At 50.6% G+C, this 114,123-nt stretch carries 115 protein-coding genes (1 of these 115 only partly in view); 56 read left to right on the forward strand and 59 right to left on the reverse strand.

Features of this window, described 5'->3' with window-relative positions; all coding sequences use genetic code 11:
* On the forward strand, window positions 1–5,533 hold a 5,533-nt coding region (locus tag ACVB80_RS17710), incomplete at its 5' end, for a VCBS domain-containing protein (protein WP_481082620.1).
* A 109-nt stretch (window positions 5,534–5,642) separates the two neighbouring features.
* Here the strand turns inward: ACVB80_RS17710 and ACVB80_RS17715 are convergent.
* Both ACVB80_RS17715 and ACVB80_RS17720 read right to left on the reverse strand, forming a co-directional pair.
* A complete protein-coding gene (locus ACVB80_RS17715; protein WP_481082621.1) occupies window positions 5,643–6,839 on the reverse strand; it encodes a class I SAM-dependent methyltransferase in 1,197 nt (398 codons plus the stop codon).
* Window positions 6,840–6,957: 118 nt separating this feature from the next.
* Window positions 6,958–8,112 (reverse strand): methyl-accepting chemotaxis protein, encoded by a 1,155-nt coding sequence (locus tag ACVB80_RS17720; protein WP_481082785.1) that lies wholly within the window; start codon window positions 8,110–8,112, stop codon window positions 6,958–6,960.
* 226 nt (window positions 8,113–8,338) lie between these two features.
* Here ACVB80_RS17720 and yccX point away from each other — a divergent pair, with 226 nt between their 5' ends.
* The gene (gene yccX, locus ACVB80_RS17725) at window positions 8,339–8,611 is read left to right on the forward strand and encodes an acylphosphatase (protein ID WP_481082622.1); all 273 of its coding nucleotides are present in this window, start codon (window positions 8,339–8,341) and stop codon (window positions 8,609–8,611) included.
* Window positions 8,612–8,722: 111 nt separating this feature from the next.
* On the opposite strand, the gene ACVB80_RS17730 is transcribed toward yccX, so the two are convergent.
* Window positions 8,723–9,052, reverse strand: coding sequence for a TusE/DsrC/DsvC family sulfur relay protein (locus tag ACVB80_RS17730; RefSeq protein ID WP_481082623.1), 330 nt, complete (start codon window positions 9,050–9,052; stop codon window positions 8,723–8,725).
* A 94-nt stretch (window positions 9,053–9,146) separates the two neighbouring features.
* Complete coding sequence (locus tag ACVB80_RS17735) at window positions 9,147–9,809, reverse strand: Bax inhibitor-1/YccA family protein (protein WP_481082624.1); 663 nt, start codon at window positions 9,807–9,809, stop codon at window positions 9,147–9,149.
* A 286-nt stretch (window positions 9,810–10,095) separates the two neighbouring features.
* Here ACVB80_RS17735 and ACVB80_RS17740 point away from each other — a divergent pair, with 286 nt between their 5' ends.
* Entirely contained in the window at window positions 10,096–11,043 is a 948-nt protein-coding gene (locus ACVB80_RS17740; RefSeq protein WP_481082625.1) for a precorrin-2 dehydrogenase/sirohydrochlorin ferrochelatase family protein, read from the forward strand.
* Between the two features lie 76 nt (window positions 11,044–11,119).
* On the opposite strand, the gene ACVB80_RS17745 is transcribed toward ACVB80_RS17740, so the two are convergent.
* A complete protein-coding gene (locus ACVB80_RS17745; protein WP_481082626.1) occupies window positions 11,120–11,605 on the reverse strand; it encodes a YajQ family cyclic di-GMP-binding protein in 486 nt (161 codons plus the stop codon).
* A gap of 21 nt (window positions 11,606–11,626) precedes the next feature.
* Window positions 11,627–12,685, reverse strand: coding sequence for a 3-deoxy-7-phosphoheptulonate synthase (locus ACVB80_RS17750; protein WP_481082627.1), 1,059 nt, complete (start codon window positions 12,683–12,685; stop codon window positions 11,627–11,629).
* Window positions 12,686–12,905: 220 nt separating this feature from the next.
* Here ACVB80_RS17750 and ACVB80_RS17755 point away from each other — a divergent pair, with 220 nt between their 5' ends.
* Window positions 12,906–13,796, forward strand: coding sequence for a putative PEP-binding protein (locus ACVB80_RS17755; protein ID WP_481082628.1), 891 nt, complete (start codon window positions 12,906–12,908; stop codon window positions 13,794–13,796).
* 127 nt (window positions 13,797–13,923) lie between these two features.
* Window positions 13,924–14,472, forward strand: coding sequence for a DUF4442 domain-containing protein (locus tag ACVB80_RS17760; protein WP_481082629.1), 549 nt, complete (start codon window positions 13,924–13,926; stop codon window positions 14,470–14,472).
* A 7-nt stretch (window positions 14,473–14,479) separates the two neighbouring features.
* Here the strand turns inward: ACVB80_RS17760 and ACVB80_RS17765 are convergent, their stop codons facing one another.
* Complete coding sequence (locus tag ACVB80_RS17765) at window positions 14,480–15,832, reverse strand: hypothetical protein (RefSeq protein ID WP_481082630.1); 1,353 nt, start codon at window positions 15,830–15,832, stop codon at window positions 14,480–14,482.
* 131 nt (window positions 15,833–15,963) lie between these two features.
* Between ACVB80_RS17765 and ACVB80_RS17770 the strand changes: the two genes are divergently transcribed.
* On the forward strand, window positions 15,964–16,800 hold the full coding sequence (locus ACVB80_RS17770) for a CvfB family protein (protein WP_481082631.1): 837 nt from the start codon (window positions 15,964–15,966) through the stop codon (window positions 16,798–16,800).
* Window positions 16,801–16,925: 125 nt separating this feature from the next.
* Here ACVB80_RS17770 and rsmF read toward each other — a convergent pair whose 3' ends face one another.
* From rsmF to ACVB80_RS17790, 4 genes are all read right to left on the reverse strand, one after another.
* Window positions 16,926–18,359 carry a 16S rRNA (cytosine(1407)-C(5))-methyltransferase RsmF gene (gene rsmF, locus ACVB80_RS17775; protein WP_481082632.1) on the reverse strand — a complete coding sequence of 478 codons (1,434 nt, stop codon included), beginning with the start codon at window positions 18,357–18,359 and terminating at the stop codon, window positions 16,926–16,928.
* Between the two features lie 96 nt (window positions 18,360–18,455).
* Entirely contained in the window at window positions 18,456–21,107 is a 2,652-nt protein-coding gene (locus ACVB80_RS17780) for a PqiB family protein (protein ID WP_481082633.1), read from the reverse strand.
* On the reverse strand, window positions 21,100–22,347 hold the full coding sequence (locus ACVB80_RS17785; RefSeq protein WP_481082634.1) for a PqiA/YebS family transporter subunit: 1,248 nt from the start codon (window positions 22,345–22,347) through the stop codon (window positions 21,100–21,102). The genes ACVB80_RS17780 and ACVB80_RS17785 overlap by 8 nt, the downstream gene beginning before the upstream one ends.
* Window positions 22,348–22,371: 24 nt before the next feature.
* The gene (locus ACVB80_RS17790; RefSeq protein WP_481082635.1) at window positions 22,372–24,165 is read right to left on the reverse strand and encodes an ABC transporter ATP-binding protein; all 1,794 of its coding nucleotides are present in this window, start codon (window positions 24,163–24,165) and stop codon (window positions 22,372–22,374) included.
* 68 nt (window positions 24,166–24,233) lie between these two features.
* Between ACVB80_RS17790 and ACVB80_RS17795 the strand changes: the two genes are divergently transcribed.
* The 14 genes from ACVB80_RS17795 to rmf all read left to right on the forward strand — a co-directional run bounded on the left by ACVB80_RS17795 (window position 24,234) and on the right by rmf (window position 45,051).
* Window positions 24,234–24,707: a GAF domain-containing protein gene (locus tag ACVB80_RS17795; protein ID WP_481082636.1), complete on the forward strand. Its 474-nt coding sequence runs from the start codon at window positions 24,234–24,236 to the stop codon at window positions 24,705–24,707.
* A 100-nt stretch (window positions 24,708–24,807) separates the two neighbouring features.
* Window positions 24,808–25,422: an RNA chaperone ProQ gene (gene proQ, locus ACVB80_RS17800; protein ID WP_481082637.1), complete on the forward strand. Its 615-nt coding sequence runs from the start codon at window positions 24,808–24,810 to the stop codon at window positions 25,420–25,422.
* Between the two features lie 17 nt (window positions 25,423–25,439).
* Window positions 25,440–27,443, forward strand: coding sequence for a carboxy terminal-processing peptidase (gene prc, locus ACVB80_RS17805; protein ID WP_481082638.1), 2,004 nt, complete (start codon window positions 25,440–25,442; stop codon window positions 27,441–27,443).
* A gap of 119 nt (window positions 27,444–27,562) precedes the next feature.
* Window positions 27,563–28,240: a hypothetical protein gene (locus ACVB80_RS17810; RefSeq protein ID WP_481082639.1), complete on the forward strand. Its 678-nt coding sequence runs from the start codon at window positions 27,563–27,565 to the stop codon at window positions 28,238–28,240.
* A 190-nt stretch (window positions 28,241–28,430) separates the two neighbouring features.
* Window positions 28,431–31,037, forward strand: coding sequence for an aminopeptidase N (gene pepN, locus ACVB80_RS17815; RefSeq protein ID WP_481082640.1), 2,607 nt, complete (start codon window positions 28,431–28,433; stop codon window positions 31,035–31,037).
* Between the two features lie 55 nt (window positions 31,038–31,092).
* Window positions 31,093–31,311, forward strand: a complete 219-nt coding sequence (locus tag ACVB80_RS17820) for a DUF2835 domain-containing protein (RefSeq protein ID WP_481082641.1) — start codon at window positions 31,093–31,095, stop codon at window positions 31,309–31,311.
* Window positions 31,312–31,465: 154 nt separating this feature from the next.
* Window positions 31,466–36,307 (forward strand): NAD-glutamate dehydrogenase, encoded by a 4,842-nt coding sequence (locus tag ACVB80_RS17825; protein ID WP_481082642.1) that lies wholly within the window; start codon window positions 31,466–31,468, stop codon window positions 36,305–36,307.
* A gap of 44 nt (window positions 36,308–36,351) precedes the next feature.
* Window positions 36,352–37,362: a quinone-dependent dihydroorotate dehydrogenase gene (pyrD, locus tag ACVB80_RS17830; RefSeq protein ID WP_481082643.1), complete on the forward strand. Its 1,011-nt coding sequence runs from the start codon at window positions 36,352–36,354 to the stop codon at window positions 37,360–37,362.
* Between the two features lie 162 nt (window positions 37,363–37,524).
* Entirely contained in the window at window positions 37,525–38,067 is a 543-nt protein-coding gene (locus ACVB80_RS17835) for a cell division protein ZapC domain-containing protein (RefSeq protein WP_481082644.1), read from the forward strand.
* 526 nt (window positions 38,068–38,593) lie between these two features.
* Window positions 38,594–40,708 (forward strand): bifunctional 23S rRNA (guanine(2069)-N(7))-methyltransferase RlmK/23S rRNA (guanine(2445)-N(2))-methyltransferase RlmL, encoded by a 2,115-nt coding sequence (gene rlmKL, locus ACVB80_RS17840; RefSeq protein ID WP_481082645.1) that lies wholly within the window; start codon window positions 38,594–38,596, stop codon window positions 40,706–40,708.
* A gap of 3 nt (window positions 40,709–40,711) precedes the next feature.
* Window positions 40,712–40,954 carry a glutaredoxin family protein gene (locus ACVB80_RS17845; RefSeq protein ID WP_481082646.1) on the forward strand — a complete coding sequence of 81 codons (243 nt, stop codon included), beginning with the start codon at window positions 40,712–40,714 and terminating at the stop codon, window positions 40,952–40,954.
* A complete protein-coding gene (locus tag ACVB80_RS17850; RefSeq protein ID WP_481082647.1) occupies window positions 40,932–42,845 on the forward strand; it encodes an ABC transporter ATP-binding protein in 1,914 nt (637 codons plus the stop codon). The genes ACVB80_RS17845 and ACVB80_RS17850 overlap by 23 nt, the downstream gene beginning before the upstream one ends.
* An 8-nt stretch (window positions 42,846–42,853) precedes the next feature.
* The gene (locus tag ACVB80_RS17855; protein ID WP_481082648.1) at window positions 42,854–44,704 is read left to right on the forward strand and encodes a DUF3466 family protein; all 1,851 of its coding nucleotides are present in this window, start codon (window positions 42,854–42,856) and stop codon (window positions 44,702–44,704) included.
* 173 nt (window positions 44,705–44,877) lie between these two features.
* On the forward strand, window positions 44,878–45,051 hold the full coding sequence (rmf, locus tag ACVB80_RS17860; RefSeq protein WP_481082649.1) for a ribosome modulation factor: 174 nt from the start codon (window positions 44,878–44,880) through the stop codon (window positions 45,049–45,051).
* A 140-nt stretch (window positions 45,052–45,191) separates the two neighbouring features.
* Here rmf and fabA read toward each other — a convergent pair whose 3' ends face one another.
* Complete coding sequence (fabA, locus tag ACVB80_RS17865; RefSeq protein ID WP_481082650.1) at window positions 45,192–45,710, reverse strand: bifunctional 3-hydroxydecanoyl-ACP dehydratase/trans-2-decenoyl-ACP isomerase; 519 nt, start codon at window positions 45,708–45,710, stop codon at window positions 45,192–45,194.
* A gap of 65 nt (window positions 45,711–45,775) precedes the next feature.
* Window positions 45,776–47,416, reverse strand: coding sequence for an AAA family ATPase (locus tag ACVB80_RS17870; protein WP_481082651.1), 1,641 nt, complete (start codon window positions 47,414–47,416; stop codon window positions 45,776–45,778).
* Between the two features lie 174 nt (window positions 47,417–47,590).
* Between ACVB80_RS17870 and matP the strand changes: the two genes are divergently transcribed.
* The 7 genes from matP to ACVB80_RS17905 all read left to right on the forward strand — a co-directional run bounded on the left by matP (window position 47,591) and on the right by ACVB80_RS17905 (window position 51,287).
* Window positions 47,591–48,040 (forward strand): macrodomain Ter protein MatP, encoded by a 450-nt coding sequence (matP, locus tag ACVB80_RS17875; RefSeq protein WP_481082652.1) that lies wholly within the window; start codon window positions 47,591–47,593, stop codon window positions 48,038–48,040.
* Between the two features lie 20 nt (window positions 48,041–48,060).
* On the forward strand, window positions 48,061–48,372 hold the full coding sequence (locus ACVB80_RS17880) for a DUF3634 family protein (protein WP_481082786.1): 312 nt from the start codon (window positions 48,061–48,063) through the stop codon (window positions 48,370–48,372).
* A 200-nt stretch (window positions 48,373–48,572) separates the two neighbouring features.
* Complete coding sequence (locus ACVB80_RS17885) at window positions 48,573–48,899, forward strand: hypothetical protein (RefSeq protein WP_481082653.1); 327 nt, start codon at window positions 48,573–48,575, stop codon at window positions 48,897–48,899.
* A gap of 17 nt (window positions 48,900–48,916) precedes the next feature.
* Window positions 48,917–49,180 (forward strand): hypothetical protein, encoded by a 264-nt coding sequence (locus tag ACVB80_RS17890; protein WP_481082654.1) that lies wholly within the window; start codon window positions 48,917–48,919, stop codon window positions 49,178–49,180.
* Between the two features lie 298 nt (window positions 49,181–49,478).
* On the forward strand, window positions 49,479–49,898 hold the full coding sequence (locus ACVB80_RS17895; RefSeq protein ID WP_481082655.1) for a DUF3653 domain-containing protein: 420 nt from the start codon (window positions 49,479–49,481) through the stop codon (window positions 49,896–49,898).
* Between the two features lie 59 nt (window positions 49,899–49,957).
* Window positions 49,958–50,533, forward strand: a complete 576-nt coding sequence (locus ACVB80_RS17900; protein WP_481082656.1) for a hypothetical protein — start codon at window positions 49,958–49,960, stop codon at window positions 50,531–50,533.
* Window positions 50,534–50,558: 25 nt separating this feature from the next.
* A complete protein-coding gene (locus ACVB80_RS17905) occupies window positions 50,559–51,287 on the forward strand; it encodes a hypothetical protein (RefSeq protein WP_481082657.1) in 729 nt (242 codons plus the stop codon).
* A gap of 692 nt (window positions 51,288–51,979) precedes the next feature.
* Here the strand turns inward: ACVB80_RS17905 and ACVB80_RS17910 are convergent.
* The 22 genes from ACVB80_RS17910 to ACVB80_RS18015 all read right to left on the reverse strand — a co-directional run bounded on the left by ACVB80_RS17910 (window position 51,980) and on the right by ACVB80_RS18015 (window position 62,386).
* On the reverse strand, window positions 51,980–52,144 hold the full coding sequence (locus tag ACVB80_RS17910) for a hypothetical protein (protein ID WP_481082658.1): 165 nt from the start codon (window positions 52,142–52,144) through the stop codon (window positions 51,980–51,982).
* Window positions 52,144–52,563 (reverse strand): hypothetical protein, encoded by a 420-nt coding sequence (locus ACVB80_RS17915; RefSeq protein WP_481082659.1) that lies wholly within the window; start codon window positions 52,561–52,563, stop codon window positions 52,144–52,146. Before ACVB80_RS17915 ends, ACVB80_RS17910 begins: the two co-directional genes overlap by 1 nt.
* A gap of 91 nt (window positions 52,564–52,654) precedes the next feature.
* Window positions 52,655–53,074, reverse strand: coding sequence for a virion protein (locus ACVB80_RS17920; protein ID WP_481082660.1), 420 nt, complete (start codon window positions 53,072–53,074; stop codon window positions 52,655–52,657).
* A gap of 17 nt (window positions 53,075–53,091) precedes the next feature.
* Window positions 53,092–53,256 (reverse strand): phage tail assembly chaperone, encoded by a 165-nt coding sequence (locus ACVB80_RS17925; protein ID WP_481082787.1) that lies wholly within the window; start codon window positions 53,254–53,256, stop codon window positions 53,092–53,094.
* Between the two features lie 77 nt (window positions 53,257–53,333).
* Window positions 53,334–54,059, reverse strand: a complete 726-nt coding sequence (locus tag ACVB80_RS17930; protein ID WP_481082661.1) for a hypothetical protein — start codon at window positions 54,057–54,059, stop codon at window positions 53,334–53,336.
* Window positions 54,056–54,325 (reverse strand): hypothetical protein, encoded by a 270-nt coding sequence (locus tag ACVB80_RS17935; RefSeq protein WP_481082662.1) that lies wholly within the window; start codon window positions 54,323–54,325, stop codon window positions 54,056–54,058. The genes ACVB80_RS17930 and ACVB80_RS17935 overlap by 4 nt, the downstream gene beginning before the upstream one ends.
* On the reverse strand, window positions 54,322–54,927 hold the full coding sequence (locus tag ACVB80_RS17940) for a hypothetical protein (RefSeq protein WP_481082663.1): 606 nt from the start codon (window positions 54,925–54,927) through the stop codon (window positions 54,322–54,324). Before ACVB80_RS17940 ends, ACVB80_RS17935 begins: the two co-directional genes overlap by 4 nt.
* 2 nt (window positions 54,928–54,929) lie before the next feature.
* Window positions 54,930–55,679: a hypothetical protein gene (locus tag ACVB80_RS17945; protein ID WP_481082664.1), complete on the reverse strand. Its 750-nt coding sequence runs from the start codon at window positions 55,677–55,679 to the stop codon at window positions 54,930–54,932.
* Entirely contained in the window at window positions 55,669–56,088 is a 420-nt protein-coding gene (locus tag ACVB80_RS17950) for a hypothetical protein (RefSeq protein ID WP_481082665.1), read from the reverse strand. Before ACVB80_RS17950 ends, ACVB80_RS17945 begins: the two co-directional genes overlap by 11 nt.
* Window positions 56,085–56,297: a hypothetical protein gene (locus ACVB80_RS17955; RefSeq protein ID WP_481082666.1), complete on the reverse strand. Its 213-nt coding sequence runs from the start codon at window positions 56,295–56,297 to the stop codon at window positions 56,085–56,087. Before ACVB80_RS17955 ends, ACVB80_RS17950 begins: the two co-directional genes overlap by 4 nt.
* Window positions 56,294–56,443, reverse strand: coding sequence for a hypothetical protein (locus ACVB80_RS17960; protein ID WP_481082667.1), 150 nt, complete (start codon window positions 56,441–56,443; stop codon window positions 56,294–56,296). The genes ACVB80_RS17955 and ACVB80_RS17960 overlap by 4 nt, the downstream gene beginning before the upstream one ends.
* Window positions 56,444–56,452: 9 nt before the next feature.
* Window positions 56,453–56,746: a hypothetical protein gene (locus ACVB80_RS17965; protein WP_481082668.1), complete on the reverse strand. Its 294-nt coding sequence runs from the start codon at window positions 56,744–56,746 to the stop codon at window positions 56,453–56,455.
* 9 nt (window positions 56,747–56,755) lie between these two features.
* The gene (locus ACVB80_RS17970; RefSeq protein WP_481082669.1) at window positions 56,756–57,565 is read right to left on the reverse strand and encodes a major capsid protein P2; all 810 of its coding nucleotides are present in this window, start codon (window positions 57,563–57,565) and stop codon (window positions 56,756–56,758) included.
* 258 nt (window positions 57,566–57,823) lie between these two features.
* Window positions 57,824–58,483 carry an ATP-binding protein gene (locus tag ACVB80_RS17975; RefSeq protein WP_481082670.1) on the reverse strand — a complete coding sequence of 220 codons (660 nt, stop codon included), beginning with the start codon at window positions 58,481–58,483 and terminating at the stop codon, window positions 57,824–57,826.
* Window positions 58,461–58,946, reverse strand: a complete 486-nt coding sequence (locus ACVB80_RS17980) for a hypothetical protein (protein WP_481082671.1) — start codon at window positions 58,944–58,946, stop codon at window positions 58,461–58,463. Before ACVB80_RS17980 ends, ACVB80_RS17975 begins: the two co-directional genes overlap by 23 nt.
* Window position 58,947: 1 nt before the next feature.
* Window positions 58,948–59,367, reverse strand: coding sequence for a hypothetical protein (locus ACVB80_RS17985; RefSeq protein WP_481082672.1), 420 nt, complete (start codon window positions 59,365–59,367; stop codon window positions 58,948–58,950).
* A complete protein-coding gene (locus tag ACVB80_RS17990; RefSeq protein ID WP_481082673.1) occupies window positions 59,364–59,534 on the reverse strand; it encodes a hypothetical protein in 171 nt (56 codons plus the stop codon). Before ACVB80_RS17990 ends, ACVB80_RS17985 begins: the two co-directional genes overlap by 4 nt.
* On the reverse strand, window positions 59,531–59,737 hold the full coding sequence (locus tag ACVB80_RS17995; protein ID WP_481082674.1) for a helix-turn-helix domain-containing protein: 207 nt from the start codon (window positions 59,735–59,737) through the stop codon (window positions 59,531–59,533). The genes ACVB80_RS17990 and ACVB80_RS17995 overlap by 4 nt, the downstream gene beginning before the upstream one ends.
* On the reverse strand, window positions 59,734–59,997 hold the full coding sequence (locus ACVB80_RS18000) for a hypothetical protein (RefSeq protein WP_481082675.1): 264 nt from the start codon (window positions 59,995–59,997) through the stop codon (window positions 59,734–59,736). The genes ACVB80_RS17995 and ACVB80_RS18000 overlap by 4 nt, the downstream gene beginning before the upstream one ends.
* A gap of 267 nt (window positions 59,998–60,264) precedes the next feature.
* Window positions 60,265–60,582 carry a hypothetical protein gene (locus ACVB80_RS18005; RefSeq protein ID WP_481082676.1) on the reverse strand — a complete coding sequence of 106 codons (318 nt, stop codon included), beginning with the start codon at window positions 60,580–60,582 and terminating at the stop codon, window positions 60,265–60,267.
* An 857-nt stretch (window positions 60,583–61,439) separates the two neighbouring features.
* Entirely contained in the window at window positions 61,440–62,054 is a 615-nt protein-coding gene (locus tag ACVB80_RS18010; RefSeq protein ID WP_481082677.1) for a hypothetical protein, read from the reverse strand.
* A gap of 2 nt (window positions 62,055–62,056) precedes the next feature.
* Window positions 62,057–62,386 (reverse strand): hypothetical protein, encoded by a 330-nt coding sequence (locus ACVB80_RS18015; protein WP_481082678.1) that lies wholly within the window; start codon window positions 62,384–62,386, stop codon window positions 62,057–62,059.
* Between the two features lie 297 nt (window positions 62,387–62,683).
* Here ACVB80_RS18015 and ACVB80_RS18020 point away from each other — a divergent pair, with 297 nt between their 5' ends.
* On the forward strand, window positions 62,684–62,965 hold the full coding sequence (locus tag ACVB80_RS18020) for a helix-turn-helix domain-containing protein (RefSeq protein WP_481082679.1): 282 nt from the start codon (window positions 62,684–62,686) through the stop codon (window positions 62,963–62,965).
* A gap of 231 nt (window positions 62,966–63,196) precedes the next feature.
* On the opposite strand, the gene ACVB80_RS18025 is transcribed toward ACVB80_RS18020, so the two are convergent.
* The 3 genes from ACVB80_RS18025 to ACVB80_RS18035 form a co-directional block, all read right to left on the reverse strand.
* On the reverse strand, window positions 63,197–64,951 hold the full coding sequence (locus ACVB80_RS18025; protein WP_481082680.1) for an ATP-binding protein: 1,755 nt from the start codon (window positions 64,949–64,951) through the stop codon (window positions 63,197–63,199).
* Window positions 64,944–66,140 (reverse strand): FIST signal transduction protein, encoded by a 1,197-nt coding sequence (locus ACVB80_RS18030; protein ID WP_481082681.1) that lies wholly within the window; start codon window positions 66,138–66,140, stop codon window positions 64,944–64,946. Before ACVB80_RS18030 ends, ACVB80_RS18025 begins: the two co-directional genes overlap by 8 nt.
* A 99-nt stretch (window positions 66,141–66,239) precedes the next feature.
* Window positions 66,240–66,605, reverse strand: coding sequence for a hypothetical protein (locus ACVB80_RS18035; RefSeq protein WP_481082682.1), 366 nt, complete (start codon window positions 66,603–66,605; stop codon window positions 66,240–66,242).
* A gap of 260 nt (window positions 66,606–66,865) precedes the next feature.
* Between ACVB80_RS18035 and ccoN the strand changes: the two genes are divergently transcribed.
* The 11 genes from ccoN (at window position 66,866) to ttcA (ending at window position 76,846) form a co-directional block, all read left to right on the forward strand.
* Window positions 66,866–68,293, forward strand: coding sequence for a cytochrome-c oxidase, cbb3-type subunit I (gene ccoN / locus ACVB80_RS18040; protein WP_481082683.1), 1,428 nt, complete (start codon window positions 66,866–66,868; stop codon window positions 68,291–68,293).
* 11 nt (window positions 68,294–68,304) lie between these two features.
* Window positions 68,305–68,925, forward strand: coding sequence for a cytochrome-c oxidase, cbb3-type subunit II (ccoO, locus tag ACVB80_RS18045; protein ID WP_481082684.1), 621 nt, complete (start codon window positions 68,305–68,307; stop codon window positions 68,923–68,925).
* A 9-nt stretch (window positions 68,926–68,934) separates the two neighbouring features.
* On the forward strand, window positions 68,935–69,111 hold the full coding sequence (locus ACVB80_RS18050) for a cbb3-type cytochrome oxidase subunit 3 (RefSeq protein WP_481082685.1): 177 nt from the start codon (window positions 68,935–68,937) through the stop codon (window positions 69,109–69,111).
* Window positions 69,111–70,088 carry a cytochrome-c oxidase, cbb3-type subunit III gene (gene ccoP / locus ACVB80_RS18055; protein WP_481082686.1) on the forward strand — a complete coding sequence of 326 codons (978 nt, stop codon included), beginning with the start codon at window positions 69,111–69,113 and terminating at the stop codon, window positions 70,086–70,088. The genes ACVB80_RS18050 and ccoP overlap by 1 nt, the downstream gene beginning before the upstream one ends.
* 78 nt (window positions 70,089–70,166) lie before the next feature.
* Window positions 70,167–70,646 (forward strand): FixH family protein, encoded by a 480-nt coding sequence (locus tag ACVB80_RS18060; protein ID WP_481082687.1) that lies wholly within the window; start codon window positions 70,167–70,169, stop codon window positions 70,644–70,646.
* A gap of 4 nt (window positions 70,647–70,650) precedes the next feature.
* On the forward strand, window positions 70,651–73,020 hold the full coding sequence (locus ACVB80_RS18065; protein WP_481082688.1) for a heavy metal translocating P-type ATPase: 2,370 nt from the start codon (window positions 70,651–70,653) through the stop codon (window positions 73,018–73,020).
* On the forward strand, window positions 73,013–73,183 hold the full coding sequence (ccoS, locus tag ACVB80_RS18070; protein ID WP_481082689.1) for a cbb3-type cytochrome oxidase assembly protein CcoS: 171 nt from the start codon (window positions 73,013–73,015) through the stop codon (window positions 73,181–73,183). The genes ACVB80_RS18065 and ccoS overlap by 8 nt, the downstream gene beginning before the upstream one ends.
* Entirely contained in the window at window positions 73,173–73,850 is a 678-nt protein-coding gene (locus tag ACVB80_RS18075; RefSeq protein WP_481082690.1) for a sulfite exporter TauE/SafE family protein, read from the forward strand. Before ccoS ends, ACVB80_RS18075 begins: the two co-directional genes overlap by 11 nt.
* Window positions 73,851–73,949: 99 nt before the next feature.
* Window positions 73,950–74,699: an FNR family transcription factor gene (locus tag ACVB80_RS18080; protein ID WP_481082691.1), complete on the forward strand. Its 750-nt coding sequence runs from the start codon at window positions 73,950–73,952 to the stop codon at window positions 74,697–74,699.
* A gap of 153 nt (window positions 74,700–74,852) precedes the next feature.
* A complete protein-coding gene (uspE, locus tag ACVB80_RS18085; protein ID WP_481082692.1) occupies window positions 74,853–75,794 on the forward strand; it encodes a universal stress protein UspE in 942 nt (313 codons plus the stop codon).
* A gap of 128 nt (window positions 75,795–75,922) precedes the next feature.
* Window positions 75,923–76,846, forward strand: coding sequence for a tRNA 2-thiocytidine(32) synthetase TtcA (gene ttcA / locus ACVB80_RS18090; RefSeq protein ID WP_481082693.1), 924 nt, complete (start codon window positions 75,923–75,925; stop codon window positions 76,844–76,846).
* 53 nt (window positions 76,847–76,899) lie between these two features.
* Here the strand turns inward: ttcA and ACVB80_RS18095 are convergent, their stop codons facing one another.
* From ACVB80_RS18095 to ACVB80_RS18105, 3 genes are read right to left on the reverse strand one after another with little or no spacing between them, the layout of a single operon-like run.
* On the reverse strand, window positions 76,900–77,550 hold the full coding sequence (locus ACVB80_RS18095; RefSeq protein ID WP_481082694.1) for a DUF2987 domain-containing protein: 651 nt from the start codon (window positions 77,548–77,550) through the stop codon (window positions 76,900–76,902).
* Between the two features lie 2 nt (window positions 77,551–77,552).
* A complete protein-coding gene (locus ACVB80_RS18100; protein WP_481082695.1) occupies window positions 77,553–78,359 on the reverse strand; it encodes a glucosaminidase domain-containing protein in 807 nt (268 codons plus the stop codon).
* A complete protein-coding gene (locus ACVB80_RS18105; RefSeq protein WP_481082696.1) occupies window positions 78,352–79,158 on the reverse strand; it encodes a hypothetical protein in 807 nt (268 codons plus the stop codon). Before ACVB80_RS18105 ends, ACVB80_RS18100 begins: the two co-directional genes overlap by 8 nt.
* Window positions 79,159–79,458: 300 nt before the next feature.
* Here ACVB80_RS18105 and potA point away from each other — a divergent pair, with 300 nt between their 5' ends.
* The 6 genes from potA to ACVB80_RS18135 all read left to right on the forward strand — a co-directional run bounded on the left by potA (window position 79,459) and on the right by ACVB80_RS18135 (window position 85,463).
* Complete coding sequence (potA, locus tag ACVB80_RS18110) at window positions 79,459–80,577, forward strand: spermidine/putrescine ABC transporter ATP-binding protein PotA (protein ID WP_481082788.1); 1,119 nt, start codon at window positions 79,459–79,461, stop codon at window positions 80,575–80,577.
* A complete protein-coding gene (gene potB / locus ACVB80_RS18115; RefSeq protein WP_481082697.1) occupies window positions 80,564–81,418 on the forward strand; it encodes a spermidine/putrescine ABC transporter permease PotB in 855 nt (284 codons plus the stop codon). The genes potA and potB overlap by 14 nt, the downstream gene beginning before the upstream one ends.
* Entirely contained in the window at window positions 81,418–82,188 is a 771-nt protein-coding gene (gene potC, locus ACVB80_RS18120) for a spermidine/putrescine ABC transporter permease PotC (protein ID WP_481082698.1), read from the forward strand. The genes potB and potC overlap by 1 nt, the downstream gene beginning before the upstream one ends.
* Before the next feature lie 114 nt (window positions 82,189–82,302).
* Entirely contained in the window at window positions 82,303–83,340 is a 1,038-nt protein-coding gene (locus ACVB80_RS18125) for an extracellular solute-binding protein (protein WP_481082699.1), read from the forward strand.
* A gap of 203 nt (window positions 83,341–83,543) precedes the next feature.
* Window positions 83,544–84,584 carry an extracellular solute-binding protein gene (locus ACVB80_RS18130; RefSeq protein ID WP_481082700.1) on the forward strand — a complete coding sequence of 347 codons (1,041 nt, stop codon included), beginning with the start codon at window positions 83,544–83,546 and terminating at the stop codon, window positions 84,582–84,584.
* An 84-nt stretch (window positions 84,585–84,668) separates the two neighbouring features.
* A complete protein-coding gene (locus ACVB80_RS18135; RefSeq protein WP_481082701.1) occupies window positions 84,669–85,463 on the forward strand; it encodes a GGDEF domain-containing protein in 795 nt (264 codons plus the stop codon).
* On the opposite strand, the gene cobB is transcribed toward ACVB80_RS18135, so the two are convergent.
* The 11 genes from cobB to ACVB80_RS18190 all read right to left on the reverse strand — a co-directional run bounded on the left by cobB (window position 85,435) and on the right by ACVB80_RS18190 (window position 96,300).
* Entirely contained in the window at window positions 85,435–86,166 is a 732-nt protein-coding gene (cobB, locus tag ACVB80_RS18140) for a Sir2 family NAD+-dependent deacetylase (protein ID WP_481082702.1), read from the reverse strand. The two genes, ACVB80_RS18135 and cobB, sit on opposite strands and share 29 nt — an antisense overlap.
* A 140-nt stretch (window positions 86,167–86,306) precedes the next feature.
* Window positions 86,307–87,527, reverse strand: a complete 1,221-nt coding sequence (locus tag ACVB80_RS18145) for an ammonium transporter (protein WP_481082703.1) — start codon at window positions 87,525–87,527, stop codon at window positions 86,307–86,309.
* 287 nt (window positions 87,528–87,814) lie between these two features.
* Window positions 87,815–88,231, reverse strand: a complete 417-nt coding sequence (locus ACVB80_RS18150) for a hypothetical protein (RefSeq protein WP_481082704.1) — start codon at window positions 88,229–88,231, stop codon at window positions 87,815–87,817.
* Window positions 88,218–89,267, reverse strand: a complete 1,050-nt coding sequence (locus tag ACVB80_RS18155) for a formate dehydrogenase subunit gamma (RefSeq protein WP_481082705.1) — start codon at window positions 89,265–89,267, stop codon at window positions 88,218–88,220. Before ACVB80_RS18155 ends, ACVB80_RS18150 begins: the two co-directional genes overlap by 14 nt.
* 14 nt (window positions 89,268–89,281) lie before the next feature.
* The gene (gene fdh3B, locus ACVB80_RS18160) at window positions 89,282–89,890 is read right to left on the reverse strand and encodes a formate dehydrogenase FDH3 subunit beta (RefSeq protein ID WP_481082706.1); all 609 of its coding nucleotides are present in this window, start codon (window positions 89,888–89,890) and stop codon (window positions 89,282–89,284) included.
* A gap of 11 nt (window positions 89,891–89,901) precedes the next feature.
* Complete coding sequence (locus ACVB80_RS18165) at window positions 89,902–92,757, reverse strand: formate dehydrogenase subunit alpha (RefSeq protein ID WP_481082707.1); 2,856 nt, start codon at window positions 92,755–92,757, stop codon at window positions 89,902–89,904.
* Between the two features lie 12 nt (window positions 92,758–92,769).
* Window positions 92,770–92,967, reverse strand: coding sequence for a twin-arginine translocation signal domain-containing protein (locus ACVB80_RS18170; RefSeq protein ID WP_481082708.1), 198 nt, complete (start codon window positions 92,965–92,967; stop codon window positions 92,770–92,772).
* Between the two features lie 45 nt (window positions 92,968–93,012).
* Window positions 93,013–93,618 carry a TorD/DmsD family molecular chaperone gene (locus ACVB80_RS18175; RefSeq protein ID WP_481082709.1) on the reverse strand — a complete coding sequence of 202 codons (606 nt, stop codon included), beginning with the start codon at window positions 93,616–93,618 and terminating at the stop codon, window positions 93,013–93,015.
* A gap of 8 nt (window positions 93,619–93,626) precedes the next feature.
* Complete coding sequence (locus tag ACVB80_RS18180) at window positions 93,627–95,285, reverse strand: 4Fe-4S dicluster domain-containing protein (protein WP_481082710.1); 1,659 nt, start codon at window positions 95,283–95,285, stop codon at window positions 93,627–93,629.
* 180 nt (window positions 95,286–95,465) lie between these two features.
* The gene (locus ACVB80_RS18185) at window positions 95,466–95,882 is read right to left on the reverse strand and encodes a DUF3306 domain-containing protein (RefSeq protein WP_481082711.1); all 417 of its coding nucleotides are present in this window, start codon (window positions 95,880–95,882) and stop codon (window positions 95,466–95,468) included.
* Window positions 95,872–96,300, reverse strand: a complete 429-nt coding sequence (locus tag ACVB80_RS18190) for a DUF3305 domain-containing protein (RefSeq protein WP_481082712.1) — start codon at window positions 96,298–96,300, stop codon at window positions 95,872–95,874. The genes ACVB80_RS18185 and ACVB80_RS18190 overlap by 11 nt, the downstream gene beginning before the upstream one ends.
* Before the next feature lie 179 nt (window positions 96,301–96,479).
* Here ACVB80_RS18190 and ACVB80_RS18195 point away from each other — a divergent pair, with 179 nt between their 5' ends.
* Window positions 96,480–97,322, forward strand: a complete 843-nt coding sequence (locus ACVB80_RS18195; RefSeq protein ID WP_481082713.1) for a formate dehydrogenase accessory sulfurtransferase FdhD — start codon at window positions 96,480–96,482, stop codon at window positions 97,320–97,322.
* Window positions 97,323–97,518: 196 nt separating this feature from the next.
* The gene (locus ACVB80_RS18200; protein ID WP_481082714.1) at window positions 97,519–99,405 is read left to right on the forward strand and encodes a methyl-accepting chemotaxis protein; all 1,887 of its coding nucleotides are present in this window, start codon (window positions 97,519–97,521) and stop codon (window positions 99,403–99,405) included.
* 54 nt (window positions 99,406–99,459) lie between these two features.
* On the opposite strand, the gene ACVB80_RS18205 is transcribed toward ACVB80_RS18200, so the two are convergent.
* Both ACVB80_RS18205 and ACVB80_RS18210 read right to left on the reverse strand, forming a co-directional pair.
* Window positions 99,460–101,475 carry a sensor histidine kinase gene (locus ACVB80_RS18205; RefSeq protein ID WP_481082715.1) on the reverse strand — a complete coding sequence of 672 codons (2,016 nt, stop codon included), beginning with the start codon at window positions 101,473–101,475 and terminating at the stop codon, window positions 99,460–99,462.
* Window positions 101,465–102,931: a sigma-54-dependent transcriptional regulator gene (locus ACVB80_RS18210; RefSeq protein WP_481082716.1), complete on the reverse strand. Its 1,467-nt coding sequence runs from the start codon at window positions 102,929–102,931 to the stop codon at window positions 101,465–101,467. Before ACVB80_RS18210 ends, ACVB80_RS18205 begins: the two co-directional genes overlap by 11 nt.
* Before the next feature lie 336 nt (window positions 102,932–103,267).
* Between ACVB80_RS18210 and ACVB80_RS18215 the strand changes: the two genes are divergently transcribed.
* The 6 genes from ACVB80_RS18215 to ACVB80_RS18240 all read left to right on the forward strand — a co-directional run bounded on the left by ACVB80_RS18215 (window position 103,268) and on the right by ACVB80_RS18240 (window position 108,171).
* The gene (locus ACVB80_RS18215) at window positions 103,268–104,080 is read left to right on the forward strand and encodes an ABC transporter substrate-binding protein (protein ID WP_481082717.1); all 813 of its coding nucleotides are present in this window, start codon (window positions 103,268–103,270) and stop codon (window positions 104,078–104,080) included.
* 2 nt (window positions 104,081–104,082) lie between these two features.
* Window positions 104,083–104,781: an ABC transporter permease gene (locus ACVB80_RS18220; RefSeq protein ID WP_481082718.1), complete on the forward strand. Its 699-nt coding sequence runs from the start codon at window positions 104,083–104,085 to the stop codon at window positions 104,779–104,781.
* Window positions 104,782–104,789: 8 nt separating this feature from the next.
* A complete protein-coding gene (locus ACVB80_RS18225; protein WP_481082719.1) occupies window positions 104,790–105,494 on the forward strand; it encodes an energy-coupling factor ABC transporter ATP-binding protein in 705 nt (234 codons plus the stop codon).
* On the forward strand, window positions 105,472–106,056 hold the full coding sequence (gene mobA, locus ACVB80_RS18230; RefSeq protein ID WP_481082720.1) for a molybdenum cofactor guanylyltransferase MobA: 585 nt from the start codon (window positions 105,472–105,474) through the stop codon (window positions 106,054–106,056). The genes ACVB80_RS18225 and mobA overlap by 23 nt, the downstream gene beginning before the upstream one ends.
* On the forward strand, window positions 106,053–107,825 hold the full coding sequence (locus ACVB80_RS18235) for a bifunctional molybdopterin-guanine dinucleotide biosynthesis adaptor protein MobB/molybdopterin molybdotransferase MoeA (RefSeq protein ID WP_481082721.1): 1,773 nt from the start codon (window positions 106,053–106,055) through the stop codon (window positions 107,823–107,825). The genes mobA and ACVB80_RS18235 overlap by 4 nt, the downstream gene beginning before the upstream one ends.
* 79 nt (window positions 107,826–107,904) lie before the next feature.
* Window positions 107,905–108,171: a DUF2960 family protein gene (locus tag ACVB80_RS18240; protein WP_481082722.1), complete on the forward strand. Its 267-nt coding sequence runs from the start codon at window positions 107,905–107,907 to the stop codon at window positions 108,169–108,171.
* A 68-nt stretch (window positions 108,172–108,239) separates the two neighbouring features.
* Here ACVB80_RS18240 and nagK read toward each other — a convergent pair whose 3' ends face one another.
* Window positions 108,240–109,148: an N-acetylglucosamine kinase gene (gene nagK, locus ACVB80_RS18245; RefSeq protein ID WP_481082723.1), complete on the reverse strand. Its 909-nt coding sequence runs from the start codon at window positions 109,146–109,148 to the stop codon at window positions 108,240–108,242.
* 120 nt (window positions 109,149–109,268) lie between these two features.
* Window positions 109,269–110,018, reverse strand: a complete 750-nt coding sequence (locus tag ACVB80_RS18250; RefSeq protein WP_481082724.1) for a tRNA-uridine aminocarboxypropyltransferase — start codon at window positions 110,016–110,018, stop codon at window positions 109,269–109,271.
* Window positions 110,019–110,073: 55 nt separating this feature from the next.
* On the opposite strand from ACVB80_RS18250, the gene ACVB80_RS18255 reads away from it, so the two are divergent.
* Together ACVB80_RS18255 and ACVB80_RS18260 are read left to right on the forward strand one after the other, a co-directional pair.
* Window positions 110,074–110,853, forward strand: coding sequence for a sterol desaturase family protein (locus tag ACVB80_RS18255; protein ID WP_481082725.1), 780 nt, complete (start codon window positions 110,074–110,076; stop codon window positions 110,851–110,853).
* 78 nt (window positions 110,854–110,931) lie between these two features.
* The gene (locus tag ACVB80_RS18260; protein ID WP_481082726.1) at window positions 110,932–111,420 is read left to right on the forward strand and encodes a C40 family peptidase; all 489 of its coding nucleotides are present in this window, start codon (window positions 110,932–110,934) and stop codon (window positions 111,418–111,420) included.
* Here ACVB80_RS18260 and ACVB80_RS18265 read toward each other — a convergent pair.
* From ACVB80_RS18265 to ACVB80_RS18275, 3 genes are all read right to left on the reverse strand, one after another.
* Window positions 111,417–111,761, reverse strand: coding sequence for a DUF3802 family protein (locus ACVB80_RS18265; RefSeq protein ID WP_481082727.1), 345 nt, complete (start codon window positions 111,759–111,761; stop codon window positions 111,417–111,419). The two genes, ACVB80_RS18260 and ACVB80_RS18265, sit on opposite strands and share 4 nt — an antisense overlap.
* Window positions 111,762–111,860: 99 nt before the next feature.
* On the reverse strand, window positions 111,861–112,775 hold the full coding sequence (locus ACVB80_RS18270; protein ID WP_481082789.1) for a GGDEF domain-containing protein: 915 nt from the start codon (window positions 112,773–112,775) through the stop codon (window positions 111,861–111,863).
* 41 nt (window positions 112,776–112,816) lie between these two features.
* Window positions 112,817–113,794, reverse strand: coding sequence for a response regulator (locus ACVB80_RS18275; RefSeq protein ID WP_481082728.1), 978 nt, complete (start codon window positions 113,792–113,794; stop codon window positions 112,817–112,819).
* 299 nt (window positions 113,795–114,093) lie between these two features.
* On the opposite strand from ACVB80_RS18275, the gene ACVB80_RS18280 reads away from it, so the two are divergent.
* On the forward strand, window positions 114,094–114,123 hold the 5' end (the start) of the coding sequence (locus tag ACVB80_RS18280) for a fructosamine kinase family protein (protein WP_481082729.1). 843 nt of this gene lie beyond the right edge of the window; 30 of the gene's 873 nt are visible here — the first part of the coding sequence; its start codon is at window positions 114,094–114,096; its stop codon lies beyond the right edge, outside the window.

Genomic DNA, 114,123 nt, shown 5'->3' on the forward strand with positions numbered 1-114,123 from the left:
AGATGGCACCTGGACCTACACCCTGGATAACGACAAGGCGGATGCGCTGGTTGACGGTCAGCCAGCGACCGACACGCTGACCGTGACCTCAAAAGATGGCACGGCGACGGAAACCATCACCGTGAACATCACGGGCAGCAACGATGCGCCTGTAGCAACAGCCAATACTTACGAAGTTATCGAAGGCGCTTCTATCACCGGTAACTTAATTACAAACGACACAGGTGCTGACGTAGATAGTGATGTTGACGCTGACACTCTGTCCGTTACCCACATCAACAATCAACAACTGGTATTCGATCCAGTAACCGGCAATGCAACCCTAACAATCGCCAACGGAACCCTAACCATTAACGCCCAGGGCGATTTCACCTACGAGCACAATGGCAGAGATCCGTTAAACACACCGCCAACCTTCACCTATACCATCAATGATGGTCATCCAGGTGGCGACAGCACTGCAACAGTCACGCTGAATGAAGTTGATGTGCCGGATACTTTGACGGTTAGTGATGCTGGCTGGGTTCAGGAAGGTGAGGTAGCAGAGTTCACGTTGAACATGTCACATTCATCGATTAATGATGTAGAGATTAAACTGGATGTGAATACTTCTGGTCAGTACAACGCTGAGAGTGATGACGTAGTCGGCATCTCTGCTGTGTTCTACAAGGATACCGACGGTACCTTTAAGCCGTTAGTACCTAATGCAGATGGCAACTATGAGATCCCGGCTGGTGCGACCGAGTTAAAAGTCCAGGTACCAACAGTAAATGACGACAACTATGAATGGTCTGAGAAGTTTGCACTTGAGGTAACCGACGTTAACGGTCATTTCGATGCTTCTCTGTCTGACTTTACAGGTGTGGCGACTATCGCCAATGATCAGACCGATCATCCAACAATGTCTATTGAACCAGCCGAAGAAGTTGTTGAGGGTGGTGCAGCGCTGTTTACCCTGAAACTAGATAAAGCATCTGAGCCAGAAATTGAACTCAAGCTAGAGTACATTACGGGTACGGGCGCTGGCAGTGCCAGTGAGTCTGACTTGTACTCTGCGTCGGAACAGCCATTTGCTAATGTAGTTATCACTTACGTTACAGATCAGGGACAGGAAAAAACTATCGCTGTCGATCCGGTTGACGGCACTTTTAACGTGCCTTCAATGGTTACTGAAATCGACATATCGGTTTCTACGGTTGATGATGGCCTGGTCGAGCAGAATGAAGGCTTCGGTATTAAAGTCACTGAGGTCCCATTCACTTCTCCTACTGATAACACTGAGGACAGAATTACCCTGAATGGCGAAAGTGGTGTTACAGGAAGTGGCACTATTGTCGATAACGACGTGCTTCCACCACAGCCAACGGTCACTATTGTTGATGACAAGAACAACAATGAAGTAGTGAATCATGGTGAACTCAAAGATGATGGTCTGCAATTAGAGGTAGAAGTTGACTCCAGCATATTCACCGATGGTGGCGTAGTAACGCTGACTATTCGGGGTGAAACAGTTAGCGTATCGCTTGATCAAAATGGCACTCCGGTTTCAGCGGATAGCAGCCGTACCTTTGAGTACGAAAATGGTGTTCTGAGCTGGGATGAAACTGTCAGTGATGGTGAGGACATTACGGTATCAGCCACTTTGACTGATAAATACGGTAATGAATCAGAACCTGGTCAGGATCAAGCGCATATCAATAACCCACCAGAAGCAGATGACTTCACTATTTCATCTGGTTCAGACAGGGGTGTAGCCGTTAACTTTAATTCATCAGATAGCAGTGCTGACCATATTTCAGACGTCGAAGACGATGCGGATGGCAATGATTTGCATATTGTTATTGTTGAGCTGCCTGCATCAGGAACCCTGATTTATACCGACGAGCACAACGTATCACGTGAGATCACTGCACTGGATGTGACGAATGGTACTGAATTTGCTGCAGATCGCATTACCTATCAGCCTTCAGATGGCCTTGGATTTATCCTTGGATCGAAAGAGGTACCTGACTCTGACCTTAAAGAAGATGGCTTCTATAACTGGGGTAATGCCGTAGAAGGCACTAACGGAAGCCAGCGCGAGGTTGAACTCGCTAATGGTGACTCGATTACTATCAGCAGCAATGAAGGCGCTTTGCATCAGTATAGTGGTGGTACGCATATCGGTCACGGCATCGGCAATGATGACGGCAATGGTATTGAGGTTGGTGAGGTCATTTCAATTAACTTCACTGATGAACCGGTTAGCCAGCTTAACTTTGGCCTTGATGGGTTAGGGGGCTTGTTTGAAAGTCAGGATACAGGTAACGGCGCGGTTGTTACTTTCCACTTTAGTGATGGTACATCTGATACCCAGATATATCGCAAGCCAGCAGGAGAGACGGATAACAACGGTTTGTTCCAGGAGTTCTCATACAGTAATCCGGATGGTAAGAAGATCGTAGGAGTAGACTTTACCACGAAGACAGAAGGTAACTGGGAGCTTCGATACCTTGAAGGTGTGCCTGAAAATGACAGCTTCAAGTATCAGTCGCTGGATTCGGACGGCGACCTCAGTGAAGCTGCAACGGTGACTGTGGATAACTCAAATGCTGACCGGACTCCAGTTGCTACAGAAGGGCACGTAGTAACACAAGAGGCATTAGACCCTTCAGACACTTATGTATTTAAGTGGTCAGACTTTAATATAACGGACATTGATACATCGCCGGCACAGCTAACTGTTCAGATTAACTCACTGCCTCAGTCTGGTCAGTTGATGCTTAATGGAGTGTTGCTGACGTTAGGTGTATCTGTATCTTATGCGGATATTGCAGCTGGTAATCTAACGTTTACTCCGGATAGCTATGACTCAAGCAGTTCAATGGCGAGTGAATCTGGGAACCATGGAGCAGGTGATCAGCAGGCTGATTATGCGGCATTCACCTATGTGGTTAGTGATGGTACGAGCAATAGCCGCGAAACTGAGATGATCATCGATGTGGAAGCGAACGCGAACGCGCCTGTTGTTGATGTAGTATTGAGTGGAGAGCCTGAGTCAAACTATTCAAGTTTTGCTACTGCAGGTCTGAAGTATGAATACTTCTTAAACACGGAGCTAATTCAGGACAAGCTTGGCGCAAGTAATCCGGTTATCGTCGACTCATTCCAGAACGCTTACGGAACGCTAGGCGACGACTATATCATTGGTGAATATGATACAGGTGAAAGCTACTCAATCAGTGGTTCTCCGGCGTCTTCAACGGGTGACGATGGGAATGATATTCTGGTAGGTGCGCAAAACACCAAGAATGATATTCGTGGGGGTACTGGCGACGATATCCTGGTTGCCGGACATGAAACAGATGCACTGTATGGTGTCGATCAGTACGATCCGTCCGCGCGAGATATTGCGATACTGATGGGTAACCGGAGTGATTATGAGGTATCAAAAGGTTCAGGCTTTAGTGGTGTAGATCGATGGTTCAACTTCTCGAAAGATGGTGCTTCGGAAGTGAACTCGCTGCACCTGCATAACATTCGCTATGTACAGTTTGACGACGGTATTTATGAACTTAATCCGAACAACGGGCAACTGACAGAAGTAGAACCTGATTATGTTACTTATCCGGTCGAGATCAGTGTAAACCTGACGGATACAGACGGTAGCGAGGGCCTGCAGAGCGTTGTGTTGGGTGGTCTGGTTTCCGGCTCTATTTTGCTCAGTGCAAATGGTGCGGAACTGGGGGTTGCTGATGCAAGTGGTCAAATCACAGTGCCACTACCACTGGCGAGTGACGGCAGTTATCAAGTTCAGGTTCCTGGTGAGCATGCGGGGCACCTGAACTTAACTGTGACTGCAACTTCAGTAGAGAGTAGTAACGCTGATACCGCTTCAGGCAGTGACTCTATAATGCTGACGGAGGTGATTCCTCATGAGGCTGTAGATGGTTCTCAAAATGAATCATACGGCTCTGGTCATGATATTGCGGTCGGAGATCTGCAGGGTACTGTTGTTGTACCTGGTCAAAGTTACAATATTGCCTTTATGGTAGATACATCGGGCAGTATCTGGGATCAGGATCTTTCGACAATGAAAACTCAGTTGGCATCGGTATTCAGCTCGCTTAAGTCCAGCCTTGGAGAAGCGCATTCAGGTACGGTTAATGTTTTCCTGGCTGACTTTGATAATCCAACTCAGCAGTCGGTGTCGGTTAACCTGGCTGACGTCGATGCACTGACAACGCTTCAAAGCGTACTGGACAGCATGCAAAGTGGCGGTGGAACCAACTATGAGGATGTATTTAAAACGACCTCTAACTGGTTCCAGAGTGGTGATGCTCAAGCTAATACCGGAGCGAGCAATGTTGCTTACTTTATTACTGACGGAAGGGCTACATCACACAACGAAACATCGACGCAAGAGGTTTGGTCGGTGAAATCTAATGGGCAGTGGATTTCACTTGAAGAATATGTGTCAACTCTGGACGGTTCGCATACTCAGCCGATTTATATCAGCAGCGATTCAGTGAAGTATAATGGTGGCTTGCAAGGGCACTATACACTGGCGATTGAACCGGACGGAGATGTCCTCTACTACAGCAATGGTTGGCATGATACCGGATATGATGCGCGTGCTGATGGTGATGGTGCCCTCGAACTGGTCCGCTATGTAGGAGGCTCTGCTGTTGATGATGTCGATTTTGAGGAGGCAAAAGTCGGTTACGATAAGCTTGCTGGTTCGAATGTGACAGTAGAGGCTATTGGCGTTGGAGGTAGTCTGTCGACTGATTATCTGGATGACTTTGATACTGATGGTCAGGTTAAAACTAACCTCAATGTCAATGACCTTGCAGATACCATTTTGGGTAAGATCGAAACTCTGATACCGACTGTAGATACGTTCGACGGCGGTGCCGGGGATGACATTCTGTTTGGTGACTCGGTTACCTTCGCAGGCATTGCAGGGCAGGGTTATGAGGCGATAGAAGGTTATGTTGCCAGTAAAACTGGTGACAGTGATGTGAGTTCTCAAGATGTGCATAACTACATCCGTACTCATGTAGAGGAGTTTGATCAATCTGCTGCGAATCACAAAGCTGACACACTATCCGGAAGCTCAGGCAGTGACATACTATTCGGTCAGGGTGGAGACGATATCTTAGACGGTGGTCTGGGTGACGATTATCTGCTGGGAGGCGATGGTTTGGATACTCTAACCGGAGGTCTTGGCAATGATATCCTGACTGGCGGAGATAGCGCAGACATCTTCAAATGGGTAGGCGCCGATCTGGATGGCAGTACTGACACTATTACAGACTTCGATGTAAATGAAGGCGACAAGATCGACCTCAGTGACCTGTTTGGAGATATTACTCAGGATGATGTCAGCACAATTCTGAGCAGTATCGAGCAGTCTGCTCAGGATACTGATGGTGGTGTTTCTATTAAGGTAGAGAACAGTGCCAACGAGCATGTAACCATCGAGTTGGATGGTATGTCAGCCGCTGACATTACCGCCAATCTGGATAGCATGTTTATTATCAAAGACTAAACATCAGGCAAACAAAAACCGGGATTGAAAAATCCCGGTTTTTTTATGTCGTTGTATTAGAGCATTTCGGCTAGGCTTTTTCCAGTACCCAGTACCCAGTACCCAGTACCTACAGCACCTTACAAGCAAACCCTTTCAGATAAAATCCTTCCGGATACGCAGTATCAACCGGGTGATCCGCTGCCTGTTCAAAACGTTCAATGAACTTCACGCTGCGGCCTGCATCAACGGCGGCGTCGGCGATTACTTTCTGGAACAGGTCGCTGCCCATCAGGCCGGAGCATGAATAGGTGAGTAGGGTGCCGCCAGGTTTCAGGATCTGCATTGCCAGCATGTTGATGTCTTTGTAGCCGTTGGCGCCGGAGGTCAGGTTTTGTTTGCCGGATACGAACTTCGGCGGGTCCATGATCACTACGTCAAATTTAGTGCCCTGGTCGCGGTATTCGCGCAGCAGTTTGAACACGTCAGCGTTCAGGAACACGGCGCGTTTTTTCGAAATATCGAAGCCGTTGATTTCGGCGTTGTGTTTGGCGGTATCCAGTGCTGGCTGAGAAACGTCTGCGTTGATCACGCGTGCAGCGCCGCCTTTCAGGGCGTACAGGCCAAAACCGCCGGTGTAGCTGAAACAGTTGAGGACTTCTTTGTCCTTCACGTACTTCATCGCCTGCTGACGGCTGTCACGCTGGTCGAGGTAGAAGCCGGTTTTGTGGCCTTCAACGATATCAACGCTGATCTTTACGCCGTTTTCTTCAATCACGACTGATTTTGGTGGCATCTCGCCGTGCAGAACACCCATGGTTTCTTCCAGGCCTTCTTTCTTACGTACGGCTACATCAGAGCGTTCGTAGATATTGCACTCAGGGAACACTTCCAGAAGGGCGGCAACCAGGGTTTGTTTGTTGTATTCCGCACCAGCGCTCAGAAGCTGGCAGACCAGGTAATCCTGGTATTTATCGATGGTAATGCCTGGCAGGCCGTCAGACTCTGCCGCGATCAGGCGAAAACCGGTCAGGCCGTCACGTTCGATGATGTCCTGGCGCAGCAGCAGCGCGTCTTTGATGCGCTGAACGAAGAATGCCTGGTCGATAGGCTGTTTTTTGTCAAAGCTCCAGACACGGGCACGGATCTGTGAATGAGGGGAGTAGGCGGCTTTGGCCAGCCATTTTCCGTCGTGTGCCAGAATATCAACGGTTTCACCAAGCTGTGGTTCGCCAACGATTTTTTGAATACCGCGGGAGAAAATCCATGGGTGTTTGCGGCGCAGCGATTTGTCGCGGCCTTTTACCAGATAGATAGCAGGTGTCATAGAAGTGCCTGAAGTTATAAAAAATAAGGCGCGTATTGTCCGCTATGGCCTCTGGAATTGCAACCAGCAAAAAGGGCTGCCGAAGCAGCCCCTGGAATTAGTAAGAGTTGTTTGTGAATCAGGCTTTCAGGCCGGTCAGCAGGCCTTCCATCTGGTCACTTTGGGTGCGCAGTTTGTCGATGTTGCCTTTGGATGACTGGATAAGGTCATTCACCTGGCTGGACTGGTCACGCACGCTTTCAACACTGGCTGCGATACTGTCTGCTACCACGCCCTGTTCTTCGGCTGCAGTGGCGATTTGGGTGCTGCTTTCAGAGATAAACTGGTTCTTGTCTGAAAGGTCGCCGATTTGGGTGTCCACTTCCCCCATCAGTACCTGGCCCTGACCGGCATTTTCTACAGTAGTTTCCATCAGCTTGGTCAGCGCACCGCTGTTTCGTTGCAGGGCTTCGATCATGGTCTGGATCTCAACAGTTGCCTGCTGGGTACGGCCTGCCAGGGTACGGACTTCGTCTGCTACCACAGCAAATCCGCGGCCCTGCTCACCGGCGCGGGCTGCTTCAATCGCGGCGTTCAGTGCCAGCAGGTTAGTCTGTTCAGAAATACCGTTGATGGTGGTGACCACTTCATCGATTTGAGCGGCATTCTGATCAAGCTCTGCAACGGCGGCAGCAGCAGACTGAATTTCATTACTCAGGCTGGAGATTGCGCCCAGGGTTTCGCTCACTTTTGCCTGGCCGCTCTGGGCTACGCTGCGGGCATCATCGGTTTGCAGGCTGGAATCATGGGCGAGGTTGGCAACTTCTCGAATGGTCGTCGCCATTTGCTCGGTAGCACTGGCCAGTGAGTCGAGGCTTGCCTGTTGCTGGGAAGAAAGGTCAGCGCTGCTGTCAGACGACAGGTTGAGCTCAGAACTGATTTGCTGCATCAGTGCGACAGATTCCTGCATTGCCTGAACCAGCCCCTGTTCCCGTTCAGCTACTTTGTCGATGTTGATGGCGATGGTGCTGAACTCATCACGTACTTTGAAGTAGTTAAGACGGCTGGTCAGATCGCCCTGTACCAGGGTGTCGATCGCTTTGTTGGTTGAGAACATCGCGCCGCCGATGAAGGTCATGATGTAGTAGACGCCCATAGCCACAATGAAAAGCGCGACGGCGATCAGAATCATCTGAGTGCCGGAGAGATAGGACATCAGGCTGATGTCGGGTTCTTTACTCGCTGCGATTTTTGCCAGCACAGCGGCGTCCTGACTGGCGAGGTCCAGCACCATTTGCTGGGCAGCATAGTGGCAAACGCCGAGAACAAGAATAATGGCCAAAACAGGGAGGAAAAAAAGAACGTAAAACTTTTCTCTCAGGGTCAAATGGATCAGGTACTTGTCGATCCAGCGGAATGGGATTTCTTTCATATCATGACTCTCAAAAAAATTCGGTTAAACCGTTTATATTTATAATGAAGAATTAATATAGCACCGCCTTATGGAGAGGAGTATATGCATGAGTGAAAAGTGTGTGCGGTTTTGCGTAAAAGGCATTGTTCAGGGAGTTGGGTTTCGTTATCACACAGCTCATCAGGGGATAAAACTTGGCCTGAACGGTTACGCCAAAAACCTGCCGAACGGTGATGTGGAAGTTAAGGTAGTGGGAGAGCTGGCCCGGATCAATAAGCTGGCACAGTGGCTGGAAGAGGGGCCAATAACGTCGAGGGTAGATTCAGTGACAGCAGAAGAAGCAGAATTTCAGCCAATGACAGGCTTTGAAATATTGTAAGCTGCTATGGCAGCCAGAATAATGCCTTGCAGGACCCAGGACCCAGGACCCAGGACCCAGGACCCAGGACCCAGGACCCAGGACCCAGGACCCAGGACCCAGGACCTCAAATTATAAACACTTCGCCGGTTTTGGCAGGCCAGCGAGCTTGGTGGCCTGCTTGGCCGGCCCCTGACGGAACAGTTTGAACAGGTATTTACTGTTGCCTTTTTCCGGGCCGTGTTCTTTTTCTATTGCTTTTACCAGCATGCGAACTGCCGGTGAGGTGTTGAACTCTTCATAGAAGTTACGCACGAAGCGGATCACTTCCCAGTGCGCATCAGTCAGCTCGATGCCTTCTTTTTCGGCCAGCAGGGGAACCATGCCTTCTTCCCAGTCAGTGTGGTTGAGCAGGTAGCCCTGAGCATCGGTTTCGATTTGTTTGCCCTGATATTCGAACATAGTTAAATTCTCGCTGTATATTTGGGCGATAGAATAGCAGAAATAAAAAAGCCCGGGCAATCAGTGCCCGGGCTTTGTGTTGTCAGTTGGACAATTAGTCGTCGCCCATGATACCAAGAATGCTCAGCAGGCTGATAAACAGGTTGTAGATAGAAACATACAGGCTTACCGTTGCTGAGATGTAGTTAGTCTCACCACCGCGTACGATTTGCTGGGTAGTCAGCAGGATCACACCGGTAGAGAACAGAACAAACATACCGCTCATCGCCATGTACAGCATTGGCATTTGCAGGAAGATGTTCGCTACCATGCCTACCAGCAGTACTACAAAGCCAGCCATCAGTACGCCGCCCAGAACAGACAGGTCACGTTTGGTGGTCAGTGCGTAAGCAGAGGCACCCAGGAACGCAAGGGCGGTACCGCCAAGTGCAGTAATGATCACATCACCCATGCCTGCACCAATGTACATGTTCAGGATTGGACCTGTGGTGTAACCCAGGAAACCGGTGAACAGGAAGGTAAATACCAGACCCATGCTGTTGTTACGGTTCTTTTCTGTCAGAAACAGCAGGCCATAGAAACCAACCAGCATCAGGATAAGGCCCGGGCGTGGCAGGTTAAGTGCCATAGAGACTGTCGCAACAACCGCTGACCACAGCAGTGTCATCGACAGCAGGAAATAAGTATTGCGAAGTACTTTGTTCGTTTGAAGCACACTCTCTTCGCGACGTGCGCCGGATACCATAGGACCGTTCATAATCTTCCTCACGGGTGACTGATCTTTATAAGCTCTTTATGGGGCCAATAGTTGCACAAAACAAGGCTTATTGGCCACTGGTTATAAGAAAATCATACGAGAAATGGGATTACAGGTGTATGGCAGTTTGTAACACATTGTAAACGATGGGGCGAAGAGGGATTGTTTACCTGCCAGTAAACGGTCTGTGGCAGGAGTTATTGCGCCGGATTTGCATCAGTTTCCCGGGAAGCGATTATTTTTGGTAGACTTTTTGTCAGGACAAGAATCAGATGTAAGGGAAAGGATGCGCTATTTTCCACTGTTTTATGATTTAAACAATAAGCCGGTACTGGTAGTGGGTGGCGGTGAAGTGGCCTGCCGTAAAGTGGAGTCTCTGCTAAAAGCGGGTGCGAGTGTTACTGTGGTATCACCACAGCTGGACACGCAGCTTCAGGAGTGGACTGAAGAGGGGCGCTGTATCTGGGATAAAGGCTTCTATCGTAAGGAGCTCTTACCAAAGTATGTTCAGGTCTGGGCCACAACAAACAACCCTCAGCTTAATCACCAGGTCTGCCAGGATGCCCGGAAGCAGGGGATCATGGTCAATGTGGTGGATGACCCGTCTCACTGCGATTTTATTACTCCGTCTATGATCAATCGCGGCCGCATCCAGGTGGCGATCTCCAGCGGCGGCGCATCGCCTGTGATGGTGCGAAATATCCGCGAACAGTTTGAATCCCTGCTTGGGCAGAACATTTCCGCTCAGGCGGATTTTGCCGCGTCGAAACGCAGCAGTATTCAGCAGACGCTGCCGGATGTAGCAGAACGCAGGCGTTTTTGGGAGGCTTTTTTTGCCCACCCGGATGTGGCGTTTGCTGCCAGCCGTAACGAACTTGAAGCTGTGTATACCGCATTGCTGGAAAACTATTCAAGACCGGAACCAATGGTGTTTTGGCAGGAGTTTGCAGGTGACCCTGAGCGGCTGATGATGAAGAGCCTGCGGGCAATGCAGAGAAGCGAACTGGTATTGTACCCCAAAGCGTGTAGCGATGACTTTCTGGAACTGATCCGGCGTGATGCGGAGCGGGTGCGGTATGATAATTACGCCCACCTTGGCACTTTGCTCAAACAGGCAGAAAAGGATGGGCTGAGTGTGTGCATTATGGTTCCGGAAGGAGCCGGAAAGGAGAGTGGGCTGGCGCTTCTGATGCAAAATGCCCGTTACTTCACGTTGGGCAAAGAAGGTTTTTAGCCGTCAGAGCTGAATGGTAAGAATGAAAAAGGGCTCATCAGAGCCCTTTTTTAATGCGTTGCTTACGCAGACAGAGTTAGTCGCGGAAGTTGTTGAACTGGAACGGCTGGCCCAGGTCGGCTTCGCGAACCAGTGCCATCACATTTTGCAGGTCATCGCGTTTCTTACCGGTAACACGAACTTTATCGCCCTGGATAGCGGCCTGAACTTTCAGTTTGGCGTCTTTGATCTTTTTTACGATCTTCTTGGCCGTCAGACTGTCGACACCCTGTTTGAAAACAGCATCCTGGTACCAGTTTTTACCCGAATGAACAGAGTCTTTCAGCTCCATAGCCGCAGCATCAACGCCACGCTTAGCCAGGTTACCGCGAAGGATGTCCATCATCTGCTTGAGCTGAAAATCATCTTCGGCGGCCAGTTTAACGGTATCTTCACCGTTAAGTTCAAAGCTTGCTTCCACGTTGCGGAAATCGAAACGGGTCGCCAGTTCACGGTTGGCGTTATCGACGGAGTTTTTCAGTTCAACTTTATCGACTTCAGAAACAATATCAAAAGAGGGCATGGTTAACTTCCTGGTAAACTATTAAGCGTTGTAACGGGATTTGATGGCCTCTGCCAGCATATCCAGCATTTTTTCGGTGTCGTTCCAGCCAAGGCATGGGTCGGTCACTGAGCAGCCGTAGGTCAGATTGTCCAAATCATCCATTGGCTGGTTGCCTTCCTCGATAAAGCTTTCTGCCATGATGCCGGCAATGTGGTTTGAGCCGGATTTGATCTGCTGACAAATGTCTTCACATACATTCAGTTGCTTGCGGTGCTGTTTTTCACAGTTAGCGTGGCTGAAATCCACCACGAGGCGCTGAGGCAGGTCAAATTCTGCCAGTTTGCTGCTCGCTTCTTCAATGGACGCCGCATCAAAGTTAGGGCCCTTGTCGCCACCACGCAGAATGATGTGACCAAACGGGTTGCCTGATGTGCGGTAAACCGTCATGCGGCCGTTTTTGTCTGGCGAGTAGAAGTAGTGGGGTGCTTTGGAGGCGCGAATCGCATCAATGGCGATCTTAACGTTGCCGTTGGTACCGTTTTTAAATCCAACCGGGCAGGACAGGGCAGATGCCATTTCGCGGTGGATTTGAGATTCAGTGGTACGTGCGCCGATAGCGCCCCAGGTGATCAGGTCAGCAATGTACTGGCCGGTGATCATGTCAAGAAACTCAGTTGCAGTCGCCAGACCCAGTTTGTTGATGTCCAGCAGCAGGCCACGGGCTTTGTTCAGACCGGTTTCCAGCGCGTAAGAGCCATCCAGGTTTGGATCGGTGATCAGGCCTTTCCAGCCTACGACAGTGCGCGGTTTTTCAAAGTAGGTACGCATAACGATGAACAGCTGGTCACGGTATTTTTCCTGTACCGCGCTCAGGCGCTGTGCATAGTCCAGTGCGGCTTCGGTGTCGTGTACCGAGCATGGTCCGACAATAACCAGCAGGCGGGAATCCTGTCCGGTCAGAATAGCTTCGATCTGGCGACGGGAGTCGGCAATTCTTTGTGCAACATCATCCGTGACAGGATGTGCATGAACCAGTTCAGCCGGTGTTGGCATCGGGCCAAGGGGCTGGGTTCGCAATTCATCTGTTTTTAGTGGCATTTTCGCGCCCGTGTATTACTGCAAAAGCGATAAGATAACGGAAATAACAGCAGGAATAAACACAGGGAACGGAATCGGTGCAAAATCAGCGGTTAATTTACCGATTTGTGTACGATATTAGTGCCATGAAGGGATTTAGTGAGCTTGAGGTTTCGGTTTCATACCCGGCTGTGGTATTTTCGATTGAGTCATATTAAAAACAGGAAGTAATGGAGTTGCAATGACCTTATCTAATCAGGGAAAGACGAACAGTGAACTGAAACTGGGCCAGGCCTTTCCGGGCTATCAGCAGCAATCAGAGGGTGAAATGCCTGAGCTGATGGTGTCACTTTCGTCACTTATTCACGAGGTCATCTCCTATCATCCCGGGCTGATTGGCAGCCAGGATACGTTATCAGAGCAGGACAAGACAGCGCTGGAAGCGATGACTCAGGGGCGGGAGTTACAAGGTCACTTTGTTCAGGCACTGGTACAGGCGATTAAAGGCCGGGCCGCACAGGGCATTGAAAAAGTGCGCATTCGTCTGAGTGATGACTGCAGCTATCAGCTCAGTTCGCTTCTTGGTGGTCAGATTGAACCGGCGCGGGTGAATCCGCTGATGAGTGCCCGTGGCGTAAGCCGTTATGCCTGTGATGAATACAAGCCGGTATTTGCGGCTGAGTGTGAAGTGATCAAACAGCTCAGAAATGACGGGCTGGACGTGGAGATTGTGGTCCCGTTTGTACGCTCACTGAGTGATGCGGCCAAAGTTATCGATATGCTGGCAGAACAGGGATTACCGCGCGGGCTGAATGGCCTGAAAGTGTTGTTCAGTTGCGACGTACCAAGCTCGGCTTTGCTGAGTGAAAAGCTGCTGCAGTATTTTGATGGGGTGGTGATCAGCGCAGATAATCTTGCGCAGCATACTTTCGGTCTGGACAGAAGTGATGAAGCGCTGGCTGTCGCAGTGGACACGGATAACGATGCGGTACTCGAATTGGTTGCCGTGGTGCTGAAGACTGCAACGGCACATAACAAACCGGTTCTCGCGAATGTAAACAGCCTTGATGGTATTCCTAAGTTACTGGAAAGACTGACAGAAAGTAACGCAACTGTGTTCGTGACAATGTAACTATGCTCAGGCTTTGCCGCAGGGCGCTGTCTCTGCGGTGTTCGTTCTTCAGGTGCGAATGTTAATAACATGTTGACATTTGTGGGCTCGCATCGTTAACTGGTCAAACCAGAATGCGAGGTGCCTTATGTCTTCTTCATCACTGTTATCTTCACTGCTTTCACCGCTTCAGCAGGCCAACTTCTATCTCAACCTGTTCGGTTTCTTTAAGGTGCCGTTGATCTGGCTGTGCCACCCAAAAATCGAATCACTGAATGAAGACCAGGTAGTGGTCAGGATCCCGCTTCGCAGACGAACCAAAAACCACCTTGGCAGTATGTATTTTGGCACTCTTGCGGTAGGCGCTGATGTAGCGGGCGGGTTTATGGCGATGAGCAAAGCGAAGGCGCGGGGCGGAAAGGTGTCACTGGCGTTTAAGGGAGTGAGTGCGGAGTTCCTGAAACGTCCGGAGGCCGATGTTATCTTCACCTGTGAGGATGGCAGGCTGATTGACCAGATGCTGGATGATACCTTTGCGACCGGAGAGCGGGTGAACAAGGCGGTGCGTATAGTGGCGACCTGTCCATCGCTTCACGGAGAGGAGCCCATGGCCGTATTCGATCTGGTTCTGTCGCTGAAATCGAATGATAAACAGAAACAGAAACAGAAACAGAAAGGCGACCAGAAGGCCGCCTGACTCGCGATCAGCTGAGTTTGATTTGCTCAATATCGATGATTTTTGAACGGTTGAGGACGATTTTCCAGCGGTAATACCTTGGTGAGCCATCGCCGTTGTCTTCTTTTACGATTAAGTTCACCAGGTGCCGCTTTTCAACGCTCTCTTTGCTCACCTGACCCTCATTGAGCACATATATCCGGTTAGAGCCTTTTTCTATCAGACGGGCGATTTGCGCCAGGCTTATCCAGGTGGTTTCCCGGGTTTGCTCATAACCACTCATATACAGGGTGGTACTCATTTTGGTGATGTTGCGGTAAGCGAGAACATGCTCTTCCCGCTGGGTAACCCGGTGTTTTCGAATTTTTTGAACCTGCTCCGGCAACAGTTCAAAACTGCTGTAATCGAGCCATTCGATTTTGTTGCCCACCTGTTTCTTGGTGGTCGGGTCGAAATAACGTGAGCGCCATTTTGGACGGCCTTTTCGGATCCAGCGCATCATGACTTCGCGCAGGTCATCTTTAAAGATCTCGCGAAACGCATATATTACGGACATCACCAGAATAAATGCTGCGGTAATTTCGCCGAGATAGTCCCGGGTCATCAGCATTACGCTGGTCACAAACAGCATGACAATACCGGTGGCGGTGCCTTTTACTGCCCGTATGGCATTTTTACCCATGGTGGTGCTTTTCTTTTTCAGCACGATTGGGTATTCGATAAGGCGTCGGAGCAGGCGCATTTTGTTGGTCATGCGCGTCACATCATTACGGGCTTTTTTGGAGTTGTATTTGTTCAGCTCCCGGTGAGCGCGTTCTTTTTCACACAAGACGATTAAGCGCTGGCGAATGGTGTTGTAGTCACCGCCCCGTGGCAGGTGTGCCACCAGCGAGAGCAGTTGCTGCTCGGTATACCAGGAGAGGTAATTATCAATGTTGGCATAGTAGCGTTTAAGCCCATCATCATAGGGAATGGCGCGACGCAGGCGTTTAAGTATGTCGAGGGCCAGGATCAGGACTTCATCGATCTCATCTTCAGTGACGCTGTCACGCTCAAGATGGTTGAGTTCATCAATGGCTTTATCCAGTGCGACCAGATACTGGTACGCAAACAGGCTCAGACTGACCCGGTACTGCTTTTGTGAGAGTCGGCCACGTTTGGCCAGGCGGCTGTGAACCAGCGGCAGCAGGATTTCATCACTGTAATAGGCGCGTTTTTCTTTGATGGCGCCATAGTAAAAATCATCTTCACTGAGCATCTTCTGGCTGAGTGGGATCTCGCCGGGGACAAACAGGTACCAGTCCAGCTTAAGCTGTTTGGAATCCGGCATAACATGGGTGAGCTTAAGGCTCAGGGCATCTTGTTTTTCTAATGTTATCAAATGGCACCCTTTGGTCTGGTTGACTGCGCGCCGGTGAGCGGAGAAAAGCACGCTTTATATTTATTTTGCTGAGCAAGAGTAGCAGAAGTCACGTATAATCGCACTCAAGCTAAATAACTGAATGAACAAACATGATTAAAATTGGTCAGTTCAACACGCTGCAGGTAACCCGCCGTGCGGAGTTTGGCGTGTTTCTGGATGCAGACGAATATGGCAGCGTGCTGCTGCCAAACAAGATGGCTTCTGAAGAGCTTGGTGAAGGTGACAGCGTTGAGGTGTTCCTCTACTTCGATTCGGACAACCAGCTTTCTGCGACGACCGAAAAGCCGATCGCTCAGGTAGGCGAGTGGGGCCTGATGCGTGTTGACGGCATCAACGCTACCGGTGCGTTTGTAAAATGGGGTATCGAGAAGAAAGATCTGCTGGTACCGTTTGGCGAGCAGCGCGGCCGCCTGCGTGCCGGTCAGGAAATCCTGGTTTATGTGTACACCGATAAGGCATCAGGCCGTATCGTTGGCACTACCAAGTTCAACAAGCTGTTGGACAAAACCCCGGCTAACTATCAGCGCAACGAGCAGGTAGACCTGCTGATCGCAGAGCGCAGTGACCTGGGTTACAAGGCAATCATTAACGGCAGCCACTGGGGCATGATCTTCCCGTCAGATGTGTTTGGTAAGCTGTTTGTGGGCAAACGCCTGAAAGGTTACATCAAGCAGGTCCGTGAAGATGGCAAAATCGACCTTGCGCTGCAAAAAGTCGGTACGGCGAAGATGGACGATCTGAGTAGTCGAGTCCTGGATGCGCTGGAGAAGAAAGGTGGCTTCCTGCCGCTGAATGATAAGTCTTCGCCAGAGGCTATCTTCAGTGTCTTCCGCACCAGTAAGGGTACCTTCAAGAAGACCATCGGTGGCCTGTACAAAGCGGGTAAAATCACCATTGAGAAAGATGGTATTCGTCTCAGCGAATAATGAGACAAAAAAAGCCCGGAACGATACCTGTTCCGGGCCAGGGGAATGGCTCTTGCAATAAGAGCCTGCGCTAATTGCTTTTATAAAGTTTAGTACACGCAGGCCCCAGATCCAGTAAATGTGATCTAAAACAAGTTTGTATCGCGAACCAGTTCTCTTGGAAGGCCGTTCTTGATCCGGTTGCCTACCCATTTACCCAGTCCAATCACATCTTCACCATATTTTACAATCACTTCGCCTTTGCCGGCTGCGTGTTGCTCCGGGCGGACATCCCGGCCCATGTACCATTCGCGAGCCTGTTCCAGAGTAAGGCTGATGCAGGCTTCTTCGTGGCCGTCAGCAAGTGCCATCACGGCCTCGTGCTGCCAGCGGTAGCCTTTCTTATGGGCCTCGGCCAGTTTCACGCCCATGCGGTCAAAGCGGATTTCACCGATCATGGTTTCCAGCGCCAGCGGGAACAGCCATACCTCGTTGTCACGCTGCCAGATGCAGCTTTTCTCCGGAAGAGTCAGGCCCAGTGACTGCTGGAGGGATTTGGCTACTTCAGATTGTACTTTGGCACTGGCTTTTTCAAACGGGAACTTGCCCAGACGTTTTTTCACCTCAGGGGCAGCCACGGATGAGTGCTTGCGCAGGCGGGCAACGAAAAAGCCTTCGCTGTCGAAGATCTGCGGATAGATGTGCAGGAAGCCTTCTTCGGTAATCGCTGCTTCGGCGTTTTCAAACAGGCCGTTCAGCGGTTCAAAATCCACTGCGTCACCAAAGGTGTCTTTCAGGTGGTGACATACCTGCTGGTTTTCTTCCAGGTTCAGGGTACAGGTTGAGTACACCAGTACGCCACCCGGTTTCAGGGCATGGAACGCACTCTCAATCAGGTCTTTCTGGGTTTCGGCGATATCCAGAATGGATTGCCTGCTCCAGTTGTTCATTGCATCCGGGTCTTTACGGATGGTGCCTTCACCTGAACACGGTGCGTCCAGCAGAATGGCATCGAACTGCTCTGGCAGCCAGCCACCGAATACGCGGCCGTCAAAGTTGGTCAGGGCAACGTTGCGCACACCACAGCGCTGAATGTTGGAGTAGAGGCCTTTGATGCGGCTGGCAGAAAACTCATTCGCCACCAGCGCGCCATTGTTGTTCATGGCAGCAGCGATCTGGGTGGTCTTGGAGCCAGGGGCGGCAGCCACATCCAGTACGCGCTCAAGGTGCTCTGGTGCGTTGTCCAGCAGCAGGGCAGTGACTGGCATCATGGAGCTGGCTTCCTGAATGTAGAACAGACCGGCCATGTGCTCAGCGGTGTTACCCAGTGGCACCATGTCGTTTTCATCACGCTCAATCCAGAAGCCGGTATTGCACCATGGCACCGGCTTCAGTTGCCAGCCTTTTTCTGCTGCGCGTGCCAGAAAATCTTCTACCGAAATTTTCAGGGTGTTGACGCGGATACTGCGACGCAGAGGGCGTTTACAGGCCTCAATAAACTCACCCATATCCAGGTGTGAAGGCATGATTTGTTCAATTTGGGCGATAAAGCCCTCAGGAAGTGTAATCTTGGAATGCAAAACCAAATCTCGGTAGTCAGAATTTGCGGGCAATTTTAACTGATTATAAAAAAAATGCAGCCTTTTGAAGGCTGCATTAGGGATGGATAGTGGTGTTTATTGTGGACCAGGGATTGGTGTGCGCCACTGACGCCACTGTTCTTCCATATTGTCATGCAGATGGAAGGCGCTGTTGGCTTTGGCCGGAGGCTGAAGCGGACCGGTTTCCGGTGTGGCAAAGGAGATGCCGCCGCGAACGATGCTTTCAACTGTGCCGGCTTTGACTTTGGCGCCGGTAATACCGATAGAAACATCGACGCCTGACGCATTCCAGAAGATGGTGTTCTCGCGGATCAGATAGGCGTACTTCGGCAGGATCTCAACGGTGGTGATCACCCGGTCTGCGAGGGTACCCAGTTCAACATTGACCACTTCGCCCACTTCAAACTCGCGGAACAGCACCGGCGTACCGACGCTGACAGAAGCGCGGGTGGCGCTCTGAAGCTGGAACGGAATACCGCGGGACTCCCGGCCCTTGGTATCCAGCTCAAACACGTAGCGTGGTTTGTCACCGGCCGGCTCGACCTGAATGTACTGGCTGAGCAGAGTTTCAATGTTCTTGACGCCTTTCAGGCCGACTTCCGGCTGAACCAGCCAGAAATGGGTGTTGCTGAGCGCAACATCGCTGACGTATTCCGGCAGAATGCGCGCATCGATATTAACCGAGGCCGAGTTAAAGTCCGGCTTCACATCGGCCACTTCACCAACAGTTACGCCCTGGTACTTCAGCGCCATGCCTTTTTCCACATTGGTGGTTTTGTTGGTGGTCAGGCGAATGTGACGGCCGTACTTACGGGCTTCGTTATAGCTGTCGTAGAGTTTCCACTGGTCACCGCGTTTGTTCTCTACACCTTTTAGTGTATCGAATGCGATACCGCCTTTGAGCAGGGTCGCGACAGGTGACGCGGTAACGGTGACGCCGCTGAGATCGGCTTTGACTTCGACCCCCGAGCGGTTCCAGAAGACACTGTCACCGGTCAGCAGATGGCGGAAGCGGCGGTCCAGATTAAGCTGGATCTGCACTCCTTCCTTGCTGAGTTTATATCCGGCGACTTTACCCACTTCCAGGTTGCGGTATAGCAGCGGACTGCCTTTGGAAACCGGAGGCAGGGTATCGCTGAACAGGGTCAGGCTGACGCTGCCGCTCTGGTTAAAGTCTGCCAGTTCGGCCAGTGACTGGTTGGCAAACAGGGTATAGCTGGATTTGGGTTTGTTTTTACCTTCACTGACAAAGCTGACTGAGCCGGACAGGATCTGTTTGGCCGGTGGGACCGTAACACTCAGGCCGGTTTCTGTCAGTTCAGCACGGGCGGTGCCATTCACGAAGAAGCGGTTGCTGCTTTTAATAAGGTGTGCGTAGTCGCGGTTGATCAGGACATCAAAATGCACTTCGTCACCATCCAGCGCTACCCGGGTAATGCTGCCTGCGCGGATCCCTTTGTAGAGGATTTCGGTGCCGGCTTCGAGCCCAAAAGTGTCGTCAGCGGTCAGGGTCAGTTGCAGGGAGCCCTGAGTGTTACGGATAAAGGCTTCTTTACGGATCGCGGTAAACTGGCGGGTACGTTCGCCTTCACCCGGCACCATGGTCAGGTAATTGCCGGTCAGCAGGTTACCAATGTTTTCCACGCCAGACAGCGAGAGTTTGGCTTCTTCCAGCAGGAAGCGGGTGCCCGTGTTCAGGGCATCAGAGAAGCCTGGCTGAATAGAGGCGTAGGCGATGATGTGCTCGTGATCATCGCTTAGTTGGATGTCTGTGATCTGGCCGACTTCCAGCCCGCGGTAGGTGACTGGCGCGCCGTTGGCGCTGACCTTGTTATCGGCCGGCAGCTCGATTGCCACCGGAATACCCCGTCCGGCAGTGGCCAGATCCGGGTAGAGTTTAAACTCATCACCATCGCCAACCGGGACGCCCACATCCGGCGAGTCCACGGCAATGGCACCACCAATCAGTGCACTCAGGCTCTCCATGCGGATATCAATGCCGCTGAAGCCGACACTGGCACCGATACCGCTGACATTCCAGAAGCGGCTTTCGCTGCTGATAAGGTTGCGGTACTCATCGTCAATCACTGCGTGAATACGGACATAACGGGCGCTGTCATCCAGTTTGTAGCTGAACACTTCACCAATCGGGATTTTCTTGTAGACGATTTTGGAACCGACAGAAATGGAGCCTAGCTCATCAGACACCAGGGTGATGTTGAGTCCTTTGGCAGCGAGCAGGTCCGGAGGGCTGCTGTCCAGGCCCTGATAAGCGGTTTTCAGCTCTTTGTCATCGTCTTCACTGACCATCAGGCCCGGATGAATCGAGATATAGTTACCCGACACAAGCGCATCCAGCCCCGACACACCAGAGAGGCTGGCAGTCGGCTTAACCAGCCAGAAGCGGGTTTCCTCACCGAGCAGTTTGGTGGCTTCCGGGTAGATGTCCGCTTCGACAAAGATGCTTTGCAGGTCTTCAGACAGGTTGATGTTGCGCACCATACCCACTTCCAGACCCTGGTAGCGGATGGTGGTCCTGCCGGCAACCAGCCCCTGAGCATCTGAAAAATAGATCTGGATGCGTTGTCCGGCGTCATTGATGGCTTTAAATACCAGCCATCCTGCCAGAGTCAGGGTGATCAGCGGAAGCAGCCAAAGGGGGGAGATACCAAAGTCCCGTTTGACGCGCGGAGGATGCGAGTTTTGCTGTGTGTCACTGCTACTCATTGGTTTGTTTATCCTGATTCGAGCTTGGATAGTTGTCCCAGATCAGCCGTGGATCGAGACTGTCGGCGGCCAGCATAGTTAATACAACTACGATACCAAACGCGACAGCGCCATATCCGGGAGTAAAGTCTAAAATTTGTCCCCGGTCTACCAGGGTGAGCATGATGGAGATAACAAACAGGTCCATCACTGACCATTTACCAATCCACTTCACCGCGAAGTAAATAGCCATTCGCTGCCGGTGAAACAGGCGGCGTTTAAACTGAATGCAGAGCATGATGTAGGCCAGACCAAGGATTTTGGCTACCGGCACCACGATACTGGCTACAAAGATGATCAGCGCGATGCCAGGCATGCCGTTTTTAACCAGCGATGCCACGCCGGAAAATATGGTGTCTTCAAGTCGCTTACCGTTGGTCAGCAAAATAGAGATAGGCACTACGTTTGCCGGGATGATCGCAACAGACGCGGCAAACAGATACATCCAGGTTTTCTTAAGTGAGTCCGGAACACGGTGATAAAGGGCATGCTGGCAACGCTCACAGTGTGAAGACTCAGGCTGGGACAGGTGGCAGACATGGCAGTGTACATCTTTGTGTTCAAAGTGATATTTCTCTTCACTCCGCCAGGCTTCCCAGTATTGCTGAACGCTGAAACGGGTGACCAGCATCAGTGACAGTATCTGCAGCAGAATAAGCCCCGTCAGTCCCCAGCCGACAAAAATATCGGAGTAGTCCTGCAGTTTAAAGCAGGAGATGGCGATACTGGCGAGGAATACATCGATCATCACCCAGTGTTTGAGATGGTGTACCAGATTGGTGGAAATCCGCAGCAGCCAGAAATTTCGGTATCTCAGTGCGGCGTGGGCGGTGACGACGCTGGCGCAGACTATAAAGGGGGCGATGCTGGCACAGAAGGCGACCAGAATGCCCAGCGCCAGAAAACCTTCCTCTGCGAGAATAAAGGGGCCCTGCAGCAGGGTGGCCGGTATCATCACGCCAAACAGACGAATGGTAATAAAAGGAAACAGGTGAGAGGGGATAAACAGCACCAGACAGGTCAGTGCCAGTGCCAGGTTCCCGCTCAGTGAGTGGGTATTGCTCTGATATAAATGCGAGTTACAGCGTGGACAGTAAGCACTGCGGCCTCTAGGAAGTGAGACCACATCCACCGCCAGTTCGCATCCTGGACACAGGCGGATTTTGTCCGGGTTGCGGGCGTGTTCGGCTACAGGAGGCACAGGGCCTCCTGAATGGTTTGTCTGTCAGTGGGTCTGAACACTCCCGTAGAGTGTCTGATATAAGCCATCTTGGTTTACCAGCTCCTGGTGGGTGCCTGTCTGGCTGACCTCGCCATCTTCAAGCACGTAAATTCTGTCCGCCTGTTTTACTGCCGACAGCCGGTGCGCCACGATAAGGGTGGTTCGTCCGGCCAGAAACTGGCCGAGGGCCAGGTGCAGTGCCGCTTCGGTTGCGGTGTCGAGCGCTGAGGTGGCTTCGTCCAGAATCACAAAGTCCGGGTCACTGAGCACCATACGGGCAATGGCAAGTCGCTGCCTCTGTCCCCCGGAAAGACGGATCCCCTGTTTGCCAATCTGGGTATCGAGCCCTTCACTGAGCTGCTCTGTCACGTCCTGAAGCTGCGCGACTTCAAGGGCCTGCCACAGTGCCTGGTCATCGTAATGACCACCTAAGGTGAGATTATGCCTCAAGCTGTCATTAAAAAGTATAGGTTGTTGTAAAACAACGGCAATTTTATCGCGGATAATATCAAATCCGATATCGTCAGTGGTGTGACCATTAAAGCGTATGGCTCCGGCGGAAGGGCGGTATACCCCCAGCAGCAGCTGGATAAGGGTGGATTTGCCTCCTCCGCTGGCGCCGACCAGCGCGACTTTCTCACCGGCAGGGATCTCCAGGCTCAGCTGCTGAAGTACTTTTCTGTCCGGGTTATAGGAAAAATCAACCGAATCAATTGAGATGCTGACGCGGCGTGAGTCATTGAAAGGATTCACTTTACTTTCCGGCCGGAACTCTTCTTCCAGCTCCAGCAGGGAATTAACACGTGTCAGTGCGGCTTTGGCGCTGTACCAGGAAAACTGAATGCTCAGCAACTCCTGAACCGGGCTGAGCATAAACCACAGGTAGCCGAACACGGCAAATATCTGGCCTATGGTCAGGTCACTGAACAGCACCATCAGCATGGCGACGGCGCGAAACAGTTCAAACCCAATCAGAAACAGCAGGAAGGACACCCGGCCGGCTGCTTCGGACTGCCAGGCGTACTTGTCCGCGTCGCGGCGAATGTCGTCTGCCTGTTGTTTAAGTTCGCTGAGAAACTCCCGCTCTTTGTTGGCTGCCCTGAGCTGGTAAATGCCATCCAGGGTTTCCACCAGCCGGTTTTGAAAACGTTCAAAAGACAGGTTCTCTTTCTTTTTAAGGTGTTTGACTTTGCTCCCCAGCATTCGGGAGAAGTAAATCACCACCGGATTCACCAGCAGGATAAACAGACCCAAACGCCATTCGAGCCACAACAATACCAGCGCTGTGCCGATAACCGTCAGCAGGCTGACGATAAAGCGGCTAAGGGTAGAGCCGATGAACTGGTCAATGGTTTCAATGTCGGTGACCAGGTGCGCGTTGATCCCGCCACTGCCGCGGGTTTCGTACTGGGCAATGCTGATCCGGCCGAGTTTATCGAGCATCCGGGAGCGCATCTGATAAGTGATGGTTTTCGATACCAGGGTAAACTGGCGACTCTGCCAGATATTGAGCGCCTGACTGCTGGCCCGCATCAGAACCACCAGAAACAGGGTAAACATAATATAGCCAGTCGGGTTGTGCATGGATTGCGGTAGCACGGTCTGCATCATGGCCAGTCCGCTGGCAGGCTGATCCAGCAGTACTTCATCGACCATCAAAGGCATCAGCAGGGGAATGGGCACGCTGATTAAAGTTGCAGCAATCGCGATAAGGTTTGCCAGCAGCAGCTTGTTTTTATGCCGTTTTGCTTGTGTTAACAGCCAGGACGGGCTAATAGTGTCGGAGTATTGAGTCATTATGTTGAGAATGAATCCTATTTTGATTTAGCTTGGCATTGTACATACTTCCAAAGGATTTAAAAGAAATGGATAAAACGCAGTATCAGTCCCTTACCAAACAGGCCGTTGCTTTAATTGAAGACGAAACTGACCTGATTGCCAATCTTTCGAACCTGAGTGCCTTACTTAATATGTCACTCGACCGCCTTAACTGGGTGGGTTTCTATCTGATGCGTGAAGGTGAACTGGTGCTTGGGCCGTTCCAGGGAAAACCAGCCTGTGTACGCATTCCCGTCGGGAAGGGAGTGTGTGGGACCGCAGTGGCCACCAATACGGTGCAACGCGTTTATGACGTTCACGAATTTGAAGGCCATATCGCCTGCGATGCAGCGAGTAATTCAGAGATTGTAGTGCCGTTTTCACTGGGGAATGGCGTCGCCGGGGTACTGGATATCGACAGTCCGGAAATCGGCCGTTTCAGCGAAGAAGACGGGCAGGGACTGGTTTTCCTGATGCAGGAAGTTGAAAAGCTGCTCATTTCCCACGCGAACAATGATTAAATTGAATGTTCACTGTGGTTTTTTAAAGGTATCTCTCTATAATAGCCAACAATATTGACATGAACGATCTGCGGAAAGGCCGCAGCAACCAGGAATCCTCATGGAAAACACTGAAAAGTTAAAAAACAGCAAAGAAGTCATTGCATACATTGCTGAATGTTTCCCTAAGTGCTTTACTTTAGAAGGTGAAGCTAAGCCATTAAAAATCGGTATCTTTCAGGACCTCGCAGAGCGTCTGGGTGAAGACCCGAAAGTAAGCAAGACTCAGCTTCGCGCTGCTCTGCGTCAGTACACTTCATCCTGGCGTTACCTGCACGGTGTTAAACCTGGTGCAGTTCGTGTTGATTTGGACGGCAACGAGTGTGGCGTACTAGAAGAAGAACACGTAGAGCACGCTCAGGCGACTCTGGCGGAAAGCAAAGCCCGCGTACAGGCTCGTCGTAAAGAGAAAGCTCGTGAAGAAGCAAAAGCGAAGAAGCCGGCTGCCAAAGCTCCTCGCGCTCCTAAGCCGAAAGCGGCTAAGCCAGCGAAGAAGCCAGAAGCTCCATCCCGTCCGCTTAACAACGATGAAATCACCGTTGGTAACGAGGTGAAGGTGAACATGGGCAAAGGAAATATGGCCGCTACTATCGTAGAAGTTAATAAGGATGATGTGCGCGTGCAACTGAATAACGGCCTGCAGATGGTCGTGAAAGCGGAGCACCTGCGCGCATAAAGGAGATAATCCTACGCATGAAATGTCGTTCTAAACTGACACTGTTGACTGCCAGCTTTATACTGGCAGCCTCAGCTCAAGCGGTTGATGCAAGGTACACTAAAGCTGATTTGGAAAAGCTGGTACCAGAAGTTCAACACGCGACTGCCGCAAAGCGGGTGACGTCCCGTCTGACCCGTTCCCACTACAAGCACTTCAGCCTCAATGACAAGTTTTCAAATGCGATATTTGAAAGATACGTCAACATGCTTGATTACAACCGCAATATCTTTACCCAGGACGACATTGATTCGTTTGAAGCCCAGCGCGTTCAAATCGATGAGCAATTGAAATCCGGCAGTAACCAGGTTGCTTATAAGTTGTATAACCTGGCGAACGAACGCCGCTTTGAGCAATTTGCCTATGCGCTGACGCTGCTCGATAACGAGATCACTTTTGATGCGGATGAGAGCATGACGCTTGACCGCAGTGAAGCAGAGTGGCCGCAAACCAAAGCGGAAATCAATGAGCTTTGGCGTAAGCGGGTTAAATATGATGCGCTGAACCTTAAGCTGACCGGTAAAGAGTGGCCTGAGATCAAAGAGATGCTGACCAAGCGTTACAACAACGCGATGAAACGCATTACTCAGACCAAGAGCGAAGACGTGTTCCAGCTGTATATGAACGCGTTCGCCCGTGAAGTGGACCCTCATACCAGTTATTTGTCACCGCGTAACGCTGAGCAGTTCCAGTCTGAGATGAACCTGTCTCTGGAAGGTATTGGTGCAGTGCTGCAGATGACCGATGACTACACCGTGATCCGTTCGCTTGTCGCTGGTGGCCCGGCCTCGAACAGCAAGCAGCTGCAAGAGGGTGACCGTATTATCGGTGTGGCTCAGGATAAAGAAGAGATGGTTGATGTGATTGGCTGGCGTCTTGATGACGTGGTTCAGTTGATCAAAGGTCCGAAAGGTACCAAAGTCCGTCTGCATATTCTGCCTGAAGCCAAAGGTGCTAAAAGTTACGATGTCACGATCGTGCGTGACAAAATCCGTCTTGAAGACCGTGCGGTGAAGTCAGAAGTGATCGAATACGACGGTAAGAAGATCGGCGTACTTGAAGTGCCGAGTTTCTACGTTGGCCTGGCCAAAGATACTGAGAAACTGATCGGTGAGCTGAAGCAAAAAGGCGTATCCGGTATTGTTGTTGACCTCCGTAACAATGGTGGTGGGGCGCTGAGCGAAGCAACGGCGCTGTCTGGTCTGTTTATCACATCAGGTCCGATTGTTCAGGTGCGTGACAGCTACGGTCGGATTGAACAGAACAGCGATACCGATGGTGAGATCAGTTATACCGGTCCTGTTACCGTGCTGATTAACCGTTACAGTGCATCGGCTTCTGAGATTTTTGCTGCAGCCATGCAGGATTATGGCCGTGCCGTGGTACTGGGTGAGAATTCTTTTGGTAAAGGTACGGTCCAGCAGCACCGCTCTTTGAATCATATCTATGATTTGTTTGAAAAAGAGCTGGGTTATGTTCAGTACACTATTCAGAAGTTTTATCGTGTGAATGGTGGCAGTACCCAGAATAAAGGTGTAGTGCCGGACATTGCGTTCCCGACTGCGGTTGATCCGGAAGAAACCGGTGAAAGCGTTGAAGATAACGCACTGCCATGGGATATGATCAAAGCTGCTGAGTATCAGCGGGTTGGTAATCAGTCTGCGCTTATTGCAGATCTGCAGGTGAAACATGACCAGCGGATTGCGAAGGATATGGAGTTTGGCTTTATTGCTGAAGACATCGATATCTATAAGCAGGAGAAGGAAGATAATTCCATTTCGCTGAGCCAGAAAGCACGCGAGAAGGAGCAGGATGAAGCGGAAGCACTGAAGCTCAAGCGAATTAACCTGCGTCAGAAAGCGGACGGCAAAGCGGAGTTTAAATCTCTGGAAGACGTGCCAAAAGACTACGAAGCTCCGGATCCGTATCTGGATGAAGCAGTCGCAATAACGGTCGATATCGTTAATAAAAACAAAGCATAAACATGAAGCGGGCGAAATGCCCGCTTTTTTTAACCCAAAAAATAATGTGATGCAGATCAATTTTTCTTGGGTGTATGCATATTGAGCTCCTACGCTATAAGAAAAGCGGGGAGATTGTTATGCGATTGTTAATCACTATTCTGGCCTGTCTGACGCTGGGCATGGGGTCGCTGAGCGCAAAGACGGCAGAGGTGCCGGCCAAGCCTGATCTGACTCAGTTCAATCATCCGTTTCTGATCGGGGACTGGTATCTGTTCAATCCGAATCCCGCTGACAGTCAGGAAAACTTCCTCGCTATCCGGCTGACGCTGGAATCCAATTACGTCTTTACTATCGAGATCCAGAAAAAAGACCACAGTGTTGATTACTGGCAGGGGCGTTATGAGGCTGATGAAACAACGCTCATCCTGGGTATGGAGACCGCTAATCCCCAGCTTTATTACTACAACAACAATCACAATACCCTGAGCCTGAATGGCGTGATGTTCCATAAAGGTCTGCCGGATGCACTGGTCGGCCGCTGGACCAGCGAACAACTGCTGGGTGATGACCTGGCGGCGAGTGATATCAGCAGGATGGATCTGGAGCTTAAACCTGACTTCGTTTTCTCCTTTACTGTTGTATCGGCTGACGGTAAAGAGGTAACACATGAGGGGATCTACATTATTGAAGATGACCATCTGGTGATGATGTATCAGAACGGCGAGCAGGACTCACGTTATACGCTGGAAGATAATCAGCTGACGCTGGACAGTGAATCATCGGACATGTATGCGGTACTGAACCGGGTAGAGTGATGTGTTTCTTAAGGGATTTCGATTGCGAACACAGTTTGCAGTGGAAAGTTCGCTGAGAGTTGTGGCAAACAGGACAGTTTGTATATCATAGTCAGGTCAAGCCGGATAATGGTTTTTCTAAAAGCGAGTGTGAAGGCACTCGCTTTGTTTTGTCTCCGGCACTCTTCAAAGGAATTATAAGGAATACAACATGGCCGAGAATCCACAAGCCAGGTACCGCAAAGATTATCAATCCCCGGATTTTACCATCACTCACATTGACCTCACCTTTGACCTCTTTGATACCGCCACCAAAGTGACGGCCGTTTCAAAAGTTAAGAAACTCAAACAGAGCACAACCCTGGTTCTGGATGGCGAAGAGCTGAAACTGGACTCGGTAGCGGTGAATGGTCAGGCGTGGTCTGATTATCAGGCAGCGGACGATGGCCTTGAGATCCATAACCTGCCGGATGAGTTTGAGCTGACGATCGTAACCGAAATCAGCCCGGCGGAGAACACCGCGCTGGAAGGTCTGTACAAATCCGGCGGCGCATTCTGTACCCAGTGTGAAGCTGAAGGCTTCCGCCGTATCACTTATTACCAGGACCGCCCGGACGTACTGGCGGTGTTTACCACGACAGTTATCGCAGACGAGAAAGAGTATCCGTTCCTGCTGAGTAATGGTAACCGGATTGAAGAAGGCAAAACCGACGGTGGCCGTCACTGGGTGAAATGGAATGACCCGCATCCAAAGCCTGCATACCTGTTTGCGCTGGTGGCCGGTGATTTTGATGTGCTGCGTGACAGTTACACCACCCGTTCCGGCCGCAAAGTGGCGCTGGAAATCTTTGTTGATAAAGGCAACCTGGATCGCGCACCGCATGCGATGACCTCTCTGATCAATTCGATGAAGTGGGACGAAGAGCGCTTCGGCCTTGAGTACGACCTTGATATCTACATGATTGTGGCGGTGGACTTCTTCAACATGGGCGCGATGGAGAACAAAGGCCTGAATGTGTTTAACTCCAAGTTTGTTTTGGCGAATGAAAAAACCGCGACTGACACGGATTATTTGGGTATCGAAGCCGTTATTGGTCATGAGTATTTCCATAACTGGACCGGTAACCGTGTCACCTGTCGTGACTGGTTCCAGCTCAGCCTGAAAGAGGGCCTGACCGTTTTCCGTGACCAGGAGTTTTCAAGCGATCTGGGCTCACGGCCGGTAAACCGGATTAACAATGTACGTGTAATGCGTGGTCCTCAGTTTGCAGAAGATGCCAGCCCGATGGCACACCCGATTCGTCCGGAACAAGTCATTCAGATGAATAACTTCTACACCCTGACCGTATATGAAAAGGGCAGTGAAGTGATCCGTATGATGCACACACTGCTGGGCGAAGAAGGCTTCCAGAAAGGCATGAAGCTCTACTTTGAACGACACGATGGCACGGCAGCGACCTGCGAAAACTTTGTCGCGGCGATGGAAGATGCCTCCGGTGTGGATCTGAAACAGTTCCGCCTGTGGTACAGCCAGTCAGGTACACCGGTACTTGAGGTGAGTGACAGTTATGATGAATCTTCTCAGGCTTATACTCTGACGGTGAAGCAACACACCGCGCCAACAGCAGATCAAAATGAGAAGCAGGCCCTGCATATTCCGCTGGATATTGAGCTTTACCGTAAAGATGGTTCGGTAATTGAGTTACGCTGTAACAATAAAAATGTACACAATGTTTTGGACATTACTCAGGACGAGCAAAGCTTTGTGTTTGAAAAGGTTGATGAAAAACCAGTCGTCTCTCTGCTGCGTGAGTTCTCCGCGCCGGTGAAACTGGATTACGATTACTCTGACGAAGAGTTGATGTTCCTGATGGTGAACGCGCGCAACGAGTTTGCCCGCTGGGATGCCGGCCAGATGTTGTTGGCAAAACACATTAAACACAATGTGGCGCTCGTTCAGAAAGAGGAAGCGTTTGAACTGCCTGAGCTGGTAGTGGATGCGTTCCGCGGCGTTCTGCTAAATGCTGAACTTGAGCCGGCGTTTGTTGCTGAGATGCTGACCCTGCCAGGTGAGAATGAAGTCGCGGGCTGGTTTAAGCCGGTAGATGTGGATGCAATTCATAATGTGCTTGGTCAGTTCAAAAAACGTCTGGCATCAGATATGTATGATGAGCTGTCTGCAACTTATCACTCACTGACTCAGGAAGAGTACAGTATTGAGCATGCTGCCATTGGAGTTCGTGCGCTTCGCAACACCTGTCTTTCTTACCTTGCGCGCAGTGAAGCGGGGGATGAACTGGTTGCAAAACAGTATCAGATCGCCAGTAATATGACCGACACCATTGCCGCACTGACGGCTGCTAACCATGCCCAGTTGCCATGCCGTGAAACTCTGATGAAAGACTTCAGTGATAAGTGGCAGGATGACGGACTGGTGATGGATAAGTGGTTTATGCAGCAGGGCACTAACCCGGCAGAGAACGTGCTTGAGGTGATAAAACAGAGCATGCAGCACAAGGCGTTTGACCTGAAAAACCCGAACCGCACCCGCAACCTGGTCGGCAGTTTCTTTGCTGCAAACCCGGTTCATTTCCACGCCAAAGATGGTTCCGGTTACCATTTTGCCGGCGAGATCCTGACAGAGATGAACACCAGTAACCCGCAGGTGGCATCGCGTCTTATCGATCCGCTGCTTAAGTACCGCAATTATGACGAAGAGCGTCAGGCATTGATGCGTGCAGAGCTGGAAAAACTGGCTGCGCTGGAGAACCTGGCATCTGATCTTTACGAGAAAGTGTCCAAAGCACTGGAGCAGTAAGTAAACAGAGGGGGACTCAGGGCTGCCAGTTCTGACGTCCTCCGGTTAATTTGTTATGAAGCATTATTTGTTTAGTCTGAACATCAGCTATCAGCAGTTTATGAACTACTATTCAGGCGCTGCATCCAGCGTGGTGGTGTACACCGATCAGGGGTTAAAACTACAACTGCCAGCGGCAAAGTTCCGGCCGTTTTTAAGTCAGATCGGGGTAAAAGGGCGCTTTCGCTTAACAACCGACCAGAACAATAAGTTTATGAAGTTAGAAGCTCTGTAAAAGAGCTTTTTTTCAGAAGTTTAAACAGGAATCTCAATCACAGAATCTGATATTTCTCCTTATGCGGGCCTTAAAATAGTTAACGGTTTGATAATAATACTCTTACAATATTGATAGCTGTTAACAATAAGAAAAATCGCATTTGGAGTGCTCTATGCCTGCTCGTGAAACGGTTGTACCCGTCCTGCTGGAAAAGGTTTATCGTCTTATCCAGGAAAAACTGGATTCTGACCAACAGTCCCTCGTTACCAAACTTGCTCAACACCTGTTCAGTAACATCTCTCAGGACGATCTCGTCCAGCGAAACGAATCTGACCTTTATGGTGCAGTGGTCAGTCTCTGGCACCATATCAATGAAAAGAAGCCCGGGGACCTTTCTGTCCGGGTGTTTAACCCAACCGTAAGCCGTCATGGCTGGAAGTCGACCCATACCATTGTCGAGATTGTTGTCACAGACAGCCCGTTCCTGGTTGATTCGATAAAGATGGCTTTGATGCGCCTTGATTACTCCAGTCACCTGATGCTGCATGGCCCTACCAAAATAGAGCGTGATAAGAAAAATCAGATCACCGATGTAAACGGAAAGGGTGGCGATAGTATGTCCCTGTTCCATATCGAGGTCGATATGCTGAGCGACAAGCAGAAAATGACCGCACTGAAAGAAGAGTTGCTGTCGATTCTGATTGATACCGGGCTGGTTGTCTCAGACTGGAAGCCGATGGTGGATAAGCTCAATGATGTGATAGCGGAAATTGAGAGCCAGAAAAATGCGCTGCCGATGGAGAAAGAGCGCATTGAAGAAACCATTGGTTTTCTGCGCTGGCTTGGCGATCACAACTTTACCTTTATGGGGTACAAGGAGTATGACCTGGAGGCCACAGAAGGGGACCACGAACTGCGGCCAACCCAGGAAAAAGGTCTCGGTATTCTGTCCGTACCTGAGCGGGTGCGTCCGGTGAAACTTTCTGAGCTTTCTGACTCAGCGCGGCTTGAAGCCAAAAAGCCGTATCTGCTGATTGTGACCAAAGGCAATACCACATCACGTATTCACCGCCCGGCGTATACCGATTACATTGGGATTAAGAAGATAGCCAAAAATGGCAAAGTGGTTGGCGAGCACAGGTTCACCGGCCTGTACACCTCTGCGGTGTATAACCAGAGTGTCTCGAACATTCCGCTGATCCGGGAGAAAGTAGAACGGATCCTCGAATCCAGCCATTATCTGAAAGGATCTTATTCCTATAAAGCGCTCAACAACATTCTGGAAAACTTCCCCCGTGATGAACTCCTGCAGGCCAGCGAAGTAGAACTGTTGAATGTCGGTGCCGGCGTGGTACAGATGCAGGACCGGGATCTTCTGCGCCTGTTTGTGCGCAAAGATCCTTTTGGCCGTTTCTTCAGTTGTATGGTGTACGTCACCAAGGAGCGGTATAACACCGAACTGCGCCGCCAGACTCAGAGGATCCTGCGTGAGTACTTCGGATCCGGTCAGGAAGTGGAGTTCACGACTTTCTTTTCTGAAAGCCCACTGGCGCGTACCCACTATATTGTTCACGTCAGTGACAGCAGCCTTAACGTTAATGTGAAAGAGATAGAGCAGAATCTGATGGAAGTATCGTCCTCCTGGGATGACCGGTTGCAGGAAGCGATCATCGCCAATATGGGAGAGAGCAGTGGTCTGCCTCTGTCTAAAGAGTACTTAAAAGCCTTCCCGCGCTCGTATAAAGAAGCCATTTTGCCAGGTTCTGCCGTAGCGGATATTGAGAGGCTGGAAGCGCTGGATGAGAATAACCGGCTCGGTATGCTGTTTTACCGCGCTCAGGAAGAGAAGCCAGACTCCAAAGCAGTAAGGCTTCGCCTCTATCACCGTGATGAACCTATTCATCTTTCCGATGTTCTGCCGATCCTTGAGAACCTTGGGTTGCGGGTGATTGGTGAATCGCCTTATGAAGTGCAGAAGACTAACGGGATCGTCTACTGGATCCTGGATTTCTCTATGCTGCACAGCAGTGATCAGTCAGTGGATCTGCGGGAAGCCAGGGATCGTTTCCAGCAGGCATTTGCAGCCATATGGGCCGGCGAGCTGGAAAGCGATGGCTTTAACCGTCTGGTCCTGAGCGCCGGTCTGACCGGAAGGGAAGTCACCATACTTCGTGCTTATGCCCGTTATATGCGTCAGGTCGGTTTTCCTTTCAGCCAGTCTTATATTGAAAACACCCTGAGCGACCATCCCAAACTCGCTACCATGCTGGTGGCGCTGTTTGGTAAGCGTTTTGAGCCACGCTTTAAAGGCGGGCAGAAGAACCAGACCGAGCTGATTAACAAGATCACCCAGCAACTGGATCATGTCGAAAGCCTGGATGACGATCGTATCATCCGCCGCTATATGGAGATGATCCTTGCGACCCTGCGTACTAACTACTATCAGCTCGATGGTAATAAGCAAAACAAGCCATGGCTGTCTCTTAAACTTAAACCATCTGATATTCCGGAGATCCCACAGCCTGTACCGGCGTTTGAGATCTTTGTTTACGCACCGGATATTGAAGGTGTCCACCTGCGTGGTGGCAAAGTGGCCCGTGGTGGTCTGCGCTGGTCCGATCGTCAGGAAGATTTCCGTACTGAGGTGCTGGGCCTGGTGAAAGCCCAGCAGGTGAAGAACACGGTTATTGTGCCAGTTGGTGCCAAAGGCGGTTTCGTCTGTAAGCGTCAGCACACCCTGAGCAGTCGTGATGAAATCTTTGCCGAAGGTCAGCGCTGTTACCAGCGCTTTATCCGTGCATTGCTTGATGTTTCCGACAACATTATCGATGGAGAGGTCGCTCAGCCAGCTAATGTTGTGCGCCATGACGAAGACGATGCCTATCTGGTAGTCGCGGCAGATAAAGGGACTGCAACGTTTTCCGATTTGGCTAACTCAGTATCTGAAGAGTATGGGTTCTGGCTGGGGGATGCATTTGCCTCGGGTGGCTCTAATGGTTATGACCATAAAGCCATGGGTATTACCGCCAAAGGGGGATGGGAGTCGGTCAAACGGCATTTCCGCGAACTGGGTATCGATTGTCAGAGTACGGACTTTACCTGTATTGGTGTCGGCGACATGGCGGGGGATGTGTTTGGTAACGGTATGCTGCTGTCCAAACATATCCGCCTTCAGGCCGCGTTTAACCATCTGCATATCTTTATTGATCCATCACCAGATTCAGCGAAGAGCTGGGATGAGCGGAAGCGTTTGTTTGAACTGCCGCGCTCGAGTTGGGAGGACTATGACAAGACGCTCATCTCCAAAGGTGGTGGTATTTTCTCCCGCCGGGCCAAGTCCATCAGCCTGACGCCGGAGATTCAGAAGATGATCGGCAGTCGAAAAGCATCAATGGCACCCAATGAGCTGATCAAAGCGCTGCTCCAGATGGAAGTGGATCTGCTCTGGAACGGTGGTATCGGTACTTATGTTAAAGCTTCCAGTGAAACTCATACAGACGTGGGTGACCGGGCTAATGATGTACTGCGTATCGATGGCCGGGATCTCAAAGCCCGGATTGTCGGCGAGGGCGGCAACCTGGGAATGACCCAGCTAGGAAGGGTTGAGTATGCGCTCAGCGGAGGCCGGGTAAATACCGACTTTGTAGACAACGTTGGCGGGGTGGATTGTTCCGATAATGAAGTCAACATCAAGATCTTCCTTAACAGCCTGGTGGCGAATGGCGACCTGACCGTGAAACAGCGCAACCAGATCCTGGATAAGATGGAAGATGAAGTCGGCGAGATTGTTCTTAAAGATGCGTACTGCCAGGCAGAGTCTATTTCAGTCAGTGAGCAAAGGGGCCCTGAACTGGTTAAAGAGCAAATCCGCTTTATTCATGCAATGGAGAAAGCCGGTTATCTTGACCGCGCGCTGGAATATCTGCCGGACGATGAAACCCTGCTGGAGCGGGAGAAGCAGGGGCTGGCCCTGACCCGGCCGGAAGTGTCTGTGCTGGTGGCATACGGTAAGATGGTGCTGAAGGAGCAACTGGCAGTGGAGGCCATTGCCAATGACGATTTCCATTCCGGATTCCTGCCTGAGTACTTCCCAACAGAGTTACGCCGTAACTATCGCTCGCAGATGGAGACGCATCCTCTGCGTACCGAGATCATTGCCACTGGTCTTGCGAATCAGATGGTGAATGAAATGGGTTGTAACTTCGTGACCCGCCTTGAAGAGGAGACCGGGGCCGGAGTCGTAGACATCGCCAATGCTTATGCTGCAGCGCGGGAGATCTTTGATCTCGGTGAGATCATGGAAAAGATCCGCGGCTTTGATAATAAAGCGACCACTACAGCTCAGTACGGTCTTATGTTTGCTATCCGCAGAACCCTGCGTCGCCTGTCACGCTGGCTGCTGCGCAACCGCTCGGCTAAGTACAGCGTTTCTGAACTGATCGCCATGTATCACGATGACGTTCAGGAGATCATGGGTAATCTCGACGATCTGCTGGTGGCGTGCGAGGTGCAGGAGCATAACGATCTTGCTGATACCTGGATCGAGCAGGGGATTGAACGATCCGTTGCCAACTATGTGGCCCGTTTATCCAGCCTGTATGCTGCGCTGGATATTTCCGTTGTAGCCAGGGAAACGGGTAAAACCGTCAGTCAGGCGGCGAGCATGTACTTTACCCTTGGGGATCGCCTGTCTCTGCACTGGTTCCTGAAACAGATTAACAATCAGGCCGTAGACAACAATTGGCAGGCGCTCGCCAGAGCCACATTCCGTGAAGATCTCGACTGGCAGCAAAAACAGCTCACCGCTCAGGTGCTGACCTGTTCATGCGCAATCGATTCCTTTGACGTTAACAATGCGCTTGAGGAATGGATTAACAGCAACCATACCTCACTGGTGCGTTGGGATAACATTTTGAACGAATTTAAGGTCGGCTCAGTGCATGAATTTGCGAAATTTTCCGTCGCATTGAGAGAATTAGCACTTTTAAATTTGAATTGTGCGTCAAATGAGTAATAATACAGCCCCGTTTATCGGGGCTTTTTTCTTTCGGAGGCACAATGCTTTACCGTCTTGCCAGAGCTGGCATTTTTCAATTGGATCCAGAAAAAGCGCATGATCTAGCCATGCAAAATTTCAAGCGATTCACAGGAACACCATTCGATCTTTTCTACCGTCAACACCTGCCAAACCGTCCGGTTGAGTGCATGGGCATTACTTTCAAAAATCCTGTTGGTCTGGCCGCTGGCCTGGATAAAGACGGCGAGTGCATCGAAGCATTTGGCGCGATGGGTTTTGGCTTTGTTGAAGTGGGTACTGTAACCCCACGTCCGCAGCCAGGTAATGACAAGCCTCGTCTGTTCCGTCTGGTAGATGCAGAAGGGATCATCAACCGTATGGGTTTCAACAACAAGGGCGTTGATAACCTGGTTGAGAACGTTAAAAAAGCCAATTACGACGGCGTTATCGGTATTAACATCGGTAAGAACAAAGACACGCCAATCGAGAAGGGTAATGAAGATTACCTGATCTGTATGGAGAAGGTATATCAGTACGCCGGTTACATCGCGGTGAACATCTCATCTCCAAACACTCCGGGACTGCGCAGTCTGCAGTACGGTGAGGCACTGGATTCACTGCTGGCGGATCTGAAAGCCAAGCAGGAAGAGCTTGAAGTGAAACACGGCAAATATGTACCGGTTGCGCTGAAGATTGCTCCGGATCTGAGTGACGAAGAGCTGGTGCAGATTTGTGACTCTCTGGTTCGTCACAAAATGGATGGCGTTATTGCAACCAACACCACCCTGGACCGCAGCCTGGTTGAAGGCATGAAGCACTCGAATGAAGCGGGTGGTCTGAGTGGCCGTCCTGTTCAGCTTCGCAGCACCGAAGTGGTTCGTCGTCTGCATGAAGAACTGGGTGACAAACTGCCGATCATCGGTGTGGGTGGTATCGACTCTTACGTAGCCGCTAAAGAGAAAATGATGGCAGGTGCCAAACTGGTACAGGTTTACTCTGGATTTATTTACCAGGGACCTGGTCTGGTTCGTGACATCGTGAAGAATCTCTAAAAATCACTGTTTTATTAGAGTTTTTTCATTCTGGTTAAGAAAAAGAAAAGGGGAGTTTTCCCCTTTTTTTTTGTCGATCGCTTTGTAGAATTAAGCGAAAAAGGGGGCTGCAGTTGTTATCTGCAGTCGTTAGGCCGGACTCGACAGACCAGGGACGACGCTATGTACAAACCAAGTGATAATTGGAAGTGGTGTTTCAGCAACGAAAAGAATGCGTTGTTTCTGTTCATGGACGACGGCTACTACTATCCGGTTACTATTCCCAATAAGCTGATGGTGGACTGTGCGTTTCGTGATAACGAGTTCACGGTAGACGACGCGGCATCCCTTCAGTTCTTCAGTGAAGCAACAGCATATCTTCCTGTCTGCGAAGACCGTCAGCAGGAGCTGGCATTTGCCTGTCTGACCATTCAAAAATTCCACAAACCTGTTCAGCCGAAAAGCTGGTTCTTTGATTATCAGGAAGAGGGCTATGTGCCTCAGGCTGGTGAATTGGTCTATCTGGCCAATCAGTACAATCAGGGCCTGTTTATCGTTGTAGAGGCGGGTGACAACGCTTGTGTGGTCGCTTCAGCCGATCTGAACGGTTTTATCCTTAATGATTCCAAAACGCTTTCTTTCTGTCAGTCCGTTAAGGTGATGCACGATCGCCTTGCCAAAGCGGCAGTGGCAGAGAACTTTGTGCCAGTGGCAATGGTGGGCTAGTTCCGCCCATACTTTATATATCTCTAACGTTCCATTCAGCCAGCTGTCAGCCGATAGTTGGCTTTTTTTTGTCCGTCATACAGTTCAACTTATCCCTTTCCTGAGAAAAAACACCTTATAAAGTGGTGAGACTTTGCTCCCACTTTGGCTCTTTTTTGTCCTTTTTAAAGCCTCCTGATTTCCGCTGGTGGAGCAAAAAACACCACTCTGTTCCCTGTTTTTGCCCGTTTTGTAGCAAAATTACACCCGCAAAACATGCCTGGTATATACCAGATTTGGCGAGAATAAGTATTCACTAACATCCTGAAGTTCAGGTTTTTCGGGAGTTATGCTGTGGATAAGTGCTCACTTACGCACAAAAGACGTTTTATCTGCTTTGATCTGAAAAATACGGGCACTGGATGGATGTCTGCTGAGCGGTTTTTGTCCAGTTGGGGACAACGGAATGAAAAATCGCAGCTAATTGCTCAGCAAATCAGGAGGAGTCAGGTATAATCGAGGCCATTTTTATAAACGAAAGACCAGTATGAACCAGTATTTAGCCATTACCTCTAACGGCTTAGAGAACCTCCTTGCAGAAGAGCTGACTCAGTTAGGGATTGAAAACCCAAAACCTGTCCAGGCCGGTGTGAAATTTAAAGCCGATAACGCGCAGATTTACCGCTGCTGTCTGTGGAGCAGACTGGCGTCGCGTTTTGTGCGGGTGATGGCTGAGTTCAACTGTCAGGACGATATGGATCTGTACCTGTCGTGTGCAGCAGTTAACTGGCCTCAGTACTTTGATGCAAACAAGCGCTTTGTGGTGGACTTCAACGGTACTAACCGTGAAATCCGTAACAGTCAGTACGGCGCGCTTAAAGTTAAAGATGCGGTGGTGGATGCCTTCAATAAGAAGAACCTGCCACGACCGTCGATCAGCAAGGATCAACCGGATCTTCGCATTCACGTTCGTCTTCATAAAGATAAAGCGCTGCTTGGCTTCGATATGGTGGGGACTGGTCTTCATCATCGCGGCTACCGTACCGAAGCTGGCCGTGCGCCGCTGCGTGAGACACTGGCTGCATCAATTGTACTGCGCAGTGGCTGGCAGCACGACAAACCGCTGCTGGACCCTATGTGTGGTTCCGGTACGCTGCTGATTGAAGCGGCGATGATGGCGGCGAACATGGCGCCGGGCGTAAAGCGTGAATACTGGTGTTTTGAAGCCCTGAATGACTTTGAGCCGGAACTGTGGGCTGAGATCAAGTCAGAAGCAAGCGTACAGGCACGTCGTGGACTGAAGAAAGTAACGGCTAGGTTCTACGGTTTTGACAGCGATAAGCGTGTGCTAAAAACGGCGCGTGATAACGCACGTCGCGCTGGTGTAGAAGAGCTGATCCAGTTTGAAGCCGGTGATGCTGCGACGGTTACCCGTCCTGAAGGTTTTGAGCAGGGCACTATTGTGTGTAACCCGCCTTATGGTGAGCGTTTGGGTACGCACCCTGGCCTTATCGCACTGTACACTGCGTTTGGTGGTCAGCTGAAAGGTCAGTTTGGTGGCTGTCAGGCGTCAATCTTCTCTTCATCTGATGAATTGCTGAGCTGTCTGCGCATGCGTGCGGATAAACAGTTCAAAGTAAACAATGGCGCGTTACAGTGTCACCAGAAGAACTACGCAATCAGTGAGCGCAGTGGAGAACAGTCCGGTGCAGAAACGCTGGTGGCTCCGGACTTTGCCAACCGTCTTAAGAAGAATCTGGCCAAACTGGGCAAGTGGGCCAAAAAAGAAGGTCTGGATGCTTACCGTCTGTATGATGCAGACCTTCCTGAGTACAACGCAGCGATTGACGTTTATCAGGACCACCTTGTGATTCAGGAATACGCCGCTCCCAAGGATATTCCTGAAGAGAAAACCAAGCGCCGTCTTACAGATATGATCCGTGCTTCTATCCAGGTAACGGGTGTAGAAGCCAATAACGTGGTACTGAAAGTACGTGAGCGTAAGAAAGGCAGCAGCCAGTATCAGAAACTGGGGCAGGAGTCTGAGTTTATGTTGGTTAACGAATATGGCGTTCAGCTGCTGGTTAACCTGCACGATTACCTGGATACAGGCCTGTTCCTGGATCACAAACTGACCCGTCGTCGTCTTGGCCAGATGTCAGCAGGCAAAGATTTCCTTAACCTGTTCGCATATACAGGTTCTGCAACCGTGCATGCCGCTGCTGGTGGTGCCAAATCTACGACTACTGTGGATATGTCCAGGACTTATCTGGATTGGGCACAGGAGAACATGAAAGTGAATGGTCTGGTGGGCCGTCAGCATCAGTTTGTGCAGGCGGACTGTCTGCAGTGGCTGTCGCAGGAAAACAATCAATACGACCTGATTTTCATCGACCCGCCTACGTTCTCTAACTCCAAGCGTATGGAGCAGAGCTTTGATGTGCAGCGTGACCATATCCAGCTGATGAAAGACCTTAAGCGTCTGCTTCGTCCTGGCGGCACCATTGTGTTCTCAAACAACAAGCGTCACTTCAAGATGGATATGGACGCTCTGGCAGAGCTGGAGCTTAAAGCGGATAACATTTCCGGTGCGACACTGCCTCAGGATTTTGCAAGGAACAAGCAGATCCACAACTGCTGGATCATTTCACACAAAGGATAGTCTGTGATTCGACTTTTCAGTACAGAAGGGTGCCATCTCTGTGAGATGGCCTTTTCCCTGACCGAACAGCTCGGCATTTCTCAACATATCGAAATTATTGATATTGCTTTCGATGACAAGCTGTTTGAACGTTACGGGGTCACCATTCCGGTGCTAGAACATCAGGGAAGCGAGCTTAACTGGCCTTTCAATTCCTCCCAATTACAACAATGGTTAGAACAAAATGGCATTGATTACCATTCATAACGGTCAACTGGCTTTCGGTGACCATCCTCTGCTGGATAAAGCAGAATTTGCCCTGCAGGAAAATGAACGTGTATGTCTGGTAGGACGTAACGGGGCAGGTAAGTCGACTCTGATGAAAATCCTTGCCGGTGAAATCCAGATGGACGACGGCAAGATGCAGGTAATGCAGGACGTGGTGGTATCGCGTCTGGAACAGGATCCACCGCGCTCTGAAACCGGCACAGTGTTTGATTATGTATCTGAAGGCCTGGCTGAAGCGGGTAAGCAGCTTAAGATCTATCAGGATCAGCTCGATCTTGTTGCCGAAGAGCCGACAGAAAAGAATATTAACCGTCTGGCCAAGATTCAGGAGCAGCTTGAACACAGTGGCGCATGGCGTTTTGAAAACCGCATTAAGAACGTGCTGGGTGCACTTGAGCTTGATGGTCATACCCAGCTTACCGACCTGTCTGGTGGCTGGCAGCGTAAAGCGGCACTGGCAAGGGCGCTGGTAAGCGATCCTGACGTACTTCTGCTTGATGAGCCGACCAACCACCTGGATGTAACTACTATCGAATGGCTGGAAGGTTTTCTGAAGGATTTCCGCGGCTCTATTATCTTTATTTCTCACGATCGGGCATTTATCCAGTCGATGGCGACCCGTATCGTAGACCTGGACCGTGGTCAGCTGAACAGTTTCCCTGGCGATTACGAGAAGTATCTTGTCGAGAAAGAAGAGATGCTGCGCGTTGAAGAGATGCAGAACGCTGAGTTCGATAAGAAACTGGCTCAGGAGGAAGTCTGGATCCGTCAGGGCATCAAAGCGCGCCGTACCCGTAATGAAGGCCGTGTGAGGGCTCTGAAAGCGTTGCGCCGTGAACGTGCAGAGCGCCGTGAAGTGCAGGGCAAAGCTAAGATCACAGTTGACGATGCGGCCCGCTCAGGCAAGATTGTATTTGAAGCGGAAAATGTCTCGTTTCAGTATGAAGGCGACAAGATTGTCGATAACTTCAGCTTCAATATCATGCGTGGTGACCGGATTGCGCTGATTGGGCCTAACGGATGTGGTAAGTCAACCGTACTTAAGCTGCTGCTGGGGGATCTCAAACCGGATTCTGGCCGTCTGCATTGCGGTACCAAACTGGAAGTGGCGTACTTCGATCAGTATCGTGAGATTCTGGACCCTGAAAAGACCGTGATTGATAACCTGGCCGATGGCAAACAGGAAGTGATGGTGGCCGGTAAGCCTCGTCATGCCCTCAGTTACCTGCAGGATTTCCTGTTCTCACCAAAACGTGCACGTACACCTGTTAAGGCGCTTTCAGGTGGTGAGAAGAACCGTCTGCTGCTTGCGCGAATTTTGCTCAAACCGAACAACTTATTGGTGCTCGATGAACCAACTAACGATCTTGACATAGAAACTCTGGAACTTTTGGAAGAATTGCTTGCCAATTATCAGGGTACTTTGCTTCTTGTCAGCCACGATCGTCAGTTTGTTGATAATACCGTGATGACCAGCTGGATCTTCGAAGGCAATGGCGTTATCGAAGAGTTTGTTGGCGGTTATCATGATGCCCAGCAGCAGCGAGCGCAGGTTCACAAGGCCCGCGAGGTTGAAAAGCCGGCAAAAGTGCAGAAACAAGTTGAGGAAACTCCCAAAAACAGGCAAGAGCGCGCAAAACCGAAAAAGTTATCGTATAAGCTACAGCGGGAACTGGAAGCTTTGCCACTGCGCCTCGAAGAGCTTGAGAACGAAATTGACGAACTGCAGCAAGAGGTCAATACACCAGAATTCTTCGCCCAGGACGTAGCACAAACCCAACCTGTGCTCGACAAACTGGCCGCTGCAGAAAAGGAATTAGAAATTGCGTTTGAGCGCTGGGAAGAGCTCGAAGCAATGCAACAGGAATAAGAAGTAAAATGAGTAGTAACACTTTTAAACTGACGACTCTGGCTGCCCTAATTATGGCAGCTACCGGAGCAAATGCGGCTCTGTATAACGTTGAGATCGTATCAAGTGCGGATAATGAGAATTTTGGTGGGCCGCTTGAAGAAATGGGCGCTACCGATTGTTTTACTGAGGATTGTTCAGCGAGCAAGCCGGCTATCGCGTCCAGAGGGCGTTTGGGTGAAGCGGGGCAGTTCATTAACAATGAAGTAGATTTTCAGTTTGATAACCGTCTTCGTATGGTTTGGGATGACCTTCGTTATGAGTATGAGCGGTACTGTGATTACCAGTACAAGTATAAAACCTGCGATGCCTGGGCAGGGCGTTATACTTGGGGAACAGGTGGCTCTGGTGGTGCAAACAAGGTGGTGAATGCGTGGAATTACACATTTAGCTCCGCAGACAACAACACAAAAGCGTATTTGAATGGCACTCGTATTTATGACGGCGTTACTGACAATGACTTCCAGACTGTTGAGCAGGGAACCCAGGAAGTAACAGTGAATGCGATTGGTACTGGTGGTAAAGCCGGTAACATCAGCAGTGGTTATGTTAAGAACAATCAGGGTAAAAGTGGGCGCCGCTATAAGAGCCGTGGTTACTACGACGATGGCACTATGCTGCTGTTGAATCCTATTGATAAGTCGGGTGTTATTGGCAAAACTGGTCCAACCCGGGCATTTGCCACTTTTGAGTTTGATTCAAAGACGTGGGTGGCGGGATCTGCAGCCCGTTCAATTTATGACAGTCGGGGCTGTACTAACAGTACGAACCCGGAAGAGGCAAGTGCCTGTCAAAACGTCGGATTTAACAGCAAAGCGGCGGTTTGGGATGTATCCGAAGGCGTTTCAAATACAGCATATAAGGTTGCTGGATGGTCCGGAATTAGTGACAGTGCAACGTCATCTGGTAATTCCAATACGATCAACTCCAGCGTTCGTGGCTCTGCTATTGCTAAAGCGGGCACGTATGCAGGAAAACCACTGCTGGTAGGCTATAACGCGAGAAACCAGGATTCACGCTCTGCGCTGGAAGCTGCTGTTTTCTACCCTTCCACTGATATTGATGCGACTAAAATCAAAGCAGGCAACGCGTGGTCAGCAGTAACCGTATCAGGAACAAAGCTCAAAGAAGGCAGCGAGTGGGTTTACAGTAACTCTGTAGCTAACGACATCAACGAAAATCTGATTGTCATTGGTTCAACCAAACGCGGTAGTTTCGACTATATCCGCTCTTCTACTGATGTGCCATCGCAGAATGGTTCCCGTAACAATCGTCTTTGGGTTGCTAACGCATCATCAGGTTCACCAGTAGCGAATTACCTGAGTGGGGGTATTTTCTTTGATGGCGCCGGCGGTGAAATGCGTGCAATCAATAACAACAACCTGATTGTTGGTAAGATCCATGCGGAACCGACCCGTGAAGTCGACGGTAAGATGCGTCGGGAGCGGGGGTTTGTTTATCCATACAATAGCTCAAATCAGCTTATCAAGCAGGGCTGGTGGCTGGATGATCTGACCAATGATGGCAATACCGGAGGTAACAACCAGTTCCGTATAGTTGATGCAAATGACATTAACGACGCCGGCATTATCAGTGCTACGGCTATGTACTGTGCTGGTGGCTACGAGACAACCAGTCATAACTCTCTGTGTGACGGTACCGAGAAGAAAGTAGCGGTTAAGCTGACTCCGATTTCAGATCCGGACAAGCAGGTTATCCAGACCCGCTCCTACGATCAGGATCCGGTAGAACGTCAGGGCGCCGGATTCGGCTGGCTGTTCATCGGTGTCCTAGCACTTTTCGGAATGCGCCGTAAATAGCTTTTTTGTAAAAAATGGCAAGATCAGGCAGGTCTTCACAGAAATGAGGGCCTGCCTTTTTTAATGCTTGAGAAACGCGCCAGCATGGTCAATTCTTAATCGTGGAGTCACAAAAACTCCATGGAAGTTTAATAGTCGTAATTACGGAATTTCTACTGTATGAGGAACGTACTATGAAGAGACAGAAGCGTGACCGCCTTGAACGAGCTCAAAACCAGGGGTACAAAGCCGGATTGAACGGCCGCTCACAAGAGACATGCCCTTATCAACAAACGGATGCGAGATCGTATTGGTTGGGTGGTTGGCGTGATGCCAGAGATGACAAACAAGCTGGTCTCTACAAATAAATAACCCATACATTTTAACGATTAGTAAGCGAGGAGGACCCCACAAATGTGGGGTCACATATTACCAATCTGGCGCACTATAACTAATTTGGTTGAGACAAAAAAAGACAGCCACTAAGGCTGCCTCTTTCAGAAAGGAGTTAGAATGCAGAAGTGTCCTGGAACAGGCCAACTTTCAGATCCTTGGCAACGTAAATCTCTTTGCCATCTACCAGTACGCGGCCGTCTGCCAGGCCCATAACCAGTTTGCGGTTTACTACGCGCTTCATTTGAATCTCGTAGGTTACCTTTTTAGCGGTTGGCAGGATCTGGCCAGTGAACTTCACTTCACCTACACCCAGAGCACGACCTTTACCTTCGCCGCCAATCCAGCCAAGGAAGAAACCAACCAGCTGCCACATAGCATCCAGGCCAAGACAACCAGGCATTACCGGGTCGCCAGGGAAGTGGCAGTCAAAGAACCAAAGATCCGGCGTGATATCCAGCTCGGCAAGGATAAGACCTTTACCGAAGTCACCTTCGGTTTCAGACATTTTGGTGATGCGATCCATCATCAGCATGTTTGGGGCTGGCAGCTGTGGACGGCCTGGACCAAAAAGCTCACCCTGGCTTGAAGCCAGAAGGTCTTCGCGAGTGTAAGATTCACGTTTGTTTTGCATTATTGAATACTCCAAAAAATCGTAGTTGGCATCTTAGTGAACACCTGTAAGCTTAACAAGTCGGATCAGTTATGGTCAAACCACTGTTTTATACGGTCAATCAAACGATTAGGGTGAACAACGCGTTCAAACTCATCAATTCGTTCCGCAATTTTCTTAAGCAGTGTTTCTTCCTCATCACCGCGAAGAGCTTTGCCGGTCAGAAGAGGCACGGCATCATCTACTGATTCGACTGACCACAGGTGGAACTGGCCATTTTTCATAGCTTCGATGACGTCATCATGAAGCGCAAGGTGTTTAAGGTTGGTTTTCGGCAGGATCACGCCCTGGTTGCCCGTCAGGCCCTGGTGCTGACATACGTGGAAGAAGCCTTCAATTTTCTCGTTCAGACCTCCTACGGCCTGTACACGGCCAAACTGGTCCACGGCACCGGTGATCGCAATTTGCTGGTTGATTGGTTGTTCAGACAGGGCACTGACCAGCGAGCAAAGTTCTGCCAGTGAGGCGCTGTCGCCGTCCACTTCACAGTAAGACTGTTCGAACACAATCGAAGCAGAGTAGGGTAATGGTTCTTCGAGATTCAGGGCGCTGCTGACAAACGCCTGCATGATCATCATGCCTTTGGCGTGAAGATTGCCACCGAGGTCCGCTTTGCGCTCGACATCTGAAATATCACCATCACCAAAGTGAATCACACAGGATATTCGGGCCGGTTCACCGTAAGAAATTGGGTGACCCGGGATGTCGATAACGGTCAGACCGTTAACCTGACCAACCTGTTCGCCCTGAGTCTGAATGATCACCTGGCCATCGAGAATATCATCAATGGCGCGCAGGGTAAGGTAAGACTCCCTGAAGTACTTGTGTTCGATTGCACTTTTCACCGCCTTCGCTGTGAGAAGTTTACCTTCACTTTCTACTGCGCTTTCGCTCAGCAGCGCGTTGTGCCAGAGCAGGCACAGGGGAGCAAGCTCCTGATCTTCGCATTCCCGGGCACCAGCTGTCAGCAGTGTTTTCAGAGCGTCAGACTGGATTTGCGGAAGCTGGTATTTTTCCTGGATCCACTTCAGGTAGCCCAGGTAGCGTTCAACTGAGTCTGTATTGAGTTTGTATTCAAGCTCGATTTCACCAAACATACAGAAGCCGCCGGTGAAATCACTGTCGAAGTATTCCAGGTCGCCCATCTGGCCCCGGTCTCCAACAATGACCAGTTTTACCTGAAATGCTGCCTGAGGTGGGTTATCACACAGAGCGCGCTGATCGCTGCTGACGAGCTCGATGGTTTCACCGAGCAGTGCGGATTTCAGCAGCGTCCAGGATACCGGGTTGGCAAGAATCATGTTTGCAGAGACTACCAGGCAGCCGCCATTGGCCTGATGCAGGTAACCTTCACGTACCTGAATCACTTTGCCATCTTTAACCTGATAACGGCCGAACAGGGCGTCGCCGGACAGGCTTTCTGCGCGGATCACTTTGTCACAGTGAGCGCTCAGGGCTTCAACAACAACCTGGCGGTAAGTTGGGTTGTCTGGTGCGTTGACCAGTAACACCCTGGTCAGGCTGCTCAGTCTGGCAAATCGCTCAGCAGCTGCGCAGAACCTTGGCTGCATATCGAGAAAGGAGCGGGCAGCAATATCAGCAAAGTTATCAAACTGAGACTGAAATTCCAGGTACTGAGGGGAGGCGGCTTGCCAGTTTTGTTGCATGTTCGGCGCTTACTGTGATGAAAAACTAAAGAGGCGAAAGTATATAGAAGTTTAGCGTGTGGTTATAGCTTTATCTAAGCGATTGAAATTGCTTTTTGTGATCTGACTGAGATTGTTTTTTGTGCAGTTTTGGGTTACGCTGTCACACGAAACTGTAGCCTGAGCGTGAACAATATGAAATACCAACAATTAGAAAACCTCGAATGCGGCTGGAAATGGCAATATCTGCTGAAGAAGTGGAAAGACGGTGAGGCCATTACCCGCCATATTGATACCAGTGAAGCGGATGCTGCAGTTGCGCTTCTCAAAAGTATCGAACATGAGCCAACCCGGGTACTGGAGTGGATCAAAGACCACATGTCAGAGGACCTGGACAACAAAATGAAGCAGGCGATCCGCGCTAAGCGTAAACGTCACTTTAATGCTGAGCAGGTTCATACCCGTAAGAAATCCATCGATCTTGATTACCGGGTATGGGAAAAGCTGTCACACCGTGCCCAGGATCTCGGTTGTACGCTGTCAGAAGCGATAGAGTATCTGTTATCTGAGGCGTCACGCAGTGAAAAAGCGAGTAAGACGGTCAGCAGCCTGAAAGAAGATTTGAGCAAGTTATTATCTGATTAAGACAACGGAGGTCTGAAATGTTGTGGTGGATGATTCTGATTGCAGCGGTAGGGATTTTTTGGCTCGTTGGTGTAGACAGGCCGCGGCTGAAAGTTGTGTTTGAAGACGGAGAAATCAGCCAGGTGAAAGGGCACATGCCCCCGGCATTCAAGCATAATTGTGAGGATATTGCCCACCGGACGCCATTTTCCGGTGAGTTGAAAGTTTACAGTACCCGTAACGGCGCGAAGCTGGTGTTTACCAAAGGAGTTCCATCCAAGGTTCAGCAGCGTATCCGTAATGTATTCCCGCATCAGGGATTCCGTAAAACTAACCCGCAGAAGAGTGCATAACTGATCTGAGCCGTAATATAGCGTAATGTACTGAATCCGAGAGGCTGATTTTAAAGCGCACTTCAAAAAACAATGAAAATCAGCTTGTTATAACCGTATTCTGTACTAGCATGAAGTCAGTTACCAAGGTAACGACATGTAGTTTCAAAAGTCTCATTTGCCGTCACTTAGTGACGGCTTTTTTGTTGGGGGAATTATCCATGAACATCAAAGCCTCTGGTCTGTGTCTGCTGCTTGCAGTTTTTACGGGAATGCCAGTGATGGCAGACGATGCAGAGACCAACAAAACTGCAAAGAAGATCAAATCCAAAGTTGAGAAGAAGATTAAGAAGCACAAATCGCCGTTGGATGGTTTTTGTGACCTGATGATCGAGATGCGGCATAAGAACAAATATGCCTACATAGTCAGAGTGAGAACCAGTGGTGATGCAAAACTCTGCAAGGTGGCAAAATCCGTGTTAAAGAAAGGCGACAGATTTGGTTACCAGACAGTCGAAAAGTACATCCGGATACATGTGACCGAATAAATGTAAAGGAGCAAAACATGCCACAGGAGAAAGCAACATTTCTGGAAGCTCACAAAGAGCAGATCGAAAAAAACTATCAGGAGGCTTTAGCCTATATTGATGAGAAACTGGAAAAAGAAGGCTACCTGAATTCCAGCCTCGAATTTCATCACACAACGCCATCCGGTGTACTTGTTGAACTGGCAGAGCTGCTTGAAAACGTATACCAGGAACACGGCTGGGCAGTGAAAATCAATTTTGAAAGCGAACACGACAAATCTTTGAGTGTGTTGATTAGTTAAAACGATAATTGTGATGGACAAGCCAATACGAGAGCCAGCATAAGACAAGCTGGCTTTTTAGTGGTTTGGGCTGCGGGACATTTCTAAATTGCACCTACAACCTTAGTGCGCATTATGTGTGCTTTATGTTTAATAACATCAATACCGCATAATAGACCATAAAACAACGGGTTAGATGCACCGAGATTCCGTCACACTTTGTTAAAAGGTGAGGAAATGGGCGCTTCGAACTCGTTGTTAAATCTATCACTCAAAAATACGATTTATGTCCCATTTATCGATATGAGACATAGATCACATGAAAACAAGAATTAAAGATGAATTATATAGTTACGACCTTTATCTGAATCAGGTCGCGGATCTGCTTATCTGGCATTTTGACAGTGATAAGGAGGCGGCTGAGTTCTTCGGTGTTACGGCCCAAACTGTTAAACGGTGGCGTAAGAACCGGAGCTGGCCGATGTCGGTTGTTCGCCTGTTGTTAATCATACATCGGGGCTATCTTCCACCAACTAAAGCTTGGCGGGGATTTAAGATCCGGGGCGATAAGTTGTGCACACCTGGCGGTAGAGAGCTATCGGCATACGATCTCCAGGAACTGGATATCAGAGTTACGCTTGGCGAGAACGTGATTCAGTTTAGAAGAAAAAAAAAGAGTGATAGCCGGGGCTATCTGCTTTGGAAGTGGAAGAACAGGGCGCTGATGCGCCCTAAGTAAGTTGTATCGTCACATGCTAAGTCGTGTGGCGATAGACCCTAGATTTAGCTAGAGGAAATATGAAGCTAATATACATTTTAATTGTGGCTACCGTGGCTGCTGTACACATCTATATCGGTTTAGAAACACAGGTATCTCCACTAGACTTCAATTTAATTTTGTTGCTTCTAATTCCATTTCTGACTTTCGTTTGGAAAGATGCATCAGTTATCAAACTAGGGTCAAAAGGGTTAGAACTAGAGAAACTAAAAAGTGATGTAAACAAAACGATCAAGCATGTAGCTCATGGGCACTCTGTCGATCACAAGTCTATCGATAACTTATATAAGTCCGTGGACACAAATGACTGGTTGAAACTTGTGTTATCACGAATGTTGATGCGAAAAGGGTTATCAGCTTTACTTCCTGGACATGGTCTTGGTGTATCTCCAAGTCTAAACAAGCTAATTCCGTTATGTTTGTCTAAAGGGAAGATTACTGAAGCAGATGTGGAAGAACTTGAACGATTACGTCATATTACTTTTTATGCAGAATGGTGGGGAGGAGATGTCCCCACACATGAAGATTGGAAATGGGCATTAGAAAATGGACAAAACATTGTGCAGAAGCTCTTTGACAAACAACCAATCGCCTAAGATTTTTAAGGTGTAATGAGTTAAAATGAGAAAAGTAAAAATACAACTATGTGCATTTGGAACAATTCCTAGGGAAATAAGAAAGAGTACCATCACTAAATATGAGTCGAAGATATTTACGATCGAGTCTGACTTCCACACTTTTGACATTCTATCTAAGTCGGATTTAGATGACTGGGCATATAGCGATGAACTCTTATCGGAACAGATTTCGTTAACTCATGATGCGGACATATTGATTGTCCTAACGTCTGTACCTCTTGAAATGAATTACTACACACGACGTTTGCATAATAATGTCGTGGTTTTTACTTTCTTTGAAATTGGCAAGTACCTTAAGTTTGATAATATCCCCTTAGAAAACGTTGTAAAAAGGTTGCTCTATTCTTACTCGTTATTATTCCTCAGAAACAATAAAATAATGCCAACTTCTGATGAGTTATCTAATTTTACACATGATGATACGAGAGGTTGCATTTATGACATGAATGGCATAAAGGAAGATATCGTTGAGTCATGTCACAAGCCTATTATATGTGAAGAGTGTAATGGCAAATTGAGGAAGGATAAAATTTCCATTGAGACGATTAACATAGTTAAAAAGGAGCTTAAATTAATTAAGAAGCGTCGTTTTTACATAATGGCTGATTGGGTTAAGAACTACCCTTTGATTTCACTGTTGATTTCATCGGTATGGGCTGTTGCTTTAGGTATCCTAGGCTCCGTCATTACTAATGCATTAAGTAGAACATAATAGAGAGGTTCGCCTTGCTAAAAGAGATTTTGCCCGATTACCCTGTGGTAGCAAACTTATTGCTTTTGCTGCTATCGGCTGTCCCAATATCAAAGTTCCTACACTACGTTTTTTACACAAGTAGAGCATTAAAAACTAAAACGCTTGACTTGTTGATGAGAGCGTTCACTGAAACTGATAATTCAAGTGGAAAATTAATAGTGGAGCAAATGTTTAGGAGCTCATTTAAGATAAACACTTGTTATGATCTAATAGTTGTGTTGCTGAATACAAATCACCCATCAAAATCGATCGAGCTGTATAGAACTGGGGGGAGGTATTTAACATTGGACTCCGGTTGTTTAAGATTTAAATGCAAGTATCAGTCGCCACGAGCCAGGAAAATGGAACGAATTCTTAGGCTCCCCAAGAATTTTCTATTCTATTTGATATTTGGTACGGTAGGTGGGGTTGGTGTTGTATATTGCTTTTCTACATTTGACGGAAGTAACTTGTTTGCTTTGGGATTTAATGTGAAGAATTATATCATTTGGTTCCTTACGGCTTTGTTTTCGGCCATTTCGATTATGCTTAGCTTTTATTTTTTGTTTGATAATTCGTCCATTAGTGATGCCGAAAAACTAGAGTCCATGTTCCCTAATGTAAATAGTAAACCTTCAAAGTCGAGTTGGTACTATTGAATCGGCGCTTGTTTAAGCGCCTTTTTCAATTAGATTTATCCGCTCTTCCAAACTCGCCAGCCTCTGGTCATGCTGGCCAATCGTCAGTTTGATCCACCCAATATCCACCTTAATGGCCGCAATGGTGGCCACGCTCGAGATAACGCCGGTGATACCGGCAATCAGATAGGCATCCATCACGCGCCTCCCAACTTGTTGAACCGCTGCAGCCAGTGCTCAAACGCGACCCTGACCATGCGCCGGAACCCGAACGTGTCCACGTACACCATACCCAGCGCATACCAGTAGTATTCCGGCACTTTCTCAAGAGCGGTAAAGCCCTGGTCAACGTAGATGGCCCAGTCTGGCCAGAAGCTCAGAACCAGCGGCAGGGTAGTTATCAGCAGCAGATATTCATCTTTCCAGCCGCGCTGTTGGATGCTGATTTCATCGAGTTTGGCTGCAGACTCATCGCCGCTCTGCAGGCGCTTAATTTTGGCGTCTGTCCTGGCCTGCTCGAGCTGGTCCTGACGTTCGCGTTCTTTGTGTTTGGCTTGTTGTTTGCCCTGGATAAGGCCGAACACCGGCGCAACCAAGGCAGTAAGAATACTCATCATAGTAGCCCCTTATTCTTTAAGAGTTTCACCGTGTAGGCGGCGAGCACAGCGCCCGCCACCGTCAGGGCAATGGATTTTACGTCCTTGCCGGTCATGCCATTTTCACTCCATCCCGGGCCATGTTGAGGCCGTAGTAATTACCGACCTCTTTACGGCTCATAGCGTGCAGCAGCTTGGCTAGCTGTTCAGTGTTGGCCACATCCACAATCTGGTTCTCACCAATGCCAGACCACTGGCTGACGTGTTTCACGTACAGGTCGGTGTCGTTCTCGTTTGGTGGCGCAAAGCGGTGGATCATCGCTTTGAGCGTGGTGTAACCCTGTCGCGAGTAGCTGCGAAGAATTCTCGCACCGGCGCGAAAGCCGTAAACCGGGTGCGTGAACTCTTCAAAAGCTTTGTCCAGGTTCAGGGCCGATTCGCCCTGCCAGTGGGTGGTATCACCGGCAGATTCACGGATGTTCAGCGGGTTGTTGTTACGCACCCCGCGAGGCAGTGTTTTTAAGTACGTCATGCAGGCTATCCCTCCAATTATGACGAGGCTTGCGGCAACGATGGTTTTTGAGGCCATACCACATCCTCTGGATTGGTGTAGGTTTGTGGAATATCACGCAGTGCTTGGCGGTAACGGCGAAAAGGCGTCGCATCCTGGTCATTGTCCAATGCCGTTTCAACCAGGTGGTCGGCTTCAATCATCAGACGGCGCCGGATAGTCCGGACCTCCTGAAATCCAAGCTCGACCAGGACACCTTGTGGCAGGGTTTCTGTTGTCATTATGCGTCTCCTCTGACATAGCCAACATTAGGAACGGAAGGGTGGACACCACTGGCGACGGCCATCAGTGTGTTTTCACCTGCGTGAAGGGTGCTAAATGGCGTACCATCATCGTGCACTTCAAAGCTCACCTGACCGCAGTCAGATGACAGCTCATAGGTGGTTTCGCCTCTGAGCCAGATGATCACTTCATCCGACGGCAGGGTTTTGATACGACCAATAAAAGGAACGTCCGCTTTTGGCAGTGTCCGCCCGGTGTTTTTCCCCCACACGATGTAGTTATCTACCAGCGCAAGTGCGGGCCTGCCGCCGTTGTTACCACCACAGACACGCATGCAGAAGTTAAGCGCCCCGTTCCAGGAGCCGAATTTGGCACTGTCCGAATGCACATGACGGGTCAGCGCTAACGACTCGAGTACGGACTGCACTTTAAACAGCACCGGATACCAGTTGTCGCAGGTACCGCCGACCACTATCACTTGCTTGCGGGTATGCCGGGCCTGATAACGAATATCGGCATCAGAGAAAATGGAATCCACCATGTTTTTCTGATGGCTAACAAATTGACTCAGCTCTGTGTTGACTGACTCCAGTTTGTCGGTGAATTGCTGCTTAAGCGCATTGAACTGCTCCTGCATCACGCGGATAGCGCCGCCTTTGATGCTATCAAGCAGTTGCTGGCCCGTAGTGACCAGTTCGCCGAGCTTAGTAAAATCGGTTGTCATAGGGTTTGTTTCTCCAGTTCATCCAGGACTGCTTTCAGGCGTGGGACGGTGTTGCCGGCCACGCTCTCAGCAAGCTCATGGATATCGTTGTCTGAGTCGAACAGGTGACGCTGAATGCCAACCATGGCGGCGCTGAGCGCCACCTGGTTGCTGTAGATGCCTTGCATCATCAAAAGGGCGTCGGCCTGTTCGGGTTGCAGGTTTTTAAGGTGCTCGGTCAGCGGGTCGAATTCGATAACCGGGCGGCGCGGCATGAAGTGGCTCATCGGTGTACCTCCATAAGCGCCAGTTTGAGCGGGGAGCTGCCGTTGTTATAAGCCCACAGCTCACCGCCGCCGGTGATGGTCATGCCTGCCGGGGCTTTTCGGTCCCCAAGTAACGGCAGACCGGCCACCGCAGAGATTTGGCTGTCACCAATCATGGCTTCGGTTTCGGTTGCGCTGATGTTCTGGACCAGGGCTTCCACTCGCGTAACAGAGGCATTGAACAGGCGCAGCTTGCTGTTGGGCGCAATTTCAACGTGTGGCTTGGTGATAAAACGTTGCGCTGTCACTTCTTTGGTGGTGACCTCGCTGCGTATCTCACTGATTGCCATGGATTCGCTGAACTTGACCAGAGCAGGGGGCGTCACCTCGAGCTTTTGTTTGGTGAGCTGATAGACCGCTTCGATGGTGGCCGTGTGCGGGTTCAGTACCTCCAGTTCTTTGAACTCGGAAACATCGAGCACGTCACCGGCATCGATACGGATCTTGTCACCGGCATCACTCAGCAGGTACAGATACTCGGACGCCTCACGCACAATCAGCCAGCGGTAAGCCCCGACACCAAAGCGCCGGGACTGATTCGGGGAAAGTGTCACTTGTGCCATGCTTACCCCCTCAGCGCCATGGCCGTGATGCCAACACCACAAGCCACTGCCACCGCAATCGCCACTTTGCTCATGTCGCCAGAGTTGCCGGTCTGGCTACGCGAGGCGGTTTTGTCGGCCATGGCGATAGCGGCCCGCGCCGTCTCTGACGACTGAGCGGCCATTTGTTTCACGGCAGTGACGCTGTCACTTGCGTTATGGCGCATGTTATCCAGCGCTTTGGCCGATACCTGGCTGTTAAGGCTCATCGAATCCGATCCGAATTTGAGCGCCTTATCCAGTGACTCGTTGCTGTTTTCCATAAAGTCTTTGGCCAGACCGGCGTTGTACTTCATGGCCTTGTCGCTGGTGCGCTCGTTTGATTCAAGCGCTTTCAGGCTGAGCCGTTCGGTGGTTTCCATCGCTTTGGCGCTGACCTTGCTGTTTTCAGACAGGGCGCTCTGTCCAAAGGAAAACGACTTGTCCAGCGCTTTCTCACCAAAGTGCAGCGACTTATCGACCACACGCTCGTTAGCCTTCAGCGCGTCTTTGCCAAGGTCAGCGGCGTGCTTAATGGCGGCGCTGTTGTTTTCCAGCGCCTTGTTGGCCACATCTGCGGCCCGGCCAATCGCGCCGTGGTCGGTGGCGGTCACATTGATCGAGCTGTGATTGATGCCGCTCAGCATCACGCCCAGATTGTCACCACTGACGGCACTTTGGCCGCTGACGTTGGTGTTATTGGTTGTGTTGGAGCTTGCGCTGTCACCACCCATAAGCCCCCCTTAGATCGAGTGTCAGGTGAGTCACCGGCCCGGTGCAGCCGCACGGCTTAAAACCGGCGCGTTCGTAAATCCGCACAATGCCCGGGCGCATCGCCTGGCCTTTAATGCGGTTGTAACGCTGGGATTTGACCGCCTCGATAAAGACCGGCAGGCCCTGACGCAGACCTTTGCCGGTCAGCCCCATCACGAAATAGTCGTTATCGTCCCGAACGTGGCCAACGAAACGCAAAGAGACGCCTTTACCGGTTAAGTGGTAAAAGCTCGCCTGTTTGCTCATCACCAGGTCACGGCAATGTTCGAATTCGGCTTTGGGGTTCGGCAGGCCGTTAAAGGCTGGTTTGAGCAGTTCAAACTGCGCGTTAATGTCTGCCCGGAAAGGGCGGATCAGGTTCAGTCTCATTTCTTCCTCGCTACTATCCAGACAAGCAGGCCGACACCTGCGGTTAACAGAATGGGCGTCACCAGTGGTGAACCGCCCCCCATGTAGATAGGGGCACTGGTAATGCCGCCTATCGAGTTAGAGCTGCGCGCCGAACTGGGCCCGCCGCCGCCAAAGTCAATTGGCATGGTGCCCGAGTTGGTCAGGCCGCCGTCAAAGGTTGGGATCATTTGGCCTCCTGATACAGCCGGTAAGCCACATAACAGCCGCCACCAAGGGCGGCGTATTTAATGACCTTGCTGGTTGAAGAGCCGGTCCAGAATCCCGCGCCAAAGCTGACGCCACCGACCAACAGGGGGATCAAAAACACTGGCATGGTTCCCCCTTAGTCAAAACTGACCAGTTGTTTGGTCATCCACGCCATGGTTCCCAGCAGGATCACACCGCCCACCGCGTACGCGGCGTATTTCACCGCGTTGTCGCTGATGACCGGGGCGCGTACGCCTCCGGTCACGGCGTTTCCGTGGTTATCGCGCACCGGCGTGTTAGGCTGCTGGGTAGTGGCGGCATTGGTGCTCTGGTCGTCGCCGACGTAGTTATCTATCAGGCCCCCAAGCCCTTCGCCCACGTCCTCGAGCAGACCCGAACCAAAGTTTGTCATGTCATCCCAGAAGCTCATGTTGCCTCCTTACTGTTGAACCAGGTCAGGACGCACCACGAGCGCGGATTCGACAATGATCGGAATGGATCCCACCGATTCGGTGGTTTTGACCGTGAACTTCAGCTCTGAGCTGTGGGCTGTTGAGAACAGCTCATCAATGTAGAAACCACGCATAATGGGATCAAAGTGGTAGTAACCGGACTGCCAGAAACGGCGGTTGCGCTTGGCGCGCATCTCTTCCAGACCACGGTTTGAGTCGTGGACTTTGACGAAATCACGGAAGATCTGCAGCGAATGCACCTTGTCACTGGCGAAGTGCATACGGCGCACCTGGTGCAGGGGGCTGGATGGTAAGTCCAGGAACTCGTTTTCGGTCGCCGTGGCCTGCATGGTGTGTTTCTTGATTTGCGGTACCACGATACGGGCCGGTTGGCGTGGGGAGACAGTTGCCCATGCCTGCAGGCGGATAGTCGGCGGGTTAGACTGGGTAGTATCAGCGACTTCAACTTCCAGGGTGATGTTATCGCCTTGCTCGGTTACCAGACCGGTGGAACGCATGCCGTTCTTGGTCTTGGCCGTGATGTCCATAAACGGAATAGTGAAGTAACCGTCAGTCTGGGCCAGCCCTTTGTACGCTTCCAGCATCTTGATCAGCGTGCCGCTCAGTACCACGATTTCGTCACCGTTCAGGGTGATGGTCACGCGCTGCAGCTGGGCCGCTGACAGGTTGGTTTCGAGAAAGATCTCGTCATAGGTTGGGCCAATCGGCAAAACCAGCGTGGCTTTTTCGCCGTAGCCGGTACCGGTAAAGGAGTTTAGTTTAGTTGGTGCTGTCATGAGTCGTCCCCTTAACCAATCTGGTCTTCAACAGCGTCAACGTTATTCGATGCCCACACCACGCCAGCGGCTACAACAGCAGCGATACCGGCAATAATGAGCATTTGCTTGGTCTTAAACATGAATGTTCCTTTTGTGAGTGATAAAAAAAGCCGCCTCCCTGAATTGGGAAGCGGCTTTTATCTTTGCCCACGGATTAGCAATGGTTCCTAATCCGATTAGCTAACGGGTTAGCAATAGTTGGGCTTTGGCTCACAATTACCAGCGGATTTTTCCGCGCCGGTAGGGCTTGCCTTCCTGCAGGAGATACTCGAGCTCGACCAGTGACTCAATTTCAGCGGCCGGAATACCGGTCTTATCTTCCAGATAACGGGCGCTGGCAGCGGTCTTTTGCATCATCACACAGGCAAACTTGCAGTTATCAATGATGGTCTTGGAGACCTCCTGGCCACGCTGGAACATGTTGATGGTGTGGATGTTGAACTTCCGGCCCAGACGCAGCAGCTTGCCGTGATAGCCAACGGCTTTACCGGAATTCAGGCTGTGCTCGGCCACTTCTTCACAGATCACCTTGAGCGGCTTCGGGTGCCTGCCGTTGCCCACGCCCCAGACAATCTGACAGAACATATCAAACTCCTTAGGCGTAGTTTCCTTGGTGGGCTGATAGGCAATTTTAAATCCCTTGTTGGTTTTGCGGCCTGCGATGAGCGCAGACGCAAAGCCTTTAAGGGTAGGGTACGTGCGTACCTGACGGCCCATCAGCTCCCCCTCGTAGTCACAAAGGGGATCGAATATCGCCACCTGGTCTTTGGGCTTGATAAACAGTTTCTTACCCGCTGACGTCTTACCACAGCCCGACATCCCACACACCCAAACGTGATGGTTACTCAGTGCGTTATTCGGATTCAGTGGCTGCACGGTCTTCTGCCTCCTGACGTTCTGCCGCCTGCCGCTGCGCTTCCAGCGCCTCGAGCTGCTTTATCCTGCGGTACTGCATGAACATGGAGCCGCCAGCGGTGGCCAGCGCCAGCACAAACCCCAGTTCTTCCCGGTACGGTTTCAGCCAGGGTGGCAGCTCGCCGCCGTATTTGTGCAGCAGGGGCGCGGTCGCTTTGGCTAGGTTCTGCGTGTGGGCTTCCCCAAAAGACAGGCCCGGGTGAACCACGGACTGGATCATGTATTCCGCGCCGCCGACCAACATGGCCGCGTCTTCCTCGAGCGAGGCAAGCCGCTGGGCCTTGGTGGGCTTGGTGTCCGTGTCCGGATCAAACTCGTCTTCGTCCTCAATCTCATTCAGGAAGTCGCGTTCCTGGTCTTCATCGTGGGTTAAAAAGTCCTGCTCGCTGGCCGGGTGTTCGCTTAGTTCAGTTTCGATGCTCATGTTATGCCGCTCTCAATAAGGTAAATGCTTTGCCGACCAGAAAGCCCAGACCACAGCCCAGACCAATACACAGGCTGTTTTGCCAGCCATGGCCAGCCGGTTCGTTATCCGGTTGGCTCTCTTTGCTTACCGGTTTGGGGAAACTTTCGGGATCCTTTGGTAAATCCGGATCCTTTTTTGGCTCAGGTTCAGCAACCGGATTGGCTAACGTGGCCAGTTCGGCCTCGATGTCTTCCTGTGGCCGGAAGTTGGCCATGATTTGCTGAGGCACTTTGGCGGTGCGGTTGTCGGTACCGCACTGGCAGCGGCCCACGTAGTAATCCGAACGTTTGCCGTTGCCCTGGCGGATTGATTTGGCGCTCATGCAGTCGTGACAGAGCACATAACCGAGGACAGGGTTGGTGTTTTGTGTGGTGCTCATACACTGGCCCCCGTATAGATACCCAACAGGGACAGAAAAAAACCATCCAGTGCCCAGAACAAGATCAGCGGCGCAAGGTAGTCACCTTTCTGATACGGGCGTTTGTTGGCGTCCCGGCCCAGCCAGTAACCAAGCAGCAAGGCGATAAACAAATACAGTCCAATCATTGGCAGGCCTCCGGCATTACAACAGGCTTTACCAGGTCCAACTTAAGCAGAAGATCGAGGGGAACCTGTATTTCTCCGGACTCATAACGGGAGAATGTGGCTTGTGAGATGGTCAGGCCATGTTTGGCAATAAAGTCGGCTTGTTTCAGGCCGCTGTCCTTACGGGCCTGACGCAACAGAATAGCGCCCATTGGATATTTCATTGGTTGGCCTCCACAAAATCGCGGATTTGGCCAACGGCGGTTTGCTCAAGTTTGGTTAAGCGTTGCTCCAGTTCTTCCAGGCGTTCGGTTGCGGATTCGCTATGTTGGCAAAACTGCTTGCAAAGGTCGGTAACGCTATCGGCCCAATTGCCAATAATGGTTAACGGTTTGGTGAACTTAGCTAAAAAGCCGGGGAGGGGTTCCTGATTGCCGGACAGTTCTTTGTGAGCGTCCAGCATCTGACGTAGTGTGTTTTTCATGTGCTTTGTTCCTTATCTTCCGGTAAGAAACCAAGCGGTTGTTATCTATCGGGTCAATATTACCCATATTACCAATTGCATAGCAAATGCTTTTACTTCAATTGATTGGTCAAGGGCATGGGTTGAGTATATACTCCAGAGGTGATGTTATCGAGACTGTCCAAAACTAACGATAACACTCTTTCTAATCTTGACTACTCTTGGCCACTCTTGAACGAAGTGGCCATTTTTTTGAGCTGGATAGGCGGGGTTCTTTGTCGCTTTTACTTAGAAGTAAGAGGAAGAAACAGAGGAAGGCATACCTTGTTGTTTTACCAATACTGCCGCAGGCTCGAAAGGCTGCACAACGACCTCATTGCCTTTAATAGAGTACTTGATGGAACTCTCCTGGAAATGCAAGATATAACCAGATTCAACAGTTTGATACATGCCGTTCACTTCAAAGTCGGTGGTTAACGCTTCGAAATCCAGTAACTGTCTCACTGCGTGACCATCATTTATGTAGATGTCAGAGTTCGCAACATTACTTAGACCTTTTAGTAGTTCAGTTACCATACCAAGCGAATTAAGTGAAACTGTAATCATACCTTACCTTAATGAATTTATTTATTTCGAGGTGGAAAGTAAATGAATCAGAAAAACAGTCAATTGACAAAATTAGTGTTTTTGCTCAAATAGTTGCGCATTCTACTGATATTTATAGCAAACAAGCTGACAAATATTTTTGTAACAAAATGTAACTAATGGTCGCGAAGTGTAATTTTTGCTTGTAGTCTGACAAGGTCGTCAAGGCAGTAACATATACAGGAAAAAAATATATCGCCATTGATTGGCTCATTTTATAAATGGTGCATATACTCTAACTGGAGAGAGGAACCTGCCAAGGCCATTGACTGACGACTTTCTCTCCGCATTCCCATAGTAGCCACCTGTTGGCTATGGCCACTCTTTCGGGGGTGGCTTTTTTTATGTGAAAAATCTGGCCTTATTCCCTTGCCAGGCCCGTCGCGACAGCGACATAACGGCCCGGAAACTTCCCACAAACTCGCCAGCATAGAGTCAGGACACGAGGACATACCGCGCCCCTAAGGCGTCTGCTGGCGATAGCCAGCTTGATACGCCGCTTCCTTAACTTATCCCCGCAATCCGCGGGATAAGATCATTATTTTCTTTATGGGTATTACTAATATGTTCTAGTCGAAGACTATGTTGGCCAGAATAAAAGAGCAGGGGCTACGAGTGAGAACTAGGAGTAGTTTAAGAAGACTATACAGAGGGTTATCCACAGAAACGGTGGATATGGATCCCCTGTATCCAAAAGGGGGCATATTTCCGGCTCCTGCAGGATATGTCACCCTGTAACAAAGTATAAATATCGAGCAGTTTTGGACGGTGCGCAGCACAAACAGCGCCAGTTAAGGCGCTTAGAGTATTAATTGGAGTTATACGGGAATGGGTTCAGCGTGTGCTGGTTTGGCCTCGGCGGCCTCTTTGCGGCGTCTGCGTAGCAGAGTGATTGGCGTCAGAATGTACTTGATTGGTCGGCCAAGACGGTTAGCCAGGTGTTTTAGCCGGTCTTTGTTGGCTTCTTTGGCTTCCAGGTACTTGTCCAGGATACCCAGATCAGCAAAATACTGTTCAGTGATGCGCTTGATAGATGCAAGGCCGCGCCATTTTTCCAGGTTATCTTTACCCGTGTAGCGTTCGCGGGGTTGCTTGGATGAGATCCAGCCTTTGCTGTACGCAAACTTTACGCACTGTTTTACACGCCATTGCGGCAGGCCGCATTGCTCAGCAACGTAGCCCCATGTTCTTAAAACAAAGCCGTCTTTGGTAGCTACGCCAACTTTACGGGTACGCAGACACATTTCATTGACCAGGACGGTCATGACTTTAGCGATATCACGCACGAATGATTTGCGAACGCCGCGACCGTTGGCCGTCAGGAACGCAGACGATGAAGCAGGGCACCTAGAGATTTTCTCCAGGATACGCGAATGATAGACCGTGAGAGGTCTATCTTTCCGTTGCTTGCCTTGTTCACCGATGAATTTCATTACTATGCGGCTTCCTGCTGTAGCAGTTGATCCAGTTTCAGGTGCATTTCGGTGAACCATGCCAGGGTCTCGGTCATGTATCCGTCTTCGAGGCCACTCTCACTGAGGTAACACTCCAGTTCCAGATGGCGATGATGGTACTCAGCGTTCTTAATTTCTTTATGATAACCACCATGCATCATTGTGATTTGCACAGAATTAACATGGGCGCTGTATTGAAACTCAACGTCATGCTGAGTGGTAAAAGTGATCTCCATGCAGCGGTCAGCCAGTTTCAGGGCTTCGGCACGGAGTATTTGGGATTGTTCAGTGGTGGGGGTAAAGCGATTCATGTACTATCCTTTATTCATCGTTACAGGTGTTAATCACAGGTTCAGAAACCCTTTGATAAACTTGATGAATCTAAGGTTTCTACCAATTTCCCCGTCCTCACCAATCTCTATCTATCGAGGGGACGCTCCTGACTGTCTTTCAACGTCTGGCCGGACTCAGACAGAACAGGAGCTATTTGATAGATATCAAAACCGCATCGGTTCAGACAGGATCATTAAATCTCAATCTCCAGCTAAGTGTAAATAGGTAGTTTACAGTGGACAGTTGGCATATCCTTGGATTTGGAGGGACAAAACATGATAACCACGTTGGACTTACTCAACCGTTTACGTGTTGAAAAACAGCTACTTAGTGACAGGCATGTAGCCAGATACTTGGATTTAAGCCATACAACCGTTAATAAGTGGCGCAACGGCGGCACAATGAGTGATGAAATCGCCGCAGAAGTGGCTGAGTTACTCGGTTTAGATGTAGAAATGGTACTGCTGGCAATTATCGCCGAACGAAGCAAAAACAAAGTGCTTGTTGAGAAGCTAAAGGTCATCTTAGATAAGTACGAAGAACCGAAATCTGCCTGACCAGAAACAAAAGGTAATTGTTTGATTTAATTGAGTAATTACCTTTCTTTTTTGGATATCTCAGTGCGCATTATGTATATTATGTTAAATGCCGTATGCGGCTACGCAAAATCTGACTACTTGCCGCCGCCATTGCTCCACTGCTTTCCCGTAAAAGCCAGAAAACGAAGTCATTTAACCATAATCGGATTTACCATAAAATAGCTAATAATCACCAATATAATCAGAGATTTATTGGTGATTATTAGCAAGATCCGTTTGTCTGTTCAGTCTGGTAATTGCGTTGGTCAGGGTTTTCAGTCTTACCGGTTTGGCCAGGAACGCGTTCATGCCGGCTTCCAGGCATTTGTTTTTGTCATCTTCGGATGTGTGTGCTGTTAATGCCATGATGGGCATCTGAATACCGGCTTCCCTGATTTTTTGTGTGGCAGTGATTCCGTCCATCACTGGCATTGAAATATCCATGACCACCAGGTCGTAATCGCAAAAATGCAGCAGATGGTCCAGTGCTTCCTTCCCGTTTGACTTCAGTGTCACCCTGCAACCCAGCCGTTTCAGAAGCAGCTCCACAACTTTCTGATTTGTTGGGCAATCTTCTACTACGAGGATGTTCAGCCCCTGATGTTCTTTGGATACATCCTCTGTGCTCTGGCTTTGATGCTTAGTTTGTGAAATCGCAACCGGAATGGTCACAGTAAATGTACTGCCGCTTCCTGGCACACTGGTTACTCCAATGCGGCCATTCAGCATTTCTGCCATACGGCTGGAAATGGTCAGCCCGAGTCCGGCTCCGCCGTATTGCCGGGTTGTGGATGAATCGGCCTGGAAAAACGGGTCAAACAGGCGGCTGACAACCGCAGAATCTATACCGATGCCACTGTCTTCGATGGTAATGCACAGCGTGTTTTGCTTCAGAGCGGTTGTCAGGTTGATGTGGCCATCCTGACTGAACTTAATTGCGTTACTGATAAGGTTAAACAGAATCTGGGATATTCGGGTCGGATCGGACACAATTTGCGGGATGTCAGGCGCATTAACACTAATTTGCAGTCCTTTTTTCCTGGCTTGTGACTCGAAACCGGACACACAGGACGTGACAACGTCGCGTATATCAAATGGTTTTTTATCTGGTTTGAGTGTCCCCGACTCTATTTGTGACAAATCCAGCACATCAGAGATCATAGACAGTAACAGTTCCGCAGATGACTCAATTTGCATCATCTTATCCCGGCACTCATCATTGGGGCCTTCACACAATAAGTCGTCAATTAAGCCGAGAACGGCGTTAAGTGGTGTGCGCACTTCGTGGCTCATGATAGCGAGGAAATCTGATTTTGCTCTGTTGGCCCGCTCTGCTTCAAAGCGGGCTTTTCTGACTTCAAGATACTTACTCTGAAGCTCACTGGTTCTCTGATCGACCAGGGCCTGGAGCTGTTCTTTATACGCAATATCAGTCAGTGCCCGCTGGATCAGCGGCGTAAAGCGACGCAGAGCCTGCTTATGCTGCGCGTTAAACTGCCCTTTTTTGTTTCCGATTAACTGTATGACTGACTGAGAAGTTTCTGTTGAAATCCCCAGCAGAATGACGGAGCCTAACTGATCCTTGACCACCTGATTAAGCGTTGAATAAGGCCCTTCGGTCTTCGGTGAATAAAGGGTAATGATCTCTCCCGCCAGGCAGCGCTCAAAACGCTCGTTGTCATTCCACTTATTAAGCGAGTATGCCTGAGTGGTGCTGAGCAGAACATCGTATGGCCGTGTTTTATCAGAACGTGACAGGATAACGGCATCGTCAAACTGGATAAATCTGCGCAGGACAGGCACCAGCGCATTAAAGATGTCCTGTCTGGTATGTGAGCTGGTTATGGCAGCAAGTGCCGACAGTATCGCCTGGTTTTCTTCGATCAGCAGACGCTCACGGCGTTTTTGAATCTCGAGCTCATCCAGTGTTTCCTGTAGCTGCTCTTCTAATATCGAGTTATACATCCGGGTCCTCATAGAATACGGCTGCAGAAACCATAAGGTTACTGTGTGAGTTGGAAATGAGGTCAAAACTGCCCTGCTCTCCAAAGCTGAACGGACAGATAAATGGCGAATGGTTCAGAGCTTTTGAAAAACGTTTACTGACCTCGTTGAGGTCTTCACCAAGGTTGAGCATGGATCCGGCGCAAAAACTGCCGATCGCACCGTTCACCTTGTGATTGAACGTTGCGTTGTCACGTGCGCTCTGGGTGACGCGTTCAGCCCGGGTGAACAATCTCTCCCGGCTGCCGACCATGAGATGCAGTGTTTCACCTTCATGCACAGTGGCAAAGGTGTCAATGCCTCCGCCTTCCCCCTGCCGTACAGGGTGTATCAGGTCATATTGCCGGTGCTTAGAGGCAGAAGGCCTTGCCCGGCCAAATGGAACGGAATTAGATGATTTAAACAGATCTTCAATTGCACACTGTTCACCAGTCAGTGATTTCACCCACTGGTCATAGACTTCTACAGCGGGTTGATGGTCGATCTCCAGGATTTCCCGCCGGGTACACTTGGTGACCGTGCCAGAAATCTGACTTGCGCTGTATCCGCTGTTATAACCCAGACTGACGGACGTTGCCGCGTAAATCAGCGCAAGAGAAACACCTTCGGTAAAAGTACCCTCTTCGGTAAACAGACTCCATTCACCGGTAAGGCTATTGTCAGCAGCTGTACTGCCAAGCAAAGGGACTCTGGTGCCAAACTCGTCCTGGATCACCTGTAAAACACGTTCTTCGTGGCCACTGGAGCAATGGAGCAGGATCAGATCCGGCTGTTCACCAGTTCGCCCTGCTTTCTCAAGAGCGCTGCTTAGCGCATGGCGGGTTGCCTGTTCAATATCCGAATAACAGGAAAAGTCGGCGAAGCCGGTGGAAAACGCCGATGGATGGGCGTCATAGAAGGCCAGCCCTCCCAGTACCGGGCCGGTATGAAAGCCATGGTTGGTCAGCAGGCCCCGAAAAGTGGAGCACCCTAACACGGGCACTCCGGGCGCAGCCTGAACAAAGGCTTTACTCAGGTCAGAAGAAGAATAATCCTGTGTGTAATAGCAAATCAGCAGTGATGGCAGTATTCCGTCACTCAACTCTGATAACAACTTTGCTACGGCTTCTTCCTCTCCCCTCAAATTAGAAAAAGACGAATCAAGTTTCATTCAATAATGTTATTGTTATAAATAGTTATATGATCAGGATTATACATGCAAACCCAGGATGTAAAATGAATTCGGGTTTAAATGAGATCTGACAGCCATTTATTCGCTGCCAGGCCAGATAATTTCTGCAGAATCGCCCTTTTTATTGCAGGTTAATGTGATGTGAACAGTGCTGATTTTGCCACCTGACTGAATAGCCCATTCACCCGCTGCACGTTTTTTGTACGCCACACCAGACAATGAAATTGAAGAGCTTTCTTCCTCTCCTTTAAGAACAAGCCCAAAACCATCACTTTTCAGTGTATATCGGGTGTCCTGAAATTCAAAAACACATGGCAGTTCGCGGCATTGGATTACCCTGCTCTGACTATGTTCCCACGTCCGCCAAAAAAAGGCGCTAATCAAAATCAACAACATGACGATTATTTGAATTAGTCTGGCTGTTGTCAGTCGTTGTGCGGCCACTTTTTTCTCTCCTGTGTAACAAACTTCAAACTTTTGGCAAGAAATTGCAATAACCCAAACGGTTATGAGGTTAACGCCCTGTCATTAAAATGTTAACTCAAGTATAGTTAAGAACGAAAATGCTACTGTTGAATGCCGGGTTGTAAACAGAATTAACAGTATGATAAAGCTAAAAATCCTGTTTGGTTGCTCAGTAGTATGACGACATTAAGTCGAATGGAAAGTAAAAGTGTAGTTAATTAGAAATTGGAAGCATGCAAATGAGCCAAGTAAAGCAGCTGGAGCAAAACTACGACTATACTGTTGTCCGTCAGTTCACCCTGGTAACCATTCTGTGGGGAATTGTCGGTATGGCAGTTGGCGTATTAATTGCCGCTCAATTAGTCTGGCCACAGCTCAACTTTGATACGCCGTGGTTGACGTACAGTCGTTTACGTCCCCTGCATACTAATGCGGTTATCTTCGCGTTTGGTACCAGTGCCCTGTTCGCAACATCTTATTATGTTGTTCAGCGCACCTGTCAGACACGTTTGTTTGGTGGCCCTCTGGTCGCCTTCACCTTCTGGGGCTGGCAGGCGATCATTCTCGCCGCTGCTATTACCCTGCCTCTGGGGTATACCTCAGGTAAAGAGTACGCAGAACTGGAGTGGCCAATTGATATTGCCATTGCCGTTGTGTGGGTCGCTTACGCAGTCGTTTTCTTCGGGACGCTGATTAAACGCAAGACCTCTCACATCTACGTGGCGAACTGGTTCTTTGGCGCGTTTATCATCACGGTTGCAGTGCTTCACATCGTGAACAGCATGGCGATCCCTGTTTCCATGGGTAAGTCTTATTCGATTTACTCCGGTGCAGTTGATGCCATGGTTCAGTGGTGGTACGGGCATAACGCCGTTGGTTTCCTGCTGACTGCCGGTTTCCTCGGCATGATGTACTATTTTGTACCCAAGCAGGCTGAACGACCAGTTTACTCTTACCGTCTTTCAATCGTTCACTTCTGGGCACTGGTTTCGCTCTATATCTGGGCTGGCCCTCACCACCTGCATTACACCGCTCTGCCGGACTGGACTCAGTCACTTGGTATGGTGATGTCACTGGTGCTGTTTGCGCCTTCGTGGGGCGGTATGATCAACGGTATCATGACGTTGTCCGGCGCGTGGCATAAACTGCGCTACGACCCTATTCTGCGATTCCTTATCGTTTCCCTGTCTTTCTATGGCATGTCGACATTCGAAGGTCCGATGATGTCCATCAAGACAGTCAATGCCCTGTCCCACTACACCGACTGGACCATTGGTCACGTACACTCCGGTGCACTGGGTTGGGTGGCTATGGTGTCTATCGGTTCGGTTTACCACCTGTTGCCGCGTCTGTTTGGTCAGGAGCGTATGTACTCGATTGGCATGATCAACGCCCACTTCTGGCTGGCGACTATCGGTACCGTACTGTATATCGTTGCGATGTGGATCTCCGGCGTCATGCAGGGCCTGATGTGGCGGGCGGTCAACGCAGACGGCACCCTCACCTACAGCTTTGTAGAGTCGGTTCAGGCATCGTATCCGTTCTACTTCGTTCGTTTCATTGGTGGCTTCATCTTCCTGGCCGGTATGTTCCTGATGGCGTACAACGCTTACAAGACTATTACCGCCCCGAAAGACAGCCTCAAAGCTGTTGAAAACGTGGCATAAGGAGAGTGGCAATGAGTTCTAATCCAAAAAATCGTCACGAAATCGTTGAGAAGAATGTTGGCTTACTGGCCATTCTGATTGTGTTTGCGATCAGTTTGGGTGCTCTGGTAGAGATCACCCCGCTGATCTTCCAGAAGCAGACCAATGAACCAGTCGACAATTTGCGTCCTTATACCGCGCTTGAAATGGAAGGCCGTGATGTCTACATCCGTGAAGGGTGTAACGTTTGTCACAGCCAGATGATCCGCCCTTTCCGCGCAGAAACCGAGCGTTATGGTCACTATTCGGTAGCCGGTGAGAGCGTCTGGGAGCATCCGTTCCTGTGGGGCTCAAAACGTACCGGTCCTGATCTGGCGCGTGTTGGCGGCCGTTACTCCGATGAGTGGCACCGTGTTCACCTGATTGACCCGCGTCAGCTGGTTCCTGAGTCGAACATGCCAGGTTTCCCATGGCTTGAAGAAAACGTCCTGGACGGAAAGCTGACTCAGAAGAAACTGGAACTGTTCCGAAATCAGTATGGTGTGCCCTACACAGATGAACAGATCGCCAGTGCAGAGCAGGACGTGAAAGGTAAAACCGAGATGGATGCCATCATCGCTTACCTTCAGTCGCTCGGCCACGCAATGAAGTAAGGAGGGGTTATGGATATCGGTACGATACACAGTATTTGGACCCTGGTGCTGTTCATCAGCTTCATTGGTGTCGTTTGGTGGGCATACGGCAAGAGCCGCAAAGCACGCTTTGAGGAAGCCGCCAACCTGGTGTTTGCAGATGAAGAGCAGCACACGCAGGCGCAAGATAAAGGAGTGACCAAATAATGACTACATTTTGGAGTATTTGGATCATCGTGATTACCGTCGGTACCCTTGTTGGCTGTGCTGTGCTGCTTTACTGGTGCACCAGAGACAAGATGGGTGTTGAAGACGGTGAAGATATGGGCCACGAATACGATGGCATTCGTGAGCTGAACAGCCCGCTGCCGAAATGGTGGACCTATCTGTTCGTCGGCACATTCATCTTTGCGGCGATTTACCTGGCCCTTTACCCGGGCCTGGGTAACTACAAAGGGTTGCTTGGCTGGCAGAGTTCTGACCAAACGGTTATGAATGTTTCCCAGTCACGTGAGTCTGTAGAAGCGGCCCAACGCGACAAACTGATCGACCAGTATGCGATGGAGCTGGATGAAGCCAACACCAGTTTTGGCGAAGCCTACAAAAAGCTGGCGTTCAAATCCGATGGTGAACTGCGCCCTCTTCCTGAGATTGCAGCGGATGAAGAAGCACTGAAAGTAGGTCAGCGCCTGTTCCTGCAGAACTGTTCTCAGTGTCACGGCTCTGACGCACGCGGCCTGGTAGGTTTTCCTAACCTGACTGACGATGCCTGGCTGTACGGTGGTGAGCCGCAAGCGATCATCAACACCGTGCTCAATGGCCGTATTGGTGCCATGCCTGGCTGGATTGATGCCTTTGGTGAAGAGGGAGTAAAAGAAGTGGTTTCTTACACTCTCAGCCTTTCCGGACGTAAAGTGAATGCCCGTGAAGCCGCGGCTGGTAAAGCCCGGTTTGCAGCCTGTGCCGCCTGCCATGGTACTGACGGTAAAGGTAACCCGGCGTTCGGTGCACCGGATCTGACAGACCAGTACTGGCTGTTTGGTGACTCGCGTGAAGCAGTAACCCAAACGGTCAAGTATGGCCGTCAGGGCGTCATGCCGGCGTGGAAAGATATTTTGGGTGAGGACAAAGTGCAGTTGGTTTCTGCCTACGTCTGGAGCCTGAGTAACTCCGATAAAAAGTAACCATTCAATACAGCCCCTTTACGAAGGGGCTGCCTTTTCAGTAAGTTAAATCTGTATTTAGTTGTTGAGATTTTTTCTATGATTAAGCCCTGGTATAAACAATTCTGGCCCTGGTTTCTTATCGCGCTTCCCGGAACCGTGGTTGTGGCCAGCTTCATCACTCTCGGTCTGTTCACTAAAAACTCTGTCTCCCTTGTTGCCGAGGATTACTATAAAAAAGGTAAAGGGATCAATATCGACCTGTCCCGCATTAACGTGGCAAAAGAGCTGAATCTCGGCGCTGTGCTGCGCTCAGAGCAGGACAAAGTTCTGCTGAATCTTGATAAAGGCCAGTTGCCCCATTTCCCGGCACTGGTTGTCACCTTTACTCACCGTACCCTGCCTGACCAGGACTTCCAGATGGTTGCCAGTGCGGACGCCTCCGGCCGCTACGTGATGGCCCTGAATCACAACCTGTCTGGTCCGTGGTTTGTAGAAGTTGAACCCCATAACAAAGAGTGGTTACTGCAGGGAAAAATCAATTTCCCGTCTGACTCCCCCGTTGCATTAATGAAGTAGGCCTATGTGTAAATCGTGTTACCACTGTGGTGAAGATGTCCCGGCCAACACGGATTACGTGGTTGAGATCCTGGGTGAAAACAGGGAAATGTGCTGCCCGGGGTGCCAGTCCGTCGCGCAGACCATCGTTGAAAGCGGGCTGGTTTCCTATTACCAGTTCCGGACCGCACCGGCAGAAAAAGCCGACCTGGTGCCGGAGCAGCTGAGAAACCTTATCCATTATGACAATGAAGAGGTTCAAAGCGAGTTTGTCCGCAGCCATGATGACCATCTTGAGGTGACCCTGTCACTCGAGGGAGTGTCCTGCGCCGCCTGTGCCTGGCTGATTGAGAAACAGGTATCAGCTGAACCTGGCGTATTGTCTGTCCGGGTTAATACCACCACCAACCGCGCCCTTCTCAGCTGGGACAAATCCAAAGCCAAACTGAGTGAGCTGCTCGCAACAATACACCGTTTGGGGTACAAAGCCGCTCCGTTCGAAGCGGACAATCAGGAAGCCGCCTACCATCGCCAGATGAAGCAGTATCTCTACCGCCTTGGTATCGCCGGCCTTGCGACCATGCAGGTGATGATGCTGGCTGTTGCACTTTACCTGGAAGTCTTTGGTGATCTTGATGCGGAGTTCAAGCAGTATTTCCGCGTCGTCAGCCTTATCTTTGCCACACCGGTACTGCTCTACTCTGCTCTGCCTTTTTATCTCAATGCCTGGCGCAGTCTGCGCGCCAGAACTCTGGGGATGGATGTCCCCGTCTCCGTCGCACTGATCTTTGCCTATGTTGCAAGTCTTATGGCGACCATCAATGAAAATGGCGAAGTATTTTTCGAATCCATTTCAATGTTTACCTTCTTCCTGCTGCTTGGCCGTTTTCTTGAGATGCGCGCCAGACGGCAGGCTGCAGCAGCCAGTGCCAACCTGCTTAAACTGGTTCCGGCAATGGCGACCACCACCGATGGTAAACAGGTGGCGGTTAAGAGCCTTTCTGTCGGTGATGTGATCCGGGTGTTACCCGGGGAACATGTTCCTGCAGATGGCCGGGTCAGAAACAGCCGCATTCATATCGATGAGTCCATGTTGACCGGTGAGTCTGTCCCCGTGGTCAAAGAATCTGGTGATACCGTATATGCCGGTACCCTGAATGGGGATGAAGCTTTTGAACTGGAAGTCTCAAGTTCCAAAGCGGATTCCATGATCGCTTATATTGTCCGCCTGCAGGACGAAGCGCAGATGTCCAAACCCAAAATCGCTGAGATCGCTGACGTGGTAGCCCGCTATTTTGTGGCTGCGATTCTGGCTATCGCGGCTTTCACCTGGTTTTACTGGCATCAGAGCAAACCAGAAGACGCGTTCTGGATCATGCTGTCAGTGCTGGTTGCTACCTGCCCCTGCGCACTTTCGCTTGCAACGCCAACCGCGATCACCTGCGCTACTTCCGGGCTTGGGAAACTTGGCATATTGCTTCGCAAAGGGCATGTGTTTGAGACCCTGTGCAAAGTAAACCACTTGATCGTCGACAAAACCGGCACCCTGACTCAGGGTAACATCGAGCTGGAATCGGTCCAGGTTCTTTCAGATATTAGTGAGCAGGATTGCCTTTCGATTGCCGCAGCGATGGAGCAGCATGCCAACCACCCCATCGCACGTGCATTCCGTCCTTATCAGCATGACGGGCTTCAGGCTCTTGAAGTTAAAAACCATATTGGCTCCGGCATAGAAGCGGTCGTTGATGGCGCTCTCTGCAAGCTCGGCAGCGCCAGATATGTGACTGGTGAAGAGAGCCGGCATGATATTCCGGCGATTTACCTTTCGGTAAACAATACACTTGTCGCTGTGTTTTTCTACCATGATCCGGTACGTGAAGAGAGCGCCGAACTTATCTCAAGGCTCAATCAGGCGGGCATTAAAACCACGCTCCTGACCGGTGACAATCAGGCGAATGCAGCAGCGGTCGCACAACAGGTGGGGATTGATACTGTGATTGCCGGCGCCTCACCTCAGCAAAAGCTCGACTACCTGCAGTCACTCGATGATCACGATATCACCCTGATGATCGGTGACGGTATCAACGATGCCCCAACCCTGGCCGGTGCACACCTTTCGGTGGCGATGGGCGGAGGTACCGATGTCGCCAAGGCGTCTGCGGATATGGTTCTGCTGGGTGACAAACTGGACAGAATCATCACTGCCCGTACCCTGGCCCTCAAAACCAGGAAAATTATTCGCGAAAACCTGGCCTGGTCGTTAGGATACAATTTACTGATCCTTCCGCTCGCAGTTGCCGGGCTTGTGGCTCCCTATATTGCCGTAGTTGGTATGTCTGCCAGCTCCATTATTGTGGTGTCCAATTCACTGAGGTTGTTAAAGCAGCATGGCTAGTCTCTATATACTGATCCCAATCGCTATCATCCTGGTCTGCCTGGCTGTTGCCGTGTTCCTGTGGGCAGTCAAAAGTGAGCAATTTGAAGATCTGGAAAGACAGGGGCACAGTATCCTGTTTGAAGAAGATGACCAGGGTAAAGGTCAGCCAGATGACAAGTGACTGGATTGGCGCATTAACGGTTGGGTTTCTTGGTGCAGGACATTGCCTTGGTATGTGTGGCGGCATTGCATCGGCAGTATCGCTCACCGTCTCCGGAGACAAACCAAAGCCAGCCGGCTTAACTACATTACTGTATAACCTCGGTCGCCTGTGCGCTTATATGCTTGCAGGCGCGGTAATTGGCGGCGCCATTTCTTCCCTTGCACAGCTGGCCAGCTATAACACGGCTCTGGGCGTTCTCAGATTAGTGGCTGCTGCATTTATGATCATGCTGGCATTATACCTCGGTAAATGGTGGTACGGTTTGTTGTTTATTGAGCAGTCAGGCCAGTTTGTGTGGAAGTGGCTTTCCCCTGTTGGCAAAAAGTTGCTACCATTGCGCTCCCCGTTGCACGCATTCCCGTTTGGTTTTATCTGGGGATGGTTGCCATGTGGACTGGTCTATTCGATGCTGACCTGGGCTGCGGTCGCAGGAAGCGCATTGGATGGTGCTGTAGTTATGCTTGCTTTTGGTGTTGGTACCCTGCCTTCTATGTTATTGATTGGTATGGGCGCTACCCGGCTCCGGCAATGGCAAAAATCAGACTGGTTTCGTCAAACCGGTGCGGCTTTGCTGCTTGTTTACGGTTTGTACAGCGGATATGACGCCATAAAAATATTGTCATAAATTGTTATATCTTGTTGTTTTAATAAAAACTTTTTCACTACCTTTTATTCTGAGGAAGTGTTAAAATATTGATGTATATCAATTTAGTGCTTGGAAGTTATGATTTCTGATAAACCCGCGACCAAACGTATCCAATCGGGTGGGTGTGCTATCCACTGTCAAGATTGCAGTATCAGTCAGTTGTGTATCCCTTTTACACTGAACGAGTCTGAACTGGATCAGCTTGACGAGATTATTGAGCGCAAGAAACCCATTCAAAAAGGTCAGGAGCTGTTCAAGGCCGGAGACGAGCTGAAGTCTCTGTACGCGATCCGCTCAGGAACAATCAAAAGCTACACCATTACAGAACAGGGTGACGAACAGATCACCGCTTTCCATCTGGCAGGAGACCTGGTAGGTTTCGATGCTATTAACGATGCCGCTCACCCAAGCTTTGCGCAAGCGCTTGAAACTTCAATGGTATGTGAAATTCCATACGAAATTCTGGATGACCTGTCAGGCAAAATGCCGAAACTGCGTCAACAGATCATGCGCCTGATGAGCAATGAGATTAAAGGTGACCAGGAAATGATCCTGCTGCTGTCAAAGAAAAACGCCGAAGAGCGTCTGGCAGCCTTCCTGTACAACCTGTCTACCCGTTTTTCTCAGCGTGGCTTCAGCCCGCGTGAGTTCCGTCTTACCATGACCCGTGGTGATATTGGTAACTATCTGGGTCTGACGGTTGAAACCATCAGTCGTCTTCTGGGCCGCTTCCAGAAGTCTGAAATCCTCAGCGTTAAGGGTAAGTACATCACCATCCTTGACCATGATGCTCTTCAGGTTCTGGCTGGCGTCGTCAGCAAAGCCTGATACCCGCCGCGTCCTGCATAATGAAGTGGCCCGATAATGAGCCACTTCATATTTCTCCCCAAATTCCTTCGATTTTGCTAATACTCTTTAACCTTATAAGCTACAGTTAATAGGGAATGGTCACCTAACCTTTTGGTTTCTAAGGAGCTGGTTATGAGTATCTACAACAGAATTCTGGTTGTCGCCGACATCAACAGTGATCAGCAACCCGCCCTCGCCCGGGCAATTCAGCTCAGTGAGAGCAGCCGCTCAGAGAGCCGGATCACTTTCTTCCTGTCTATTTATGACTTCTCCTATGAGATGACTTCCATGCTGTCTTCTGAAGAGCGCGATGCAATGCGCAAAGGCGTGGTGCATCAGCGCGAGATCTGGATGAAAGAAGTCGCCCAGCCTTATCTCAAAGAAGGCATTAACTTCGAGGTTAAGGTGGTATGGCATAACCGCCCTTACGAAGCCATTATTGCTGAAGTTTTTGCCAGTGAGCATGACGTGGTGGTGAAAGCGACCCGTAAACACGACGTGCTGGAATCGGTGATCTTTACCCCAACCGACTGGCACCTGTTGCGTAAATGTCCGTGCGCCGTACTGCTGGTGAAAAACCACGACTGGCCGGTTAATGGTCATGTACTGGCTTCGGTTCACGTTGGTTCAGAGAACCCAACTCATCTCAGCCTTAACGATAAAATGGCTGAGCAGCTTAATGATATTTGTAAGCGCCTTAACGCCAATCCGGTACTGGTCAATGCCTATCCGGTGACCCCGGCTAACATCACCATTGAACTGCCAGAGTTTGATCCCGCCAGCTATACAGATGCCGTGCGTGGCCATCACCTGACATCAATGAAAGCGCTGAGACAAAAACACGGTATAGACGCAGAAAACACATACGTGGAACAGGGTCTGCCGGAAGAGATTGTACCTGAGCTGGTTCAGCAGCTCGATGCAGGGCTGGTGATCCTTGGCACTACCGGCCGCACGGGACTTTCTGCAGTGTTCATCGGAAATACCGCAGAACACGTTATTGATAAAATCAACTGCGACATTCTGGCGCTGAAACCTGAAGGGTACGTCAGCCCGCTCGACCCGCATCAATAGACAGTAAAACAATGGCATATCAGGCAGGGTGAAAACCCTGCCTTTTTTGTGTCAGGGTCTGGCGTTCAGCTCAGATTTCCGTATCATACGCACTTCAAAATCTCCCAGGTACAAGTGAACAGAGAGTTATGACCGAGCAGACACTCACCAAAGCTCAGCAGTACAATTTTAACAAACTGCAAAAACGTATTCGCCGTAATACCGGCCAGGCGATCGCTGATTTCAACATGATTGAAGATGGCGACCGTATCATGGTCTGTTTGTCAGGCGGTAAAGACAGCTTTACCATGCTGGACATTCTGATGAGCCTGCAAAAGAGCGCGCCGGTTAATTTCGAACTGATCGCTGTTAACCTTGATCAGAAGCAGCCTGGTTTCCCGGGCCACATTCTGCCTGAGTACCTGGAAGAGCTGGGTGTTCAGTACAAAATCGTTGAAGAAGACACCTACTCTATCGTTCAGGACAAGATCCCTGAAGGTAAAACTACCTGTTCACTTTGCTCGCGTCTGCGCCGCGGTATTTTGTATCGTACTGCCAAAGAGCTGGGCGTGACCAAAATTGCTCTTGGTCACCACCGTGATGATATTCTGGAAACTCTGTTCCTGAACATGTTCTACGGCGGCAAGATCAAAGGTATGCCACCTAAACTGGTGTCTGACAACGGTGAGCACGTAGTGATCCGCCCGCTGGCCTACTGCCGCGAGAAAGACATCATTAAGTACGCAGATATGCGTGAATACCCTATTATCCCATGTAACCTGTGTGGCTCTCAGCCAAACCTGCAGCGCCAGAATGTGAAGCAGATGCTGAACACGTGGGATAAGCAGTTCCCTGGCCGTATCGAGACCATGTTCCGTGCGATGCAAAACGTGGTACCAAGCCACCTGGCTGACTTCGAACTGTTTGACTTTAAGTCCATCAACCGTGACTCAGGTGTGATCAATGGTGGTGATATCGGCTTTGATAAAGAGCCAATCGCTGATCCGGAAGCTCCGCAGGAAGATGTGGTTGAATTTGACCCGTCTCTTCAACTGGATGTCACTAACATCTGATAGCTGTCAGACAGGTCTGAAACTGAAAAAGGTCGCGATAAGCGACCTTTTTGTTATTTGGCGTCCGGCAGATACGGCAGCACCCGCACGGTTTGGGCAGGCAACCGGATGCTATCTTCCGGCTTCAGCTCACTCAGGTTCACCCGTGCCCGGTTGTTTTCAACCGGGATGATGTCCCCGTTGGATACCTGCACCGGGGAAACCGTCCCGGACGGAAACTCAAGCGTCAACCCTTCCACATCAGGAGTAAACCAGCTGGCAAACATGCCGCCTAGTTCTTCAAGAATGGCCTGCATCTGCGGAAGCAGTTTTTCCATTTGCTGATAGCTGACCTGACCGGACAGTGGCTCTTTGGCCATCACCACCATGGAAAAATCACAGCGTTTTCCGCGCTCAGTATGTACGAACACCAGTGGGTTGGCCTGACGAAGATTATTATCCAGCGGCACTTTCAGTTCATAACCGCTGACATCAAGGTCTTCGTAGTGCTCTTCTTTCTCCATCCAGGCTTTTTCAAGCCGGCAGAGCGTTTTGCTGTCCGCATCGGTGAAAAACAGCCCGACTTTGACATCTTCGTGGCCTTCGGTGGCGTTGTTTTTGATTTGGCTGAACAGCTTTGAGTAGGTAAACATGTATTCCTGAGCGCTGACAGGGAATGACAGCGCCAGGCATGTCGCCAACGCGGCGACAGGGTATTTTCTCATTATTATCCGCTTCCTTTCAGGTAACTCTTATTATGGCTGACCATGGATTTCAGCTCTGAGGTGTAAGCTTCACCGCGCTCAGAGTAGGAACCCAGTTCATCAATCAGTTCAAGCGCGCTCTCTTCACTGAGTAAGTCCGCTCCGTTTGCAGCCAGCTCTGCCCTTTTGTGGCGCAGTGACTGGTAAGCACGGTTACGGTTAATGTTCATAAAGTAGGCGTGAACAGACTGCTGCACAGAGTCAAACTTGGCAACTTCATGGCTGGCCCCTTCATTGCGGCTTAGCGGCACCAGACCACACCCTTTACGATAACACCACTGACCAAAATAGTTATTTGCCTGAGTAGCAAAACGGGAGGTTCCCCACGCTGATTCGTTGGCAGCCTGGATCATTACCATGGCCGGAGGGATCTGATTAACGCGCTCCAGAGCCAGGGTCAGCCAGTTCATATCCGCCCCCTTCTCAGGCAGCGCATGGTTATACAGCCTGCTGATACGTTCAGCATAACGGTTTTGTTCATCACTGAGACGGGTGCCACTTTCAAGCGACGTCAGCATCTCTTCCAGATGCTGACGTTCTGTAACGACCCGTTCATTCTCAAGCGCAACCTTTGGCAGCAGGTAATCAAAGAAGGCCTGCTTCTTCTGTTTAACATCAGTGATTTCGGCAAAGTCTGGCTTTGGTCCGCTTACTGTTGGCTGTGGCTTAGTCTGAGGCACAAGCTCCTCTTCCCGCTCACTTTCAAACCAGATAATAAAAACCGCCATCGAAACGATGGCGGCAAGAGTAATTTTGATCGACTTACGCATCAAAGGTTCCCGGATGATCTTTCGGGGGTGAAGCCGGGTTCGGTACATCCGTTGCCACAATCTTCAGCCTGATCCCGAACATGTTTCGGTACAGCACGCCTTTTACATGGAAGTAGAAAGGCACCACAAAAATCAATCCAATCCCGTAGAACAGCATCGCTACGACGAACATCATCATGATGACGAAGTAGATACCTGCCAGTGGCAGGATCTTGCGGTTTACTGCCCTTAGTGACAACAGCAGAGAGCGCATCGGTGTCACCCGCTTCTCACAAATAAGAAGAATGGACTGGCTGAATGCAATTGTCAGATAAATCGATACCAGCGGCAAGATTGCGGTGGCGATCTGCTGCAACATCAGGCTGAACAATGTGGCAATGATCACAGGAATAGTGAACTGTAATCCTTTGGCCATGTGACGCGAGCGGGTACGAAGACCAGCAGCGTGGCTCATCGCCATCAGACTGATCCCCGCATACAGCGGCGCGCTGATCACTTCATAGCTGAAGTTGGCGACAGATACGGACTGGATCAGGTCCATGTTAATCAGGCTCGGATCTTTCACCATATCAAGCAGTACATTGATGTCACCCAGCTGAAGCTTAAGGGCAACAAAGAAAATCCCAATCTGAATAAGGATCAGAGCAATGATGGCCGGAGAAAAGCTGAGAAAGTGGCGGATGGTGCACTTCCAGGCTTCCTGAATAACAGCGGCCGGAGAAAGCTCATACTGTCCGGACAACGCCGTTTCTACGGAGCCGCCCAGGTTGAAGTCTTTTTCAATTTCGTGGTTGTTCATATTGTTTTCCATGAACAGCTTCGGCTGAACAAAAGATGAGTGTTGCGCGACATTATAGGGTTGCAGCCAGAGCGATCAAACAGGAAACGTAATAAGCGCTTTTTTTTACAGCCTTTTTGTCGAATAATTGTACAGCAACCTGAGAAATCTCAGTTACCACCAAGTATGGTAGAAGTCTTTGGTTTTAACCTGCAAAAAAAATCTGTTTCAAAGTAAGAAATTGCTTTGCGAACAAGGGATACAGATTTATGATTCGTGCCCTGAAAATCGGACTCGTTATGGCCTTTCTGCAGGGGCCTGATTGGAGAAATACAGACCTTGAAACAACCATCTTATGTAGTGCAGCTCTCATCAGTTGATAAGAGCTTTGACGGAAAGCAAATCATTGGCAACCTTGAACTTAATGTAAATCACGGTGAGTTTTTAACCATTCTTGGCCCGTCGGGCTGTGGTAAAACGACTGTATTACGCATGATTGCCGGTTTTGAATCCGCAGACAGCGGCAGCATTCAGATTGCTGGCCAGGATGTGACAAATCTTCCCGCTGAGCAGCGCCACGTGAATACGGTGTTTCAGAGTTATGCCCTGTTTCCTCACATGACAGTATTCGACAATGTGGCTTTTGGCCTGCGCATGCAAAAAGTGCCAGCTGCTGAGATTGAACCACGTGTGAACGAAGCACTGAAAATGGTACGTTTGGGCCACATGGCGCATCGCAAACCCCATCAGCTTTCCGGTGGTCAGCAACAGCGTATCGCAATTGCCCGTGCAGTAGTGAACAAGCCTAAAGTTCTGCTGCTGGATGAATCCCTGTCTGCGCTGGACTATAAACTGCGTAAACAGATGCAGATCGAGCTGAAACAGCTTCAGCGCCAGCTGGGTATTACCTTTATCTTTGTTACCCACGATCAGGAAGAAGCCTTGTCGATGTCTGACCGCATCATCGTAATGAAAGACGGTAAGATCGAGCAGGATGGCACTCCGCGTGAAATTTACGAAGAGCCTAAGAACCTGTTCGTTGCCCGCTTTATTGGTGAAATCAATGTATTCCACGTCACAGCGACCGAGCGTCTGGATGAAAAGCGCATCCGCGCTGACATTGAAGGCATTGAGTCTGTAGTGTACTACGACAAGCCCGTAGAGGCCGGAGACAAACTCCAGGTGCTGCTGCGCCCGGAAGATCTGCGTCTGGAAGAAATTAAAGAAAGCGAAAACAAAGGCATCGTTGGCCACGTTGTTGAACGTACCTATAAAGGCATGACCCTGGATTCAGTGGTTGAGCTCGATTCAGGCATGCGCGTGATGGTCAGTGAGTTCTTTAACGAAGATGACCCGGATGTAGACCACTCACTGGGACAAAAAGTAGCAGTGACCTGGGTTGAAAGCTGGGAAGTGGTGCTGGCCGATGAAGAAGCTTAATCTGCAAAACGCCATCATCAGCCTGATTGTCGGATGGCTGGTGATTTTCGTTCTGATCCCCAATGCAATGATCATTGGCACGAGTTTCCTGACCCGTGACGAAGCCAACCTGATCGAGATGACCTTTACCCTGGAGAACTATGCCCGACTGGCTGACCCTCTCTACTTCAAAGTTCTGGGCCACTCTTTCTATATGGCATCCGTTGCAACGGTACTGTGTCTGGTGATCGGTTATCCGTTTGCATACATCATTGCCAAAATGCCTGAGAAGTGGCGTCCGATCATGCTGTTTCTGGTGATCGTACCTTTCTGGACCAACTCACTGATCCGGACTTACGGTTTGAAAATCGTGCTGGGTACCCAGGGCATTCTGAACAAGAGCCTGATGGCACTGGACATCATTGAGCGCCCTATCCGTATTATGTACACCGAGTCAGCGGTGATGATCGGCCTGGTTTACATCCTGCTGCCGTTTATGATCCTGCCGCTCTACTCGGCGATTGAGAAGCTTGATGGTACGTATATTGAAGCAGCGCGTGACCTTGGCGCGAACAAAATACAGACCTTCCTGAAAGTGATCCTGCCGCTGACCGGCCCGGGTATCATTGGTGGTTGTCTGCTGGTTCTGCTGCCGGCACTGGGCATGTTCTACATTTCCGACCTGCTGGGCGGAGCAAAGAACCTGCTGATTGGTAACGTCATTAAGAGTCAGGTGCTCAATGCGCGTGACTGGCCGTTTGGCGCGGCCACCAGCATCGCACTGACGGTTGCGATGGCGGTTATGCTGTATGCCTACTACCGGGCTGGCAAGCTACTTAACAAAAAAGTGGAGCTGGAATAATGGGAAAATCAACCAAGATTGGATTTATGGGGTTGGTCTACCTGTTTTTGTACCTCCCTATCATCGTACTGATCGCCAACTCATTTAACGCCAACAAATTTGGGATGAAATGGGGCGGCTTTACCATGAAATGGTATGACGCGCTGCTGAACAACGACAGCCTGATGCAGGCCGCCTGGCACTCGCTGACCGTTGCCGTATTCTCGGCAACTGCGGCGACCATCATTGGCAGCCTGACCGCTGTTGCCCTGTTCCGTTACCAGTTTAAAGGTAAAGGTGTGGTCAACGGTCTGCTGTTTATCGTGATGATGTCACCGGATATTGTGATGGCAATTTCATTGCTGGCGCTGTTTCTGGTGGTGGGTTTCCAGCTGGGCTTCCTCACCCTGTTTTTTGCCCACATCACATTCTGTCTGCCGTTTGTCGTGGTGACGGTTTACAGCCGCCTGAACGGCTTTGACGTGAAGATGCTGGAAGCAGCTAAAGACCTGGGCGCAAGCGAATGGACCATCCTGAAACAGATCATCCTGCCGCTGGCAAAACCGGCGGTGGCAGCAGGCTGGCTGCTGAGCTTTACCCTGTCGCTGGATGACGTGATCATCAGCTCATTCGTCACCGGCCCGACTTATGAGATCCTGCCACTGAAGATCTATTCAATGGTGAAAGTTGGCATCTCACCAGAAGTGAACGCGCTGGCGACCATTATGCTGATCGTATCACTGGTTCTGGTGGTGATTTCCCAGCTGCTGGCGCGGGAAAAAGTGAAATAATTTCAGAGTCCTTTTCTGAAAGGCAGCAGCACGGGCTTTCCTGTGCTGCTTTTTTATACCCGGAGTAAATTTCACTCCGGTTTATTAATCACGTTTGGTTTGGAGCTAACGTAAATGAAAAAGTGGTCTACTTTACTGACTGGTAGTGCCTGCGCGCTGTCCCTGCTGACCGGCCCGGTGGCAGCAAGCGAAAAATCCGATGAACTGGTATTTATGAACTGGGGACCTTACGTTTCCAGCGATATCCTGCAGCAGTTCACCAAAGAAACCGGTATTAAGGTTATCTACTCGACTTACGAGTCGAACGAAACCCTGTATGCCAAGTTAAAGACACATAACCAGGGTTACGACCTGGTTGTGCCGTCGACTTACTTTGTCGCCAAGATGCGCGATGAAGGCATGTTACAGAAGATTGATAAATCAAAGCTGAGTAACTTCTCTCAGCTGGATACCAACTACCTGGACAAGCCGTACGATCCAAACAACGACTACTCCATTCCACACGTGGTCGCGATTACCGGCCTTGCAGTGAATACCGAAATGTATGATCCGCAGGACTTTACCAGTTGGGCTGACCTGTGGAAGCCGGAACTGGAAGGTCAGGTCATGCTGATGGACGACACCCGTGAAGTATTCCACATTGCGTTGCGTAAGCTGGGCTACTCTGGTAACTCGACCGATGATGCGCAGATTGATGAGGCATACACTGAACTGCAAAAGCTGATGCCTAACGTACTGGTGTTCAACTCCGATAACCCTGCTAACCCATACATGTCCGGCGAAGTTGGCGTGGGTATGTTGTGGAATGGCTCCGCCGCTGCCGCGCAGGCAGAGGGTCTGCCACTTGAGCTGGTATTTCCGAAAGAAGGCGGCATTGGCTGGGTAGATAACTTTGCCATTACTGCCAATGCGACAAATGTGGAAGCCGCGCACAAGATGATCGACTTCCTGCTGCGCCCGGAAATTGCTGAAAAGATCTCGCGCAATGCGGGTTATCTGACCGGCGTGAAAGCGTCAAACGATAAGTTTAAAGATATCGACCCGCTGTTCCCGTCTCAGGAAGATCTGGACCGCGTGGAGTGGCAGGCAGCAGTTGGCGACAAGACGCTGAAATACGAAGAGTATTTCCTGAAGCTCAAAGCTGCACAATAAAACATCACAGGGCAGCATCGCTGCCCTTTTTCATACCCGCAAAAAAACTGTGGCTGTCAACCCGCAGCGCTTTTTCCTTACCGTATTTTAACGTATAATTCGCGGCTCAAGTTCACTGGAGTGCCGATTCCAATCTGTAACTCAGGGCAAGATAATTACTGCCTTCCCTGTCCGGCTCTCCCCACAATCAGGTATAGCGACAAATGAAAACTTGCTCTAAGCTGTTTGCTGGTATTATCAGTCTATCCGCCCTTTTCTCTGTTTCTTCTCAGGCTGCCGAAGAACTCTATTTCTACAACTGGTCTGAATACATCCCAGGTGAAGTTCTTGAAGACTTTACCGAAGAAACGGGCATCAAGGTTATCTACTCTACCTACGAGTCTAACGAGAGCATGTATGCCAAGCTCAAGACTCAGGGTAAAGGTTATGACCTTGTGGTTCCTTCTACCTACTTTGTGTCTAAGATGCGCAAAGAAGGCATGCTGCAAAAGCTGGACAAAAGCAAGCTGAAGCATTTTGCTGATCTTGATCCTAACTACCTGAACAAACCGTTCGATCCAGGCAACGACTACTCTATCCCATACATCTGGGGTGCGACCGGTATTGGTGTAAACACCGATATGCTGGACAAGTCTTCTGTAACCAAATGGGCTGACCTGTGGGACAGCAAATGGGTTGGCCAGCTGATGATGATGGATGACTCGCGTGAAGTCTTCCACATTGCACTGACCAAACTGGGTTACTCAGCCAACACCACCAACCCGGATGAGATCAAAGCTGCTTACGAAGAGCTGAAGAAGCTGATGCCAAACGTACTGGTATTCAACTCAGACTTCCCGGCGAACCCATACCTGGCTGGTGAAACATCTATCGGTATGCTGTGGAACGGTTCGGCATACATGGCTCGCCAGGAAGGCGCATCTATCGAGATCGTATGGCCGGAGAAAGGCACTATCTTCTGGATGGACAGCCTGGCTATCCCGGCTGGTGCGAAAAACACCGAAGCAGCACACAAGATGATCGACTTCCTGCTGCGCCCTGAAAACGCGGCTAAGATTGCAATGGAAATCGGCTACCCAACACCGGTTAAAACCGCTTACCCGCTGCTGCCTAAAGAGTTTGCTGAAGATAAGAACGTCTTCCCACCTCAGTCTGTGATGGACTCAGGTGAGTGGCAGGATGAAGTCGGTGAAGCAGCTACGCTTTACGAAGAGTACTTCCAGAAGCTGAAAGTTAATATGTAATGTAATATCAGAGCGGCGCAAGCCGCTCTTTTTTTGTTTCGCATTCTATACTCAAAAGAGAACGCATCTCTCAAGAGGTTGATTTTGAACTGGCAAAAGCACAAAGCTTTCTATGTGCCCTTAATCATTCTGGCCGTTACCATAGTTGTTGCCATTTTTGGTCAGGAACTGAGAATCGATTCATACGACGATCTGTTGTTTGAGTCAACGACTCTAATGGTTCTGACTTATCTCTACCTGCTCCTTAAAGACAGTCTTACCAGAAACCGAAAACTGGATCTGGGCTTCAATATGTTACTGCTAAGTAAGTTCTACGACGTAGCCACGGAGAGTGACTATCTGGCTGAGTTCATAAAAAACTACAACATGCTGGACAGCTTTCTGGAAGATGGCACCTTACAGGCCGCTTACCTGCTGATTGCATTTGGAGCAACGGATATGACCCGTAAACTGAAAATGCAAAGCATCAAAGACGAAATGACCGGACTGTATAACCGCAAGAAGCTGACAGATTTATCCCTGGATGAGTTTCAGCTCATTTACTTTGACCTGGATGGCCTTAAAGCGATCAATGACGAACAGGGCCATACTGAAGGTGACAGATACATCACTCGCTTTGCGCATGCGCTGGAAATGTGTTTAGAGCGGGGCGAAGACGCGCTGCGCGTCGGTGGTGATGAGTTTCTGGTCATTCTGTACCCCGGCCGTGCTGACAATTACCTTCAGAGACTGGCCGGCGTACTGATGCCTTACGATGTCGGTTATTCCTACGGCATTCAAAGCGCAAACAAAGATAACCTTGAACAGGCCCTGCACGATTCCGACAAGGCCATGTATAAAATGAAAAAGTCTAAGCCTGAAGAGCCTGATCAGCGCTGAGCAGCTCTTCCACCAGCCTGGGTACTTCAACACTGGCTTTGCCGTAACGCTTCTCTTCAAACTCGCTCTCTACCGCACTTGGCTCAAGGTTAATCTCTATAGTATGCGCACCGTGCATTCTGGCATCATGCACGAATCCGGCAGCCGGATACACGACACCTGAGGTACCTATGGATATAAACAGGTCAGCCTCTTCCAGCGCCGCATAAATATCACCCATTCGAAGCGGCATCTCACCAAACCAGACAATATGCGGGCGCATCTGGGCCGGTAACTGACAACAGTGGCACAGTTCTCCCAGTTCAATGTCATGGTGACAGTCAATCACCTGCCCTGAATCACTGCAGCGCGCTTTTAACAGTTCACCGTGCATGTGGATGACGTTCTGTGAACCGCCACGCTCATGAAGGTTATCGATGTTTTGCGTGATCACCGTGACTTTGCCATCCAGAAACTGTTCCAGCTTGCCCAATGCAAGATGAGCCTGATTAGGCTGAATAGCCTGATGCTGAAGTTTACGGCGTCTTTGATTATAGAAATCGAGTACCAGCCCCGGATCGCGGTGGAATCCTTCCGGTGTGGCGACATCTTCGATACGGTGATCTTCCCACAGCCCATCCTGGGCCCGAAAAGTCTGAATACCGGACTCAGCAGAAATGCCGGCGCCGGTGAGTACCACAATATTTCGGTATGGAAAATTCATACAACTTCCCTGCTTTGCGTGTGATTTAATTAATCTTAGCATTAATAAGGTTTTTAACGCAGGGGATCCGTGCCCTACCTTAGTCGAAAAAAAGGCGACCGGAGTCGCCTTTTTCACTGAAATCAGACAAATAACCCGCTCTAGTCTTCGTTAATCGAGCCGATCTTATGAATCGCCAGATCGGCGCCGTTGAACTCATCTTCTTCCGACAGACGCAGTCCCATCAATGTGTTCAGTGCCCCATACACAATTGCAGCACCAACAAGCGCAATAGTAATACCCGCCAGTGTACCTAACACCTGCACCGTCAGGCTCACGCCGCCAATACCGCCCAGCGCACTCTGACCGAAAATACCAGCTGCAATGCCCCCCCAGGCACCACACACGCCATGCAGCGGCCATACGCCCAGTACATCATCGATTTTGGTTTTGTTCTGCAGCCAGGTAAACAGCCATACAAACAGCGCGCCCGCTACCGCGCCGGTGATAAGCGCGCCAAGCGGATGCATCAGATCAGAACCGGCACATACCGCCACCAGGCCCGCCAGTGGTCCGTTGTGAATAAAGCCCGGGTCATTCTTACCGGCAACCAGTGCAGTCAGGATCCCGCCTGTCATCGCCAGCAGGGAGTTCATCGCCACCAGACCACTGATACCATTCAGCGTCTGCGCGGACATAACATTAAAGCCAAACCAGCCTACACACAGGATCCACGCGCCCAGTGCCAGAAACGGAATGTTGGATGGCGCAAAGTTAGTGTGCTTACCGGCACGTACCCGCCCTTTACGCATTCCAAGGAAAACCACTGCCACCAGGGCTATCCAGCCACCGACGCCGTGTACCACCACCGAACCGGCAAAATCATGAAAACCTACACCGAACTGGGCCTCAAACCAGGCCTGCAGGCCAAAGTTACCATTCCAGATCATGCCTTCAAACAATGGATACACCAGCCCCACGGTAAAGAAAGTCGCCAACAGGATCGGATAAAAGCGCGCACGCTCTGCGATACCACCGGAAACAATCGCCGGGATAGCCGCAGCAAAAGTCAGCAGGAAGAAGAACTTCACCAGCTCATAACCGTTCCCCGCAGAAAGCGTCTCTGCATCGGCAAAGAAGGTCCCGCCATAGGCGACCCAGTAGCCGATAAAAAAGTAAGCAATGGTCGATACGCCAAAATCCGCGAGGATCTTCACCAGCGCGTTGACCTGATTTTTGCGCCGCACGGTTCCCACTTCCAGAAAAGCAAAACCGGCGTGCATCAGAAATACCATAATGGCACCAAGCAAAAGAAAAAGTGTGTCTGAACTTTGGGTCAGTGTCTGTACCGCTCCATGTACCTGACTGGCATCAATGCTCATTGTTATGTGTCTCCTTTCCCGCCACTGCACTACAGCGGAATGATTGTTTCACCGTTTTGGTGATTTAATTAGTGAGCAGGAGACATCGCAAGCACTGTGCCATCAGTTGACGCCAGATCAAATTGGTTATAACACGTTGATTTTGCATAGTTAAAGATGACCACGCCAGTACCGGGAAGGTGATGGTATTCAATGCAAATGCACTTAATTGGGGAAGATGCACCATAGTAAAGCAGCCTGTTTGGGTGCGGATAATAAAAAGCCCCGCTCGGCGGGGCTTATAAACACTACAGGTTTGGACCTTTGGTCATACTGAACGGCTCGTTGGCCCTGAGCTTTTTCATACCCTGGAACATACGCACAAACCAGATGGCAATCGCCGCCAGGCCAAAGACCATACCGACATAAGGAATGTAATACGCCAGTCTGTCGATGATATGGTTTTTGTACCAGTAATTGTTCAGGCCGACCAGAACGCCATTGGATGTTGCCACCGTAATGATCAGCACCACAAAATAGGTCAGGTTGAGAAAGAAAGTCCGGATCAATCCGTAGTAGTGAGAATCGACGATCTCTCCATCTTCACCTTTATCCAGCCGGTAGCCCGCGTAAACAATCGCAATCACCCCTGATATCAGACAGGTAAAAGGAGTAAAGCAACTCAGGATATACGCTACCCAGATACCTTTATCAGGCTTTTTCATTTGCAGGTTCTCCTTTTACATCAGACTGAAGCTGAGCATCTTGCTCTCCCCGCTCTTTGGCTATCACCTCTTCGTACCACAGGTCATGGTGCTCTTTGGCCCAGGTTTCATCCACTTCACCGGTCACCATACCTTCCAGCGCACCTTCCATACCGAACAGACCGATATAGATGTGGAAGATAAAGCCACAGATAAGGATCAGAGCTGAAATTGCATGCACCAGATTGGACAGCTCCATATCACGGCGGGTCTGACCGAAAATCGGGAAATCCAGAACCAGACCACTGACAGCCGCAATCGCACCAAAGAAGATCAGCAGCCAGTAGATGGCTTTCTCACCGCCATTAGAGAAACCGGCAGAAGGATGCGTTCCCTTGTGCTTACCGACCATGCCGCCCATTTTCATAAACCAGCGAACGTCAGTCATGTTCGGAATCGACTTACGCCACCATTTCAGCAATACCAGCATCAGCAGAACAAAAAACAGCGGCCCCACATAGTTGTGGTACTGCTTGGCCAGCATAATGACAAAAGCCCACAGCTCTGTTGGTACATAGGGCTCCAGGAAATGTTTGCCATAAACCAACATCAGGCCACTGAAGGCCAGCGTCAGAAAAGTAAACGCCATGCTCCAGTGAAGCGCACGGTCCAGCCTGGACCAGCGTTTGATCTTCCTGCCGGTACGTGGCTTGCTCAGCATAAGCGGACCAACCAGCACATAAGCCAGTACAACCATGGCAATACTGCCAAAAATCGCTACAGCACCGGCCGGAGACATCCATTTCTCTTTAAGAATGTACCAGGCCTCACCTGGCGTACTGATAAGAACACCGTGCTCAGCAGATTTGGACGTGGTATAGCCCTCCTGACCCTCTTTAACCTGACGCCAGAAGTCAGCACCAGCCAGTTGTGTCATCTCCTGCTCTGCAGACGGAGAGACTTTCTCCTGAGCAGAAGCAGGCGCAGCAAAGGTCAGCAGCAATGCTGTCATTAAAGACAGCATTACCAGAGACGCACGTTTAAGCGTGTTTAACATCTGTCTCTCCTGACTCAGCTTTTGGTCGCGTCGTAAGAAAGATCGTTGCCGTCTGTCCAGCCTGCGCCTTTCGCTCCGCGCTCGACTACACGCTGACGGAAGATCCCGGAGATCTTCTCCGCATCACCTGCCAGAAGCGCTTTGGTGGAACAGAGTGACGCACACATCGGCAGCTTGCCCTCAGCAATGCGGTTCGCGCCGTATTTCTTACGCTCCTCTTCAGAACCTGGCTCGGTGTTTGGACCGCCGGCACAGAAGGTACACTTATCCATCTTACCGCGCTCACCGAAAGCAGACTGCTGCTGGAACTGAGGCGCGCCAAACGGACAGGCAAACAGGCAGTAGCCACAACCGATACAGAGATCTTTGTTGTGCAGCACAATGCCATCTTCAGTATGCTCGAAGCAGTCTGCCGGGCACACTGCCATACACGGGGCGTCCGTACAGTGCATACAGGCGACCGAAATGGAGTTTTCACCAGGTTCACCGTCATTAAGGGTGACTACCCGGCGGCGCTGAATGCCCCACTCCAGGGCATCGTCGTTTTCGTTCTTACACGCGGTCACACAACCGTTACATTCGATGCAGCGCTTGGTGTCGCACAAAAATTTCATTCTTGCCATAGATCTGTTCCTTACGCCTTACGAATGTTACACAGGGTGACTTTGGTTTCCTGCATCTGGGTAACCGGGTCATAGCCATAAGTGGTCGCGATATTCGCCGACTCACCGATCACATACGGGTCACAGCCCTCCGGATACTTGTCACGCAGCTCTTCGCCCTGGAACTTGCCACCAAAGTGGAACGGAATAAACGCCATACCAGGTTTCACACGACGGGTCACCATGGCTTTCACGTGAATGCGCCCTTTCTCTGCGCCTTCTACCCAGACCATCTCGCCATCTTTAAAACCGAGGTCGTTGGCGTCTTTCGGATTCACTTCAACAAACATCTCCTGCTGAAGCTCTGCCAGCCACGGGTTGGAACGGGTCTCTTCGCCGCCCCCTTCATATTCAACCAGACGGCCGGATGTCAGGATGATCGGATACTCTTTCAACTTATCCTGGTCCTGAATCGACTTGTACATGGTCGGAAGACGATAGATGGACTCTTTGTCATCCCAGGTCGGATAATCGGCCACCAGGTCACGACGAGGCGTATAGAGCGGCTCACGGTGCAGCGGAACGCGGTCCGGGAAGGTCCAGACAATGGCGCGCGCTTTGGCGTTACCAAAAGGAATACAGCCGTGCTTAATCGCAACGCGCTGAATACCACCGGAAAGGTCGGTCTTCCAGTTTTTACCCTCAGCAGCGGCTTTCTCCACCGTGGTCAGGTCGTCCCACCAACCCAGATGTTTAAGCAGCTTGTCACTGAACTCCGGATAGCCATCTTCAAGCTCACAGCCTTTCGAAAAGCTGTCTTCTGCCAGCAGGCTCTTACCCTCAAACTCCACACCGAAACGGGCACGGAAGTTACCGCCGCCTTCAGCTACCGGCTTAGAGGTATCGTAGAGAATGTGCGTACCCGGGTGTTTCATCTCCGGTGTGCCCCAGCAAGGCCATGGCAGGCCGTACGTTTCACCGTGCGCTGGTCCGCCTTCTGCTGCAAGGGTGGTCTTGTGGAAGGTATGCCAGTTCTGCTGATGCGCTTTGATACGCTCCGGGCTCTGGCCGGTGTAACCTATGGTCCACATACCGCGGTTAAACTCACGGGTGATGTCTTCAATCAGCGGCTGATTGTCGATAACGCGAACGTGTTTAAACAGCTGATCAGCAAAACCGAGTTTTTTGGTCAGCAGGTACATGATCTCGTGGTCGGGCTTTGACTCGAACAGCGGCTCAATTACCTGGTCACGCCACTGAATAGAGCGGTTGGAAGCGGTCACACTGCCGTAGGTTTCAAACTGAGTGGTCGCAGGAAGCAGATACACGCCATCGGTGCGGTCGTTCATGACAGCGGCAACAGTCGGATACGGGTCAACGATCACCATCATATCCAGCTTCTTCATCGCCTTTTTCATCTCAACGCCACGGGTTTGTGAGTTCACCGCATGACCCCAGTAGAACATGGCTCGGATGTTATCGTTCTGCTCGATGTTGTCTTTGTTTTCAAGCACACCATCGACCCAGCGCGATACCGGGATACCCATGTTGTACATAGGTTGCTTGCCACGGTACTTACTCTGGTCAAAGCGCTCTTTCACCCACTCGTAATCAAGATCCCAGACTTTAGACCAGTGTTTCCACGCGCCTTCAGAGAGACCGTAGTAACCTGGCAGGGTGTGAGACAAAACGCCAAGGTCGGTTGCGCCCTGCACGTTATCGTGGCCACGGAAGATGTTAGCGCCGCCACCAGATTTACCCATGTTGCCAAGGGCCAGCTCCAGCACGCAGTACGCGCGGGTATTGTTGTTACCTGTGGTGTGCTGGGTACCGCCCATACACCAGACAACGCAGCCCGGACGGTTTTCAGAAAGCAGTTTGGCAGTCTGATAGACCTCTTCCTCGGTCACGCCGGTAACACGTTCTACTTCCGCAGGATTCCATTTGGCGACCTCTTCACGGATCTCATCCATGCCGAATACACGCTGACGGATAAACTCTTTGTCTTCCCACTTGTTCTTAAACACATGCCACAGCACGCCCCAGATAAAGGCCACGTCACTGCCCGGGCGCAGGGAGACATAATGATCGGATTTGGCTGCGGTACGGGTACGGCGCGGGTCGGCCACCACGATCTTACAGTCGTTCTTCTCTTTGGCAATCAGAATGTGCTGCATAGCTACCGGGTGCGCTTCGGCCGGGTTAGAGCCGATAAAAAGGATCGACTTACAGTTATGCATGTCGTTAAACGAGTTGGTCATCGCACCGTAGCCCCAGGTGTTGGCTACACCCGCTACCGTAGTGGAGTGACAGATACGCGCCTGATGGTCAACGTTGTTGGTGCCCCACAGAGACGCCATTTTACGGAACATGTACGCCTGCTCGTTGTTGTGCTTGGCACTGCCGAGCCAGTAGACCGAATCCGGCCCCGATTCCTGACGAATCTTCGTTACATTGTCACTAATTTCATTGATCGCCTGCTCCCAGGAGAGCTTCTTCCACTTGCCGTTTTCCAGCTTCATCGGGTATTTCAGGCGACGTTCACCATGGCCGTGCTCACGCAGAGCAGCACCTTTGGCACAGTGACCACCGGCATTAAACGGGTGATCAAACGCCGGCTCCTGACCGGTCCAGACGCCGTTTTGTACTTCGGCGTAAATACCACAGCCCACTGAGCAGTGAGAACAGATGGTACGTTTGATTTCTGTCGGCGCGTCATGGTCGACGTCTGCGGCCTGGGCTTTTTTCATCATGCCCGGTGCAAACAGACCCGCACCAATGGCAGCGCCACCGGCGGCAAAACTGGTGTTTTTCATAAATGCCCGGCGGCTGATACCAAGGCGGTTCTGCTCCAGTTCAACACTGTCGGAGCGTTTGGTTAGTTTCATGGCTTTGCTCCCTTACAGTGTGTCGTAGTAATCACGGATATGCTGCGTTTCGCGATACCCTGTCACTTTTTTATCCGTTTGCGGCTTCTGCTCTTCCTGCGCCAGTGCGACTTTGGAAGTCGCTGCAACCGCAGTGCCTGCAACGGCTGCCGTAATCGCACCTTTAAGCAGGTTACGCCTGGATGTATCTGTTGGTTTCTCGTTATTCATACATTGCTCCTTTCTGGAAGCTGAAGCTTCTCTTGTGGTGCTGACTTATTTTTCTCTTTCAGGAGTCCGGACAACGAACTCCCTTACAGGGATGGTGGCGAAGCGGGTCTGCTCCAGCAGCAGGAACTGCTCAAGCAGAGCTGCAACGCTCTTGTAAAAAGCGGCACTGGGTGCCTGCCTGATTTGCTCACACAGGGCAGCAAACCACGGCTGAATATGACGGTTGAAAAACGCGTTCTGCTGCGCTTCACTCTCCAGCATTGCCATCACTTCACACAGTGCAGCGATATGGTCTTCCGGCTCTTTGGTCTGTTCGTTACGCTCAAAGCCAAGTGCTTTGAGGTCACGCCGGATCTCTGCCAGTGGTTTTTCCATCAACGCGCCTGCGATATGCCAGGACGCAAATGGCATCACTTCGCCCCGGCCAATACCAATAAACAGCGCCTGGTATTCATCACTTACTTCTTCAACGCTGGTATGTGCAGCGCTCTCGCTCAGCGCCTGCCATGCCTGTCGCATTGGCTGCTGTTCAATTCCTTCAGACTCTATAGTGGCCAGCCACCCGAGTTGTTCCGCAGTCGGAGCCTGACGAAGCAGCGCGGCCAGCAGGGCGTAAATCTCTTGTCTTAACTGAAATTGCTCTGATTGCATGCTCACTCCTAAATTCTCAGCTGCTGCTCAGGGTTATCTGCCATTTCGCTGAACATGTCGCGTACCCGGCAGTCTTCACACATAGCAATACGTCTGATTGCCGCTTCGTTGCTGTAATGAGAGTGACCACGTAACTTATCCTGCAGTTTGTCGACCAGAGACTGAGGCGCAAAAGGTTTACCACAGGATAAACACTCCGCGGCTTTCTCCTGGTGAATGACCTGAGCCTGACTGCGGGCTGCCTGATCCCAGTTCATACGCGAAGTCAGACTCAGCGCTTTTTCGGGGCAGGCTTTTTCACACATGCCGCACTGAATGCAGTCCTGCTCGGTAAAACTAAGCTGTGGGTTTTCACCATCATTGTGCAGCGCTCCGGTCGGACATACCGCGATACAACCCATACACAGGGTGCAGCTCTCCCCTTTACACGACACCGCACCATAAGGTGCGCTGGCAGGAAGCGGAGCCAGCAGCTGATTGGGGGCGTAACGCTCAGCCAGCAGGTTCAGGGCACCAAACAGTCTCTGACGCTTATCGCCCTCTCCGTGCCAGGTCTGGGTCATCAGAGGCGTCTGATGCAGTTCAGGCGGCTCATTGGCGATATCTTCGAGGTAGAGGATCTGAATCCGGCTGGTTTCGATACCAAGCTGACCCAGCAGAGTCTGGGCGGTTTCCACTTCCTGCTGCAGAACGCGCAATATAGTTGGCGGCATTCTGCGGCTGGCAGCAAACAGCACCTGAGTGGCACCGTTCACCAGTGCACTCAGCCAGGTATCTATGCCCACGGACGGCAGCTCATCCAGTTCCACCGGGATCACGCTCTCCGGCAAAGCCTCAAGCATCATGGCGTTAAAACGCTCATGGCGCTGACTGCAGAAAAGCACGCCCGGGGTTTCGCCCTGCGCTTTGCGGTAGTTAGCCATCAGAGAAGTCACGAAGCGCTGGGTCTGCACCGGCTCCGGTAGTGCGTAGTAAATCGCTTCTGTCGGACAGGCTGTGGCACACGTACCTACTCCCTGACAGAGATAAGGGTTTATCTGGATTTTGTGTCCGGTCTGATCATTACCGTCGCTGGTCAGTGCACCGGCGGGACAGGCGTCCACACAACGGTCGCAGCCTTTTACGCCGCGCGAGCTGTGAGCACACTTGTCGTTATCCAGACGGAAGAACTTGGGTTTGTCGAACGTGCCCATCAGGGTTGGGATCTCAGCCAGCGCATCCGAAAGTGACGGATAGCCTCGGCCAACCGGATAGTAGCCAGGTACCGGCACTTCTTCCTGCATTAACCCGTTCAGGGTGAGGTCGAGCACAAGATCAAAACAGTCACTGCCAATCGCCGCCGGAGCAGGATTATGCAGCCCATCTACCTTCAGGGTAAATGTTCCGAGAAATCCGCTGACTTCGACTTTTCGCGCAAGGTACCAGTTGTCAGCCTGGCGGCCTTCAGGCAGCTGGTCAACGCAGAACCAGGTCACACTGTTCATTTGCTCAAGCTGACCGGACAGCTCTTTAATCAGGGTCAGCGGCCCGATAACGGCGAGGTTACCACGGCTCTGGTAGCTGACTGTCGGTGGGATAAGATTACGCAGTTCGGCCGTTTGCTCAATGGCGGCGAGCCTCGCTCTGCCATTGGTGCTCCGGGCACTTTCAAGTATTTGCTTCAACATTGCTTCTTATTTTTTATTGCTTTGACCGCTCCTTATTGCAAGTACCGATCCAGGTCATAAACCCGTGCCACGGTCACAATCTCTGGTGAATTTTGAATCAGACGTAAACAGGTTTTTATAAAGGGGTGACAAAATGTCTCAAGTGATGATTTTGTGAATAGGTCAAAATGACCCTGTTTTCTATGTGGTACATTTTGTCTCACATTCGTCGTCAGGCTCATCTTCCTGATTTACCGATACGATTTGCTCATCATCTGGCGCGGCCTCTTCCAGTTGCTCTTTGGCCCAGTCCCGCAGCTGACCGGCAAGCTCTGAAGACAAGTTTCCAACTGCTTTGTAATCGTGGTCATAGTCGTTAAGCGCGTCTAACTCATTAAACTCCGCACTTAAAAACAGCTTACGCAGCGCGGCTTTCTTTACTTCCTTTTCAACCCCTTCTGCCAGCACTGATGCCAGGCTTGCCTCCTGTACTGACTCAACAGGCCCGGGAGCTGCAGGTTGAGGAGCTGCGCTTTCTTCAGCTGGCGGCCGGCTTACTTCTGCTTGCGTTTCATCCAGCTTGTTGCGCGACCAGCGCCTGAAAAACTCAGTTGCCACTTGCCCTCCCCGCGCCTTTGCGCTTCTTACGGCGCTGTTCAAGCAGCTCTCCGTTACGGCCGATAAATGCTTCCATCCAGGCCTGAACCGCCAGTGGCATGTCCGCAGAAAGCACCAGGTAATCGCCATCAAGATAGTTTCCGGCAACCGACTGGGAAGCGGTCAGCTGTACTGGTTTTGGCGGATCGGTTTGTTCAAGCGCCAGGAACAACTTTGGCTGACGCGAGCTGAGGTTAAAACGGTAGTCGGTCCTTTCATCGCGAAAGAGCTCAAGGGGCACAACCAGGGCTGAGTCTTCCTCCGGCTGAGTATTGATCCCGCACAGATCCCACTGCGTGGTAACCCAGCGCCCCTGTGAGACTTCCTTTGAACTGAGCTGGCACTGCAGCGGCCAGACAGTTTCGGATTTGGCTAACATTTCAGCGTTTCTCCGTTATTTGTTGTTTTAATCTGCCGGATAAAGCAAATCCTGAGCCAGATCGCTCCGGCGCTGCTGATGTTGGGGATAAATGTCCGTTTCCTCCGGCGCAACCATAAGGTAAAGTGGCGTGATTATTGCTGAATCCGTGACAGCGAAAATCATAATAAGGACACTGCGTGGCTCAACATCAAAACCCAAGCATCATCACTACCGGTGATGCCCCGCTCCAGACACACAAAGTCGAAGTCGTCGATGAGTATGGCGAAATTCTGCACAAAGAGATCGCCTGTGAACGTCCCCTGACGGTAATGCTCAACTGGAAAGAAGTCGTTACCCTGATGACACTGGGTTCCCGCCCGGAAGCCCTGGTGCTCGGTTATCTGAAGAATCAGGCATTTCTGGAAGATCCGGAAGCGGTAGAGTCGGTGATCATCGACTGGGAAACCCATACCGCTGCCGTAATCACCCGTGAAAACACCGAATACCTGGAAGAAGCGCTGAAGAAGAAAACCGTCACCTCCGGCTGTGGGCAGGGCACCATGTATGGCAACGTGATGAAAAAGCTGGATCACTACCAGGTACCTCAGGTTCAGATAAAGCAATCTGATATCTACGCCTCGCTTGAAGCCCTGACCCACTTTAACGATACCTACAAACGTGCCGGTGCTGTGCATGGCTGCGCGGTATGTCGCTCTGATGAAATCCTGTCATTTGTGGAAGATGTGGGCCGTCACAACGCTGTTGATACCCTGGCCGGAGAAATGTGGCTCAACCGTGAAGAAGGTAAAGACAAGCTCTTTTACACCACCGGTCGCCTGACTTCTGAAATGGTGATCAAAGTCGCTCAGATGGGCATTCCGGTACTTCTGTCCCGCTCAGGCGTTACTCAGATGGGGCTGGATCTGGCACACAAATTCGGTATCACCACTATCGCTCGTGCCAAAGGCCACCGCTTTCAGGTCTATACCGGTGCAGACAAAGTGCTGTTTGATGTAAAAGGCGAAGCAACTTCGGGATGAGTACAGAAACAAGTTCGGATGAGTAAAGTACCAGTATTTCTCCTCTCCTCCTTGCAAATCTCTCAATACGGGCCAACACTTACCCTGGTCCGTAACAAATAATTCACAAAACCGAAATAAAACGGACTCAGGGTCGCTGTCAGGCGACATAAACATACCTGCTATCAAAAGGCAGGAGTTGGCCAGGAGCTTCGTCATGACTACTTCGGATTCCCCGCGGGCCGGTTGGCTCGCCTCGTTTTCTATTAAAGCAAAAATGCTTGCTGTCACACTGTTTCTGCTCGCATCCATGCTTGGTTACGCCATCTATCAACATTTTGCACTCAATGCCCTCTCGCAGATGCAGGCTGCGTCTGAGCTGAACTCACTGAGTGAAACCGAGCTTTTGATGCTCAGGCGGCACGAAAAAGACTTTCTCAGCCGCCGGCTGCCCAAATATGTCGATAAGTTTAATCAGACGCATCAATTACTGATGGGCCAGGTCAGCGAACTGCAGAGCATTCTTAACGGCCAGCTGAGCGCAGGTGAAGCTGACTTTGCAAAAGTAAAAACAACGCTCGATGAGTACCGGACTCAGTTTAATGCCCTCGCCGCTCAGGCAAACAAAATTGGTGGAGCAGAGACCGGCGGTATCCTGGGCCTGCTTGAACAACAGGAGCAGACACTGCTGTCACAGATCAATGGCAATACAACGACAGCGCAAAAACTTGCACTGATGACCGCGCTGGATGCCAAAAACCGTTTTCTGCTTTCTCCCGATGAGTCACAACTGATGACTTTCAATGAAAACTGGCAGGTATTCAGCCAAAGCCTTTCTGAGGATGGGCTGGTTCAGAACGCAGACCAGTATCATCAGCAATTAAAGGCGCTTTATCAGGCGCTGGTAGTGTTTGGACTGGATCATAATTCCGGCATGCGTGGCGCGCTGCGCAAAAACGTGCACCAGACCGAAGAGATCCTGAACCAAATGCAATCGGCGATAGCAGTGAAGGTAACCCGCACCCGCACAGACATTACCCTTCACCTCCAGAGTACCGGCATTATGATCGCCGCACTGGTCTCTGCCCTTCTGATGCTGCTGAGTCTTCAGGTTTCGAAACGAATCATTAAAGTGAAAGACATGATGGAAGAAATCGCCTCCGGTCATGGCGATCTGCGGGTCAGAATGGCTGACAGCGGCAGAGACGAACTGGCACGCCTGAGTCAGGCGTTTGACCGCTTTGTGGACAAACTGCAAAGCAACATCTGCCAGGTTGCAGTGGTCAGCGACTCACTGACTGAATCGGTAACTGAATCCAGGCAGGCGACACAACGCTCACTGGACAACGCGCGTGAGCAGCAGCAGGAGTCATCGTCTATCGCCACCGCCGTCAATCAGCTGCTGGCGACAACCAAAGAGATCGCCGCTAACATCGACAACGCTGCCCACAAGGCCGAACGGGTCAAAAACGAAGCGGAAGAGAGTATGCGTCTGACCAATATCGCCGGAAGCAGCATTCAGTCCCTGACCAGCAATATTCACGACTCGCAGGCCCTGATCCGTACCCTGGAAGTTCAGAGCACCGAAATTCATCAGGTAGTGAACACGATTCGTGAAATCACTGAGCAAACCAATCTGCTCGCGCTCAATGCGGCGATAGAAGCCGCCCGGGCCGGAGAAAACGGCCGTGGCTTTGCCGTAGTGGCGGATGAAGTCCGTCAGTTGGCAAAACGTACTACAGACTCCACGGTAGAAATTGAAGGCACCATCAGCGGATTGAGTGAAGGTGTAGAGAAAACCGTTCATCTGATGCAAAACAGCCTGCACCAGGCTGAAGAGACCAATGGCCAGACCATTCTGGCTGTCGAAGCAATTCAGAGGATCGTGGAAGAAATCTCACATATCTTTGATATGAACTCACAGATTGCGGCAGCCTCAGAAGAGCAGGCTCAGGTATCTGCGGAAATTGACCGCAACATCACCCATATTGCCGACCTTGCTACTCAGACTGAAGGCTCTGTCAGCGATGCGGTACACGCGGCAGCCCAGGTCGAGACGTCAACCGGTCAGCTGAATGGCATTGTTGATCAATTTAAGTGTTAAAGCAGAAAAGAGACATGAGACGTATACAGCCCGGCCAGTACCGGGCTGTTTTGATTACGCCAGAGTGGTAGCGGCGATTACCGTTTGTTTATGCGGAAGATAAAGAGTAAAGCAGCTTCCTTCGCCAGGTTCAGAGCGAACTTCAATGTCCCCGCCAGACTGACTGAGCAGGCTCTGAGTCACCGAAAGCCCAAGTCCGGTACCCTCACGCTTTGTGGTATAGAAAGGGTCAAAAATTCGGGTCAGGCTCTCCCGGGCAATACCGCAGCCCTGATCTTCAACCGTTACCACTACGCCTTTTAACTCATCGTCTTCGTACCAGTCGCGGGTAGTGAGAGTCAGCTGGCCTTCGCCCTGCATAGCGTGAATGCCGTTCATCTCCAGGTTTACCAGGATCTGCAGCAACTGATGACGGTTCATTTCAATCACCGCTTTGGCTTCCAGCCGGGTCTCAAACACAATGTTTTGCCTCTTCACCGCGGTTTTCACCAGGGTCAGGCTCTCTTCGATGATCGGATTAATATGCTGCCAGGTGATTTCATCCTGGATCCCGCCCTGACGGCTGTACTGCAGCAGGCTGCGGGTAATGGTACGGATACGGTCGATCTGGGTGAGAATCGTCGTCAACTCTTCTTCGACGCAATCAGCACCCTCACCCAGTTCAAACTTAAGCAGCTCCACGTTGCCAAGGATCACCGCGGTCGGGTTATTGATTTCATGGGCAATACCTGCGGTCAGTTGACCGAGCGCAGCCAGTTTCTCACTGACGATCAGTTTATCCCGGGTCTGGTTCAGCAGCTGAATGTGGTGTTCAAGTTGCTCGGTTTTTTCTCTCAGCTTCAGGGTCCGGTTCTGCACTTTCTCTTCCAGCTGATCAGCAGCGCGGCGGATTTCCTGGTTTCGCTTCTCCAGCAGGTCGAGCATGTTGTCGAACTGCCCGGCAAGCTGGGAAAGTTCATGGTCGTGATGAAACCCAAGCTGGCCGATACGCTTGTGCCTGCCAGCCTGAACCGATTTCACAACGTAATGAATACGTTCAATAGGCGCGAACAGATCCCTTGAGCCCCGGTACACCATCATCCCGGAAATGAGCAGCAGGGTAATAATGGTCAGCCCTATCTCACCAAGGTTTGTAATATATACCCTTATAAGTGGCCAGATCAGATAACCGGTATAGAGCATTCCAATCACCTGGTCATCGTGGTCATAAATTGGCTGATATGCGGTGATGTACCAGTCATCGTACACGTAAGCCCGGTCAATAAAGTGCTGACCCCGTTCGAGTACGGCTTCTTTCACCCGATCTGAGACCCGGGTACCAATGGCACGCCCGGCGTTATCATCGCGGCTGAGCGGAACATTGGTGCTGATACGCACATCATCGAGGAACAGAGTAACCGTGCCTTTCTGAGGCTGCATCGGGTTGGGTTTGGGATAGATAAGATCGCGGATACGGTCGACCAGTGCGGTACTGTTGTTAAGCAGGATCCCGCCATCGAGATAACCAAGAAGTTTACCGCCGTGCCATACCGGATAAAAAGAGCGGCTGATAAGCCCACGGGATTCCTGACCGAACTCTCCAAGCAGGTTGATGTTAGCACGCCGGACGAGCTCCGGGTCAATTTCGGCAAGCTCTGCCTTGTCCAGCACAGAAAAAAAAGCATGACGGCTGTCGTGCCGTTCTTCCGGTAAAGACGGCAGCCAGCGCAGGAAATCGAGCTGATGATATTCTTTTTGCTGGCGAAGCCAATGATTCAGCTTTGAAGATCCGGCACTGGTCAGCAGTTCGTGCGTCAGGTGATGGTCTCCTACGGCCCGTAAGCTCTGTGCCTGCTTGGTCTGAAGGATTTCGATACTGTTGTCTGCCACCGACAGCTTTTCTTCCACGCTGGAAAGCGCATTTTGCCAGGTGTAATGGGTCGACCAGTACAGGGTAATACCAACCAGCGCCAGCAGGGTTAAGACTATCGGGGCTGACGTGAGAAACAGCAACCGGTAGCGTACCATGGTGCGAAAACGGAACTGCCACAACCTCAGCTGACCAAAAGGCCCGCGGTATTCAGCCGGCATGGTACTCACCTTCAGCGTCCCACTCTTTGTACTTGCGCTCCAGGGTCTTACGGGCTACCCCGAGATGACGTGCGGCCGCCGATTTGTTGCCGTCATGAAAGCGGACGACCTGCTGGATGTGTGACTTCTCTACCTCTTTCAGCGTCCACTCGTTAGGGTAGCCACCAATTTCATCGCTGCGATAGTCCGGCATTTCCGGCAACTCGGCATTATGTGACAATGTAACTGACACCCGTGGTGCTTCGCTCTCTCCACTCAGCTCACGCCAGTAGTGCGCAGGCGGTTTACCCAGCAGAATGCAGCGCTCCATCAGGTTTTTCAGCTCGCGTACGTTGCCCGGCCAGTCATAGTCGTTCATAGCCAGAATGTCTTCATGCGCCCATTTAGGCTCCGGCATGGTCAGCTCTTTGGCCAGCATACGGGTAAAAAATGGCACCAGCTCATTGAGATCTGTTTTCCGTTCGCGAAGCGGCGGTACGTCAATTTTGAGCACATTCAGGCGGTAGTAAAGGTCTTTTCGGAATGCGCCCTCTTCAACCTGTTTTTTCAGGTTCCGGTTAGTCGCTGCCACAATCCGTACATCAATACTGATCTCTTTTTCAGTTCCCACCGGGCGGATAGTCCGCTGCTCAAGTACACGCAGCAAAGATGCCTGCATGGCGAGCGGCATTTCCCCTATCTCATCAAGAAACAGGGTGCCTCCCTGAGCGACACGAAACAGACCTTCGCGGCTCTTTTTCGCCCCGGTGAACGCGCCGGAAGCATGGCCAAACAGTTCACTCTCCAAAAGCTCAGGCGCAATCGCACCACAGTTTAGCGGAACAAACGGCCCACCACGGCCGCTGGCCTGATGAATGCCACGGGCAACCAGCTCTTTACCGGTTCCGGACTCGCCTTCAATCAATACAGATGCCCTGGAAGGGGCAAACTGACCAATCAGCTGACGCAGGATTTTGGTTTTCTCCGCGCCACCGATGATTTCATTGCTCTGATAACGACCCGCGTCATGCCGCAGCGCCATCTGCATACGTTCAGACAGTCGCTTGTCCATACAGCGCTGAACGGACTTCATCAGCAGTTCCAGGTTAAACGGCTTAAGAATAAAATCGGAAGCACCCAGTTTCAGCGCGCTGATGGCCGTTTCCAGATCGGCATAGCCGGTCATAAAAATCACATCAGCGGGTTTATCCGGATCATTAAAGGCTTCGCTCCATTCAATGCCGGAGCGGCCTGGCAGGTTAATGTCGAGTACAATCAGGTCATAGTGATTCTGCTGGCGCAGCCCCTCTGCCTCTTCAATACTTCCGCAACAATCTACCCGGGAAAAAAACTTACTCAGTGCCTTATTGAGGATCGCCTGCATGCCCGGCTCGTCATCGACGACCAGTACGGAGAAGGCTTTATATCTGGCACTTTGCAGCCCGGAATGAAAGGATTGGTTGGATTGATGAGACATAAAACACCTTTTTGCCATGTCATGGGACAGAGTGTACCGTCGCCTGCTTGCGACCGGACAAGTATGTGCGACATTTTGTCCCAATGCAATCCTAACCGCTCTTAATTCAAACAAATAGTGATAGCCGTATCAGGAATTTGCCGGTGACGAACGCACCTTGCTGAGCTCTCAGGCTGTATGCTGCACTGCAGGTTTATGTCTCAAAGGCACGAAATGGTCCGGTTTATTGATATATCGCTTTTCCGTATCGCATATTGGCATTAGGATTGCACTGTCGGAGTGCTCACACGATCAGGTGTACAAACCCTGACCAATAATAATGACAACGGAAATACTATGAAAATTACCCTGCTCCCCCTGCTGGCTGCTGCAACCCTGAGCGGCACCGCTTACGCCGAGACTGATCTTCCTCACGTACGTCTGGCGACGACCACCAGTACCTATCACTCCGGCCTGCTCGATTATCTTCTGCCGGAGTTTAAAAAAGAGACCGGCTACCAGGTCGATGTTATTGCAGCCGGTACCGGTAAAGCACTGCGCATGGGCCAGAATGGCGATGTGGATTTGGTGATGACCCATGCGCCAAAAGCCGAAGCGGAATTTGTCAGCAACGGCTATGGCATCGAGCCAAAAGCGCTGATGTACAATGACTTTGTTGTCGTTGGCCCGAAAAGCGACCCGGCTGGTGTATTCGGTGAAAAAGACGTAGCCAAAGCATTCAAAGCCATCGCAGAAAAGAACCAGGCCTTCGTTTCACGCGGCGATGATTCCGGCACACACAAGAAAGAGCTGAACCTTTGGTCCCAGAGTCATATCGAGCCAAACTTTGGCGGCTACCGCTCTGTCGGCCAGGGCATGGGCCCGACCCTGAACATGGCCTCGGAAATGCAGGGCTACACCCTGACAGACCGTGGTACCTGGCTTGCTTACCAAAACAAGGTCGCACTGGCTATTGCTGTTGAAGGTGACAAACGCCTGTTTAACCCATACCAGGTGATCCTGATTAACCCTGAGCGTTACCAGGGCCTGAATACCAAAGGCGCACGCGTATTTCGTGACTGGCTGGTCAGCCCGAAAGCTCAGGCCCTGATCGATGCGTTTACCATCAAAGGCCAGAAACTGTTCGTTGCTGACGCAGAGCAAAGCTGAACATGACGCTTTGGCAGACAACCCTGGATGCCCTTCAGCTGCTGGTCAGTTTTGATCCGCAGCTGTGGACGATCGTAGGTGTTTCCTTTTCTGTCTCACTTATGGCGCTCTCGCTGGTACTGATCCCTGCTCTGGCGTGCGGTTATGTACTCGCCTACTTCCGTTTTCCTGGTAAATGGCTGCTGGTATCGCTGTTTCATACCCTGCAGGCGGTACCCACAGTGGTGATTGGCCTGCTGCTGTACATGATGCTTTCCCGTGCCGGACCGCTGGGTGACTGGCAGCTGCTGTTTACCCAAAAAGCCATGATCCTGGGTCAGATGCTGATCTGCTTTCCGATCCTGGTTTCCATGATGCACGGTACACTTCAGTCCAGTGACAAACGGGCGCTGGAAACGGCGGTCACCCTTGGCGTTTCGCCGCTGCGGGTTGCCCATACCCTGCTGTGGGAAAACCGCTTCCCGCTGCTGGCCGCCATCATCGCCGGATTTTCCCGCATTATCACTGAAGTCGGATGTTCTATGATGGTCGGCGGGAATATAATGAACATGACCCGCAACATTCCTACTGCTATCGCCATGGAAAGCCAGAAAGGCGCTTTCGCTCAGGGCGTGGCACTGGGAATGGTACTGCTGGCACTTGCCCTGCTGCTGAATTTTGCGCTGTCGAGCGTTCGCGGCAAAGGCTACCTGAAATCTTAAGAGGCAATATGACGTTAACCCTGCGTTGCGACAATCTGTCGATGAGTTTTAAGGAACGTTCACTGTTCCACATTCCCGGGCTGACGCTTGGGCCGCATGATGTGGTTTACCTGCGCGGCGACAATGGTGTGGGAAAAACCACCCTGCTGAAAATCCTCGCCGGACTGCTTAAGCCCACCGAAGGCCGCGTACTTCGTAACCAACCGGGACTGTTGCGCCGCCTGACCGGTACCGCTGGCCATCAGGGAGTGATTTATTTGCACCAGTCTCCCTATCTTTTTGACGGCAGTGTTTTTGAAAACATTGCGTATGGGATAAAATACGCCCCTGGAAATAAACGCGACAAACGCAACAGAGTGATTAAAGCTCTGCGCATGGTGGGTCTCGAAACCCTGGCCGATGAGCACGTTTCCCTGCTGTCAGGTGGTGAAAAGCAACGTGTTGCTATGGCAAGGGCCTGGATACTCAATCCGGCCATCCTGTTGATGGATGAGCCCAGTGCCAGCCTGGATAAAGAATCTGTCGAACGGCTGGTGGTTATGTGCAAAGACCTTATCGACCGTGGGTCAAGCCTGGTGATCACCAGTCATCAGACCAACGCCCTGACCGCCCTGTGCAAGAAGCAGTGGCATATCTCAGAGCAGACCCTGCGTGAGTCACCTGTGTTGCAACTGGTACAAGAGAATAACTATGCCATCTCCAACGCCAATTAGTTGGGTCATTCTGGCCGGTGGCCAGGCCACACGTATGGGAGGCCAGGACAAAGGTCTTGTGCGTCTTAACGACGTCCCGCTTATTGAACACGTAATCAACCGGATTAGTCCACACGCTGACGAACTGCTGATTAACGCCAACCGCAACCAGGATACCTATGCCGAATATGGTGCTGTTATCGGTGATGAGTTTGGCGACTACCCCGGTCCGCTCGGTGGCATTCATGCCGGTCTGGTAAAAGCAAAACATGACTGGGTGGGGTTTGTTCCGTGTGACAGTCCGCTGATCAAAGACGATCTTACCGATCACTTTGCCAAAGCTATTCACACAGACGTTGATATCCTGGTCGCTCACGATGGTGGTCACGTTCAGCCGGTCTTTACCCTGTTCCACAAACGGGTGCTGGGCCGACTGGAAGCGTTTCTGAAACGCGGAGACCGGAAAATCATTTTGCTCTACGATGAATGCCGCACCGAGTACGTTGACTTCAGCCACGATGAACAGAGCTTTATCAACCTCAATACACCAGAAGAACTACAACAGTTTGGAACCCTGATATGAGCCAACGCCCCGACCTGCCTATCCTCGGTTTCGCTGCCTACAGCGGAACCGGAAAGACGACCCTGCTTGAAGCCCTGCTGCCAAAACTGACCGATAAAGGTTTACGAATTGGTGTACTGAAACACGCGCACCACAACTTTGATGTCGATAAGCCAGGCAAAGACAGTTACCGCCTGCGTAAAGCCGGTGCCGGACAGATGCTGATCGCCTCACGCAACCGCTTCGCGCTGATGACCGAAACCCCGGAAGCCGAAGCAGGTTTTGATTACCTGCTCAGCCGCTTTGATGCAGACAAGCTTGATCTTATCCTGGTCGAAGGCTGTAAGAACATCGCGTTCCCGAAAATTGAACTGCATCGCGCTGAGCTGGACAAACCCTGGCTCTACCCAACCGACGCCAACATTATCGCGGTAGCCTGTGATGAGAAGATTGATACTACGCTTCCGCTGATGGATATTAACGACCTTGATGCTGTTGCTGATTTTGTAGTGGCGTTCAGCAAAGATAAGCAGAACAAAAGTAAGTCAGCACAACCCGCAGCCTGTTGCGACACCCTCTCCCCTGCATTTCTGTCAGTTAAGCAGGGACAGGAGAAAATCCTCGGCCAGATCAATCCGCTGAGTGAGCAGGATTCCGGTCTGGTGGATAATGCTTACGGCCGGGTGCTGGCGAAGCCCGTCTCATCGCCGGTAAATGTGCCCGCCTATACCAACTCCGCAATGGACGGTTACGCTATTGCCGGTGATTCGCTACAAACCGAATACCGCGTGGTCGCTGAAGTGATGGCTGGCCAGTCATACAATGAAGTGCTTCAGTCCGGTGAAGCGGTCAAAATTATGACCGGCGCACCGATGCCCGAAGGCGCAGATACTGTAGTAATGCGTGAACAGGCACAGCAAATCAGTGACATCGTAACGTTTGGCAATACATCTGTTAAACAGGGCCAGAACGTTCGTCAGGCCGGGGAAGACCTGGCCGTTGGTCAGCCGGTCTTTGTGACCGGTACCCGTCTTAACTCGCCAGAAATGGGTATGCTTGCATCGCTTGGCATGGCTGAGCTTCCGCTGGTTCGAAAGCTGAAAGTCGCGATATTCTCTACCGGTGACGAAGTACAGGCGCCGGGAGAAACACTTTGTGAAAACCGGATTTATGACTCCAACCGCTTCACTCTCAAAGGCCTTCTCACTTCACTGGGTTGCGACATCATCGACCTGGGTATCCTGCCGGACGACCATAAAGTAATGGCGGACGCGGTGCAAAGCGCTGCGCAAAGTGCCGACATGATCCTGACCTCCGGTGGCGTTTCTGTCGGGGATGCGGATTACATCAAAGCGGTGCTCGATGAACTGGGTGAAGTCGATTTCTGGCGGATCAATATGCGTCCGGGTCGTCCCCTCGCCTTTGGCCAAATAAACGGTAAGCCGTTCTTTGGTCTGCCAGGTAATCCGGTCGCGGTCATGGTGTCATTTATCAACTTTGTTGAACCTGCTATTCGTAAGATGCAGGGTGAAAAAGAGTGGCAGCCATTGAAAGTGACCGCGATTGCCGAAGAGCCACTTCGTTCCCGCCCGGGCCGGACTGAGTTTTCCCGCGGCGTGTACCAGCTCTCTCCTGCGGGTCAGCTGACCGTACGCACCACCGGCAAACAGGGCTCGGGTATTCTGCGCTCAATGAGTGAAGCCAACTGCCTGATTGAGATCACCCCTGAGGTGGACAGCGTCAAGGCCGGAGAGCCGGTCCGAATCATTCCGCTTCAGGGCCGGATTTAATCAGTCATACAGCCGGGCGCTTGCACCCAGGTGCAATCTCGGCTAGAGTTCCGCCACGATTTTTTAAAGAGCAGCAAACATGGCACGTACCATCATCTACACCTACAAAAAACAGGAAAAGACCCTGACGTTTTCTTACGAGAAGTTCCGCAACATCCACGAAGCCGTAGCGGCAGCGGAAGGCATCGACATCAGCGACTACCTGAAGATGGAACAGCAGCTCGAAGCGGTATCCGACACCAAAGCGGTACGTAACTACCGCGATGCGCACTTTAAGAAGCTGGGATTTGACAAGATCACCATGGCGCAAAAAGAAAACCTGGGCGTGGGTAAAAAGAAAAAGTAATCCACCAGTCAGTACTAAAAAGAAGGCCCTGCAAAATTGCAGGGCCTTCTTTTTCAGAAATCAGAACATTACTTGATGTTCAGGAATGCTGCGCCACGAACGCCGCCTGAATCACCGTGTTTCGCTTTGATGATCTTAGGAGCTTTCGCTACAGACAGCAGGTACTTAGGAATGCGTTTTGGCATTTCTTCGTAGATCAGGTCGTAGTTAGACAGACCACCGCCCAGAACCACTACGTGCGGGTCAAACGCGGTAAACAGGTTTGCAAAGCAGATTGCCAGCAGTTCCATAAAGCGCTCAACGTGCTCAACTGCTTTCTCTTCACCTTCAGCCTGAGCTTTGATGATGTCGATGGCTTTCTTCTTCTCGCCGTAGTAGTGCTCGTACAGCTGCTCGAAACCGCGGCCAGACAGGTAATTGTCAAGACAGCCTTTCTTGTCACAGCCACAGGAGAACAGCGGCGCGTTCTCACCCAGGTGGAACCAGGCATCAATCGGCAGACGACCATGGCCGACTTCGCCAGCAACGTGGTTACGGCCAGAGAATACTTTACCGTCGAATACGAAGCCGCCGCCAAAACCGGTACCCAGGATCAGGCCCAGAACAGAAGGCTCATCTTTCAGCTCTTCGTCCCACGCTTCTGACAGGGCAAAACAGTTTGCGTCGTTATCAATGCGTACTGAACGGCCAATTTTTGCTTCCAGGTCTTTACGCAGAGGCTTGCCTTTTGCAGCCGGAACGTTGGTGGTCAGCACGGTACCGTCGTCAGCATCTTCCATGCCCGGAATACCAAGACCAATCGTACCTTCGGTACCGAATTCCTGATCGTACTTCGCAACCAGACCAGCGATGGTGTCTACCAGTTTCGGGTAATCATCACCCGGCGTTGGGACGCGCTCAGTCGCGACACGCTCAAGATTGGCGTTGAACGCACCAAATTCAATTTTTGTGCCCCCAACATCAAAGCCGTAGTACATATTTCTCTCCTGAAAATACAAATAAAACAAAGACTATTAAAAGTAAAATGCCATTATGCATATCTTACCCCTTCAATCCGTGACCTGGCGCGGATTAATGCCCCTGTTGTGACCAAGTGCTCAATCCATGGACACTTCGGACATTTTGTTTACATATTCAGTCAGTACAGGCTTTGAGAGATCAGGTTTATAGCGGGTTTTACTCAGCATATAGCTCTCGCCAAACACGCCAAACCAGTCCGCCAGCAAGGCTCCGGCCTGCTCTTCTCCCGCATCACTCAGTACCATACTGGCGACTTCAGCTGTCGCAAGGTGAGACTGATTTTCGGAGCTGCGCATCGCATAAGCCGACAGAGTATCCGGTGCGATAGAGTAAACAGGCAGATGCTGCAGGTAGTCAGACTTACGAAACATCTTACGGGCTTCTTTCCAGCTGCCATCAAGCAGGATCAGCAGAAGCGTACGCGACGGGTCGAAATCTGGTTGTGGTTGTTGCAGATCCATTACCAGCCGGCTTCGCTCGTCAACGTACTGTTCGGGAAACACCACTACGGGCTGATAACGCTCATCATTTAATAAATCAAGCAATTCGCCGGAAGGCTCAGTACGGCTCCACTCAAAGGCATGGCTCTCTTTCACCACATCGGCAATAAGGCGGCCGGTATTACTGGGCTTGAGAATTTCGTTATCCGACATCAGTAAGATGGTCGCGACACCCGTTTCGATATCCGGCTGATGAGCACACAGGCAGTGCTGCTCTGCTACCATACAAAAAGAGCAACGTTTGACTTTTGCACCTCTGGCGTTGAAAGGTTTTGTGGCTCTGGCCAGTCTGTTCTGATATAGGTGGTGAACCTGGTGAATACGCATAGAATTACTGCTGCAGTTAACGAGCGCGCGATTCTAGCACACGGAGATATGTTTTATGGATACCATCCGGCTGGTTTTTTTTATCTCAGCACTGGTTCTGTTTGCCTTGTGGGAAGTGCGTTTCCCGCGCAAACACCTCACACAGTCCAAACTCCAGCGCTGGCTGAACAACCTTGGGCTTATCGGCCTGAATAACCTGCTGCTGAGCCTGGTGATGCCGGTACTGGCTTTCCAGGCCGCTGTCAGTGCGACAGAAGCGCAGTTTGGTCTGTTCCACTGGCTGTCACTACCGCTTTGGGCAAATCTGATTCTGGGCGTGATCGCACTGGACTGCATCATCTACTGGCAGCACAGGATTTTTCACCGCATGCCCTGGTTATGGCGCCTGCACCGGATGCATCACGCCGATCAGGATATTGATGTCACCACCGGTGCCCGCTTCCACCCGATAGAGATCTGGCTTTCTATGTGGATTAAGATTGCGTCGGTGTGGTTGCTCGGTATTTCCCCCGTCACTGTGGTGGTGTTTGAAATCGTGCTCAATGTGAGCGCCATGTTTAATCACAGCAACGCCTGGCTGCCGCTTAAACTCGACAACCAACTGCGCAAATGGCTGGTAACCCCGGATATGCACCGGGTACACCACTCAGTGATCCCACGCGAAACTCACTCCAACTATGGTTTTTTCCTCTCTGTGTGGGACCACTGGTTTGGCAGCTACCGCGCCCAGCCTGAAGCGGGTCACGATGAAATGCAGATCGGCCTGCCACTGTTTCGCCGTACCGAAGAGCAAAATATCTGGCTGATGCTGACTCAGCCATTTCGCAACAAATAGTTCAGAGTGATAATTTGTTTATCGTAAGAAGAAATGCTTTCATAATGGTTGAAAGAGTGTTTTCCAAAAGGATTTAAAATGTCATCTGGTTCCCCGCTTCTGCCGGCTCTCGCCCTGCTTGGCACAATCACTCTGGCAGGTTGCAGCTCCACACCTGTAACCAGCTCAGGCGCTTATACTTACTCCCAGGATAAAAGTACTGTGCTTTCTGCCCACTGGCAGGGAGTGTATGAAGACTGGGAAGGCGTGCCATACCACTGGGGGGGCAACAGTAAGTCCGGAGTGGATTGCAGCGCTTTCACGCAAATAGTAATGCAGGGATTCAGCACTACGCCACTGGCCAGAACCACGAAAGATCAGGTAAAACAGGGAACAAATGTACCGTACCATAAGGCACAGCAGGGAGATTTGGTGTTTTTTAAGATCCGCAGAAAGCAGTATCACGTAGGAGTGTATCTGGGACAGAATCAGTTTTTGCACGCGTCCACATCAAAGGGGGTGATTATATCCAGGCTGGATAACCCCTACTGGGCAGACGCGTTCTGGCAGTTTCGGCGGGTAAATTAGTCGTAGGTTGCTACCGCTGAATCAAACAGGTTTTTCACCAGCGCTATATACTCATCAAGGAAGATGATTTGCTCGTTGGTTGCTTTCTTTTGCCATGCACCGGCAAGCACTTCGCCCAGATCTTCCGCTACCGCATCTGCTTCTTTCAGCAGCTGGAAACGTACACTTGAGTGAAGCTCAGGGTTTTGTTCAAACAGCGCCATAATATTGGTCGCGATGAGATCCGTTACCACGTCCTCGACGCTCTCCTCGCCGGTGTCCCCTTCAGCCGTCGCGAAGATATCCAGATTTAATGTCAGGTGCTCGATAAGAGCAAGATAGCCGTCAGTTTCTACTACCACTATTTATTCTCCACCTTTTGTTGGTGTTTTGAATCATCTCTCTGTAAATAGTATGACAACTCTGATGTTTTTTACATACAGAATTTTCTATGTGGTCAACTATTGATAGATTGTAGACTGATTTCTGCCATTTTGTTTTGATTTATACAAGGCTTTATCGGCGGATTCGAGCCACTGGAGATAATTTGTCATTTCTGGCTGGTATTCACAAATTCCGAGACTGATGGTGTAGTTAATTTCATCACCTTCATTATCGACCGGCGAATCAACAACCCGGTTTCTGAGCCGCTCAGCAAAAAAGTGTGCCTGCTCGGCGTTGGTGTCCGGTAAAATGACGGTAAACTCTTCTCCGCCATAACGGCCACACAGGTCACCCTGACGGGCGGTTCTCTTAAGAAGCTGTGCGGTATTACGAATGACCCCATCTCCGGCACTGTGCCCGTATGTATCGTTCACTTTCTTAAAGAAATCAATATCAAAGATAACCAAACTGGAGTGAGATGCAAGTGTATCGCAACGGACAAACTGTTCCTGCAGGCATTGTTCCCAGTGCGCGCGGTTAAACAGACCGGTCAGTCCGTCGGTGCGGCTTAAATGGCTGAGCTTTTGATTGGACTCACGCAGGTGAAGCTTCTTCTTAGCCACATCTGAAACGTCATGAACCATGATGCTGACGTGAGTCACTTCCCCGTTAAGCGAGCGCAGCGGGCTGATCACTACGTTCTGATACATCATGGACAGCCCGTTAGAAATCGGCGAAAAATTATTGAATCTAAACAGGTACGGGCGCTCCTCCCAGGAAGAAAATGCCCGCATTTGCAGTTTTTTTACCGAATCTATCTTCCCTTTCAGCCATGCCGCAGGAATTTCAGGAAAAAAATCAAACAGGCTGTGGCCCATGATCGCATCCGACTCGATACCACTGTACGAACGCATAAAACTGTTCCAGCTGCACACCCGGTACCGGGAGTCGAGCACCAGCAGTCCCGCATCCATGTTATCCATGATCTGCATGATGAGATGAAACTCAGCAAACTCGTGATTGTGTTGCACTGCTACAGGGTCTCCATTACGCGCTTGATAGACCCGACAGAAGCCGGATCAACAAAAAACAGTACTTCACAGTCGAAGTCTGCATTTTCAGCAACATAGGTGTATTCAACAGTAAATATCTCGTCGTACTGCCCAAGACCGAGAGAGTTAATTTCCTGGTGGAGGTGATCGATCACCGTTGGCTGACGCAGTGACAGCTGGATGTCCATCTGCTCCCCCAGGGAAACCAGGTAAGACGACACCAGCAAACTGGCCAGATTCAAAACCGTTTCATTAAAAGTGCTGTCTTCACTGCGGAATGTCAGCCGCTCCCCCATTTCCGTAATTTCTGCGCCACGCATACAGACCAGGGCTTCACCGTGGATCCCCCCTCCAACAAACCGCTGCGCAACGGCTACAGAACCGTCCCGGTGAAGGACGTCTTCCAGCATCATAGTAAGCTCACCACTGTCGAGCACACCAATATGGGGAATAGGAATTTGAATAAAATGCCCGAAGTGATCAGACATCAGAGCTGCGCCCCTGCCGATGGCAATGTTGCTCAGCTCTTTAAACTTAAGCAAAGGATCCACCTGCCCGGACACAGGTTCAGGTAAGGAATGTGCCGGATGGTGGTGATAATACTTAAGCCCAAGGCTTTCAAAAAGCGGCACTGCCACTTCACCACTTAAAGGCTTCTCGACAAACGCGAAAGCCCCCAGGCCCAGACAACGGCGTTTGGCCTCCTGCTGAATATCCCCGGACACCACCACAACTTTGGTCGGGTGACGTGATACCGGGAGCGATTCGAGCACGCCATAGCCGTCAAGCAGCGGCATAGTCAGATCAAGAAAGAGCACGTCAATATTCTGCTCAGAGAGGATCGTCAGCGCTTCCTGACCGTCTTCAGCGAACAAAACTTTAAGGTGCTCCCACTCAGTAATGCAACGTGCCAGTGATTTCCTCGCGAGCGCAGAGTCATCACATATAAGTACTTTCATATCAAGGCTTAATGAGTCGGGAAATTTGAATCAAAGTCACACTATACTGATTTGGTTTAATATCGCTACGCTTTGTTACAAACAACTGGTCAAAATCCGATTTACTTCACAACCAAAGGATCCTCAGGATCCTTTGTATAAAATCGAAGATCCGCGACAATTTATCGGCATCGCCGGAAATCTGGCAGTCTAAGAATGTGACTGCGGTTTAATAAATGTTTATTGTGCCCAATTTAACAGTAAGTTACGCGCAAAATGGACTAATATTGATATGTAACGACTTCAACCAAGGAGCGATTATGTGGCAATCCATTACCCAGCAAATATCT

This window comes from Vibrio sp. 9-16B-A1 (assembly GCF_056726165.1).

Excerpts from the sequence above, each read along its gene's own strand:
- ACVB80_RS17715 (WP_481082621.1), bottom strand. The coding sequence starts at position 6,839 with ATGACACCTGCTATCTATCTGGTAAAAGGCCGCGACAAATCGCTGCGC.
- ACVB80_RS17720 (WP_481082785.1), bottom strand. The coding sequence starts at position 8,112 with ATGGTGCTGGACCTCGCCAGTCAGGACGCCGCTGTGCTGGCAAAAATC.
- yccX (WP_481082622.1), top strand. The coding sequence starts at position 8,339 with ATGAGTGAAAAGTGTGTGCGGTTTTGCGTAAAAGGCATTGTTCAGGGA.
- ACVB80_RS17730 (WP_481082623.1), bottom strand. The coding sequence starts at position 9,052 with ATGTTCGAATATCAGGGCAAACAAATCGAAACCGATGCTCAGGGCTAC.
- ACVB80_RS17735 (WP_481082624.1), bottom strand. The coding sequence starts at position 9,809 with ATGAACGGTCCTATGGTATCCGGCGCACGTCGCGAAGAGAGTGTGCTT.
- ACVB80_RS17740 (WP_481082625.1), top strand. The coding sequence starts at position 10,096 with ATGCGCTATTTTCCACTGTTTTATGATTTAAACAATAAGCCGGTACTG.
- ACVB80_RS17745 (WP_481082626.1), bottom strand. The coding sequence starts at position 11,605 with ATGCCCTCTTTTGATATTGTTTCTGAAGTCGATAAAGTTGAACTGAAA.
- ACVB80_RS17750 (WP_481082627.1), bottom strand. The coding sequence starts at position 12,685 with ATGCCACTAAAAACAGATGAATTGCGAACCCAGCCCCTTGGCCCGATG.
- ACVB80_RS17755 (WP_481082628.1), top strand. The coding sequence starts at position 12,906 with ATGACCTTATCTAATCAGGGAAAGACGAACAGTGAACTGAAACTGGGC.
- ACVB80_RS17760 (WP_481082629.1), top strand. The coding sequence starts at position 13,924 with ATGTCTTCTTCATCACTGTTATCTTCACTGCTTTCACCGCTTCAGCAG.
- ACVB80_RS17770 (WP_481082631.1), top strand. The coding sequence starts at position 15,964 with ATGATTAAAATTGGTCAGTTCAACACGCTGCAGGTAACCCGCCGTGCG.
- ACVB80_RS17780 (WP_481082633.1), bottom strand. The coding sequence starts at position 21,107 with ATGAGTAGCAGTGACACACAGCAAAACTCGCATCCTCCGCGCGTCAAA.
- ACVB80_RS17790 (WP_481082635.1), bottom strand. The coding sequence starts at position 24,165 with ATGACTCAATACTCCGACACTATTAGCCCGTCCTGGCTGTTAACACAA.
- ACVB80_RS17795 (WP_481082636.1), top strand. The coding sequence starts at position 24,234 with ATGGATAAAACGCAGTATCAGTCCCTTACCAAACAGGCCGTTGCTTTA.
- proQ (WP_481082637.1), top strand. The coding sequence starts at position 24,808 with ATGGAAAACACTGAAAAGTTAAAAAACAGCAAAGAAGTCATTGCATAC.
- prc (WP_481082638.1), top strand. The coding sequence starts at position 25,440 with ATGAAATGTCGTTCTAAACTGACACTGTTGACTGCCAGCTTTATACTG.
- ACVB80_RS17810 (WP_481082639.1), top strand. The coding sequence starts at position 27,563 with ATGCGATTGTTAATCACTATTCTGGCCTGTCTGACGCTGGGCATGGGG.
- pepN (WP_481082640.1), top strand. The coding sequence starts at position 28,431 with ATGGCCGAGAATCCACAAGCCAGGTACCGCAAAGATTATCAATCCCCG.
- ACVB80_RS17820 (WP_481082641.1), top strand. The coding sequence starts at position 31,093 with ATGAAGCATTATTTGTTTAGTCTGAACATCAGCTATCAGCAGTTTATG.
- ACVB80_RS17825 (WP_481082642.1), top strand. The coding sequence starts at position 31,466 with ATGCCTGCTCGTGAAACGGTTGTACCCGTCCTGCTGGAAAAGGTTTAT.
- pyrD (WP_481082643.1), top strand. The coding sequence starts at position 36,352 with ATGCTTTACCGTCTTGCCAGAGCTGGCATTTTTCAATTGGATCCAGAA.
- ACVB80_RS17835 (WP_481082644.1), top strand. The coding sequence starts at position 37,525 with ATGTACAAACCAAGTGATAATTGGAAGTGGTGTTTCAGCAACGAAAAG.
- rlmKL (WP_481082645.1), top strand. The coding sequence starts at position 38,594 with ATGAACCAGTATTTAGCCATTACCTCTAACGGCTTAGAGAACCTCCTT.
- ACVB80_RS17850 (WP_481082647.1), top strand. The coding sequence starts at position 40,932 with ATGGCATTGATTACCATTCATAACGGTCAACTGGCTTTCGGTGACCAT.
- ACVB80_RS17855 (WP_481082648.1), top strand. The coding sequence starts at position 42,854 with ATGAGTAGTAACACTTTTAAACTGACGACTCTGGCTGCCCTAATTATG.
- rmf (WP_481082649.1), top strand. The coding sequence starts at position 44,878 with ATGAAGAGACAGAAGCGTGACCGCCTTGAACGAGCTCAAAACCAGGGG.
- fabA (WP_481082650.1), bottom strand. The coding sequence starts at position 45,710 with ATGCAAAACAAACGTGAATCTTACACTCGCGAAGACCTTCTGGCTTCA.
- ACVB80_RS17870 (WP_481082651.1), bottom strand. The coding sequence starts at position 47,416 with ATGCAACAAAACTGGCAAGCCGCCTCCCCTCAGTACCTGGAATTTCAG.
- matP (WP_481082652.1), top strand. The coding sequence starts at position 47,591 with ATGAAATACCAACAATTAGAAAACCTCGAATGCGGCTGGAAATGGCAA.
- ACVB80_RS17885 (WP_481082653.1), top strand. The coding sequence starts at position 48,573 with ATGAACATCAAAGCCTCTGGTCTGTGTCTGCTGCTTGCAGTTTTTACG.
- ACVB80_RS17890 (WP_481082654.1), top strand. The coding sequence starts at position 48,917 with ATGCCACAGGAGAAAGCAACATTTCTGGAAGCTCACAAAGAGCAGATC.
- ACVB80_RS17895 (WP_481082655.1), top strand. The coding sequence starts at position 49,479 with ATGAAAACAAGAATTAAAGATGAATTATATAGTTACGACCTTTATCTG.
- ACVB80_RS17900 (WP_481082656.1), top strand. The coding sequence starts at position 49,958 with ATGAAGCTAATATACATTTTAATTGTGGCTACCGTGGCTGCTGTACAC.
- ACVB80_RS17905 (WP_481082657.1), top strand. The coding sequence starts at position 50,559 with ATGAGAAAAGTAAAAATACAACTATGTGCATTTGGAACAATTCCTAGG.
- ACVB80_RS17910 (WP_481082658.1), bottom strand. The coding sequence starts at position 52,144 with ATGGATGCCTATCTGATTGCCGGTATCACCGGCGTTATCTCGAGCGTG.
- ACVB80_RS17915 (WP_481082659.1), bottom strand. The coding sequence starts at position 52,563 with ATGATGAGTATTCTTACTGCCTTGGTTGCGCCGGTGTTCGGCCTTATC.
- ACVB80_RS17920 (WP_481082660.1), bottom strand. The coding sequence starts at position 53,074 with ATGACGTACTTAAAAACACTGCCTCGCGGGGTGCGTAACAACAACCCG.
- ACVB80_RS17925 (WP_481082787.1), bottom strand. The coding sequence starts at position 53,256 with ATGATTGAAGCCGACCACCTGGTTGAAACGGCATTGGACAATGACCAG.
- ACVB80_RS17930 (WP_481082661.1), bottom strand. The coding sequence starts at position 54,059 with ATGACAACCGATTTTACTAAGCTCGGCGAACTGGTCACTACGGGCCAG.
- ACVB80_RS17935 (WP_481082662.1), bottom strand. The coding sequence starts at position 54,325 with ATGAGCCACTTCATGCCGCGCCGCCCGGTTATCGAATTCGACCCGCTG.
- ACVB80_RS17940 (WP_481082663.1), bottom strand. The coding sequence starts at position 54,927 with ATGGCACAAGTGACACTTTCCCCGAATCAGTCCCGGCGCTTTGGTGTC.
- ACVB80_RS17945 (WP_481082664.1), bottom strand. The coding sequence starts at position 55,679 with ATGGGTGGTGACAGCGCAAGCTCCAACACAACCAATAACACCAACGTC.
- ACVB80_RS17950 (WP_481082665.1), bottom strand. The coding sequence starts at position 56,088 with ATGAGACTGAACCTGATCCGCCCTTTCCGGGCAGACATTAACGCGCAG.
- ACVB80_RS17955 (WP_481082666.1), bottom strand. The coding sequence starts at position 56,297 with ATGATCCCAACCTTTGACGGCGGCCTGACCAACTCGGGCACCATGCCA.
- ACVB80_RS17960 (WP_481082667.1), bottom strand. The coding sequence starts at position 56,443 with ATGCCAGTGTTTTTGATCCCCCTGTTGGTCGGTGGCGTCAGCTTTGGC.
- ACVB80_RS17965 (WP_481082668.1), bottom strand. The coding sequence starts at position 56,746 with ATGAGCTTCTGGGATGACATGACAAACTTTGGTTCGGGTCTGCTCGAG.
- ACVB80_RS17970 (WP_481082669.1), bottom strand. The coding sequence starts at position 57,565 with ATGACAGCACCAACTAAACTAAACTCCTTTACCGGTACCGGCTACGGC.
- ACVB80_RS17980 (WP_481082671.1), bottom strand. The coding sequence starts at position 58,946 with ATGAGCATCGAAACTGAACTAAGCGAACACCCGGCCAGCGAGCAGGAC.
- ACVB80_RS17985 (WP_481082672.1), bottom strand. The coding sequence starts at position 59,367 with ATGAGCACCACACAAAACACCAACCCTGTCCTCGGTTATGTGCTCTGT.
- ACVB80_RS17990 (WP_481082673.1), bottom strand. The coding sequence starts at position 59,534 with ATGATTGGACTGTATTTGTTTATCGCCTTGCTGCTTGGTTACTGGCTG.
- ACVB80_RS17995 (WP_481082674.1), bottom strand. The coding sequence starts at position 59,737 with ATGAAATATCCAATGGGCGCTATTCTGTTGCGTCAGGCCCGTAAGGAC.
- ACVB80_RS18000 (WP_481082675.1), bottom strand. The coding sequence starts at position 59,997 with ATGAAAAACACACTACGTCAGATGCTGGACGCTCACAAAGAACTGTCC.
- ACVB80_RS18005 (WP_481082676.1), bottom strand. The coding sequence starts at position 60,582 with ATGATTACAGTTTCACTTAATTCGCTTGGTATGGTAACTGAACTACTA.
- ACVB80_RS18010 (WP_481082677.1), bottom strand. The coding sequence starts at position 62,054 with ATGAAATTCATCGGTGAACAAGGCAAGCAACGGAAAGATAGACCTCTC.
- ACVB80_RS18015 (WP_481082678.1), bottom strand. The coding sequence starts at position 62,386 with ATGAATCGCTTTACCCCCACCACTGAACAATCCCAAATACTCCGTGCC.
- ACVB80_RS18020 (WP_481082679.1), top strand. The coding sequence starts at position 62,684 with ATGATAACCACGTTGGACTTACTCAACCGTTTACGTGTTGAAAAACAG.
- ACVB80_RS18025 (WP_481082680.1), bottom strand. The coding sequence starts at position 64,951 with ATGTATAACTCGATATTAGAAGAGCAGCTACAGGAAACACTGGATGAG.
- ACVB80_RS18030 (WP_481082681.1), bottom strand. The coding sequence starts at position 66,140 with ATGAAACTTGATTCGTCTTTTTCTAATTTGAGGGGAGAGGAAGAAGCC.
- ccoN (WP_481082683.1), top strand. The coding sequence starts at position 66,866 with ATGAGCCAAGTAAAGCAGCTGGAGCAAAACTACGACTATACTGTTGTC.
- ccoO (WP_481082684.1), top strand. The coding sequence starts at position 68,305 with ATGAGTTCTAATCCAAAAAATCGTCACGAAATCGTTGAGAAGAATGTT.
- ACVB80_RS18050 (WP_481082685.1), top strand. The coding sequence starts at position 68,935 with ATGGATATCGGTACGATACACAGTATTTGGACCCTGGTGCTGTTCATC.
- ccoP (WP_481082686.1), top strand. The coding sequence starts at position 69,111 with ATGACTACATTTTGGAGTATTTGGATCATCGTGATTACCGTCGGTACC.
- ACVB80_RS18060 (WP_481082687.1), top strand. The coding sequence starts at position 70,167 with ATGATTAAGCCCTGGTATAAACAATTCTGGCCCTGGTTTCTTATCGCG.
- ACVB80_RS18065 (WP_481082688.1), top strand. The coding sequence starts at position 70,651 with ATGTGTAAATCGTGTTACCACTGTGGTGAAGATGTCCCGGCCAACACG.
- ccoS (WP_481082689.1), top strand. The coding sequence starts at position 73,013 with ATGGCTAGTCTCTATATACTGATCCCAATCGCTATCATCCTGGTCTGC.
- ACVB80_RS18075 (WP_481082690.1), top strand. The coding sequence starts at position 73,173 with ATGACAAGTGACTGGATTGGCGCATTAACGGTTGGGTTTCTTGGTGCA.
- ACVB80_RS18080 (WP_481082691.1), top strand. The coding sequence starts at position 73,950 with ATGATTTCTGATAAACCCGCGACCAAACGTATCCAATCGGGTGGGTGT.
- uspE (WP_481082692.1), top strand. The coding sequence starts at position 74,853 with ATGAGTATCTACAACAGAATTCTGGTTGTCGCCGACATCAACAGTGAT.
- ttcA (WP_481082693.1), top strand. The coding sequence starts at position 75,923 with ATGACCGAGCAGACACTCACCAAAGCTCAGCAGTACAATTTTAACAAA.
- ACVB80_RS18095 (WP_481082694.1), bottom strand. The coding sequence starts at position 77,550 with ATGAGAAAATACCCTGTCGCCGCGTTGGCGACATGCCTGGCGCTGTCA.
- ACVB80_RS18100 (WP_481082695.1), bottom strand. The coding sequence starts at position 78,359 with ATGCGTAAGTCGATCAAAATTACTCTTGCCGCCATCGTTTCGATGGCG.
- ACVB80_RS18105 (WP_481082696.1), bottom strand. The coding sequence starts at position 79,158 with ATGAACAACCACGAAATTGAAAAAGACTTCAACCTGGGCGGCTCCGTA.
- potB (WP_481082697.1), top strand. The coding sequence starts at position 80,564 with ATGAAGAAGCTTAATCTGCAAAACGCCATCATCAGCCTGATTGTCGGA.
- potC (WP_481082698.1), top strand. The coding sequence starts at position 81,418 with ATGGGAAAATCAACCAAGATTGGATTTATGGGGTTGGTCTACCTGTTT.
- ACVB80_RS18125 (WP_481082699.1), top strand. The coding sequence starts at position 82,303 with ATGAAAAAGTGGTCTACTTTACTGACTGGTAGTGCCTGCGCGCTGTCC.
- ACVB80_RS18130 (WP_481082700.1), top strand. The coding sequence starts at position 83,544 with ATGAAAACTTGCTCTAAGCTGTTTGCTGGTATTATCAGTCTATCCGCC.
- cobB (WP_481082702.1), bottom strand. The coding sequence starts at position 86,166 with ATGAATTTTCCATACCGAAATATTGTGGTACTCACCGGCGCCGGCATT.
- ACVB80_RS18145 (WP_481082703.1), bottom strand. The coding sequence starts at position 87,527 with ATGAGCATTGATGCCAGTCAGGTACATGGAGCGGTACAGACACTGACC.
- ACVB80_RS18150 (WP_481082704.1), bottom strand. The coding sequence starts at position 88,231 with ATGAAAAAGCCTGATAAAGGTATCTGGGTAGCGTATATCCTGAGTTGC.
- ACVB80_RS18155 (WP_481082705.1), bottom strand. The coding sequence starts at position 89,267 with ATGTTAAACACGCTTAAACGTGCGTCTCTGGTAATGCTGTCTTTAATG.
- fdh3B (WP_481082706.1), bottom strand. The coding sequence starts at position 89,890 with ATGGCAAGAATGAAATTTTTGTGCGACACCAAGCGCTGCATCGAATGT.
- ACVB80_RS18165 (WP_481082707.1), bottom strand. The coding sequence starts at position 92,757 with ATGAAACTAACCAAACGCTCCGACAGTGTTGAACTGGAGCAGAACCGC.
- ACVB80_RS18170 (WP_481082708.1), bottom strand. The coding sequence starts at position 92,967 with ATGAATAACGAGAAACCAACAGATACATCCAGGCGTAACCTGCTTAAA.
- ACVB80_RS18175 (WP_481082709.1), bottom strand. The coding sequence starts at position 93,618 with ATGCAATCAGAGCAATTTCAGTTAAGACAAGAGATTTACGCCCTGCTG.
- ACVB80_RS18180 (WP_481082710.1), bottom strand. The coding sequence starts at position 95,285 with ATGTTGAAGCAAATACTTGAAAGTGCCCGGAGCACCAATGGCAGAGCG.
- ACVB80_RS18190 (WP_481082712.1), bottom strand. The coding sequence starts at position 96,300 with ATGTTAGCCAAATCCGAAACTGTCTGGCCGCTGCAGTGCCAGCTCAGT.
- ACVB80_RS18200 (WP_481082714.1), top strand. The coding sequence starts at position 97,519 with ATGACTACTTCGGATTCCCCGCGGGCCGGTTGGCTCGCCTCGTTTTCT.
- ACVB80_RS18205 (WP_481082715.1), bottom strand. The coding sequence starts at position 101,475 with ATGCCGGCTGAATACCGCGGGCCTTTTGGTCAGCTGAGGTTGTGGCAG.
- ACVB80_RS18210 (WP_481082716.1), bottom strand. The coding sequence starts at position 102,931 with ATGTCTCATCAATCCAACCAATCCTTTCATTCCGGGCTGCAAAGTGCC.
- ACVB80_RS18215 (WP_481082717.1), top strand. The coding sequence starts at position 103,268 with ATGAAAATTACCCTGCTCCCCCTGCTGGCTGCTGCAACCCTGAGCGGC.
- ACVB80_RS18220 (WP_481082718.1), top strand. The coding sequence starts at position 104,083 with ATGACGCTTTGGCAGACAACCCTGGATGCCCTTCAGCTGCTGGTCAGT.
- ACVB80_RS18225 (WP_481082719.1), top strand. The coding sequence starts at position 104,790 with ATGACGTTAACCCTGCGTTGCGACAATCTGTCGATGAGTTTTAAGGAA.
- mobA (WP_481082720.1), top strand. The coding sequence starts at position 105,472 with ATGCCATCTCCAACGCCAATTAGTTGGGTCATTCTGGCCGGTGGCCAG.
- ACVB80_RS18235 (WP_481082721.1), top strand. The coding sequence starts at position 106,053 with ATGAGCCAACGCCCCGACCTGCCTATCCTCGGTTTCGCTGCCTACAGC.
- ACVB80_RS18240 (WP_481082722.1), top strand. The coding sequence starts at position 107,905 with ATGGCACGTACCATCATCTACACCTACAAAAAACAGGAAAAGACCCTG.
- nagK (WP_481082723.1), bottom strand. The coding sequence starts at position 109,148 with ATGTACTACGGCTTTGATGTTGGGGGCACAAAAATTGAATTTGGTGCG.
- ACVB80_RS18250 (WP_481082724.1), bottom strand. The coding sequence starts at position 110,018 with ATGCGTATTCACCAGGTTCACCACCTATATCAGAACAGACTGGCCAGA.
- ACVB80_RS18255 (WP_481082725.1), top strand. The coding sequence starts at position 110,074 with ATGGATACCATCCGGCTGGTTTTTTTTATCTCAGCACTGGTTCTGTTT.
- ACVB80_RS18260 (WP_481082726.1), top strand. The coding sequence starts at position 110,932 with ATGTCATCTGGTTCCCCGCTTCTGCCGGCTCTCGCCCTGCTTGGCACA.
- ACVB80_RS18270 (WP_481082789.1), bottom strand. The coding sequence starts at position 112,775 with ATGCAGATCATGGATAACATGGATGCGGGACTGCTGGTGCTCGACTCC.
- ACVB80_RS18275 (WP_481082728.1), bottom strand. The coding sequence starts at position 113,794 with ATGAAAGTACTTATATGTGATGACTCTGCGCTCGCGAGGAAATCACTG.